Annotated in this window: 102 protein-coding genes and 1 pseudogene (2 of these 103 cut by a window edge); 47 read left to right on the forward strand and 56 right to left on the reverse strand. The window is 68.4% G+C overall.

Annotated features, from left to right (window positions below):
• Positions 1-462, forward strand: the final stretch of a protein-coding gene (locus AC1RL8_RS18055; RefSeq protein ID WP_492685955.1) for an indolepyruvate ferredoxin oxidoreductase family protein. Its footprint begins 3084 nt before the window's first position; only the last 462 of its 3546 coding nucleotides appear in the window; the start codon falls outside the window, past its left edge; the stop codon is at positions 460-462.
• 25 nt (positions 463-487) lie between these two features.
• Here the strand turns inward: AC1RL8_RS18055 and AC1RL8_RS18060 are convergent, their stop codons facing one another.
• Positions 488-1957, reverse strand: a complete 1470-nt coding sequence (locus AC1RL8_RS18060; RefSeq protein ID WP_492685954.1) for an HD domain-containing phosphohydrolase — start codon at positions 1955-1957, stop codon at positions 488-490.
• A 150-nt stretch (positions 1958-2107) separates the two neighbouring features.
• Here AC1RL8_RS18060 and AC1RL8_RS18065 point away from each other — a divergent pair, with 150 nt between their 5' ends.
• On the forward strand, positions 2108-2722 hold the full coding sequence (locus tag AC1RL8_RS18065) for a DUF308 domain-containing protein (RefSeq protein ID WP_492685953.1): 615 nt from the start codon (positions 2108-2110) through the stop codon (positions 2720-2722).
• Here AC1RL8_RS18065 and AC1RL8_RS18070 read toward each other — a convergent pair.
• Positions 2691-3665 (reverse strand): metallophosphoesterase family protein, encoded by a 975-nt coding sequence (locus AC1RL8_RS18070; RefSeq protein WP_492685952.1) that lies wholly within the window; start codon positions 3663-3665, stop codon positions 2691-2693. The genes AC1RL8_RS18065 and AC1RL8_RS18070 overlap by 32 nt on opposite strands.
• A gap of 98 nt (positions 3666-3763) precedes the next feature.
• Complete coding sequence (locus AC1RL8_RS18075) at positions 3764-5554, reverse strand: SulP family inorganic anion transporter (protein ID WP_492685951.1); 1791 nt, start codon at positions 5552-5554, stop codon at positions 3764-3766.
• 206 nt (positions 5555-5760) lie between these two features.
• Between AC1RL8_RS18075 and AC1RL8_RS18080 the strand changes: the two genes are divergently transcribed.
• From AC1RL8_RS18080 to AC1RL8_RS18115, 8 genes are all read left to right on the forward strand, one after another.
• Positions 5761-7002, forward strand: coding sequence for a 3-methyl-2-oxobutanoate dehydrogenase (2-methylpropanoyl-transferring) subunit alpha (locus AC1RL8_RS18080; RefSeq protein WP_307694583.1), 1242 nt, complete (start codon positions 5761-5763; stop codon positions 7000-7002).
• 5 nt (positions 7003-7007) lie between these two features.
• Complete coding sequence (locus tag AC1RL8_RS18085) at positions 7008-8021, forward strand: alpha-ketoacid dehydrogenase subunit beta (protein ID WP_139702742.1); 1014 nt, start codon at positions 7008-7010, stop codon at positions 8019-8021.
• Positions 8022-9233: a dihydrolipoamide acetyltransferase family protein gene (locus AC1RL8_RS18090; protein WP_492685950.1), complete on the forward strand. Its 1212-nt coding sequence runs from the start codon at positions 8022-8024 to the stop codon at positions 9231-9233.
• Between the two features lie 172 nt (positions 9234-9405).
• Positions 9406-10737: a C4-dicarboxylate transporter DctA gene (locus tag AC1RL8_RS18095; protein ID WP_062472092.1), complete on the forward strand. Its 1332-nt coding sequence runs from the start codon at positions 9406-9408 to the stop codon at positions 10735-10737.
• 5 nt (positions 10738-10742) lie between these two features.
• Positions 10743-11450 (forward strand): GntR family transcriptional regulator, encoded by a 708-nt coding sequence (locus AC1RL8_RS18100; RefSeq protein ID WP_062472095.1) that lies wholly within the window; start codon positions 10743-10745, stop codon positions 11448-11450.
• Between the two features lie 161 nt (positions 11451-11611).
• Positions 11612-12721, forward strand: coding sequence for an AI-2E family transporter (locus AC1RL8_RS18105; RefSeq protein WP_062472098.1), 1110 nt, complete (start codon positions 11612-11614; stop codon positions 12719-12721).
• Between the two features lie 135 nt (positions 12722-12856).
• Entirely contained in the window at positions 12857-13294 is a 438-nt protein-coding gene (locus AC1RL8_RS18110; protein ID WP_492685949.1) for a DUF2141 domain-containing protein, read from the forward strand.
• Between the two features lie 12 nt (positions 13295-13306).
• Positions 13307-14806, forward strand: coding sequence for a carotenoid oxygenase family protein (locus tag AC1RL8_RS18115; RefSeq protein WP_492685948.1), 1500 nt, complete (start codon positions 13307-13309; stop codon positions 14804-14806).
• A gap of 11 nt (positions 14807-14817) precedes the next feature.
• Here the strand turns inward: AC1RL8_RS18115 and AC1RL8_RS18120 are convergent, their stop codons facing one another.
• A complete protein-coding gene (locus AC1RL8_RS18120; RefSeq protein WP_492685947.1) occupies positions 14818-15891 on the reverse strand; it encodes an aromatic ring-hydroxylating dioxygenase subunit alpha in 1074 nt (357 codons plus the stop codon).
• 351 nt (positions 15892-16242) lie between these two features.
• Between AC1RL8_RS18120 and AC1RL8_RS18125 the strand changes: the two genes are divergently transcribed.
• The 3 genes from AC1RL8_RS18125 to AC1RL8_RS18135 are packed head-to-tail and all read left to right on the forward strand — an operon-like array spanning position 16243 to position 18648.
• Positions 16243-17271 (forward strand): ABC transporter substrate-binding protein, encoded by a 1029-nt coding sequence (locus AC1RL8_RS18125; protein ID WP_492685946.1) that lies wholly within the window; start codon positions 16243-16245, stop codon positions 17269-17271.
• A complete protein-coding gene (locus AC1RL8_RS18130) occupies positions 17268-17795 on the forward strand; it encodes a nucleoside deaminase (protein WP_095744142.1) in 528 nt (175 codons plus the stop codon). Before AC1RL8_RS18125 ends, AC1RL8_RS18130 begins: the two co-directional genes overlap by 4 nt.
• Before the next feature lie 22 nt (positions 17796-17817).
• A complete protein-coding gene (locus AC1RL8_RS18135; RefSeq protein ID WP_492685945.1) occupies positions 17818-18648 on the forward strand; it encodes an urease accessory protein UreD in 831 nt (276 codons plus the stop codon).
• Between the two features lie 20 nt (positions 18649-18668).
• Here the strand turns inward: AC1RL8_RS18135 and AC1RL8_RS18140 are convergent, their stop codons facing one another.
• The 3 genes from AC1RL8_RS18140 to AC1RL8_RS18150 form a co-directional block, all read right to left on the reverse strand.
• Entirely contained in the window at positions 18669-19124 is a 456-nt protein-coding gene (locus AC1RL8_RS18140; protein ID WP_492685944.1) for a hypothetical protein, read from the reverse strand.
• Positions 19125-19215: 91 nt separating this feature from the next.
• Complete coding sequence (locus AC1RL8_RS18145; RefSeq protein ID WP_062472119.1) at positions 19216-19635, reverse strand: SEL1-like repeat protein; 420 nt, start codon at positions 19633-19635, stop codon at positions 19216-19218.
• Positions 19636-19740: 105 nt separating this feature from the next.
• On the reverse strand, positions 19741-20793 hold the full coding sequence (locus AC1RL8_RS18150; protein WP_492685943.1) for a YeiH family protein: 1053 nt from the start codon (positions 20791-20793) through the stop codon (positions 19741-19743).
• 70 nt (positions 20794-20863) lie between these two features.
• On the opposite strand from AC1RL8_RS18150, the gene AC1RL8_RS18155 reads away from it, so the two are divergent.
• Positions 20864-21748, forward strand: coding sequence for a LysR substrate-binding domain-containing protein (locus tag AC1RL8_RS18155; protein WP_492685942.1), 885 nt, complete (start codon positions 20864-20866; stop codon positions 21746-21748).
• A 53-nt stretch (positions 21749-21801) separates the two neighbouring features.
• Here the strand turns inward: AC1RL8_RS18155 and AC1RL8_RS18160 are convergent, their stop codons facing one another.
• Positions 21802-22008, reverse strand: coding sequence for a YbdD/YjiX family protein (locus tag AC1RL8_RS18160; RefSeq protein ID WP_062472123.1), 207 nt, complete (start codon positions 22006-22008; stop codon positions 21802-21804).
• A 17-nt stretch (positions 22009-22025) separates the two neighbouring features.
• Positions 22026-24098, reverse strand: a complete 2073-nt coding sequence (locus tag AC1RL8_RS18165; RefSeq protein ID WP_095744137.1) for a carbon starvation CstA family protein — start codon at positions 24096-24098, stop codon at positions 22026-22028.
• 230 nt (positions 24099-24328) lie between these two features.
• On the opposite strand from AC1RL8_RS18165, the gene AC1RL8_RS18170 reads away from it, so the two are divergent.
• From AC1RL8_RS18170 to AC1RL8_RS18210, 9 genes are all read left to right on the forward strand, one after another.
• On the forward strand, positions 24329-24760 hold the full coding sequence (locus AC1RL8_RS18170) for a type IV pilin protein (protein WP_492685941.1): 432 nt from the start codon (positions 24329-24331) through the stop codon (positions 24758-24760).
• On the forward strand, positions 24751-25230 hold the full coding sequence (locus tag AC1RL8_RS18175; RefSeq protein ID WP_492685940.1) for a GspH/FimT family pseudopilin: 480 nt from the start codon (positions 24751-24753) through the stop codon (positions 25228-25230). The genes AC1RL8_RS18170 and AC1RL8_RS18175 overlap by 10 nt, the downstream gene beginning before the upstream one ends.
• A complete protein-coding gene (gene pilV, locus AC1RL8_RS18180; RefSeq protein WP_492685939.1) occupies positions 25231-25848 on the forward strand; it encodes a type IV pilus modification protein PilV in 618 nt (205 codons plus the stop codon).
• An 11-nt stretch (positions 25849-25859) separates the two neighbouring features.
• Positions 25860-26915 carry a PilW family protein gene (locus AC1RL8_RS18185; RefSeq protein WP_492685938.1) on the forward strand — a complete coding sequence of 352 codons (1056 nt, stop codon included), beginning with the start codon at positions 25860-25862 and terminating at the stop codon, positions 26913-26915.
• On the forward strand, positions 26912-27463 hold the full coding sequence (locus AC1RL8_RS18190) for a pilus assembly PilX family protein (protein WP_492685937.1): 552 nt from the start codon (positions 26912-26914) through the stop codon (positions 27461-27463). Before AC1RL8_RS18185 ends, AC1RL8_RS18190 begins: the two co-directional genes overlap by 4 nt.
• Positions 27457-30786, forward strand: a complete 3330-nt coding sequence (locus AC1RL8_RS18195; RefSeq protein ID WP_492685936.1) for a pilus assembly protein — start codon at positions 27457-27459, stop codon at positions 30784-30786. Before AC1RL8_RS18190 ends, AC1RL8_RS18195 begins: the two co-directional genes overlap by 7 nt.
• A 239-nt stretch (positions 30787-31025) precedes the next feature.
• Positions 31026-31874 (forward strand): DUF6502 family protein, encoded by an 849-nt coding sequence (locus tag AC1RL8_RS18200; protein WP_159274433.1) that lies wholly within the window; start codon positions 31026-31028, stop codon positions 31872-31874.
• Entirely contained in the window at positions 31871-33250 is a 1380-nt protein-coding gene (locus tag AC1RL8_RS18205; RefSeq protein ID WP_492685935.1) for a DUF5666 domain-containing protein, read from the forward strand. The genes AC1RL8_RS18200 and AC1RL8_RS18205 overlap by 4 nt, the downstream gene beginning before the upstream one ends.
• A gap of 106 nt (positions 33251-33356) precedes the next feature.
• Positions 33357-34646 carry an FAD-dependent oxidoreductase gene (locus AC1RL8_RS18210; protein WP_492685934.1) on the forward strand — a complete coding sequence of 430 codons (1290 nt, stop codon included), beginning with the start codon at positions 33357-33359 and terminating at the stop codon, positions 34644-34646.
• A gap of 22 nt (positions 34647-34668) precedes the next feature.
• On the opposite strand, the gene AC1RL8_RS18215 is transcribed toward AC1RL8_RS18210, so the two are convergent.
• The 8 genes and pseudogenes from AC1RL8_RS18215 to AC1RL8_RS18250 all read right to left on the reverse strand — a co-directional run bounded on the left by AC1RL8_RS18215 (position 34669) and on the right by AC1RL8_RS18250 (position 43333).
• Positions 34669-35226, reverse strand: coding sequence for a C40 family peptidase (locus tag AC1RL8_RS18215; RefSeq protein WP_095744131.1), 558 nt, complete (start codon positions 35224-35226; stop codon positions 34669-34671).
• Positions 35227-35332: 106 nt separating this feature from the next.
• The gene (locus AC1RL8_RS18220; protein ID WP_492685933.1) at positions 35333-35980 is read right to left on the reverse strand and encodes a DUF938 domain-containing protein; all 648 of its coding nucleotides are present in this window, start codon (positions 35978-35980) and stop codon (positions 35333-35335) included.
• A gap of 687 nt (positions 35981-36667) precedes the next feature.
• Complete coding sequence (locus AC1RL8_RS18225; RefSeq protein ID WP_492686128.1) at positions 36668-37519, reverse strand: hypothetical protein; 852 nt, start codon at positions 37517-37519, stop codon at positions 36668-36670.
• Positions 37520-37522: 3 nt separating this feature from the next.
• Positions 37523-37669 (reverse strand): annotated as a pseudogene (locus AC1RL8_RS18230) (HNH endonuclease); the annotation flags it as partial.
• Positions 37670-37998: 329 nt separating this feature from the next.
• On the reverse strand, positions 37999-39012 hold the full coding sequence (locus AC1RL8_RS18235; protein ID WP_492685932.1) for a hypothetical protein: 1014 nt from the start codon (positions 39010-39012) through the stop codon (positions 37999-38001).
• On the reverse strand, positions 39012-40262 hold the full coding sequence (locus tag AC1RL8_RS18240; protein ID WP_492685931.1) for a hypothetical protein: 1251 nt from the start codon (positions 40260-40262) through the stop codon (positions 39012-39014). The genes AC1RL8_RS18235 and AC1RL8_RS18240 overlap by 1 nt, the downstream gene beginning before the upstream one ends.
• 1020 nt (positions 40263-41282) lie before the next feature.
• Complete coding sequence (locus AC1RL8_RS18245) at positions 41283-41963, reverse strand: response regulator transcription factor (protein WP_492685930.1); 681 nt, start codon at positions 41961-41963, stop codon at positions 41283-41285.
• A 5-nt stretch (positions 41964-41968) separates the two neighbouring features.
• Positions 41969-43333 (reverse strand): cache domain-containing protein, encoded by a 1365-nt coding sequence (locus AC1RL8_RS18250; RefSeq protein ID WP_492685929.1) that lies wholly within the window; start codon positions 43331-43333, stop codon positions 41969-41971.
• 143 nt (positions 43334-43476) lie between these two features.
• On the opposite strand from AC1RL8_RS18250, the gene AC1RL8_RS18255 reads away from it, so the two are divergent.
• Positions 43477-43974 carry a hypothetical protein gene (locus tag AC1RL8_RS18255; RefSeq protein WP_492685928.1) on the forward strand — a complete coding sequence of 166 codons (498 nt, stop codon included), beginning with the start codon at positions 43477-43479 and terminating at the stop codon, positions 43972-43974.
• Between the two features lie 85 nt (positions 43975-44059).
• Here the strand turns inward: AC1RL8_RS18255 and AC1RL8_RS18260 are convergent, their stop codons facing one another.
• Entirely contained in the window at positions 44060-44998 is a 939-nt protein-coding gene (locus AC1RL8_RS18260; protein WP_492685927.1) for a hypothetical protein, read from the reverse strand.
• Here AC1RL8_RS18260 and AC1RL8_RS18265 point away from each other — a divergent pair.
• Positions 44970-45284 (forward strand): hypothetical protein, encoded by a 315-nt coding sequence (locus tag AC1RL8_RS18265; protein ID WP_492685926.1) that lies wholly within the window; start codon positions 44970-44972, stop codon positions 45282-45284. The two genes, AC1RL8_RS18260 and AC1RL8_RS18265, sit on opposite strands and share 29 nt — an antisense overlap.
• A 141-nt stretch (positions 45285-45425) precedes the next feature.
• Here AC1RL8_RS18265 and AC1RL8_RS18270 read toward each other — a convergent pair whose 3' ends face one another.
• The 10 genes from AC1RL8_RS18270 to AC1RL8_RS18315 form a co-directional block, all read right to left on the reverse strand.
• Positions 45426-46364 carry a VTT domain-containing protein gene (locus tag AC1RL8_RS18270; RefSeq protein ID WP_062472168.1) on the reverse strand — a complete coding sequence of 313 codons (939 nt, stop codon included), beginning with the start codon at positions 46362-46364 and terminating at the stop codon, positions 45426-45428.
• A 147-nt stretch (positions 46365-46511) separates the two neighbouring features.
• Positions 46512-47522, reverse strand: a complete 1011-nt coding sequence (locus tag AC1RL8_RS18275) for an aldo/keto reductase (protein WP_492685925.1) — start codon at positions 47520-47522, stop codon at positions 46512-46514.
• Between the two features lie 89 nt (positions 47523-47611).
• Positions 47612-49162, reverse strand: coding sequence for an alkaline phosphatase D family protein (locus AC1RL8_RS18280; protein ID WP_492685924.1), 1551 nt, complete (start codon positions 49160-49162; stop codon positions 47612-47614).
• A gap of 36 nt (positions 49163-49198) precedes the next feature.
• Positions 49199-50455, reverse strand: coding sequence for an MFS transporter (locus AC1RL8_RS18285; RefSeq protein ID WP_492685923.1), 1257 nt, complete (start codon positions 50453-50455; stop codon positions 49199-49201).
• Between the two features lie 109 nt (positions 50456-50564).
• Positions 50565-51257, reverse strand: coding sequence for an urea ABC transporter ATP-binding subunit UrtE (gene urtE, locus AC1RL8_RS18290; RefSeq protein ID WP_062472198.1), 693 nt, complete (start codon positions 51255-51257; stop codon positions 50565-50567).
• Positions 51258-51520: 263 nt separating this feature from the next.
• Positions 51521-52399, reverse strand: a complete 879-nt coding sequence (gene urtD, locus AC1RL8_RS18295) for an urea ABC transporter ATP-binding protein UrtD (protein ID WP_095744117.1) — start codon at positions 52397-52399, stop codon at positions 51521-51523.
• A complete protein-coding gene (gene urtC, locus AC1RL8_RS18300) occupies positions 52396-53619 on the reverse strand; it encodes an urea ABC transporter permease subunit UrtC (RefSeq protein WP_492685922.1) in 1224 nt (407 codons plus the stop codon). Before urtC ends, urtD begins: the two co-directional genes overlap by 4 nt.
• Positions 53616-55163 carry an urea ABC transporter permease subunit UrtB gene (gene urtB, locus AC1RL8_RS18305; protein WP_492685921.1) on the reverse strand — a complete coding sequence of 516 codons (1548 nt, stop codon included), beginning with the start codon at positions 55161-55163 and terminating at the stop codon, positions 53616-53618. Before urtB ends, urtC begins: the two co-directional genes overlap by 4 nt.
• Positions 55164-55347: 184 nt before the next feature.
• Entirely contained in the window at positions 55348-56616 is a 1269-nt protein-coding gene (gene urtA / locus AC1RL8_RS18310; RefSeq protein ID WP_013543023.1) for an urea ABC transporter substrate-binding protein, read from the reverse strand.
• Positions 56617-56733: 117 nt separating this feature from the next.
• Positions 56734-57057 (reverse strand): nucleotide pyrophosphohydrolase, encoded by a 324-nt coding sequence (locus AC1RL8_RS18315; RefSeq protein ID WP_492685920.1) that lies wholly within the window; start codon positions 57055-57057, stop codon positions 56734-56736.
• On the opposite strand from AC1RL8_RS18315, the gene AC1RL8_RS18320 reads away from it, so the two are divergent.
• The gene (locus tag AC1RL8_RS18320) at positions 57040-57735 is read left to right on the forward strand and encodes a nucleotidyltransferase domain-containing protein (protein WP_492685919.1); all 696 of its coding nucleotides are present in this window, start codon (positions 57040-57042) and stop codon (positions 57733-57735) included. The genes AC1RL8_RS18315 and AC1RL8_RS18320 overlap by 18 nt on opposite strands.
• Positions 57719-58147 (forward strand): hypothetical protein, encoded by a 429-nt coding sequence (locus AC1RL8_RS18325; RefSeq protein WP_492685918.1) that lies wholly within the window; start codon positions 57719-57721, stop codon positions 58145-58147. Before AC1RL8_RS18320 ends, AC1RL8_RS18325 begins: the two co-directional genes overlap by 17 nt.
• Here the strand turns inward: AC1RL8_RS18325 and AC1RL8_RS18330 are convergent.
• The 3 genes from AC1RL8_RS18330 to ppk2 all read right to left on the reverse strand — a co-directional run bounded on the left by AC1RL8_RS18330 (position 58096) and on the right by ppk2 (position 61672).
• A complete protein-coding gene (locus AC1RL8_RS18330; RefSeq protein ID WP_492685917.1) occupies positions 58096-59589 on the reverse strand; it encodes an MFS transporter in 1494 nt (497 codons plus the stop codon). The two genes, AC1RL8_RS18325 and AC1RL8_RS18330, sit on opposite strands and share 52 nt — an antisense overlap.
• Positions 59590-59661: 72 nt before the next feature.
• Entirely contained in the window at positions 59662-60696 is a 1035-nt protein-coding gene (locus AC1RL8_RS18335) for an extracellular catalytic domain type 1 short-chain-length polyhydroxyalkanoate depolymerase (protein ID WP_070061595.1), read from the reverse strand.
• A 49-nt stretch (positions 60697-60745) separates the two neighbouring features.
• On the reverse strand, positions 60746-61672 hold the full coding sequence (ppk2, locus tag AC1RL8_RS18340) for a polyphosphate kinase 2 (RefSeq protein WP_492685916.1): 927 nt from the start codon (positions 61670-61672) through the stop codon (positions 60746-60748).
• Positions 61673-61866: 194 nt separating this feature from the next.
• Between ppk2 and AC1RL8_RS18345 the strand changes: the two genes are divergently transcribed.
• Positions 61867-62901, forward strand: a complete 1035-nt coding sequence (locus tag AC1RL8_RS18345; RefSeq protein WP_492685915.1) for a transporter — start codon at positions 61867-61869, stop codon at positions 62899-62901.
• Between the two features lie 37 nt (positions 62902-62938).
• Here AC1RL8_RS18345 and AC1RL8_RS18350 read toward each other — a convergent pair whose 3' ends face one another.
• A complete protein-coding gene (locus tag AC1RL8_RS18350) occupies positions 62939-63883 on the reverse strand; it encodes a LysR family transcriptional regulator (RefSeq protein ID WP_492685914.1) in 945 nt (314 codons plus the stop codon).
• Positions 63884-63990: 107 nt separating this feature from the next.
• On the opposite strand from AC1RL8_RS18350, the gene AC1RL8_RS18355 reads away from it, so the two are divergent.
• The 8 genes from AC1RL8_RS18355 (at position 63991) to AC1RL8_RS18390 (ending at position 71908) form a co-directional block, all read left to right on the forward strand.
• The gene (locus AC1RL8_RS18355) at positions 63991-64977 is read left to right on the forward strand and encodes a Bug family tripartite tricarboxylate transporter substrate binding protein (RefSeq protein ID WP_492685913.1); all 987 of its coding nucleotides are present in this window, start codon (positions 63991-63993) and stop codon (positions 64975-64977) included.
• Positions 64978-64986: 9 nt separating this feature from the next.
• A complete protein-coding gene (locus AC1RL8_RS18360; RefSeq protein ID WP_492685912.1) occupies positions 64987-66561 on the forward strand; it encodes a GMC family oxidoreductase in 1575 nt (524 codons plus the stop codon).
• Between the two features lie 120 nt (positions 66562-66681).
• The gene (locus tag AC1RL8_RS18365) at positions 66682-67539 is read left to right on the forward strand and encodes a 3',5'-nucleoside bisphosphate phosphatase (protein WP_062482136.1); all 858 of its coding nucleotides are present in this window, start codon (positions 66682-66684) and stop codon (positions 67537-67539) included.
• A complete protein-coding gene (locus AC1RL8_RS18370; protein ID WP_492685911.1) occupies positions 67536-68513 on the forward strand; it encodes a DMT family transporter in 978 nt (325 codons plus the stop codon). Before AC1RL8_RS18365 ends, AC1RL8_RS18370 begins: the two co-directional genes overlap by 4 nt.
• 16 nt (positions 68514-68529) lie before the next feature.
• A complete protein-coding gene (locus AC1RL8_RS18375) occupies positions 68530-69165 on the forward strand; it encodes an L-threonylcarbamoyladenylate synthase (RefSeq protein WP_095744107.1) in 636 nt (211 codons plus the stop codon).
• A 43-nt stretch (positions 69166-69208) separates the two neighbouring features.
• Positions 69209-69880, forward strand: a complete 672-nt coding sequence (locus AC1RL8_RS18380; protein ID WP_062482125.1) for a site-2 protease family protein — start codon at positions 69209-69211, stop codon at positions 69878-69880.
• Positions 69881-69897: 17 nt separating this feature from the next.
• Positions 69898-71229, forward strand: a complete 1332-nt coding sequence (locus AC1RL8_RS18385) for a tryptophan--tRNA ligase (protein WP_095744105.1) — start codon at positions 69898-69900, stop codon at positions 71227-71229.
• A 76-nt stretch (positions 71230-71305) separates the two neighbouring features.
• Complete coding sequence (locus AC1RL8_RS18390; protein WP_056578680.1) at positions 71306-71908, forward strand: LuxR C-terminal-related transcriptional regulator; 603 nt, start codon at positions 71306-71308, stop codon at positions 71906-71908.
• A 90-nt stretch (positions 71909-71998) separates the two neighbouring features.
• Here AC1RL8_RS18390 and AC1RL8_RS18395 read toward each other — a convergent pair whose 3' ends face one another.
• Both AC1RL8_RS18395 and shkS read right to left on the reverse strand, forming a co-directional pair.
• A complete protein-coding gene (locus AC1RL8_RS18395; protein WP_492685910.1) occupies positions 71999-73192 on the reverse strand; it encodes a hypothetical protein in 1194 nt (397 codons plus the stop codon).
• A 104-nt stretch (positions 73193-73296) separates the two neighbouring features.
• Positions 73297-74712: a surface-behavior sensor histidine kinase ShkS gene (gene shkS, locus AC1RL8_RS18400; protein WP_070061585.1), complete on the reverse strand. Its 1416-nt coding sequence runs from the start codon at positions 74710-74712 to the stop codon at positions 73297-73299.
• A 198-nt stretch (positions 74713-74910) separates the two neighbouring features.
• On the opposite strand from shkS, the gene AC1RL8_RS18405 reads away from it, so the two are divergent.
• Positions 74911-75312, forward strand: coding sequence for a phage holin family protein (locus AC1RL8_RS18405; protein WP_307586370.1), 402 nt, complete (start codon positions 74911-74913; stop codon positions 75310-75312).
• A 101-nt stretch (positions 75313-75413) separates the two neighbouring features.
• Here the strand turns inward: AC1RL8_RS18405 and AC1RL8_RS18410 are convergent, their stop codons facing one another.
• The gene (locus AC1RL8_RS18410) at positions 75414-76616 is read right to left on the reverse strand and encodes an MFS transporter (RefSeq protein ID WP_492685909.1); all 1203 of its coding nucleotides are present in this window, start codon (positions 76614-76616) and stop codon (positions 75414-75416) included.
• 144 nt (positions 76617-76760) lie between these two features.
• Here AC1RL8_RS18410 and AC1RL8_RS18415 point away from each other — a divergent pair, with 144 nt between their 5' ends.
• Entirely contained in the window at positions 76761-77702 is a 942-nt protein-coding gene (locus AC1RL8_RS18415; protein ID WP_159278056.1) for a LysR family transcriptional regulator, read from the forward strand.
• Here AC1RL8_RS18415 and AC1RL8_RS18420 read toward each other — a convergent pair.
• Positions 77678-79048: an amidohydrolase gene (locus AC1RL8_RS18420; RefSeq protein ID WP_492685908.1), complete on the reverse strand. Its 1371-nt coding sequence runs from the start codon at positions 79046-79048 to the stop codon at positions 77678-77680. The genes AC1RL8_RS18415 and AC1RL8_RS18420 overlap by 25 nt on opposite strands.
• 182 nt (positions 79049-79230) lie before the next feature.
• Here AC1RL8_RS18420 and AC1RL8_RS18425 point away from each other — a divergent pair, with 182 nt between their 5' ends.
• The 4 genes from AC1RL8_RS18425 to AC1RL8_RS18440 all read left to right on the forward strand — a co-directional run bounded on the left by AC1RL8_RS18425 (position 79231) and on the right by AC1RL8_RS18440 (position 86245).
• A complete protein-coding gene (locus AC1RL8_RS18425; protein ID WP_492685907.1) occupies positions 79231-80181 on the forward strand; it encodes a LysR substrate-binding domain-containing protein in 951 nt (316 codons plus the stop codon).
• A gap of 206 nt (positions 80182-80387) precedes the next feature.
• Positions 80388-81614: an efflux RND transporter periplasmic adaptor subunit gene (locus AC1RL8_RS18430; protein ID WP_492685906.1), complete on the forward strand. Its 1227-nt coding sequence runs from the start codon at positions 80388-80390 to the stop codon at positions 81612-81614.
• Between the two features lie 9 nt (positions 81615-81623).
• Positions 81624-84788 carry an efflux RND transporter permease subunit gene (locus tag AC1RL8_RS18435; RefSeq protein WP_492685905.1) on the forward strand — a complete coding sequence of 1055 codons (3165 nt, stop codon included), beginning with the start codon at positions 81624-81626 and terminating at the stop codon, positions 84786-84788.
• Positions 84788-86245: an efflux transporter outer membrane subunit gene (locus AC1RL8_RS18440; RefSeq protein ID WP_492685904.1), complete on the forward strand. Its 1458-nt coding sequence runs from the start codon at positions 84788-84790 to the stop codon at positions 86243-86245. Before AC1RL8_RS18435 ends, AC1RL8_RS18440 begins: the two co-directional genes overlap by 1 nt.
• A gap of 12 nt (positions 86246-86257) precedes the next feature.
• Here the strand turns inward: AC1RL8_RS18440 and AC1RL8_RS18445 are convergent, their stop codons facing one another.
• On the reverse strand, positions 86258-87685 hold the full coding sequence (locus AC1RL8_RS18445; protein WP_492685903.1) for a short-chain fatty acyl-CoA regulator family protein: 1428 nt from the start codon (positions 87683-87685) through the stop codon (positions 86258-86260).
• Between the two features lie 120 nt (positions 87686-87805).
• Here AC1RL8_RS18445 and AC1RL8_RS18450 point away from each other — a divergent pair, with 120 nt between their 5' ends.
• The 5 genes from AC1RL8_RS18450 to AC1RL8_RS18470 are packed head-to-tail and all read left to right on the forward strand — an operon-like array spanning position 87806 to position 94102.
• Positions 87806-88207 (forward strand): acyl-CoA thioesterase, encoded by a 402-nt coding sequence (locus AC1RL8_RS18450; protein ID WP_492685902.1) that lies wholly within the window; start codon positions 87806-87808, stop codon positions 88205-88207.
• The gene (prpC, locus tag AC1RL8_RS18455; RefSeq protein WP_492685901.1) at positions 88204-89361 is read left to right on the forward strand and encodes a bifunctional 2-methylcitrate synthase/citrate synthase; all 1158 of its coding nucleotides are present in this window, start codon (positions 88204-88206) and stop codon (positions 89359-89361) included. The genes AC1RL8_RS18450 and prpC overlap by 4 nt, the downstream gene beginning before the upstream one ends.
• Positions 89362-89421: 60 nt before the next feature.
• A complete protein-coding gene (acnD, locus tag AC1RL8_RS18460) occupies positions 89422-92016 on the forward strand; it encodes a Fe/S-dependent 2-methylisocitrate dehydratase AcnD (RefSeq protein WP_492685900.1) in 2595 nt (864 codons plus the stop codon).
• A gap of 2 nt (positions 92017-92018) precedes the next feature.
• The gene (gene prpF, locus AC1RL8_RS18465; protein WP_492685899.1) at positions 92019-93209 is read left to right on the forward strand and encodes a 2-methylaconitate cis-trans isomerase PrpF; all 1191 of its coding nucleotides are present in this window, start codon (positions 92019-92021) and stop codon (positions 93207-93209) included.
• A gap of 29 nt (positions 93210-93238) precedes the next feature.
• Positions 93239-94102, forward strand: a complete 864-nt coding sequence (locus AC1RL8_RS18470; protein WP_492685898.1) for an isocitrate lyase/PEP mutase family protein — start codon at positions 93239-93241, stop codon at positions 94100-94102.
• Positions 94103-94108: 6 nt separating this feature from the next.
• Here the strand turns inward: AC1RL8_RS18470 and AC1RL8_RS18475 are convergent, their stop codons facing one another.
• The 19 genes from AC1RL8_RS18475 to AC1RL8_RS18565 form a co-directional block, all read right to left on the reverse strand.
• Positions 94109-94843: an RNA polymerase sigma factor FliA gene (locus AC1RL8_RS18475; RefSeq protein WP_307586344.1), complete on the reverse strand. Its 735-nt coding sequence runs from the start codon at positions 94841-94843 to the stop codon at positions 94109-94111.
• Between the two features lie 25 nt (positions 94844-94868).
• On the reverse strand, positions 94869-95672 hold the full coding sequence (locus AC1RL8_RS18480; RefSeq protein WP_492685897.1) for a MinD/ParA family ATP-binding protein: 804 nt from the start codon (positions 95670-95672) through the stop codon (positions 94869-94871).
• A 5-nt stretch (positions 95673-95677) separates the two neighbouring features.
• Positions 95678-98002: a flagellar biosynthesis GTPase FlhF gene (gene flhF / locus AC1RL8_RS18485; protein ID WP_492685896.1), complete on the reverse strand. Its 2325-nt coding sequence runs from the start codon at positions 98000-98002 to the stop codon at positions 95678-95680.
• On the reverse strand, positions 97999-100107 hold the full coding sequence (gene flhA / locus AC1RL8_RS18490) for a flagellar biosynthesis protein FlhA (protein ID WP_492685895.1): 2109 nt from the start codon (positions 100105-100107) through the stop codon (positions 97999-98001). Before flhA ends, flhF begins: the two co-directional genes overlap by 4 nt.
• Positions 100104-101246, reverse strand: a complete 1143-nt coding sequence (gene flhB, locus AC1RL8_RS18495) for a flagellar biosynthesis protein FlhB (protein WP_095946641.1) — start codon at positions 101244-101246, stop codon at positions 100104-100106. The genes flhA and flhB overlap by 4 nt, the downstream gene beginning before the upstream one ends.
• 134 nt (positions 101247-101380) lie before the next feature.
• Positions 101381-102025: a protein phosphatase CheZ gene (gene cheZ, locus AC1RL8_RS18500; protein WP_307586336.1), complete on the reverse strand. Its 645-nt coding sequence runs from the start codon at positions 102023-102025 to the stop codon at positions 101381-101383.
• The gene (gene cheY / locus AC1RL8_RS18505; RefSeq protein WP_056582361.1) at positions 102022-102414 is read right to left on the reverse strand and encodes a chemotaxis response regulator CheY; all 393 of its coding nucleotides are present in this window, start codon (positions 102412-102414) and stop codon (positions 102022-102024) included. The genes cheZ and cheY overlap by 4 nt, the downstream gene beginning before the upstream one ends.
• Positions 102415-102451: 37 nt before the next feature.
• Complete coding sequence (locus tag AC1RL8_RS18510) at positions 102452-103543, reverse strand: protein-glutamate methylesterase/protein-glutamine glutaminase (protein WP_083259225.1); 1092 nt, start codon at positions 103541-103543, stop codon at positions 102452-102454.
• A 2-nt stretch (positions 103544-103545) separates the two neighbouring features.
• Entirely contained in the window at positions 103546-104139 is a 594-nt protein-coding gene (cheD, locus tag AC1RL8_RS18515; protein ID WP_095946640.1) for a chemoreceptor glutamine deamidase CheD, read from the reverse strand.
• Entirely contained in the window at positions 104136-104996 is an 861-nt protein-coding gene (locus AC1RL8_RS18520) for a CheR family methyltransferase (protein WP_260685006.1), read from the reverse strand. Before AC1RL8_RS18520 ends, cheD begins: the two co-directional genes overlap by 4 nt.
• Positions 104997-105054: 58 nt before the next feature.
• The gene (locus tag AC1RL8_RS18525; protein WP_492685894.1) at positions 105055-106341 is read right to left on the reverse strand and encodes an EAL and HDOD domain-containing protein; all 1287 of its coding nucleotides are present in this window, start codon (positions 106339-106341) and stop codon (positions 105055-105057) included.
• Positions 106342-106363: 22 nt separating this feature from the next.
• Positions 106364-108376, reverse strand: coding sequence for a chemotaxis protein CheA (cheA, locus tag AC1RL8_RS18530; protein ID WP_492685893.1), 2013 nt, complete (start codon positions 108374-108376; stop codon positions 106364-106366).
• A gap of 52 nt (positions 108377-108428) precedes the next feature.
• Positions 108429-109337, reverse strand: a complete 909-nt coding sequence (motB, locus tag AC1RL8_RS18535; RefSeq protein ID WP_062469377.1) for a flagellar motor protein MotB — start codon at positions 109335-109337, stop codon at positions 108429-108431.
• Between the two features lie 13 nt (positions 109338-109350).
• Complete coding sequence (gene motA / locus AC1RL8_RS18540; RefSeq protein ID WP_070061563.1) at positions 109351-110211, reverse strand: flagellar motor stator protein MotA; 861 nt, start codon at positions 110209-110211, stop codon at positions 109351-109353.
• Between the two features lie 62 nt (positions 110212-110273).
• On the reverse strand, positions 110274-110864 hold the full coding sequence (gene flhC, locus AC1RL8_RS18545) for a flagellar transcriptional regulator FlhC (protein WP_062469371.1): 591 nt from the start codon (positions 110862-110864) through the stop codon (positions 110274-110276).
• Positions 110861-111229, reverse strand: coding sequence for a flagellar transcriptional regulator FlhD (flhD, locus tag AC1RL8_RS18550; protein WP_370680118.1), 369 nt, complete (start codon positions 111227-111229; stop codon positions 110861-110863). The genes flhC and flhD overlap by 4 nt, the downstream gene beginning before the upstream one ends.
• 350 nt (positions 111230-111579) lie before the next feature.
• Positions 111580-111864, reverse strand: coding sequence for an EscU/YscU/HrcU family type III secretion system export apparatus switch protein (locus tag AC1RL8_RS18555; protein ID WP_492685892.1), 285 nt, complete (start codon positions 111862-111864; stop codon positions 111580-111582).
• On the reverse strand, positions 111861-113087 hold the full coding sequence (gene fliK / locus AC1RL8_RS18560; protein ID WP_492686127.1) for a flagellar hook-length control protein FliK: 1227 nt from the start codon (positions 113085-113087) through the stop codon (positions 111861-111863). The genes AC1RL8_RS18555 and fliK overlap by 4 nt, the downstream gene beginning before the upstream one ends.
• 31 nt (positions 113088-113118) lie before the next feature.
• Positions 113119-113262: the final stretch of a flagellar protein FliT gene (locus AC1RL8_RS18565; protein ID WP_223301366.1), read on the reverse strand. The gene runs 222 nt beyond the window's last position; 144 of the gene's 366 nt are visible here — the last part of the coding sequence; its start codon lies beyond the right edge, outside the window; it ends in the stop codon at positions 113119-113121.

A 113262-nucleotide genomic window follows, 5' to 3' on the forward strand; every position in this document is an offset into this window, starting at 1 on the left:
GCCGATCCGCGCTTCATGGAGAAGCTCGGCGAGCAGTTCGAAGGCAAGCCGGTGCTGCGCTTTCACCTGGCACCGCCGGTGCTGGGCCGGCGCGATGCCGAAGGCCGCGCGGTCAAGACCAGCTTCGGCCCGTGGATGCTCGGCGCCTTCCGCGTGCTCGCCAAGCTGCGCGGCCTGCGCGGCACCGCGCTCGATCCGTTCGGCCGCACCGCCGAGCGCCGCATGGAGCGCCAGCTGGTCGCCGACTACCGCGCGATGGTCGAAGACCTGCTCGCGCGCTTCGAGCGCATCGACTTCGACACCGCGCTGTCGCTGGCGCGCCTGCCGGAGCAGATCCGCGGCTTCGGGCATGTGAAGGAAGAGAGCATCGTGTCGGCGCGCGTGCGGTGGGAGATGCTGCGCGGGCAGCTCGACAACGCGGCGCCTGCGCGGGCGGTTCGGCCGGAGCCTGTGGCCGCCTAGTCGATGGAGCGGCCGGCGCGGCCCGCTACAGCAGGCCTCTGGCAGAGGCCTTCAGCGTGGCGGCCGCGCGGGTCGAGCAACCGAGCTTGCGGAACACGCGTTCGACGTGCGTGCGCACCGTGCTCGCGCTGATGCCCAGCGCACGCGCGACCTGCTTCGTGTTGTCTCCCTGACTGATGCAGCGCAGGACGTCCAGTTCGCGCTGGGACAGCGACGCGTCGTCCTGCGCGGGCACCACGGGCTTCGTAGGCACGCCCGACAGCGCGCAGGCGAGCAGTGCGCCGACAACCTCCGCATCGAAGCGGCCGGCCTCGGCGTCCGCCTGCATGCGATCGCGTGCCTGCGCATCGGTCAGTTCGGGTCGCCACGGACGGCGGGTGCGGTGCGAGACCCACTGCTCGGCCGCCGCGACGACCTGCCCTTCGAGCGGCATCGACGCGCCGGAGCGGCCACGGAAGTAGCCGGAGCCATCGCGCCGCTCGAAGGCGAACGAGGCGATCTCGGCTTCTGCCGCAAGACCGTCGATCTGCCCCGCGGCGCGGGACGTCCAGTACGGCACGAGCCGCAGGCGCTCCATCGACGCGGCCGGCTGCGGCTCGGGCGCATTCCAGATGGCGTTGGGCACCGCGGCCCGCCCGATGCCGTGGATCAGGCCGGCCCGGTGGATGCGATGGCACATCGCTTCGCTCATGCCCAGCTGGGCGCCGCAGTCGCGCGCCAGGCGGGCCACGCGCCGCGAGTAGCCCGTCATCCACGGCAGCTTGAGATCGCTCACGTCGCCGACGAGTTCCAGCCCGACACGTCGGCGCATCGACACCGGTGGGTCGGCGGCATCGGCCCACGGCGCGGGCGACGCATCCAGCCGCGTCATCCATGCCGCAGCGTGCGGTGCGCAGGCGTCGACCAGGAAACCGGGGTAGAGGCTGTCGGCGCGCCCCCTCGCGAGCGTGAGGGCTTCGTCGAGCCCGTAGAGGCGGCTGAAGATTTCCAGATCGCTCGCCAGGGCCACGACGTAGGTCGCCAGCGGCACGCCCTCGCCCTGCAGCAGGCCAGGGACGCCGCTGCCGTCGTAGGCCTCGAAGACGGCGCGCAGTGCGGCTTCGGCCTCGGGCCCCAGGCCGAGCATGTTCGCGATGTCGCCGGCAATCTCGCAATGGATCTGTGCCATCGCCACGACGGCCCCGGGAATGGACGCCTGGTGGGGCTGGCGCAGGCGCGGTTGCGCGGAGGCCAGAAGGGCTCGCCGGCCCAGCACGTCGTCTTCCAGGAAGTCCGCGAACTCCTGCGCGTTCGCCGTGCAGCCCGACCAGCGCAGCAACGCCACGTTCTGCGCGACCTCGACCTGCGCGGCGTGGCAGCCGGCCTGTGTCGCGATCATGCCGGCCAGCCAGGCGGTGCGCAGCGAATGGTCGATGGGCTGGCCCATGCTCAGGTCGCCGATGAAGGCGAGCGCGCGGGCCGCGTCGAAAGCGGTGAGGGTGGTGTCTTCGGGCATGGGATCGCGGAGGCGAGCGCACAGCATCGCACAGCCGCCGGTTCGGCGCGTGTCGGTCATTCGACCGATACCGTGGTCCGGGGGAACGCAGAAGAATCGTTGCACCCGCCTCGTGCGAAGCGCGCCCCCTCCTCCTACCCACACCCCTTCATGTCCGACATCATCCAACCCCCTCTCCAATCAGCCGCCTGGCTGCGCAAGCTCTACTTCACCCGCGCGGCCTTTTCCTTCGTGTGGGTTGCGCTGGCCTTCACCGTCGCCAGGCAGTCGCCCGTGCTGACGGCGATCCTGCTGGTCGTCTATCCGGCGTGGGACGCGCTGGCGAACCTGGTGGACGCCCGGATGACGGGCGGCCCCCGGGCCAACCCCAGCCAGATGCTGAACACGTGGATCAGCGCGCTGGTCACCGCGGCCGTCGTGGCCTCCCTGGTGCTCGGGCTCCAGATCGGCCTGGCCATCTTCGGCGTCTGGGCCATCGTGTCGGGCCTTCTGCAACTGGCGACGGCCGTTCGCCGCCGAAAGAGCCATCGGGGGCAGTGGGTGATGATGCTGAGCGGCGCGCAGTCCGCGCTGGCCGGCGGCCTCTTCGTCGCACGGCAAGGCACCGACGCCCCGGTCCTGCAGACGCTCGCAGGCTATGCAGCGGTGGGCGCCGTGTACTTCCTGATCTCCGGCCTCGTGATCCTGCTTCGCAAGCCGCAGGAGCGGCCCGTGAACTCGCTCACCGCCACGCCTACAGCATCTTCCACTTCTTGCGGTCGATGACGCGGCGGCGCGTGTCCATGTTCAGCTGCGACAGCTCGATGTTCACCTGGTCCTTCGTGATGTCGACCAGCCCCCAGTTGCACTGCAGCGCGCCGACGGTGACCGCCGTGCGCAGCGCGGCGCCGGAGGACGTGGCCTCGAACAGGCTCCAGGGGCCGGCCGGCCACGGCACGGCGAAGCGGTTTTCGTGCACGTCGCCGCTGAGGATGAGGATGCGGCGCTTCTCCGCGAGCTTGAGGATCGCGGCGTGCTCGGCCGCGCAATCCATCCAGGTCTCGCCGTGGCGGGCTTCGAAGGTGAGGCCGCTGGCGATCAGGTGCACGGTCTTCTCGTCCGAGTCTTCGATGGCCTTCTTCAGTTTCTTCATCTGCGCGCTGCCGAGCACCGCCGTCGCGCCGCCCTTGGTCTTGTAGCTGCGGCCGTCGGTGAGGTGCAGCATCACCGGGCCATCCGCATCGCCGACATTGCTCAGCATGAGGGGCCGGTAGCCGGGCTCGGGAACGCCCGAGGCCCAGGGATCGCCGGCCTTGGGAAAGGTCTTCGGATCGTTTGAATCCAGCGCCTTGCGGTATTCCTGGAACGCCGCGCGCGTCGGGTCCAGCAGATGCCGGTAGGACGGCTGTCCCTCGATCTGCGCACCGCAGGCGCCGTTCCACAGGAAGTCGTGGTCGTCCCAGATCGGATGGATCTGCAGGTCGGTCTTGCGCACGAGCTTGGCGAACTCCTTCTGGTTCAGCTGGTCGCGCAGCCGGCCGAAGGCGTGGACCGCGAAGTCGTTCGCGCCCATGGCCTTGATGGCTCCCATGCTGGAGCCGTCTGCGTCGTAGTAGGCCGAGTCGCCCAGCAGCACCAGGTGCGTGGCGCCGGACGCGCCCACCTGTGTCCAGACAGGTTGTTCCTTGAAGGTCTGGGCACTGAAGCAGGAAGTAAAGGCGATCTTCATCGGGAGGCTCCTCGTTGTGGGTGCGCGGATGCTAGGAGCCGCCTCGAAACGTCGCCTCCCCCATCCATGGGAGGCGCATGCCGCGGGCCGCAAAGGGCTCAGCGCCCCTCGTCTTCCCAGTCGACCCACTCCACCGGATGGGTCTTGAGGTACCCGCTGACGGCGGCACCGACGGTCGGAAAGAACGCGGCTTCGCCCAGCCGCGCGAAGAGCCCGAAGCGCTTCAGCTTGTCCTTGACGGGGTCCTTCATCTCGGCAAAGCACAACTGGATGCCGGCGTCGCGCAAGCTGTCGACCAGTTCGGCCAGCATGTCGGCGGAGGTCACGTCCACACTGGTGACGGGCTCCGCCGCGACGACCAGCCAGCGCACCGGCGCGGGCGACGACGCGATGGCCTCGCCCACCCGGTCGCGGAACAGCTCGGCATTGGCGAAGAACAGCGGCGCATCCCAGCGAAACAAAACCAGGCCCGGGATGAGGCGCGCGTCGGGATAGCGCGTGATGTCGTGGTAGCCCTTGACGCCATCAGCGCGCCCCAGCACCGCGGAATAGGGGCGCCAGGCATCCCACAGGAATTCGATGACCGCGATCACGATGGCCAGGCCGATGCCCTCGACGGCGCCCAGCACGACCACGCCGACCGTGCAGGCGATCGACAGCCAGAACTCCCAGCGCTGGATGCGGTAGATCCGCCGCAGGTCGGCAATCTCGATGAGCCCGATGGCCGATGCGATCACGACCGCGGCCAGTGCGCTGGTGGGCAGGTTTTTCAGCAGGTCGGGCGCCGCCACCAGCAGCAGGGCAACGGCCAGTGCGCCGACGACGCCGGTCAGCTGCGTCCTGGCGCCCGCGGCCTCGGCCACGGGGGTGCGCGACGAACTGCTGCTGACGGCAAAGCCCTGGAAAAATCCGGCCGCCAGGTTGGCGGCGCCCAGCGCCACCATCTCCTGGTTCGGGTCGACGTGGGTACGGGTGCGGGCCGCATAGACCCGGGAGAGCACGCTGGTGTCGGCGAACGAGACGAGCGCGACGGCGCAGCCGCCGATCAGCACGGGGCCGATGTCGGCGGCCGTGATCCACGGGATGCCGAATGCCGGCAGGCCTTGCGGGAGGGCACCGAGCACCGGCACCCCCTCGCGTGTCGCCAGGCCCAGCACGCCAACGGCCACGGTCGCGCCCACCACGGCGATCAGGATGCCCGGCACGCGCCGGCGGCCCTTGAGCAGCAGGATGACCGCCAGGGTGCCCGCGCCGACCATGAGTGTGGTCGCGTGGGTCTTGCCCTCCATCACCGACACGGCGATGGCCTTCAGGGTCGCCAGCGGTGCGTCGCCCTCGACCGAAAAACCCAGCAGCCTGGGCAGCTGGCTGATCAGCACGGTCAACGCGATGCCGTTCATGTAGCCGTAGCGGATCGGCTTGGAAAGCAGCTCGGTGACGAAGCCCAGGCGCGCGACGCCCGAGAGGATGCACACCGTGCCCGACACGATCGCCATCAGGCCCGCCAGGGCGATGGCGCGGTGCGGGTCGCCGCCCGACAGTGGAAGGACGACGGCCAGGATGAGGGCCGCCAGCGAGGAATCCGGGCCCAGCACCAGGATCCGGCTGGGGCCGAACACGGCGTACGCGAGCAACGCCACGATGGTCGCGTAGAGGCCGTGGATGCCGGGGACGCCCGACGCCTGCGCGTAGGCGATGCCGACCGGCACCAGCATCGTGGTCAGCACCAGCCCGGCCACGATGTCGTGCCGCAGCCAGGCCAGCTCGTACCCGCGCAGCGTGCGCAGTCCTGGCAGCCAGCGGCGCCACCCGGCCGCATCGGCGGCCTTCGCCCGCGGCGCACTGCGACCGGGTTCGGAAAGAGGAGGTGGAGGTTCCAGGTCGTTCATGCGCCGCGGGCCACAGGGTGGACGGACAGTGCAGAGGCGCGCCGGGAAAGGCAAGGGGGAAGACACGGGTGCCGGCGCGGGCCGCGCCCCCTCCCCGCCCCTGCGCCCCGGGTGCCTGCGAAACACGCGCTTGACCGGCTGCGCCCGCGCCCGAAATTCGCTAGGCTGTGGTGGCGCGCGATGCCATCGAGCGCGGAGACAACGCGATGAGCCAAGGCACATCTCTTCGTCTGCATGTACCGGAGCCCACCGGGCGGCCGGGGCACGAGACCGATTTCTCCTACCTGCACCTGTCGCGTGCCGGCGAGGTGCGAAAACCCCCGGTCGACGCATCGCCGGCCGACACCAGCGACCTGGCCTACACGCTGGTGCGCGTGCTCGACGACGAAGGCCGCGCCGTCGGCCCGTGGGCGCCGCCGGCCGACCCCGAACTGCTGCGCCGCGGCCTGCGCGCGATGATGAAGACACGCGCCTTCGATGCCCGCATGCTGATCGCGCAGCGGCAGAAGAAGATCTCCTTCTACATGCAGTGCCTGGGCGAAGAGGCCATCGCCACCGGCCACGCGCTGGTGCTGCAGCAGGGCGACATGTGCTTTCCGACCTACCGCCAGCAGGGCCTGCTGCTGGCGCGCGACGACGTGACGCTGCTGGAGCTGACCTGCGAGCTGATGTCCAACGAGCGCGACCCGCTCAAGGGGCGGCAGCTGCCGGTGTGCTATTCGATGAAGCGGGCCGGCTTCTTCTCGATCTCGGGCAACCTGGCCACGCAGTTCATCCAGGCAGTGGGCTGGGGCATGGCCTCGGCGATCAAGGGCGACACGCGCATCGCCTCGGGCTGGATCGGCGACGGCGCCACCGCCGAGTCCGACTTCCACACGGCGCTGACCTTCGCGCACGTCTACCGCGCGCCGGTGATCCTCAACGTGGTCAACAACCAGTGGGCGATCTCCACCTTCCAGGCCATCGCCGGCGGCGAGGCCACCACCTTCGCGGCGCGCGGCGTGGGCTGCGGCATCGCGTCGCTGCGCGTCGACGGCAACGACTTCCTGGCGGTGCTGGCGGCCTCGCGCTGGGCGGCCGAGCGCGCCCGCAGCAACCTGGGGCCGACGCTGATCGAGTGGGTCACCTACCGCGCCGGCGCGCATTCGACCTCGGACGACCCGTCGCGCTACCGCCCGGCCGACGACTGGGCGCATTTCCCGCTGGGCGACCCGATCGCGCGCCTGGCGCAGCACCTGACGGCGATCGGCGCCTGGTCGCAGCAGGAGCACGCGCAGACGCAGGCCGACATGCAGGCGCAGGTGAACACCGCGGTGAAGGAGGCCGAGCGCTTCGGCTCCATGGCCGACGGGCATGTCGCGGGCGACGCCGCCCTGTTCGAGGACGTCTACAAGGACATGCCCGAGCACCTGAAGCGCCAGCGCGAACAGCTGGCGTCCGAGGGGTGACGGCCATGGCCTCGATGACGATGATCCAGGCCCTGCGCTCCGCCATGGACGTGATGCTCGAGCGCGACGACAACGTGATCGTCTACGGCCAGGACGTGGGCTACTTCGGCGGCGTGTTCCGTTGCACCGAAGGCCTGCAGGCCAAGTACGGCCGCTCGCGCGTGTTCGATGCGCCGATCAACGAGGGCGGCATCGTCGGCTCGGCCATCGGCATGGGCGCCTACGGCCTGCGCCCGGTGGTGGAGGTGCAGTTCGCCGACTACGTCTATCCGGCCTACGACCAGATCGTGTCGGAGGCGGCGCGCCTGCGCTACCGCTCGGCGGGCGACTTCACCGCGCCGATCACCATCCGCATGCCTTGCGGCGGCGGCATCTACGGCGGCCAGACCCACAGCCAGAGCCCGGAGGCGCTGTTCACGCACGTGTGCGGGCTGCGCACGGTGATGCCCTCCAATCCGCGCGATGCCAAGGGCCTGCTGATCGCCTCGATCGAGAACGACGACCCGGTCATCTTCCTGGAACCCAAGCGGCTGTACAACGGCCCCTTCGACGGCCACCACGACCGGCCGCTGGTGCCCTGGTCGGCGCATCCGCTGGGCGAGGTGCCCGAGGGCTACTACACGGTGCCGCTGGAGTCGGCCACGGTGTTCCGCCCCGGCACCGACCTGACGGTGATCAGCTACGGCACCATGGTCTTCGTCTGCGAAGCGGCCGCGCGCGAGACCGGCATCGACGCCGAGATCATCGACCTGCGCAGCCTGTGGCCGCTGGACCTGCAGACGCTGGTCGCCTCGGTGAAGAAGACCGGCCGCTGCGTGATCGTGCACGAGGCCACGCGCACCAGCGGCTTCGGCGCCGAGCTGACGGCGCTGGTGCAGGAGCATTGCTTCCACCACCTGGAAGCGCCGATCGGGCGCGTGGCCGGCTGGGACACGCCCTACCCGCATGCGCAGGAGTGGGCCTACTTCCCGGGCCCCGCGCGCGTCGGCGCGGCCTTGCGCCGCGCCATGGAGAACTGAATGGGCACGCTCACGATCAAGGTGCCGGACCTGGGCGAAGGCATTGCCGAGGTGGAGCTGGTGGCGTGGCGCGTGCAGCCCGGCGACACGGTGGCCGAAGACCAGGTGCTGGCCGACGTGATGACCGACAAGGCCACCGTGGAGATTCCCTCGCCGGTCGCGGGCCGGGTGGTCGCGCTCGGCGGCGAGGTGGGGCAGCAGATCGCGGTGGGCGCGGAGCTGATCCGGATCGACGTGGCCGGCGGCGGTGAGGCACGGGAGGAGGCGCCGGTTGTATCGACGCCGGCGCCTGCACCGGCACCGGCACCGGCACCAGCCGAACGCGCGCGCCCCTCGGCCGGCAAGCCGCTCGCCTCACCCGCGGTGCGCCACCGGGCGACGGTCCTCGGCATCGATCTGCGGCAGGTGCCGGGCAGCAGCGCGGACGGCCGCATCCTGCACGAGGACCTCGACGCCTGGCTGCTGCGCCGGCCCGGTCCGCCGGCACCGGATGCCGCGCGCTACGCCGAGCGCCACGACGAGGAGGCTGTGCCCGTGACCGGCGTGCGCCGCCGCATCGCGCAGCGCATGCAGGACGCGATGCGCCGCATCCCGCACTTCACCTACGTCGAGGAGGTCGACGTGACCGAGCTGGAGCTGCTGCGCGCCCGCATCAACGAACGCTGGGGCGGCGAGCGGGCGCACCTGACGCTGCTGCCGCTGCTGGTGCGCGCGGTGGTGCTGGCGGTGCCGCGCTTCCCGCAGATCAACGCCCGCTTCGACGACGACGCGGGCGTGCTCACGCGCCACGGCGCGGTGCATGTCGGCATCGCGACCCAGACCGCGGCCGGCCTCATGGTGCCGGTGCTGCGGCATGCGGAGGCACGCGACCTCTGGTCGAGCGCGACCGAGATCGCCCGGCTGGCCGACGCCGCGCGCGCGGGCCGGGCCACGCGCGACGAGCTGAGCGGCTCGACCCTCACCGTCACCAGCCTGGGGGCGCTGGGCGGCATCGCCTCCACGCCGATCATCAATGCGCCCGAGGTGGCGATCGTCGGCGTCAACCGCATCGTGCAGCGCCCGGTGATGCTGGGCGGCGCGGTGGTCGCGCGCCGCATGATGAACCTGTCCTCCTCCTTCGACCACCGCGTGGTCGACGGCCAGCTGGCGGCCGAATTCGTGCAGGCCGTGCGGGCGTCGCTCGAGTGCCCGGCGCTGCTTTTCATCGAGTAGCCGCCCCGCACAGGCCTCACCGCCCCGGCGCGCGGCGGGGGTACCCCGTCGACCGGAACGCCCCGGGAATACCCTCTGAACCCCCTGCAATCTTCTTGCCTACAGTTCTTGTATGCAAGAAAAAGCGATCCTTGCATGCAAAACCTCGACACGACAACGACAGGAGATTTCCATGCCTCGCTTTGCCAAATCGCTCTTCGGACAGGTGGTCATCGCACTGGTGATCGGCGTGCTCGTCGGCCTCTTTGCGCCCGAGTTCGCCGCCAAGCTCAAGCCGCTGGGTGACGGCTTCATCAAGCTGATCAAGATGATCATTCCCGTGCTGGTGTTCTGCGTGGTGGTGCATGGCATCGCCGGCGCGGGCGACCTCAAGCGCGTGGGCCGGGTCGGCGTGAAGGCGCTGATCTACTTCGAGGTGCTGACCACCATCGCGCTGGCGATGGGTCTGGTGCTGGCCTTCGTGTTCGAGCCGGGCGTAGGCATGAACGTCGACCCCAAGGCGCTGGACGCCAGCGCCATGAGCGCCTACGCCTCCAACGCCGACAAGCTCACCAGCGGCGGCACGGTCGAGTTCCTGATGAAGCTCATTCCCACCACGGTGGTGGCCGCCTTCGCCACCGGCGACGTGCTGCAGGTGCTGCTGTTCGCGGTGCTGTTCGGCTGCGCGCTCTCGCTGCTGGGTGATCGCGGTGCGCCGGTGGCGGCGGTGGTGGATGCGCTCTCGCTGGTGCTGTTCAAGATCATGGGGATCATCATCAAGCTGGCGCCGCTGGGCGTGCTAGGTGCCATTGCCTTCACGGTCGGCAAGTACGGCATCGGTTCGCTCAAGCAACTGGGCATGCTGGTCGCCCTCTTCTATGGCGCGGTGCTGGTCTTCGTGTTCGTGGTGCTGGGGCTGGTGATGCGCATGTCGGGCTTCAGCCTCTGGAAGCTGCTGCGCTACCTGCGCGAAGAGCTGGCCATCGTGTTCGCCACCACCTCGTCGGACAGCGTGCTGCCGCAGATCATGGCCAAGCTGCGCCGCATGGGCATCCGCGATTCGACGGTGGGCCTGGTGATTCCCACGGGCTACTCGTTCAACCTGGACGCGTTCTCGATCTACATCACGCTGGCGGCCGTGTTCATTGCACAGGCCACCAACACGCCGATCTCGATGGCCGACCTGCTGACCATCCTGGCGATCGCGCTGGTCACCTCCAAGGGCGCGCACGGCGTGCCGGGCTCGGCCATCGTGGTGCTGGCCGCCACGCTGCATGCGATTCCGGCGATTCCCGCCATCGGCCTGGTGCTGGTGCTGTCGGTCGACTGGTTCATGGGCATCGCCCGCGCGCTGGGCAACCTGATCGGCAACTGCGTGGCCACCGTCGCGATCGCCGCGTGGGAAGGCGACATCGACCGGGAGCGTGCCCATGCCGTGCTCGACGGCACCTATTCGCCCGACGACGAGCCGCTGGCCGAGGCGCCCGTGGTAAACACCGGCACCGCCGCTTCCACCGCCCACTGAAAAAAATGCCCGCCGACGTCAGCCCCACCGCCATCGCCGAACGCGTCGTCGAGGCCATCCTCGCGCAGAAGCTCGCGCCCGGCGACCGGCTCGGCGAGCAGGCGCTGGCCGAGAACTTCTCGGTCAGCCGCACCATGGTGCGCGAGGCGCTGATGCAGCTGCAGGCACGCGGTTTCGTCGAGGTGCAGTCGCGCCGCGGCTGGTACGTGGTGGAGCCCTCGGCCGAGGAAGCGCGCGACGCCTTCTCGGCGCGCCGCATCGTCGAGGCCGGCATCCTGGCCGCGAGCGAAGGCCGGCCGCTGGGCCAGGTGATCCGCAAGCTGCGCGACCACATCGCCGACGAGCAGCGCGCCATCGAAGGCGCCGACGCCGCTACGCGCGCCTTCCTGCTGGCCGACTTCCATGTCTGCCTGGCCGAGCAGATGGGCCACCAGCTGCTGGTCGACGTGCTGCGCGACCTCACGGCGCGCACCACGCTGGCGGCCACGCTCTACCAGTCGAAGCACGAGGCCGGACAGTCGTGCGCGGAGCACGGCGCCATCGTCGCGGCGCTCGAGGCCGGCAACATCGAGCAGGCGCGCCAGCTCATGCTCGACCACATCGGCAATGTCGAACGGGCGCTGGAGGTCGACGCCACCGCCGAGCCCGACGCGCCGAGCCGGCTGCGCGCCACGCTCGCGCCGGTGGCGCTGCCGCGTGCCGCCAGGCGTTGAAGCTGTGCATTTGTGCCGCCATCAGCTATCGATTGCATAGCTGACACCCGCCGCCGGCCCTGCGCCTGCGGCGTTTTTCCTTGGCAACCCTGCTGCGCCGCACAAGGGCGCGCCGGCTGACACGGCGGCGGGTTCCGGCTCGGCTACAGTCCGAGACACTTATGAACTCTCCCCAACTCCAGCGCGGCGTCTTCCTCGCCCTGCTTGCCGCCGTCACCGTCGCCTTTCTGTGGGTGCTGATGCCGTTCTTCGGCGCGGTGCTCTGGGGGGTGGCGCTGGCGATTCTGTTCACGCCGCTGTTCAAGTGGCTGCTCAAGAAGATGCCCGGCCGGCGCAACGTGGCCGCGATGTCCACGCTGGCGATCTGCCTCTTTATCGTGATCCTGCCGCTGGCGATGGTGGGCGTGTCGCTGGTGCAGGAGATCGCGCTGATCACGCAGAGCATCCGCTCGGGCCAGATCAACTTCGCGGCCTACTTCCAGCAGATCCTGAATGCCACGCCGCAGTGGCTGCTGAACATCGTGGAGCGCTTCAACCTGGGCGACATGGCGGCCTGGCAGGCGCGCGTCTCGGCCATCGCGGGCCAGGCCAGCCAGCTCATCGCCAGCCAGGCGCTGGCCATCGGGCAGAACACCTTCGACTTCGTGGTGAGCTTCTTCGTGATGCTGTACCTGCTGTACTTCCTGGTGCGCGACGGCACTTCGCTGTCCAAGACCATGCGCGACGCGCTGCCGCTGGCCAAGCCGCACACGCACTACCTGCTGAACAAGTTCACCACCGTGATCCGCGCCACCGTGAAGGGCAACGTGGCCGTGGCCATTGCGCAGGGCACCATCGGCGGGCTGGCCTTCTGGTTCCTGGGCGTGCAGGGCGCGCTGCTGTGGGCGGTGCTGATGGCCTTCCTGTCGCTGCTGCCGGCCGTGGGCGCGGCGCTGATCTGGGGCCCCGTGGCCATCTACTACCTGGCCACCGGGCACTTCTGGCAGGGCGGCGTGCTGATCTTCATCGGCGTGTTCGTGATCGGCCTGGTCGACAACATCCTGCGCCCCGTGCTGGTGGGCAAGGACACGCAGATGCCCGACTACATCGTGCTGATGTCGACCATCGGCGGCATGGCGATCTTCGGCATCAACGGCTTCGTGATCGGGCCGGTGATCGCGGCGCTGTTCATGGCGGCCTGGAGCCTCTTTGCGGACTCGGGCCATGTGGGCACGGGGCACGCGGTCGAAGAGGCCGCACAGGCCCCGAAGGACGGGCAGGACAAGGCCTGACACGGCGCCGGGCCTCCGGCGTTCGCTCCTTCTGCGCGCATTTCGCGCGCGCAATCACGCATTCCGTCGCATGACGCTGGGCACCGCCCGGCGACTGCGGGATCGTCGGGCCCTCCACCCACCACGAGGCCTGCCATGCACCTTCCCGCTTTCCTCTCCCGCCCCGCCGCGCGCGGCCTGATCGCCGCTGCCGCGCTCGCCCCGCTCGGCACCCTGGCCGCCGACCTGAACCTGCGCATCGCCGACGGCCCGGCCGCCGGCGCCACGCTCTACGTCGCGCTGTACAACGACGCCGCCAGCTACGCCGAGAGCAAGGCCCTCGCCTCGCAGACCGCGCCCCTGCGCGAAGGCAAGGCCCGCTTCGTCTTCACCGACCTGGCGCCGGGCCGCTACGCGCTGCGCGTGTTCGCCGACGAGAACGGCAACGGCAAGCTCGACACCAACCTGGTGGGCATGCCGATCGAACGCTACGGCTTCTCGAACGACGCCAAGGGCAACCGCGGTGCGCCCGACTTCGAGGCCGCGGCGCTGCGCATCGACGCCGACGCGCAGGCCGTCATCCACCTGCGCTGAGGAGACACGGCCATGGAACGACGTGAACTCCTGCGCCTGCTGGCCACGGCCGGCGCCCTGCCCCTGCTCGCCCCGCTCGCACGCGCGGCCGGCACCACCGACGACTGGCAAGCCCAGTTCGAAGCCGCCGACGCGCCCTGGAAGATCGGCTTCGCCACGCCCCCGGGCGACCTGCCGCTGACCCGCGCCACCGTGCGCGGGCGCTTTCCCGACGCCGTCGCCGGCACGCTGTTTCGCATCGGCCCGGCCGGCCACGACCTGGGCGGCGAGCGCTACCACCACTGGTTCGACGGCGACGGCATGGTGCATCGCTTCGTCATCGAAGGTGCCGACGTGCGCCACCAGGGTCGCTACGTCGCCACGCCCAAGCGCGTGGCCGAGGTGAAGGCCGGCCGCCACCTCACCGAAGCCTTCGGCACCATGCCGCCGGGCGTGGAACCGCCCACCTCGGCCGACGCCATCAACGTCGCCAACACCAGCGTGCTGCCGATGCAGGGCGAGGTGCTCGCGCTGTGGGAGGGCGGCTCGGCCACGCGCATCGATGCGCGCACGCTCGACACGCTGGGCGTGAAGACCTGGCGCGCCGACCTCGCGGGCATGCCCTTCTCGGCGCACCCCAAGGTCGACCCGGACGGCACCGTGTGGAACTTCGGCGTGAGCTCGGGCCAGAGCCTGCTGGCGCTGTACGAGATCGCGCCCGGCGGCGCGCTGCGCCGCGCGGCCGTGGTGCCGGTGCCCGAGTTGCCGATGGTCCACGACTTCGCGGTGACTGCACGGCACCTGGTGTTCCTGATGCCGCCGCTGGTGTACGACAGCAAGCGCAAGGAGGCCGGTGCGAGCTTTCTCGACGCCCACGTCTGGCGGCCCGAGCTCGGCATGCGCGCGCTGGTGGTCGACAAGCAGGACTGGGACAAGCGCCAACTGCTCGAGCTGCCGGCCGGCTTCCTGTTCCACGTCGGCAATGCATGGGAAGAAGACACGCCGCGCGGTGCGCGCATTCACATCGATTACGTGCGCACGCAGAACGCCGAGTCGGTGTTCACCAGCAACCGCGAGGTGATGCGCGCGCGCCGTGTGCGCCGCAACGAACCGCGCCTGACCGTCGCCACGCTCGACCTGGGAACGGGCAAGGCCACGCAGCGCGAACTGCCGCTGGAGGCCGAGTTCCCGCGCATCGACCCGCGCCGCGTCGGCCTGCGCCACCGCCAGGTCGTGCACGCCACGCAGACGCGCGCCGACGTGCCCGGCTTCGGCGCCGTCGCGCGCACCGACATCGAGAGCGGACGCAGCCAGCGCTTCAGCTACGGGGCGCAGGCCATCGTGGAAGAGCACGTCTTCGTGCCCGACGGCGCCAAGGCCGGTTGGGTGCTGGGCACGGCGCTGGACTTCGGCCGGCAGCGCACGGTGCTGTCGTGCTTCGCCGCCGACCACCTGGCCGCCGGGCCGGTGGCGCAGGCGACGCTGCCGTACGCGCTGCCGCTGGGGTTGCACGGCGCCTTCGTGAAGGCCTGAACGCCGCCCGTTCAGGCGGCCTTCGCGATCGGGATCGTCATGCCCCGGTGCACCTCCGCCTCGCCATGCCTGGCCAGCAGCTGCATCAGGTGCTTGCGGATCAGCATGCCCGGCCGGTCGGACTCCATCGAGTACTCCACGCCGCGCCGGCGCGTGTCGACCAGCGCGTCGGGGTCGGTCGATTCGAGGATGTCCTTGTCCTCGCGCGTGATCTCCTCGTCGAAGTCGATCAGCATCTGCGCCGCGCAGTCGGCCTCGGTGTCGTTGCGGAACAGCCACTGGCACAGCTGCATGCGCCCGTCGTCGATGGGCGTGAAGCAGTTGATGATGATGTGGCGGATGCCGCTCGGGTACTCGATGTCGAGGCGGCGCGCGAACGGCAGGAAGTAGGCGTTGCGCATGTGGCGCGTGGTGATCGCGTCGGTCACGCCACTGATCGCATGGAACTTCACCGGGTTGGTCGCTTCGATCACCGTCTCGGCGTAGAAGCCCGACTCGTTTTCCACCAGCTCGTACCTGCTCGGCTTCGGGCTCGCGGCCACGCCGAAGGTGGCGCGGTGCACGAAGCTGAAGTGCGAGTTGTCGAAGGAGTTTTCGAGCGCGCGCATCGGGCTGGTCTGCCACTCTTCGTAGAACTGGAAGATGGTGCGGTAGCCCGGGTCGTCGAACTCGGGAATGGCCGGCATGTCGGCAATGGGTTCTTCCAGCGCCACCCAGGCGTAGCCGTAGCGCGCGGTGCAGTGGTAGGCCGTGGTCTTGTACTCGGGCGAGATCGTGCGGTCGGGCTCGTACTGTGGGATGCGCACTACCTGGCCGCTGCGGTCGTAGGTCCAGCCGTGGTAGCCGCACTGGATCGCGCCCTGGCCGCAGGCCTTGCCTTCGCCGTCGACGCACCAGCCCTTCGAGAGTTTGGCGGTGCGGTGGCAGCAGCGGTCGCGCAGGGCAGCCGGTTGGCCGTCGGCGTCGAGGAACAGAACGATGTCTTCGCCCAGCAGCCGGAAGGGCTTGGGGCCATGGGCCAGTTCGGTGAGCGGCATGACGGCATGCCAGAACTTGCGGAAGACGGGTTGTCGGGTGACGAGCATGGGCGAACTCCTTCGTTGTTGCGTGGGGGAACGAACGTGAAAGAGCAATTTCCTGCTTCGTCGGCATGCCGGTTGAAAAGGCATGCGCGAGGCTGAACGCTTCTACTCTGCGCCGATCGACTTGCAATTAGCGCGCCCGGATTGTGGCGCGCCCTTGTCGCGCGTCCAAGCCCCGCGCCGCGATGCCCGAGCGCCGCACCCTGGCATGCCTCATGCAAGACAGCGAGCAAGAGTAGAAGCGTTCAGCAGCGCACGCACCATCCCCGTGCGCCCGCCCGGAAATTGCTCTTGAGGCGCCTCCCGCCCGCGGTGGGAGGCATCCGTCAAGACCACCGACTCCGAGGCCCCACCATGCAACGCCGATCCTTTCTTGCCGCCGCTGCCGCCACCCTCGCCGCCCCTGCCGTGTTCGCGCAGGGCGGCAAGCTCACACCGCTCAAGTTCACGCTCGACTTCCGCATCAACGGCCAGACCGCGCCCTTCTTCCTGGCGCAGGCCAAGGGCTACTACCGCGACGAAGGGCTGGACGTGACGATCGACACCGGCGCCGGCTCGGTCGCGTCGATCACCCGCATCGCCAGCGGCGTCTACCAGCTGGGCCTGGGCGACATCAGCTCGCTGGTCGAGTTCAATGCACAGAACCCGGGCACGCCGGTGGTGCAGGCCGTGTACCAGTACTACAACCGTGCACCGTTCGTGATCATCGGGCGCAAGGACCGCGGCGTGACCAGCGACTTCAAGAGCCTCACGGGCAAGAAGGTGGCGGCCGCCGCCGTCGAGTCCACGCGGCGCGCCTGGCCGATGGTGGCGCGCAGGCAGGGCATGCGCGGCGACGCCTTCCAGTGGCAGACCACCGACTTCAGCGCGCGCGACAACGTGATGGTGCGCGGCGACGTCGATGCCGCCACCTACTTCCACGACTCGGCCGTCTCGCTCTTCGCGCGCATGAAGGCCGACGAGCTCTCGGTGCTCAAGTACGCGGACGCGGGCGTCAACCTGTACGGCAACGCGATCCTCGCGAGCAGCAACCTCATCGCGCAGAACCCGAAGGTGGTGGCGGCCTTCTTGCGCGCGACCAACCGCGCCATCGTCGAGACCTTTGCCAACCCCGTGCCGAGCATCGCGGCCATGCGCCAGCGCGAACCGATCCTGGACGAGAAGGTCGAACTCGAACGCTGGGGCCTCACGGCTCAGTACGTGGGCGCGGCGGACACGCGCGGCCACGGGCTGGGCGACATCCGCAAGCTCACGCTCGAACAGCAGGTCGACGAGGTGGCCGACACCTTCGGCCTGAAGACGCGGCCCTCGGCCGATGCCCTCTTCAACAGCTCGATGCTGCCTGCGCGCAGCGAGCGCCTTCTTCCCGCACCCAAGGCATGACCCCTCCTGAAAACCCCACTCCTTCCCTCCCCGAAGAAACCACGCTCGACGAGCGCGACGGCCGCTACCTGCGCAAGGCCATCGTGTGGTCGCACGCCGCGCGCCGACGCGGCAACCGGCCCTTCGGCTCGGTCATCGTCTCGGCCGCCGGCGAAGTGCTGGCCGAGGCCGCGAACAGCAACGCCGAAACCGGCGACTGCACCGCGCACGCCGAAGTGAACGCGCTGCGCGCACTGGCCGGCCGCGGCCTCACGCGCGAAGAGCTGGCCGGCGCCACGCTCTATGCCTCGGGCGAACCGTGCGTGATGTGCGCGGGCGCGATCTTCTGGTCGAACATCGGCCGCGTGGTGTTCGGCATCGACGCACAGCGGCTGCGCGTGTTCCGTGGCGAACGGCAGGACCAGCGCGACGCAGAGCTGTCGTGCCGCGACGTGTTCCGTGCCTCCCCGCATGCCATCGAATGCATCGGGCCGGCGCTCATCGATGAAGCCGCCGCCGCGCACGACGGCGCCTGGAAGACCTGAGCCGGCGCACTAGACTCCCCGCATGCCCTGGCACGCCCGTCTCCACCTCGCCTACCAAAAAGAAGCCGACCGCAGCGTCGCCCGTTTCCGCCACGACGGCCCGCTGCGCATCCTGCAGAGCCTCTACCCCGAGGGCGATGCCGTGTGCCACAACGTGCTGGTGCACCCGCCCGGCGGCCTCGTGGGCGGCGACACGCTCGACATCGACATCGAGGCCGCCGACGGCAGCCACGGCCTGATCACCACGCCCGGCGCCTCGCGCTTCTACCGCTCCGAAGGCGAGACCGCGCTGCAACGCACGCGCATCCGCCTCGCACCGGGCGCGCGGCTCGAATGGCTGCCGCTCGAAGCCATCTGCTACAGCGGCTGCCAGGCCGAGAACCGGCTCACGCTCGAGGTCGCACCGGGCGCCGAGATGATCGGCTGGGACGTGTGCGCACTCGGCCTGCCCAACGCCCACCAGCCCTTCGAACGCGGCACCTACCTGCAGCACATCGAGGCGCCCGGCGCGTGGCTGGAGCGCGGGCGCATCGACGCGAGCGACCACCGCCTGCTGCAAAGCCCGCTGGGCCTGGGCGGCCACCGCTGCCTTGCCTCGCTGTTCGTCGTGGCGGGTTCGCCGATGGCCAAGGCACGGCGTGAAGCCCTGCTGGCGCAGGCGCGCGAGCTGCTCGACGTGCACGAACTGCACGAGAGCGCGGGCGCGACCAGCCCGCATGCGGAGGTGGTGGTGCTGCGCGTGCTCGCACCGGTGGTCGAGCCCGCGATGCAGCTGCTGCGGCAGGTCTGGCAGGCGTGGCGCAGCGAGCTATGGCAACTGCCGGCGGCCACGCCGCGCATCTGGGCGACCTGAGACGCGGACGGCCGTCGCCGCTACTGTCGTGTCTTCAGGCGGTAGCTGCCGTTGAACGGATACGGGGACGAACCGTTCTGCCCCACCGCCTGCACGTCGACCGTCAGCGTGTGGCCCGAGAAAACGAGCGCGCCCGTGAGACGCGGCCTGCGCTCCTTCTCGTAGTGCTCCTGCAGCCGGAGGTCGCGAGGGTGCGTGGAAGGCGCCTTCTTCTCGGCCGCCTTGTCGAACTCGCTCACCTCGTACACCGAGGCGTCGGCTGCGTCGACGCGCCCTTCGATCGACGGCACCCGGATGCGGGATTCGAGTTCGTAGCTGCGGTGGAAGATCAGCGCCACGGGGTCATGCACCATCAAGCCCCGGGTGGCGTAGAGCGTGACCTCGTAGCCGTCGGCGATTCGGGTGACGGTCGCGTCGGGCTTGTTGCCTGTTGCCGTGCACCCCGCGAGCGCGAGCACGAACAGGAGCGAAGACACGGTGCGCCTGAGTTGGTCCGCGGGAGAAGGAGTGGGCATGCAACGGCGCGCTCGTGAAGGAGCGCCGAGTATGGCCGCACCGCACCCGCCATCAACCGCAGGCGATCTTTCCGGACGGCGCGCTGCGCAGCCTGTTGAGAAACGCCAGCTGCACCCTGGCCGTTTCGCTGCCCTGCCCGGCGGCGCGCAGCATCCACGTGCGCGCCTCGCAGCGGTCGGCCTTCACGGCCGATCCGTACAGCGTGGGCCCCGTCAGCAGCACCATGCCCAGCATCTCCTGCGCCTCGGGATGGCCTTCAGTGGCGGCCTGGCGCAGCTGCTCGAGCATCGTGCGGTAGTCGCGTGCGGCCTGCGCTTCGAGGGCGAGCTGGTAGCGCTGCTCGGTCTGCAGGTCGACGTTCGCGTCGAAGGGCTTCGCTGCAGCGATGGCGGCGACGAGGCACAGCACGCCTGACAGGACAATGCGCCAGCGCAGCGACCAACTGGCGATCTGGTTGAGTTCGGATGACATCGGTTTTTTCTCCACGGGTTGCGTGGCACCGATGGTCCCGCGAAGGCGCGCGCAGGAGAAACTGGAATTCACGCAGGATGCCTCAGGCGCCGCCTGAGCCCCCGCTCAAAACATCGCCAGCACGGCCGCATTCACCGCATAGCCGCCGGCCGTCAGGAACACGAACAGCAGCGCCCCCAGCTTGAGCGGCTGCGCCCCGGCCTTGCGCAGGCTGGCGGCGCTGGTGCGCAGGCCCATCGCGGCCATGGCGGTAGCCAGCAGCAGTGTGTCGAACTGCACCAGCGCGGCGACGAGTGCATGCGGCAGCACGTCGAGCGAATGCACTGCGCTCACGGCGATGAACAGCACGGCGAACCATGGCACGCGCACCTGACGCCAGCACGCGCCCAGGCTCGCCGCGCCCGGTGTCGACGCCGCCACGCGGAACGACAGGCCCATGAGGAACGGCGCCAGCATCATCACGCGCAGCATCTTTTCGACCACGGCCGCGTTGGCCGCGTCCGGGCTGACGGCCTCGCCCACCGCGACCACCTGAGCCACCTCATGGATGGTGGAACCCGCGAAGAGACCGAAGGCATGTTCCGTGAGCCCGAGGTACGGATAGACCAGCGGGTACGCCACCATCGACAGCGTGCCGAACACCACCACCGTGGCGACGGCGATCGACACCTTGTGCTCCTCGCCGCGCACCACGGGTTGCGTGGCCATCACGGCGGCGGCGCCGCAGATGGCGCTGCCCGCGCCGATCAGCGCGGCCGTCTCGCGGTCGAGCCCCAGCCAGCGCGTGCCGATGCGCACGGCGAGGCCGAAGGTCAGCGCCACCATCGCCATCGCGATCAGCACGCCAGGCCAGCCGACGGCGCCGATGTCGCTCAGCGAGATGCGAAAGCCGTAGAGCACGATGCCCGCGCGCAGCAAGGCGCTGCGCGCGAAGTCCACGCCGGCGCCGGTGCGCGCCGACACCGCAGGGAACACCGTGTTGCCCGCCACCATGCCCAGCGCGATGGCCAACGTGAGCGCGCTCAGGCCCAGATGCACCATCGGCGGCCATTCGGCCAGCAGCGCGGCGGCGGCCGCCAGCAGTGCGGACAGCAACACGCCGGGGCCGCAGCGGCGAACGAAGGAGAAACCGGGCAAGGAGGCGGCAAGGGAGGACATGGACCCGACTTTAGGAATCGACACCCCATGAGTCAAAGACATAAACTTCACCGATGCATGAAGTTAAGTTATGACCCTGAACCTGCACCTGGTGCGCCTGTTCGTCGCCGTGGCCGAGGCGGGCAGCTTCTCGCGCGCGGCCGAGGGCCTGTGGATCAGCCAGCCGGCGGTGTCCAAGGGCATCCGTGAGCTGGAGCACCAGCTCGACCTGACGCTCATCGAGCGCGGCGCGGGCAAGGGCTTTCGGCTCACCGAGGCCGGAGCGTCGCTGCTCACGCATGCGCGCGGCATCTTCGCGATGGAGCGCGCGGCGCTGGACGACGTGCGTGCGCGCGTCGGCGTGCAGCGCGGCAGCCTCACGCTGGGCGCCAGCACCACGGTGGCGAGCTACTGGCTGCCGCCGCAGATCGCGGCCTTCTGCGCGGCTTATCCGGCGGTGGTGCCGCGCGTCACGGTCGGCAACACGCAGTGGGTGTGCGAGCAGCTGCTCGAATGCCGCATCGACCTCGCGCTGGTCGAGGGCCGCGTGGACGAAGAACGCGTGGAGGTGCGCGAATGGACCACCGACCCGCTCGCCATCGTCGCGCCGCCCGACGCCGCCCTGCCCCGGCGCGGCGTGACGGCCGCGCTGCTGGGCCGGCAGAACTGGATCCTGCGCGAGCTGGGCTCGGGCACGCGCCAGGCCACCGAGGCGCTGTGCGCGGCGCACGGCATCGACGCGCCGCCGTGGATGGAAATGGCGAGCAACGAAGCCATTGCGCGCACCGTGGCCAGCGGGGTCGGCATCTCGATGCTGCCGCGCGTGGTGGTGGCCGACATGCTCGCGCTGGGCACGCTGCGCGAGCTGAAGCTGCCCGGCGCGGTGCTGTCGCGGCCGCTGTACCGGCTGGCCTTGAAGAACCGGCCACTCTCGCCGGCGGCGCTGCGGATGGCGCAGATCCTCGACGCCTCGTGACAATAAAAAAGGGCGCACCGTGTGCGCCCTTTTTTCCTTTCAGCCGCTACCCGCTAGCAGCAGCGGCCCTTGCCCGCGCCGTAGCGCGCCTCGAGCCGCTCGCGGAAAAATTCCTCGTAGCTCATCGGCGCCCGGTCCGGGTGGGTGGCCGCCATGTGCGTCAGGTAGACGTCGTAGTCGGGCAGCCCGACCATGAGCCGCAGCGACTGCTTGATCGAGCGGGCGATGTAGCGCCCGGCTTCCGGCATGGCAAGGCCCATGGCGTGCTTGCGTCCGGTCAGTGGGCGGCGGACGAGGCCGCGCCCATCGCCTCGAACGGCGTCTCCTGCGTGGTCGGCCGGTTGGCCGCGCGGGCCGCCAGGCAGGCCTTGATGCTGTAGACCAGCACGCTCAGCACCACGAAGATGAAGAGCGCGCACAGCGCCGCGTCGAGCCGGTCGTTGAAGACGATGCGCGACATGGCTTCGGGCGTCTTGGCCGGCGCGATCAGCACGCCGTTGGCCAGGCCGTCGGCGTACTTGGCCGCATGCGACAGGAAGCCGATCTTCGGATCGCTCGAGAAGATCTTCTGCCAGCCCGCCGTCAGCGTGCAGGCCAGCAGCCACACGGCCGGCGCCGCCGCCACCCAGGCGTAGCGCTCGCGCTTCATGCGGAACAGCACGACCACGCCCAGCATCAGCGCCACCGCGGCCAGCATCTGGTTGGAGATGCCGAACAGCGGCCACAGCGTGTTGATGCCGCCCAGCGGATCGACGACGCCCTGGTACAGGAAGTAGCCCCAGGCCGCCACGCACAGCGCGGTGGCGATCAGGTTGGCCGGCAGCGAGTCGGTGCGCTTGAGCGCGGGCACGAAGCTGCCCAGCAGGTCCTGCAGCATGAAGCGGCCGGCGCGTGTGCCGGCGTCCACCGCCGTGAGGATGAAGAGCGCCTCGAACAGGATCGCGAAGTGGTACCAGAAGGCCATCATGGCCTGCCCGCCGATCACCTGGTGAAGGATGTGGGCCATGCCCACGGCCAGCGTCGGCGCGCCGCCGGTGCGCCCGAGGATGGTGGTCTCGCCCACGTCCTTGGCCGTCTGCAGCAGCATCTCGGGCGTGACCACGAAGCCCCAGCCGGAGATCGTTGCCGCGGCCTGTTGCACCGTGGTACCGACCAGCGCGCCCGGGCTGTTCATCGCGAAGTAGATGCCCGGCTCGATGCACGAGGCCGCCACCAGCGCCATCACGGCGACGAACGACTCGGCCAGCATGCCGCCGTAGCCGATGAAGCGCGCGTGGCGTTCGTTGTCCAGCATCTTGGGCGTGGTGCCCGAAGAGATCAGCGCGTGGAAGCCCGAGACGGCACCGCAGGCGATGGTGATGAACAGGAACGGGAACAGGCTGCCCGACCACACCGGGCCGTTGCCCTGCGCGAACTGCGTGATGGCGGGCATCTGCAGCGTGGGCATCACGACCACGATGCCGATGGCCAGCGCGATGATCGTGCCGATCTTCAGGAAGGTCGACAGGTAATCGCGCGGCGCCAGCAGCAGCCACACCGGCAGGCTGGCGGCCACGAAGCCGTAGCCCACGAGCATCCAGGTGAGCGCCTTGCCGTCGAAGGTGAAGGCCGGGCCCCACACCGGGTGCTGGCTGACCCACTGGCCGCCGAAGATGGCCGCCATGAGCAGCACGAAGCCGATCACCGACACCTCGCCGATGCGGCCCGGGCGGATGTAGCGCAGGTACACGCCCATGAACAGCGCCACCGGAATCGTCGCGGCCACCGTGAAGCTGCCCCACGGCGATTCGGCCAGCGCCTTCACCACGATCAGGGCCAGCACCGCCAGGATGATGATCATGATCATGAAGGTGCCGAACAGCGCGATCATGCCGGGCACCACGCCCATCTCCTGCTTGACCAGGTCGCCCAGCGAGCGGCCGTCACGGCGCGTGGAGATGAACAGGATGATGAAGTCCTGCACCGCCCCCGCGAACACCACGCCCGCCAGCACCCACAGCAAGCCGGGCAGGTAGCCCATCTGCGCGGCGAGCACCGGGCCCACCAGCGGGCCGGCGCCCGCAATGGCCGCGAAGTGGTGGCCGAACAGCACGTTCTTGTCGGTCGGCACGTAGTCCAGGCCGTCGTTGTGGCGGTGCGCGGGCGTCTTGCGGTTGGCGTCCAGCCCCAGCACCTTGTCGGCGATGAACAGGCTGTAGTAGCGGTAAGCGATCAGGTAGGTGCAGAGCGCGGCGGTCACGACCCACAGGGCGTTGATGCTCTCTCCCCGGCTCAGGGCGACGGTGCCCAGCGCAAAAGCGCCGAGCACGGCCACGGCCAGCCACACCAGATGGCGGCGAATGTTGGGCATGCGGATGTCTCCTCGATATGAACCGGGCGAGTGTTCCCCGCCCGCCGCCGGGCCGCATCCGTCGGACTGCGCGGGCTGGCCGGGTGGAATTGCCTAATGGATAACCCCTATCCGCGCCCAAATCGCCTCCGCCCGACAGCCATCAGAAGCGCCGCAAAACCGTTGCGCTCACATTAGATGTGATAAATTCACATTCACTAACAATGTGAAACATCTCTGACGAGTCCACGATGACCCAGCATTCGCAGGCACGCGCCCCCCGCGGCTTCACATTGATCGAGGTCATGATCACGGTGGCCATCGTGGCCATCCTGGCGTCGATCGCCTACCCGTCCTACCTGCGCTACATCATTCGGTCCAACCGGTCGGCGGCCCAGGGTTACATGCTGGAGGTCACCAACCTGCAGCAGCGCTATCTGCTGGATGCGCGGGCCTACGCCGCTGACCTTGCAACGCTGAATTCGAGCGCGCCTTCCCATGTGTCGTCCAACTACACGGTCACGACGACCCCAAAGACCGGAACGACGCTGCCGGGCTTCACGGTCACGGCCACGCCGATCGGCAGTCAACTCGCCAGGGATACCGGCTGCGCAACGCTGACGATCGACGAAACGGGGACAAAGACCGCGTCGGGCACCAACGGAGTCGCAGGATGCTGGTAGGGTGCCGCTCGCGGCTCCGCTCGCGCGGCTTCACGCTGATCGAATTGGTCACGGTCATCACGATCATGGCAATCCTGGCTGCCATCGCGACGCCTTCTTTCAGCGCATTCATTGCCAACCAGCGCATTCGCAACGTCTCCTTCGACCTGATGGCAGCCATCACGCTGGCCCGGAGCCAGGCCGTGACCCGCAACGGCAATGTTTCCCTGCGCAAGGTCGGCACCGACTGGGACGGCGGGTGGAGGGTGAGCGACGGCACCCTCACGTTCCAGAACCAGGAGGCCTACAAGAACCTCTCCATCACCGACTCGGCGGGCCTGAGCGCCATCACCTACGGCAAGGACGGCCGCACCGTGACAGCGAGCACGAAATTCACCATCGCGCCATCAGCCGCGGTGAGCGGCGTGAGTTCGCGCTGCATCTCCATCGGCCTGAGCGGCGTGCCGAGCAGCAACGCAGGAGCCTGCTAGATGTCGTCCTGTCCTTCTTCCAACCGTCGCCTCCAGGTGGCCGCGCCCCAGCATGGGATCGCGCTGATCGAAGTGCTGGTCTCGCTCGTCATCCTGTTGTTCGGCCTGCTCGGCCTGGTGGGGGTGAGCAGCCGCTCGAGCCTGGCCGAGATGGAGTCCTACCAGCGGATCCAGGCCTTGCAACTCGTGCAGGACATGTCGGACCGTCTCAACGCCAACCGGAAGGTCGCGAGCTGCTACTCCAACGGGGCGACCGGTGTGCAACTGGGCACGGGGACTGGCAACACGGGGGCCGCGAACTGCACCGTCGGCAATGCACAGCAACAGGCGCGAGCCACGGCCGATCTTGCGGCCTGGGACAACATGCTCAAAGGACAGGCCGAGATCCAGTCGGGTGCCAAGCTCGGCGCCATGATCGGCGCCATCGGCTGCGTGACCCTCGACGATGCCGCCAACAACATCTACATGATCGCCGTGTCCTGGCAAGGCCTCGCCAAGACGGCCGCGCCGACCCTGGCCGATGGCAGCACAGCGTTTCCCTGCGGCAACGGCAGCTATGGCGATGAAAAACTGCACCGGGTCGTCACCACAAAGGTTCGGATGGGGACACTGTCGTGAGGGCACAAACCATGGTTCACCGTCAGCGGATCAGCCGCGGGTTCACGCTGGTCGAGTTGATGGTGGCCATCACCCTGGGCCTGTTCCTTCTGATCGGCCTGAGCAGCCTGCTCGTGTCGACCGTGAGTTCGCGCTCGGAGCTCGACAAGTCATCGCGCCAGATCGACAACGGGCGCTACGCATTGCAGGTGCTCAGCGAAGACATACAGCTCGCCGGTTTTGTCGGCGCATCCTCGAGCACGGCTTTCGCCAACATGACGCCCGTGGCTTGCCCCACGGGCATTACGGACCTGGGCTACGCGGCGACGACGAGTCCAGGCACCTCCAGCGTCCCCCTGCCGGTCTACGCGCTGGGCAGCGTACCGAGTTGCCTCGACCACGTCATGCCTGGCACTGCCATGCTGGTCGTCACGCGCGTCAGCACCAACGCAGTGAACGTGGCGTCGGTGGCCAGCGGCGAGCGCTACCTGCAGATATCCACCTGCACGAATGACTCGCTGCCCTTCGTGGCGGCAACCGGGTCCTCGGCGGCGAGCTTCACGCTGAGGCAGAAGGACTGCCTTGCGGCCAACCTCGCGCCGCTGCGCAAGATCGTGCAGCACGTGTACTTCGTGAGCACCTGCAACGCGTGCGGCTCCGACACCACGCCCACGCTCAAGATGGCCGAGTACCTCAACGGCGCAATGACCATCACGCCGCTGGTGGAAGGCATCGAGAACATTCAGTTCGACTACGGCATCGACATGGATGCCAACGGTTCGCCGGATTGCTATACCAGCAATCCGGACAGCCCTCCCACGACGGAAGTCGCGGCTGCCGTGTGCCCACAAACAACGCCCGCCTATGACTGGACGGCCGCCGCGACCAATTGGGCCAACGTGATGGCAATCCGCATTCACGTGCTGGCGCGCAACACGGAAGCCAGCAGCGGCTGGATCGACGGGAGAACCTACGACCTTGGCCTGGCGACGCCAACGGCGGGCCCGTTCAACGACCACGTCAAGCGGCACGTCTACAGCACGGTTGCCCGCCTCTACAACAACTCAGGCCAGAGAGAAGTGCCATGAACCGTTTGAAAAATGGCTGTGCCCGCCGAGGCCAATCGGGTGCGACCTTGCTGGTCTCGATGATCTTCCTGGTGGTACTGACGCTCATGGTCGTTTCGGCCGTCAAAGTCACCACCGTCAACACAAAGCTGGTCGGCAACATGCAGACAGAGAACGAAGCCAATGCGGCCGCGATGCAGGCGATCGAAGCGACGATCAGCACCGACTTCACCTCGATGCCGGTGGCCAGCACCACCACAGTGGACATCAACAACAGCGGCCAGGCCGGCTCCGCGTACACCGTCGCCGTGCCGGCGCCCGTTTGTACCGGCATCAAGCCCATCAAGCTCAGCGAACTGGACGCCAGCCAGGCCAGCGACCAGCCCTGCTATGTGAGCGGCGCCTCGCAGAACACGGGCATCGCCGGCGGGGGCACGGGCGGCGATTCGCTGTGCTCGAACTCGAACTGGGAAGTCAACGCAACTGCCACGCCGCCCGCAGGTGGCGCAGCCGCGGCAACCACGCACCAGGGCATCGCGGTGCGCGTCGTGGTAGGTGCGGCATGTTGATCGAATGGGAGCAGGACATGAAGAGGCCTTCGAATTTCTGGCGACTTGGTGCCTTGGCACTGCTTGCCCTGGCAAGCGCCGGGGCGCGAGCCGACGACATCGACATCTATCAGGGCACGACCAGCGGCAGCGCGCCGAACCTGTTGATGATCCTCGACAACGCGGCAGCGGCGAGTGCGAGTTCGACCTTCACCTGTTCCGACCCCGACCTGGTGGTGAACGACCCGACGAAGAACCTGGGCTTTGAGCAGTGCGGGCTGTACAGCGCCATCAAGGCCGTCGGCACCGATGCGGCCCTCAAAGGCAACATCAACCTGGGCCTGATGTACTTTCCCTCCGGACAGACCGATGGCGGCACTTTTGTCTTGCCCAAACCGTTGCCGGTGCCAAGCTCGCTGCAGCTGATGGATGACACGGGCCTCGACAAGATGCTCAAGCGGGTCGCGGCGCTGAGCCTTGCCGATGACAAGAGCAACAACAACCAGATTTCTCAGGCCATGCAGGAAGCCTGGGCCTTCTACCAGGGTAAGACTGGCCTGTCGGGCACCACCTACCCGGGGCTGGCGAACCAGCAAGCCTGTGGCAGGAATTTCGTCCTCTACATCACGCTGGCCACCAACAACCAGAAGATGCAGGACAGCGGGAACCTGGGCGGCAATGCACTGCGGGCGGCGCAAGGCCTGACGAGCCTGCCGGCGCAGCTGCCGATGCTGGCATGGAAGTCTCCGATTGCGCCGAACAGGATCCCCAAGAGCGGACCTCCCTACGCAACCGACTACTCCGACGAGTGGGCGTACTTCATGTCCACGGGGGCCTCCCCCAACCTGACGACGCCCTACCCGGGCATCACCACCTACACCATCATCCTGAGCGACGGGACCAATCCCGAGTACGAGCAGCTCATGGCCAGCATGGCCACCCATGGAGGGGGGCAGTATTTCGTGGTGCAGATCGGCGACGTCAAGGGACTGGCCGCCGCCATCAGTCGGGTGTTCAGTGACGTGCAGGCCGTCAACAGCGTGTTTGCGGCGCCGGTGTTGCCGGTGAGCGCCAACATGCAGGGGACCTACGTCAATCAGATCTACATGGGCATGTTCCGCCCCGACGGCAGCGAGAACCCGCGCTGGATGGGCAATCTCAAGCAGTACCAGTTCGGCGTGGATACCACCGACCCGACGGCGCCGCAGCTGTTTCTCGCCGACGCCTCGTGGGGAAACTACTCCGCCGGCACCAACGCCAACCGGGCGCTGAGCGCGGCGGGCACAGGTTTCATTTCACCCACGGCGGTCAGCTTCTGGAGCGCCAAGGACATCAGTTCCCTGCCCGACTCCAAGGGCGGTTTCTGGCTCAACGCGTTCAAGGCGCAAGGCGCCAGCGATGGCCATGACTGGGCAGACGGGCAGATCGTCGAGAAGGGCGGGGTCGGGCAGCAGATCCGCCTCAAATACCTGACTGACTCCTACCCCCCGACCTCGACGGCAAGCGCGACAACGTCGCGCAATGTGTACACCTGCGTTGGCAGCGGCTGCATTGCCAACGCGGCACTGAGTGCGATGCCATTCAAGGTCAGCAACGCGAACCTCACGGCAACGGCGCTGGGCATCACGTCCAGTTCGGTGACCGCCGTCAACCTGATCAACTGGGCGCGCGGCGACGACACCTACGCGAGCGGCGACTCCGCCGCCGGCCCGGAGGCCAGCCGCCCCCCCGATACCGGCATCACGGTTCGCGGCTCGGTACATGGCGACGTGCTGCACTCGCGGCCCGCCGTGATCGACTACGGCGGCACGACTGGCGTGGTGGTGTTCTACGGCGCCAACGACGGCATGTTCCGCGCCGTCAACGGCAACCAGCCCAACAACCCCACCGACCGCAGCAAGCCGAAGGGCAACTGCACGTTGTCGCCGACCTGCGCGATCTCCGTGAAAGACGCTACCGGCGCCACGGCCAGCGTTCCCCCGGGCGGCGAACTGTGGAGCTTCGTGCCTGCGGAGTTCTACCCCGGTCTGCAGCGGCTCTACCAGAACAGCCCGGCGCTGAAGCTGGGCAGTTCCACCACCGGTGTCGCAAAGACCTATTTCTTTGATGGTGCGCCAGGCGTCTACCAGAACAGCGCCGCGGGCACGGCCTATCTCTTCCTGTCGGCGCGTCGCGGTGGGCGGTTGCTCTACGCGCTGGATGTGAGCGACCCGGTCAATCCGAAGTTCATGTGGAAGCGCAGCAACGCCGACACCGGCTTCGGGGAGCTCGGGCAGACCTGGTCGCAGCCGAAGGTGGCGATGATCAAGGGCAACGCGAACCCGGTACTGATCTTCGGTGCCGGCTACGACACCAACGAAGATGCCGAGCCGCCCGCAGCCGATACCATGGGCCGGGGGATCTTCATCCTCGACGCGGTCACCGGCAACCTGCTGTGGCAGGCCGGGCCGGGCGGAAGCGGCACGACCTGCACCGGCAACCCCTGCAAACTGGCGGGCATGAACTACGCGATTCCGGCCGACATCACGCTGGTTGACCGCGACTTCGACGGCTACATCGATCGGCTCTACGCAGCCGACACCGGCGGCAACATCTGGCGCGTGGATCTCCAGCCGACCGGCAGCGGCAACGCGAGCACCTGGCAGGCCACCCAGCTCGCCGCGCTGGGCGGAACCGGCGCAACCAAGCGCAAGTTCTTCTTCTCGCCCGATGTGGTGCTGACGAAGACCTACGACGTGGTGCTGGACATCACAGGCGACCGGGAGCATCCGCTGCTGACCCAGAAAGCCAGCGGCATCGTGAACCGCTTCTACATGATCAAGGACACCAACGTGGGAGGGGACGGAGCCGGCTGGACGCCCGTGCGCGACGACACCAGCAGCACAGCGGACGTCGCACCGGCCGCACTGTTCCACGCCACCGCCTCCGCCCCTTACAACGGCACCCTGGGCGGTTTCTACGTGACCCTGGGCGGCGCGGGGGAAAAGGGCGTGAACGCGCCCACCACCGTCGGCGGCATCGTCTACTTCGGCACCAATCAGCCCATCGTCCCAAGCAGCACCAGCTGCCAGGCCAACCTGGGCACGGCGCGCAGCTACGGCGTCAATTTCCTGACAGGCGCCACGACCTCCAAAGTGCTTCACGGCGGTGGGCTGGCGCCGTCGCCGGTGTTCGGCGTCGTCACGGTCACCGTCGACGGCAAGGATCGGCGGCTGCCGTTTCTGATCGGCGGCGGCGGTGGCTCCGGCGCGGACGGAAGTTCAGGGCTCGGCGCGCAAAAGCCGATCATTCCTCTCAACGCAACGAGAAAGAGAACCTATTGGTATCGGGAAACCGACCGCTGAGAGGCATCACCCTCTGCCGCGCGACGCCCAGCGCCGACCAGTCGCGCGCCGTGAGCATCAGCGCCACGGGACGCACCACCGTCACCCGGTCCAGCGGCGGCACCTGCGCCGCGACCTGACCCCGAGCCGGCCGAGGGGGTCCGCCGGACGAACGACAATAGGGCCCTGTGGCAAGCCCGGGCGCCGGTCCCGCCTCTCTTGCCTTGACGACCTTCACCAGGAACAACGCTCCCGCATTCATGGAACACCGGCTGGACTGGGCCCTTGCCGCCTGCGCTCGCATCCTCAGGCCCGTGGTCCGGCTGGCGCTGGGCATGGGCGTCAAGCACCCGCACCTCGAAGCCCTGCTGCGCGACCTGCTCATCGAGGAAGCCCAGCGCACCTGGCGCGCCCAGGGCGTGACCAAACCCAACCTCAGCCAGATTTCGGTCACCACCGGGCTGAACCGCAAGGTCGTCACCGCCAAGGTCCGCGCCACCGTCGACCCGCTGCCCCACACCGAGCTGTCAGCGGCTGCCAAGACTTTTACGTTGTGGTTACAGATGACCACCGACGACGACTCCCTGCGCCGCCTGCCCGTCGTCACCGAGGGTGACGGGCCGTCGTTCGAGCGCGTGGCCCGCCTGGCCAGCCGGGGCAACGTGCACCACCGCACCATCCTCGACGAGCTGGTGCGCCTGCAGATGGTGGCCGAGAGCGACGGCAGCGCCGAACTCACGGCCGACGGCTTCGTGCCGGTGGAAGACCTGCAATCGATGCTCGCCTTCCTGGGCGACAACGGCCGCGACCACCTGCTGGCCGCCGTCTCCAACACCCTGGGCGAGACGCCCCGCATGCTCGAGCGCGCCGTGTACGCGCGCGGGCTCACGCTGGCCGACTGCACGGCCATCGAACGCCTCGTGCGCGAACGCTGGGCCGGTCTGCACCACGAGCTGGCCCGCGAGATGACCGAAGCCGTCGACCGCGTGCCCCCCGAGGCCAAGGCCTCCGCGAAGGCGCGCATCCGCGTCGGCATCTACACGTATTACGAAGACGAAGAAGGCGCGCCCGCCCCCGGAGCGCCCCAGCACAACGAGTCCCCCCGATGAACACGCCTCCCCTCTCCTTGCGACTCGTGCGCGGCCTGCTGATGGCCGGCGCCATGGCCCTGCTTCTGTCCTGCGGGGGAGGCGGCGGTGGCAGTGGCGGCGGCGGCACATTGGGCTTCGGCACCTCCGGCACCACGGCCACCGGTAACGGCAACGGGGGTGGGGGCGGCGACGGCGGCTCGGGTGACGCCGGCTCCGGCAGCGGCACGGGCAACGGCAGCACGGGAAGCACGGGCGCCGGCGGCGACAGCACCGCCAGCAATACCAACGGCGACGGCTCGGGCGTGGGCTCCGGCGGCACCGGCGTGACCGCCGACGCGGCCGGCATCGGCGCGGCCGACGGCCTGGGCAGCGTGATCCTCAACGGCCTGCGCTACAACACCGACAGCGCCACCTTCAGCCTCGAGGACACCACCGAGCTGCAGATCGGCATGAGCGCGCGCATCGCCGGCAAGGTCGACGCCGACTTCAACAACGGCATCGCCGCCACGGTCGTCTCGGCCGCCGAGTTGCGCGGCGCCGTGTCGGCCATCGACCTGAAGGACGGCAGCTTCACCGTGATGGGCGCCCGCGTGACCACCGACAACGCCACCGTCTGGGGCGACGCCAAGGGCGCCGCCGACCTGGTCGACACCGCCGTGGTGCAGGTCTGGGGCCTGCCCGCCGCGCCGGGCATCCTGCGCGCCACGCGCGTGCAGGTGGCGCCCACCACCACCGCCCCGCTGGTGACCGGCACCGTGCAGAACCTCGACCGCGGCGGCCAGCAGTTCACGCTCGGCCTGCTGACCATCGACTTCGGCGGCGCGGCCTTCGGCCCCGGCATCGACGCCGCGAGCCTGGCCAACGGCGCCCTCGTGCGCGTGCGCGGCACGGCGGCGCCGGCCGCCGGCCGCTTCACCGCCACCCAGGTGCAGGGCTGGTACGCCATTCCCTCGGCCGACGGCATCGCGCTGCAGCTGGCCGGCGTGATCACCGACTTCGCCGCGCTCGGCGACTTCCGCGTGCTGGGCAACAAGATCGACGCGCGCAACGCCCAGATCACCGGCGGGCCCAGCGGCTCCATCGGCAACGGCGTGAAGGTCGAGGTCGACGGTTTCCTCTCGGGCCAGGTGCTCGTGGTCAAGAAACTGCGCATCCGCCACGTGCCCGGCACCGGCGGTCCGGTGTCGTTCACCGTGATCGGCGCCATCGGCGGTTACGTGTCGGCCGCCGACTTCACCGTGCGCGGCCAGCGCGTGGATGCCAGCGGCTCCGGTACCATCTTCGAAAACGGCACCGCCGCAGACCTGGGCAACGGCAAGCGCGTGACCGTCGTCGGCGACCGCGTGGTCGACGGCGTGCTCATCGCCCAGCGCGTGAGCTTCACGCAGCCCTGAGGTCCGGGCCCCGGCGGTCCGGCCGCGCAGTGCATGCACCCAGGGTGCACGCACCGCGCACCCCACAGGCCACGCCACCCATGGCGCGACCGGATCGATCGGAGCCATGGACACCCACACCACCTCTGCGCCCGCTCCCACGTCGCCCCGCTGCTGCATCGCCGGCGGCGGCCCGGCCGGCATGGTGCTGGGCCTGCTGCTTGCGCGGGCGGGCGTGCCCGTCGTCGTGCTCGAGAAACACCTCGACTTCCTGCGCGACTTCCGCGGCGACACCGTGCACCCCTCGACCCTCGAAGTGCTGCACGAACTCGGCCTGCTCGACGCCTTCCTGCAGCGCCCGCACAACCGCATCGAAGAGCTGCGCGGCACTTACGAAGGCCGCGGCGTGACCATTGCCGACTTCAGGCGGCTGCCCACGCACGCCCGCTTCCTGGTGCTCATGCCGCAGTGGGAGTTCCTGGACTTCATGTGCGACGAGGCGCGGCGCTACCCCGGCTTCGAGCTGTGGACCGACGCCGAGGCCGTCGGCCTGCTGCAGGACAAGGGCCGCGTCAACGGCGTGAAAGTGCGCGTCGGCGCCCGCAGCCCCGACAGCGGCGGCCCGAAGGACATCGAGCTGCACGCCTCCCTCATCGTGGCCGCCGACGGGCGCCACTCCACCCTGCGCGACGCGGCGGCGCTGCCGCACATCAGCTACGGCGCGCCCATCGACGTGCTGTGGATGCGCATTCCCAAGCTCCCCGGCGACCCCGAGGCCACCGGCGGCCACATCGCCGCGGGCCACCTCCTGGTGACGCTCAACCGGGGCGACTACTGGCAATGCGCCTTCGTCATCCGCAAGGGCGGCAGCGCCGAACTGCAGTCACGCGGCATTGCCGCCTTCCATGCCGAGATCGCGCGCATCGCGCCCTTCTTTGCCACCCGCCTGCCCGAGGCCCTGCCCGACTGGGAGGCCGTGAAGCTGCTCGAAGTGAGCGTCGACCGGCTCGAATCGTGGTCGTGCCCCGGCCTGCTGTGCATCGGCGACGCCGCGCACGCCATGTCGCCGGTGGGCGGCGTCGGCATCAACCTCGCCGTGCAGGACGCCGTGGCCGCCGCCAACCTGCTGGCCGCGTCGCTGGCCGGCAGCGCCACCGACAAGGAAATCGACAACCTGCTGCCCCAGCTGCAGCGTCGCCGCGAATGGCCCGTGCGCGTCACCCAGGCCGCGCAGCGGCTCGTGCAGGACCGCGTGCTGATGCCCGTGCTCAGCCGCAAGGCGGCTGCATCGACCGCGCCCCGCCCCATGCCCTGGGCCTTGCGCCTGCTGGGGCGCTGGCCGTGGCTGCGCACCCTGCCCGCGCGCGCCGTGGGCATCGGCGTGCGGGCCGAGCACGTGCAATCGCCGCGCGCGTAACGCGCGAATCGGACTCGCCGGATCAGCCGGGCCGGCGCGCCTGCGTCGGCTGGCGCGACCAGTACACGCCGTCGAGCCGGTCGAGCCGCACCTCGCCGCCCGTGGACGGTGCGTGCACGAAACGCCCGTCGCCCACATAGATGCCCGCATGCGTGGGCGACGCCGAGCCGAACAACACGAGGTCGCCCGAGCGAAGCTCCGACATCGGCACCGGCCGACCGAAGCCCGCCATGCGCGACACCGTGCGCGGCGGCACCTGCCCCACGCTGTGGCGGTACACGTAGCCGATGAGCCCGCTGCAATCGAAGCCGCCCTCGGGCGAGTTGCCGCCATAGCGGTACGGCGTGCCGACCAGCCCCAGCGCGTGGATCGTGATGCTGTTCGACTGCTCCGACGTCAACGGCGGGATGTTGCTGCTGGGCACCGACCCGCCGGGCGCGCGCGCGGGCGGCGGGCTCGCGCAACCGACGGCCAGGAGGCAGGCGGTGACGGCGGGGATCAGTCGGAACAGGAGCCGCTGCTGCAGCAGCGACAGCGATGCGGGGGAATGAGGAGGCGTCGGCAATGGTGTGTCGAGCATGGGCGCAGGCCGGTCTTGTGGACGTGGCCCGACTCTAGCGCGAGTGGGCCGGATCGCAATGCAGAGCCCCTTGGTGGGCGACAACGCCCTCGCCCTTCCTCGCCAATCAGCTGAAGCCGAAGACCAGCAGCAGGTTGTTCGCCGGCATCGCGTGCCGCTCGCGCAACGCGAGGCCGACGCGGCGCGCCTCTGCCACCACGTCGTCGAGCCGGCGAATGCCCCACGCGGGATTGCGCGCGCGCAGGTCTTCGTCGAACGCCAGATTGCTCGGTGCCGTGGGGCCGTGCTGGGCTTCGTCTTCGAAGTAAGGCCCGTAGGTGATCAGCAGGCCAGTGCCGGCACGCAGATGCCGCGCGGCGCCGTCCATGAGCGCGGCGCAGGTGGGCCAGGGTGCGATGTGCAGCATGTTGGCGCAGTAGATGGCGTCGAACTTTTCTTCTTCTTTGTCTTCTTGAGCGAACGCGGGGCCTTGCGATGGCCACTGCGGCGCCATCACGTCGAGCAGCAGCGGTGGGCGCAGATTGGGCAGCGCGGCTTGCTCGACACGACTGGCAATCGCGGGGATCGAGCGGGCGTCTGCGTCGGTGGGCTGCCAGGTCCATGAAGGCATGGCAGTGGCGAACCAAGCGGCGTGTTGGCCGGTGCCGGAGGCGATTTCCAAGGCGGTGCCGCGGTCATCGAGGATGCGGGTCAGGGCATCGAGGATGGGTTGTTTGTTGCGGTCTGCGGCGGGGCTGAAGGGAAGGTCGGGCATCAAGAGAGGCTTCGAACGGATAAAGGTGCAAAGGTGCAAAGGTGCAAAGGTGCAAAGGTGCAAAGGTGCAAAGGTGCAAAGGTGCAAAGTGTTAAAGCAAGATCGGTGGTCCCTCTCGCATTGCATTCATTCACTGGACCTGAGACGTTTTCCTGCCAAAGTTGGATACTGCAAGCAACTCTACGGTTCTACCCTCGATGATCTTTCGACCAATTTCTCCACACCGAAAAAATGTCCAAGGTGTTCTGATGCCACTAACTGCTGCCATCTATGCAGTTTTCGGAAGTCGAGCCCAAGACAACGGAAGGCCCATCGGGGCGTTCTATCCCAAGAACGTGAGCTCGAAGACGTGGGAGCATTTAGGCGGAATCTGGTATCGCGCTCGAAACGAACAGCAGGTTCAGAACCGCAAGGTCAATCCGGCGACTGTGCAAGCCTTTGCAAAAAGTATTCGGACCGGAGAAGACGTCAAGCTACCGAGTGGCAACGTCATAACCTGGGAAGCAATTCCCGGTCCCGATGCATTCAAGTTACCGCCTCCACTCAGCAATACTTAGCCCATCATGATCTTCACTAAGCAGCCCCGCTTGGTGAGTGCAGGAACTAGTGCGTTGACCAGACGAGGGCCAACGTCCGCTTGCAAGTCGGCCAAATTTCAATTCGATTCTGCGTATCAAAGATGCGCGCCTATCCTTGCATTGAGCCTCCATGCATCAGATCAGAGAGCATGAACACGCCGCGCCTCTTCGTCGCGACACTATCGAAGTAGATTCGGCAATCCCCGTCGAGGCTACCCGGAGCCTCAAACTGCAGAACAGCGGGAACGCCAAGGCACGAAACCACGAGTCCCGACGCGGTCACCATCGCAAGGTGAAAGGACGCAGGCGCTTCCGCCATCAGAGAAGAAATCGGGGCCAATACAGAATCTGGAACTCCCAAGACCATTTGCAGATTTTTAGATACCTCGGCCAACGCGAAATCTGATGTCGCGGCGCCATAAGCCTGATCGAACAAGAAGCGTCGAACTTGGTCTCCCCGGCTCGTTCGATAGTATTGATAGCCGGTTTCGATGCACGCGATCTCGTAGGCGATCTTCAACAAGCCAACGAAAACACTACGCAGATCAATCTCCCACCTGCCTCTGATGTCGCCAGCAATGCGACTCTCAACAGGCGCCATCTCTCCTGCTGAACGCACCGCTCTAGCGATTGCGCCGTTGATATCTTCCTCCGCCCAGCCAAGAGACTTCCCTTCAGTCGTCGAAAAGAAGCGGCGAAGCGAAACCTCGACAACCTTGGGAAGCGTACTCGCGAACTCCACATCGCGGCTCACTTGAATTTGAACCTCCCCATCCTTTGTGATCGAAATTCTCGGTGGCCCTGGCGTGATTCGAGCGGAGAAATCGGACCTCAGCGTAAAGGTCACCGGCATGCCATCCACTAGTCCGGCGTGTGGTCCCGAGAAAGGCTGCGGGATACCGCCAGTTTTTCCAGCAATTTTGTACGTCGCCCTGGCCGCCTGAAACATCTTCTGGGCCACGAATGGCGCGTCGACCCTAGCGCCTAGCGCATCATTGCAAGGCTTGCAAAGAATGTTGTATTGGAAGCGTCCACCTAGAGCCTCAGGAAAGATGTGCTCGCTTGTCGAGACGACAAGTGGCTGCGCGCACAACACACAATCGGGTGGCATCTTCGGGTCTATGACGTGCTCTCGTTGAAATCTAAGCAGTGGTGGGTAGGCAGTTCGGTCACCGATGCGGACGCTCGACGAGCCTGCCCCAGCGAAGATCCATAAGGGCGGCGTCGACCTCTGCGAGCAAATCAACCTGATCTGGATACGACGTTCGGACTGTCTGAAAGAGAGTAAAAACGGCTCGGTGCGCTGCGACGACTGCAGGACGAATCGTACGAATGTCCCCCGTCCTCACGGCGCTGTTGTAAGTCTCAACAACCCGACTGAAATTCGCTCTTAGTTGATTCAGCGCATCCGCTTGAAAGCCGCCCGTCATAAGGAGTTTTCTACTGAATCGCGAGCTTCCGATCAACGCCACAGAAGTCAGCCAGAACGCCAATGACGCCCTGGCAAGCTGCCGGGAGGGCGCTTGGCAGGGGCAAGGCCGGTGCAAATGCGGCGGCCTCGAGCTTCAATGCGATGTCAAAAAAACCGGAAGTATTTTTAGCAAAGAATTCAGCCAATATTTCTGCCTTTACTTGCGACGCTTGATCCTCGATCTCTTGCTGCACCGTCTTTGCGAGGCCAGGCTGCGCTGCGATGCTTTCAACCAGCGATGCAGCAATGCGGCTGACCTTCTCCGTGAAAGCTCGACCGGATTCTCCAAAACGAATGCCCGCGTCAATGATGGCCTTGCGCTGATCGTGGTCCGAGGTAACCTGCTCTCTGAGGATGAAGTCGACGGCGATGAGCAAGTGTGCGCAAGTGACGTAGAGGAGTCTCCAGCGCGGGATGCCGGACCCGATATCTGATAGCAGCAGGCCAATGTCCTCCAGCCACGCATTGCCGCCGTCGAAGTTCAGGGAATGGAGAAGCCGCGACTTGCTGAGCTCATACCGGCCGCGCCAGTCGCCACCAAGCCGTCCGAGCGACCCGTCGTCCAGCGCGAGCAGGAACTCTTCTTCACTGATCCGATCTTGCTGGCTTTTTGCACTCTTGGTCAGGCGTGCCAGGAATTTTCCATCCAAGACCATCACGTCATGCTGCAGCCCGAACTCTCGGACATCGGGTCTGCTGTCCGTCGTGGCGACAACGCATGCGTCTAGTCCAAGGACCATTTGCAATCCTTTGGCCCAGAAGATGCGTTCAAGTGCCTGTGGCGTCTTCTTGTTCTTGATGTCAACGCTGACCCGCTCGCGGCTTAGTGGTGAATTCCTAGCGTACAGCCAAAGATCCACATCCGTCACGTCAAAACGGTTGTATGTGAACTTACAGCCGCGAGCCACGAAGTAGCCGATATTCAGGAAGTAGTTGCGCAGAGCCTCTTCGGCGGCTGCCCCCTTGGGAATCTGTTCAGTCATTAACGCAGCCCACCCGTTCTGATTTCTTGCAGCAGGTTCCTCGCCTTCAGTTTCACGGCGTCGGTGGAATTCTTGCGTTTAACCTCGCGCGTCACTTCGGGCCCGAGGTACTCCGTCACCTTGGCACCGGGTAGATTGGCGACAGCCTCCGCGGTGATATCGCCTTGCTGGATCACGGCAAGGGCCAGTCGGCCGACCTCTGGCTTAAGCAAGCTCATGTTGAACATCCCCCCGTACGCCGGCGTCACTTTGACCACCCCTTTGAACTCAAGTGCTTGGTAGTCGTTGCCAATGGCGGTTGCTGGCCCTACCGTGCCGCCTGCAATCAGCCTATTCATCAGGGCCGATACCATGTGGATGCGCCCGCGGTAGTAGCTGCTGATAGTCATGCCATAGGTCAACGATGCGACGAGGGCTTTCGCGAGATCGAGAGCATCGTCGGCGATAGAGTCCGTGAACTTCGAGAAGGCAGCGGGTCTCGTCACGAAATAGTTCTTACCTTGATCGTTTCCGACCACATTCACGTCGAACATCCCAATGGAATGCAGGCGGTCAAACAGGTCCTTACCAAGCACGTCGGTGGCGGATTGAAGTGGCAGACAACCCGACGTCTGTAGCTTCGCATTCAGCTCGTTCAGATTGGCAACATCGGCGACTCCTAGAGTGCTCAGCACGCCATTGATCTTGCGCGCATCTTCACGGCGAAACAGGTTGCCATTGAAGAGTAGCTTTTCGGTCGAGGAGATCGCCTCCGAGTCGAAGAAACCGATATTGCAGCCCAGTTGCAGAGTATCCAAAACCTCTCTGCTCTGCAGTTTGAACTCGTCAGAAAGTGCCTCAACAGCCGACTTGTCCGTCAACGGGTTTTCCGACGCCGCGTCCGAAACCTTGATGACGACCTCCTCGTGCTTTTCGTGGCTGCTCTCGTTGAAGATACGCGCTGTCGACTCGAGCACACCTTGGCCGGTCAGGCCAATGACTTCGATGGCGCCGGTGCCGGGGAGGATGAGGCGCTGACGCGCTAACTCGGCCAGGATGGTCGGTAGCTCGGTCTTAGGACTGATGTGGTTGGCTTTCGCCAAAGCGTCGAGCCGCCCCTGGGGTATCTGGACCTGCTTCTCCGCCGAGATGGCGGAAAGCAGAGTGCCGCTCTTTCCAGCAAAACCAATGGCATCGAAATCTTGGCTCAGGGTCGCCTGAAGTTTGCGCGCATGGTGAATGACCCATGCACCCTTAGTCTTGTTATCCATCTGCGGTTCTCCTCGTGCGACGGATCATAAGGCGAGTCGATGAATTCGCACGATCAAAGACATTCATTCGCTGGCTAGTAACAATAGCGGCCCGTTGGCGGCTTTCCATAGGCAGGAGATTTCCCAGCACCAACCATTAATCAGCCGGCTTTTAGTTGCGAGGTCCTGTTCGCACAAATTGAGAGAGCGTAGCCACTAGGTGGATTGATCGCCACCCGACGAGCGCTTGCCGGTCTGATCGCAGACGGATATCCAATTCTCAGGTGCAGCTGGCTATTTCCAGACGATGACGCTCGACGTCAGACCTCACCAGCGGCCAGCTGTTCCGTTGAAGCGCAACTAGTAACACTGAGTCTGAAGCCACTGCGCAAACATCCCATACCGGGCTAAGCACATCACCCCTTCCCACTCTCCTGAAACAACGCCGCCGCATCCCGCGCCAAATCCGAAGCGATCCAAAGCAGGTTGTCCCGATGCCCCGCCCCCGCCTCTTCGAACCACCCATCGCCGGCGCCGTGGCAGCACCACAGCAGTGAGTTCAGTTGTTCCAGTTTGCATTCCAGCAAGTCTGCTGCGCTGGGGGTGGTCGTGTGAGTAGAGGTCGACCCGGTAGCCCGGGCCATAATTCGATCAGCCATTGGTGTGCTCTCTTTCCAAAGTTACTGCACGTCATTTGGTTAGACGGTCATGGTGTTCGCGCACCGTGGCCGTCGCCTTTTGTGCCTCACGTTCGCATCGATCGATCTGCATCGATGGCCCGCCGTGAGGCGAAGCGGTTCGTTCATTCACTCAATCAGTCAGTGGTCCGTGGTGCGGTGTGTGCTGCCCTCCTCGCCCACATGGCGGGTCGTTTCATCACAGGGGCATTCACTGTAGAGAAGTCCTGCCCGGCACAGAGAGAAATTTCGCCGAGGAATGCGCGGTTCGCGCAAGTAATCGCGCTGCGGCAGCGGCGATTCACAAAGCCCTGACAGTCACGTCCTGAAAGCAGGGCCCGAGCCCCGCATCGACAGCAGCGCCTCAGCCCTGCCCGCCGAACTCCCGCGCGTGCTCCACCGCGTACTTGATGAGCTCCGCCTGCCCTTCGATGCCCAGGCGCCGCTTGATGCTCTGGCGGTGCGCCTCCACGGTGCGCACGCTCAGGCCGAGGTCGCGCGCGATCTGCTTGCTCGATTCGCCGCGGCCGAGCGCGCTCAAGATTTCGCTCTCGCGCGGCGTGAGCAGCGGGCGCGGGGTCTGGTTGCGAAAGAGCTTCTTCGACACGGCCGGGCTCAGGAAGGTGCCGCCCGCCGACACGGCCTCGATGGCCGCCACGATCTCTGCAGCCGGCGCGTCTTTCAGCACGTAGCCGCGCGCGCCGACCTGCAAGGCCTTCTGCACGTACTCGGGGTTGTCGTACATGCTGAGCATCACGATGTGCGGCGCGGGCTGCTGGTGCTGCGGCTGTTGTTGCAGCAGCAGCGCCGCCAGCTCGATGCCGTTCATGTCCTTCATGCCCACGTCCATGAGCACGAGGTGCGGCTGCGCGGGGCCGATGAGTGCCAGCGCCTCGGCCGCGCTGCCGGCCTCGCCCACGATCTCCAGGCCGGGCATGGCGCCCAGGCGCGCGCGCAGGCCGTCGCGCACCAGCGGGTGGTCGTCGACCAGGAACAGGCGCACAACCACGGGGGCAGCGGCAGCAGCGGTGGGGTCTTCTGTCATGGCCGCTATTCTGGCTTTGCGCGCCGCACGGGCACTTCGGCCACGATGGAGGTGTGGCCCCGGCCCGAGCGCATGCGCAGCCGGCCTTCGATGGACTCCATGCGCTCGCGCATGTTGCGCAGGCCGATGCCGCGCTGCGGGTCGAGCTGCATGGCCTCGACGTTGAAGCCGACACCGTCGTCGCTGATCTCCAGGCGCACGGCCTCTTCGTCGAAGCCCAGTGCGATGTGCACCTGTTGCGCACGCGCGTGTTTATGCACATTGGTCAACGCTTCCTGCGTGACGCGAAAGAGCGCGGTCTTGGCTTCTTGCGACAGCTCGAAGGGTTCGCCCTCGACCATGATGGATGCGTCGACGCCGCCTTCTTCACCGAACTCGGCGCCCAGGCGCTCCAGCGCGGCGGGCAGGCCCAGGGTGTCGAGCAGCGCGGGGCGCAGTCGGTGCGAGATGCGGCGCACCTCGGTGAGCGAATCGTTCAGCCGCTGCAGGGCCTTGCCGAGCGCGGGCGGCGGCGACTGGTGCGCGCGGTCGAGTTGCTCCACGGCCGATTCGATGAGCAGCTTGGCCGACACCAGCGTCTGGCTGGTGCCGTCATGCAGCTCGCGCGCGAGGTGGCCGCGCTCTTCTTCCTGCGACTGCACCACGCGGCGCGCGAGCAGGCGCAGCTTGGCTTCGGCGGTGCGGTGCTCGCTGAGGTTGAGCAGCAGCCCGGCCGCGCTGACCACGCCCAGGCACAGCGCGGCGATGCCGGCGATCCACAGCAGCGTGGCGGTGACGTTCGCGTTCATCTGCCGGTCGAGGGTGTCCATGGTCGACTGGATGTCGTCCAGGTACAGGCCGGTGCCGACCATCCAGTTCCAGCGCGGCAGCGCGGTGACATAGCCGAGCTTGGGCGCCATCTGCGCGCTCGAGGGCTTGCGCCATTCGTACTCGACGAAGGCGCCGCCCTTGTCGCGCGCGCCCTTGATCAGCTCCTGGATGGTGAAGCGGCCATGCGAATCGCGCAGGTTCCACAGGTTCTGGCCCACCAGCTCGGGCTGGCGCGAGTGCATGAGCGAGTTGCCGTCCATGTCGTAGACGAAGAAGTAGCCGTCGTCGCCGTAGTTGAGCGTGGCCAGGCGGCGCAGCGCCTCGGTGCGCGTGGCCTCGTCGTCCAGCCCCGACTCGTACAGCGGCAGCAGGTTGCTCACGGCCAGGTCGACGTAGCTGCGCAGCTCGCTGCGGCGCTGGGCCATGTAGCTGCGCTCGATGAGCGCCCGCTCGCGCTGGGCCAGGTCGTGCTCCTGGTGACGCACGGCCAGGGCCACGAGCACCAGCGCGACCAGCAGGGGCGCAACGGCCAGCGCGACGATCTTGGTGCGGAGGTTCATCGGGGAGGGAGACTACCACCGGGGCGGCGCGGGCTTCCGGCTGGCCGACCGTGGAGGAATCCCATTCGGGTAACGATCGATACGAGTGTGTCTTGGCGGGGCGGATTACAAAGCCGGACCTGCAATACACAAGGGAGAAGCAGATGGACGCACCAGACGACGCACAGAAGATGGACGATGGGCTGCCCGCAGTGCGCAAAGGCACAGGAGGCGGTATGCAGATGAGTCGAACATTCGCGTTGATCGCTCTTGCCTTGGCCGGTCCATGCACCGCCCTTGCGGACGCACCGTTCACAGGCAAGTTCAGCGGAACAGGCCGCGCATGCTCAGGCGGCCTGTATGTGCGCACCAAGACCATCGAGTGGAACTCGAGCTTCAGCATCTGCAAGCCCACGCGCTACGAGGTTCTTGACAACGAGTTGGACAAGAAAGAAGGTGAGCGGATCGTCTTTCGCCTCCAGTCTCCCAGCCGCAAATGCCTGTACCCGGTAATCGAGGCGCAACGGCTCAGCACCTACAGCTGGGGCGTGCAGGGCTATCAGTCCCTGGAGTCGTACCGCAACCGCGCCCTGCCCGACTGGGCCAACTCTCCGCTGGAGGAGCGGCTGATCCTGTCGTGTCCCATGACGCGCCTGGAGTGAGTGCGCAGGTTCGTCGGGGAGGAGGGGCTGACGCTGGTGGGTTCAGCGCCGAGCCGCAAACATGCGTCGACGCAAGATTGCAGAATCAGGGGGTGGACTGCTGCAGCAAGCCACGCTGACGCAAGACACTCAGAAGCTCTCGTTGATCGGAGCTTCCATCCAGCAACAGATCCAGGTTCTGCCCTACCTTCGATCGGATGGAAAGAAAATCGAACTCGTAGCCGATGCCGCTGACTTGGCGGTGGCTGACCCGGGCCCTCTGCAAATCGATGTGCCATGCCCCGTCGATGCTGCGCAGCCGCGTATTGTCGAATTCAAAGGCTCGCACCCGTGAATGCGAAAAGAGGCTGATCCTTGAGAAAGGGATACCCCACACCAGCCACGCGACCAATGGAACGAGCACGCAGAGTGCAACCATCGTCTTGAAGAGACTGGCATTGGATGCGGTCAGGAGAATCGCCAAACCCATGGCGCCGGCAAGCGCGTATCCAGCCCATATCCAGGCGAGAAAACACGGCCAACAGAACACGATGGCGCGGGTTTGCAGGGCTCCCGCGAGCGCTGTTCTGGAACTGCTCCTCAGTTCGAGATAGTGATTGATGACCGGCGCCAATGCATCGACTTCCGTCGTCAACAGCAGCTTGCGAAATGGACGCGTGTGAACGATCAAATAGTTGTCGCTGTCGGGCACCCCCTCGATGGAAAGCACGTCGATCCAATCCACGTGACCGAGCCCCTGCACCGACAGGCCGTTTTCTCCGATATCGACCTGCGTTGTTGCATTGAATGGGTCCGGTCGACCCTTGGTCGATGGAAGCCAATTTTCTTCGATCCAGATCCAAACGTTCACAACGCAGACCAGGCCAGCGAGCCACAGTACAAAGAGCGCAACCGCTGCGATCATGGTCAGCAAGATGTACCAACCGGTGGCATCCATGTCGATAAGCCAAACAGCCGCACCCATGAGCAGCATGGAATACGCCAGGCAGAGAAAGATGATCACCCCGATGCCGGTTGCATCCATTTGGGTCACCTGGATGCGACGTGAAAAGACCGGCGAGCTCATTGCGCACCGCCGGAATTTCGACGCCGATGCGCTATTCGTGTTGGCGATTCACGCACGCCAACTGCAAGCCCGAAATGAAGACAACTTCGCTCGCTCATATTTCCCCCTGCTGATTTTTTGTTTTCTTGCGATCCGCGAAGGAGTGACCTGCGCGAAAAGACGAGCAAATATAGCAAGCCGCTTTTCGCCGCGGAGGGTGCCCGGCACGCGCCGCGATGCGCAACGTATTGAACTCGTGCGCTGACCGACGTCGTGCAGCGGCTCATGGCGCCGTGCACGGTGTGGTGCTACCGCCGCTGACGACTCTTCTTATCCGCTGGCTGGCATGACCGCGGGCCAGCAACAGATCTCTGCGGCGCAGCAGAGGATGGGGAGTCGTCCGCCTTCAGTGCAGGCTCGTCGGCCGCCCCGAAGCCACCCACGCATCCAGCCCACCCGTCAGCGGCAGCGCCCGCCGCGCCCCGCGCGCCAGCAGCACGCGCGCGGCCTGTGCGGCCGAGACTTCGTTGGGGCAGTTGCAGTACAGCACCACGTCGCGGTCGGGGTCGATGGTGAGGTCCAGGTTGCGCTGCTGCAGCGCCTTGAGGGTGTACGACAGCGCCCCCGGAATGCGGCGCGGGTCGACCTGCACGCCGGCTTCGCCGCGCACGTCGATCACCAGCGGCGGCACGTCGCCGCTCATCAGGTCGAACAGTTCGTCGACGCTGATGCGCGGCATGCCGGTGAGCCGCGCGAAGGCGCGGCGGCGCCAGTAGCGCACGGCGAGCATCACGAGCAGCACCACGCCCAGCGCGGCGGTGGCGATGCCGCCGGCCTGCGCCAGCACGGCGAGCACCTGCTGGATCTGGTCGCGAAAGAGCCAGCCCAGGCCGAGGAACAGGCCCGTCCAGACCAGCGCGGCCACGATGTCGAAGCCGACAAAACGCCGCACCGACATGCCCAGCGCGCCGGCCATGGGCGGCGCCACCACGGAGACGCCGGGCACGAACTTCGCGGCCACGAGCGACATGCCGCCCCAGTCGGAGATGAGCGATTCGCCGCGACGCACGCAGGAGTCCTGCGACAGCGAGATTCGGCACAGCAGCCGCATGAAGCGGTAGCCGAAGCGGCGCCCGGCATAGAACCACGCGCCGTCGCCCAGCAGGTTGGCGACCACGGCGGCCAGCACCACGCCCACCACCGACACGTCGCCCGCCGCCAGCAACGCACCGGTGACGACCAGCACGGCCGCGGCCGGCACGGGCAGGCCCAGGCGCGCGGCGAAGCTGGCGGCAAACACCACCAGGATCGCGTTCTGCACCAGCAGCGACATCAGCTGCGCCATGCGGGCCGCCGCTCGGTCGTTGCCGGGGGCCGCAGGGCGGCGCGCCGGGAAGGGGTGTGGGATGTGGTCATGCCGGGCGCGATTCTCCCGCATGGCCCAAGCACGTACTGCGCGCAGGCCATCCGGGGCGCCCGCACGCCCGTTCGCTCAGCGGGGCGCGTCGCCCTTGCGGTACTCGGCGGTGAGCGCGTCGAGCTTCTGCTTGAGCGCCGGGTCGAGCACGTAGCTGGCGGCGGCCACGGTGGCGTCGAGCTGTTCGGGGCGGCTGGCGCCCAGCAGCGGCGCGGTGATGAGCGGGTTGGCCATGACCCACGCCACGGCCAGCGTGGCCAGCGGCACGCCGGCTTCCTCGGCCAGCGCGTGCAGCTGGGTGACGGTGTCGAAGCTGCGGTCGTTCCAGTAGCGGTCCTGGTACATGCCGCCGGCGGTGCCGAGGGTGAAGCGGGTGTTTTCCTCGGGCTTGGCACCGGGCTTGTACTTGCCGGTGAGCAGGCCGCCGGCCAGCGGGTTGTAGGGAATCACGCCCAGGCCCTCTTCGGCCGCGAGCGGCAGCAGTTCGCGCTCGATCTCGCGGAACAGCAGGCTGTAGCGCGGCTGCACCGACACGAAGCGCGTGAACCGGTGCAGCTCGGCCTTGCCCAGCGCGCGGGCCAGGCGGTAGGCCAGGAAGTTCGACACGCCGATATAGCGCGCGCGGCCCGACTTGACGATGACGTCGAGCGCCTCGAGGCTTTCTTCGAGCGGCGTCTCGCGGTCGTCCATGTGCAGCTGGTACAGGTCGACGTGGTCGGTCTTCAGCCGCTTGAGCGAGAGGTCGATGGCGTCGAGCAGGTGCTTGCGCGAGGCGCCCTGGTCCCAGGGGTTGGGGCCGACCTTGTTGACGGCCTTGGTGGCGACCACGAAGCGGCGGCGGCCGGCGGGGCCCTGCTTGTCGAGCCAGTTGCCGATGATCTCTTCGGTGCGGCCGGTGGTCTCGATGGTGCCGCCCAGCGGGTACACGTCGGCGGTATCGAGGAAGTTGATGCCGGCGTCGGCGGCCTTGTCCAGGATCTGGTGCGACACAGCCTCGTCGGTCTGCAGGCCGAAGGTCATGGTGCCCAGGGCCAGGCGGGACACGGTGAGGCCGGTACGGCCCAGGCGGGTGGTGGGGATGCTCATGCAGGCTCGCTCCGAGAAGGTGAGAGAGGGAGGGAAAGAGGCGGCGGCCATCATAGGCACGGCCGCGCATTCCTGCAGGCGCTGGAGATTCAGGTGGATTCGAGGTGCACGCCGGGCGCGCCGCGTTCGACCGAGAAGCGGGCCATGGCCGCCACGGCGGAGTCGGCGTTCTTCTCGTCGTCCACCGCGCGGAACTCGACGGCGCAGCCGCGCGCATCGAGCGTCATGAGGCCGTAGCCGCGCTTGTCGGCACGCCCATAGCGCAGGTGTTCGTTCTTCGCACGCATGTGGGCCACGCTGGCGACGCTGGGCCCTTCGGAGGTGATGGCGCCGCCGACGAACTCGGTCGCGACGACGGGCCCTTGCGGCTCGCGGCGCAGGTCGGCGGCCCAGAAGGCGTGCACGTCGCCGCCGAGCACCAGCGCATCGCCGCCGCGCGACGGGTTGGCGGCCAGCGCGTCGAGCAGGCGCGTGCGCGCGGCGGCGTAGCCGTCCCAGCCGTCCATCCAGTAGCCGTGGCCGGAGCCGCGCTGGCGGTCGGCTTCGGCGAGCAAGGTGGGTTGGGCGATGACGGTCCAGCGCGCCGGCGGCGTTGCGAGTTCGTTCGCGAGCCAGGCCTCCTGCTGCATGCCGAGCAGGCTGCGCTCCGGGGCCAGCCGGTCGGCACAGTCGACCAGCGGCTTGGTGCTGCGGCCCGGGAGGCAGGCGTGGTGCGAGCGGTACTGGCGGCCGTCGAGCAGCATCACGTCGAGCATGCGGCCGAAGCGGTGACGGCCATAGATGGTCGCGCCCGCGCCGCGCGGGCGCATGGAGGCGGGCACGGGCATGTGCTCGTACCAGGCTTGGTAGGCAGCGGCGCGGATCGCGAGGAACTGCGCCGGGTCGGGCGTGCGCGGCGAGACGTCGTCGGTGTAGTCGTTGGCGACCTCGTGGTCGTCCCAGGTCACGAGCCAGGGAAAGGCGGCGTGCGCGGCCTGGAGGTGCGGATCGGTCTTGTAGAGCGCGTAGCGGTTGCGAAAGCCGGCCAGGTCGGTGGGAATGCCGGCCTCGTGCCGGCGCACGTTGTGCGAGCCGCGCGAGCTTTCGTAGATGTAGTCGCCCAAGTGCACGACGAAGTCGAGCGGCTGCGCGGCCATGTCGCGGTAGGCGGCGTAGTAGCCCTCCTCGTACTGCTGGCACGAGGCGAAGGCGAAGCGCAGCGGCTGCACGGCGGCGTCATCGTCGGCCGGCGCGGTGCGCGTGCGGCCGACGGGGCTGCGCACGCCGGCGGCGATGAAGCGGTACCAATACGGGCGGCCCGGTCGCAGCCCTTGCACTTCGACGTGCACCGCGTGCGCGAGTTCGGCTTCGGCGTTGGTCGTGCCGCGCGCGACGGTGCGGCGAAAGCGCTCGTCCTCGGCCACCTCCCACTGCACGGCGACCGGCGCATCGCCCATGCCGCCGCCTTGCAGCGGCTCAGGCGCGAGCCGCGTCCACAGCACCATGCCGTCGGGCCGCGGTGCACCCGAGGCAACACCCAGCGTGAACGGGTCGCGCGCCGCCGCGGGCTGGGCACGCAGGTGCAGAAAGGGATGGCCGAGCGCGGCGGCGGCGAGGCCGGTGTGCAGCAGGCGTCGGCGGGTGAAGGATGGGGGTGTCATCGGCATGCAGCGCGATGATGCCCCGATCGGCGAGCCTCAGCCCACCGACCCTTCGCAAACCACAGCCACCGGCCGCCGCGCATCCGCACGCGCGCTCGCGACCGCCCAGGCAAAGATGCCCACGCCCGCCAGCGCCAGCAGCGCGCCGACCCAGCCGGTCGAGGTCCAGCCCAGGCCGGCCGCAATGGCGACGCCGCCGAGCCAGGCGCCGAGGGCGTTGGCCATGTTGAAGGCCGAGTGGTTGAGCGCGGCGGCGAGCGTTTGCGCGTCGCCGGCCACGTCCATCAGGCGGATCTGCAGGGCCGGGCCGATGGCGACGGTGGTGCCGATCAGGAAGACGGTGAAGGCCGCCGTCACGACGTGGTGCGCGGCGAAGGTGAAGCTGGCGAGCACGAGCGCCGCGTAGACGAGCACGCCGCCGATGGTGCGCATGAGCGACTTGTCGGCCAGCCGCGAGCCCACGAGGTTGCCGGTGACCATGCCCAGGCCAAACAGCGCGAGCACGAAGGGCACGCCGCCCAGCGGCAGGCCGGCCACTTCGATCAGCGTGGGCTTGATGTAGCTGAACACGGCGAACATGCCGCCGAAGCCGATGGCGCCGATGCCCAGCGTGAACCACACCTGCTTGCGCTTGAGCGCGCCGAGTTCGCGCCACGGGCTGGCGCCGGCAGCGGGTGCGATATCGGGCACGTCGTGGCGCAGCAGCACCACGGCGACGAGCGCGATGACGCCCACGAACACGAAGGCCGCGCGCCAGCCGAACAGCTGGCCCAGCCACGCCGCGATGGGCACGCCGACCAGCGTGGCGCCGGTGAGCCCCAGCATCACGAGGCCGACGGCGCGCGCGCGGCGCCCCGGTGGCGCGAGCGTGGCGGCCACGAGCGCGGCCACGCCGAAGTAGGTGCCGTGCGGCAGGCCGGTGGCAAAGCGCAGCAGGTTGAGCGACAGGTAGCCGGGCGCCATCGCGCTGGCGAAGTTGCCAGCCGCGAACACGGCCATCAGCGCGATCAGCAGCGCGCGTCGGCCCCAGCCGGCGGCCAGCACCGCGAGCACGGGCGCGCCGATGACCACGCCCAGCGCGTAGGCGCTGATGACGTGGCCGGCCTGCGGGATGGTGACGGCGATGTCTTTCGCGACCTCGGGCAGCAGGCCCATGATGACGAACTCGCCGGTGCCGATGGCAAAGCCGCCGACGCCGAGCGCGAGCACCGCGCGCAGGAACTGGGCGGACGAGACGGACGGTGCAATGGCGGTGGTTTCCGCGCCTTCGCGGGCGGACGGTGAGGCGTTCAAGGCCGGGCTCCTGGGGGGTGCCCGGCGGACGCGGGCAAGGCCCGATTCTAGGGTAAACCCTTAAATTGTGAAGATCCTCTCGTGCGCCGCGTCGGTACCGTCTTGCAATTCAGATGGCAACCAACTGCCGCACGCCCTGCGCTTCCATGTCCTTGCCCAGGCCGCGCGCAATGACTTCGCCGCGCTCCATCACGAGGTAGTCGTCGGCCAGCTCCTGCGCGAAGTCGTAGTACTGCTCGCACAGCACGATGGCCATGTCGCCGCGGTCGGCGAGCATGCGGATGACGCGGCCGATGTCCTTGATGATGCTGGGCTGGATGCCCTCGGTGGGCTCGTCGAGGATCAGCAGCTTGGGCTTGGGCGCGAGGGCGCGCGCAATCGCCAGTTGCTGTTGCTGCCCGCCCGAGAGGTCGCCGCCTCTTCGGTTGATCATCTGCTTGAGCACCGGGAACAGCTCGAACAGCTCCGCAGGAATCGGCGTGCCGCCGCTCTTGTAGGCCAGGCCCATGCGCAGGTTCTCTTCCACCGTGAGCCGCGCGAAGATCTCGCGGCCCTGCGGGACGAAGCCGATGCCGGCCCTGGCCCTGTCGTAGGGCGTGGCCTTGTGGATCGGCTTGCCTTCGAGTTCGATGCTGCCGCTCTTGATGGGCACGAGGCCCATGAGCGACTTCAACAGCGTGGTCTTGCCTACGCCGTTGCGGCCGAGCAGGACCGTGACCTTGCCGAGTGTCGCCTCGAAGCTCACATCTCTGAGGATGTGGGAGCCGCCGTAGTACTGGTGGATGTTCTTGACTGTCAGCATGGTGGGATGCCTTCCTTGGTCTTTATCGGGGGCGCCCGGTGCGCGGCACGGCGCGGTCGGCCCCACTGTGCCGGCCCTTCGGGCTGCCCTGCGGTGCTCGCGTTTCGCGGGGTCTCGCAGAACTCGCTGCGCTCAAACAGCTGCGAGCCCTGATCCGCGAAACGCTGTGCTCCTCGGCGGCACAGAGGGGCCGCCCACGCCGCACCGCACACCGGGCGCTGGTCGTGGCGTTGATGCCGGCGGCTCTGGCCGCGGCGACAAGTTCACCGGCCAAGGTAGACCTCGATCACGCGTTCGTCGGCCTGCACTTCGTCGAGCGTTCCCTGCGCGAGCACCGAGCCATCGCACAGCACGGTGACGATCTCGGAGATGGTGCGGATGAAGCTCATGTCGTGCTCCACCACCATCAGCGAGTGCTTGCCCTTGAGTGTGAGGAACAGCTCGGCGGTGCGAGCGGTTTCCTCGTCGGTCATGCCGGCCACGGGCTCGTCGAGCAGCAGCAGCTTCGGGTCCTGCATCAGCAGCATGCCGATCTCGAGCCACTGCTTCTGGCCGTGGCTGAGGTTGCCGGCCAGACGCGACACGCTGTCGGCCAGGTGAATCGTCTCCAGCACTTCGGCCAGGCGGTCGCTCTGCGCCGAGTCGAGCCTGAACAGCATCGAGGCGCGCACGCCCTTGTCGGTCTTGAGCGCCAGCTCGAGGTTCTCGAACACGGTGAGGTGCTCGAACACCGTCGGCTTCTGGAACTTGCGGCCGATGCCCAGCTGCGCAATGTCGGCCTCGCGGTGGCGCAGGAGGTCGATGGTGCTGCCGAAGAACACAGTGCCCGAATCGGGCCGGGTCTTGCCGGTGATGATGTCCATCATCGTGGTCTTGCCCGCGCCGTTGGGGCCGATGATGCAGCGCAGCTCGCCCGGCGCGATGTCGAGCGAGAGCTTGTTGATGGCCTTGAAGCCGTCGAAGCTCACACTCACGTCTTCGAGGTACAGGATGCGGCCGTGGGTGATGTCGACCTCGCCCGGCGTGGCGATGCGGCTGAAGCCTGCGGTGCGGCCACCCGATTCGGTCTGGCCCGTGGCGGCGTGCAGGCCGGCTGCGCGTGCGGCGCGCTCGGCGCCGGCTTCCATCAGGTCGGGCGTCATGCGCGGGCTCCCTTCACATCGGCGGCCAGAGGTGCCTGCACGGTCGCTTCAGGCTCGGCATGCGAGGCGGCGGGCTCGCGCCGCGCTTTCTTCGCGGCCGGCGGCTCAGCCTTCTGCATCTTCTCGCGCGACAACCACTTGCGCACCAACCCCACGATGCCGTTCGGCAGGAACAGCGTGACAGCAATGAACAACGCACCCAGGAAGTACAGCCAGTACTCGGGGTAGGCCACCGTGAGCCAGCTCTTGGCGCCGTTGACGATGAAGGCGCCAATGATCGGCCCGATCAGCGTGGCGCGCCCGCCGACTGCGGCCCACACCGCGATCTCGATGGAGTTGGCCGCGCTCATCTCGCCCGGGTTGATGATGCCCACCTGCGGCACGTACAGCGCGCCGGCCACGCCGCACATCACGGCGGAGATGACCCAGATCGTGAGCTTGTACGGCAGCGGGTTGTAGCCCGAGAACATGACGCGCGTTTCGGCATCGCGAATGGCCTGCAGCACGCGGCCGAACTTGCTGCCGATGAGCCACTTGGCAAAGAGGAAGAAGCCCAGCAGCGTGAGGCCGGTGAGCGCGAAGAGCGTCATGCGCATCTCCTGCGTGGCGATCGGGATGTTCAGGATGCGCTTGAAGTCGGTGAAGCCGTTGTTGCCGCCGAAGCCCGTCTCGTTGCGGAAGAACAGCAGCATCGCCGCGAAGGTCATGGCCTGCGTGATGATCGAGAAATACACGCCCTTGATGCGCGAGCGGAAGGCGAAGAAGCCGAACACGAAGGCGATGAGGCCGGGCACCGCCACGATGAGCAGCAGCGTCATGCCGAAGCTGCCGCTGAAAGTCCAGTGCCAGGGCAGTTCCTTCCAGTCGAGGAACACCATGAAGTCGGGCAGGTCGCTCTTGTAGTTGCCGTCGCGGCCGATCTGGCGCATGAGGTACATGCCCATCATGTAGCCACCCAGCGCGAAGAACAGGCCGTGGCCGAGCGACAGGATGCCGGTGTAGCCCCAGATCAGGTCCATGGCCAGCGCGCAGATGGCGTAGCACATGATCTTGCCGACCAGCGCCACGGCGTAGTCGCTCATGTGCAGCGGGCTGTCGGCCGGCACCCACATGTTGAGCACGGGCGCCACAGCGCACACCACGATGAGCGCGACGAAGAAGGCCGTCCAGCCCTTGCCGCTCAGCAGCGGCCCCTTGGTTGGCAATGTGACCTTGCTCATGCCTCTGCGCTCCGGCCCTTCATCGCGAAGATGCCTTGCGGGCGCTTCTGGATGAAGATGATGATGAAGACAAGCACCGCGATCTTCGCGAGCACCGCGCCCGCCCAGCCTTCGATGAACTTGTTGAGAATGCCCAGCCCCAGCGCCGCATACACGGTGCCCGCGAGCTGGCCGACGCCGCCCATCACGACCACCATGAAGCTGTCGACGATGTAGCTCTGGCCCAGGTCAGGACCGACGTTGCCGATCTGGCTCAGCGCGCAGCCCGCCAGGCCCGCGATGCCGGAGCCGAGCGCGAAGGCGTAGGTGTCGATGCGCGCGGTGTTCACGCCCATGCACGAGGCGATCGGTCGGTTCTGCGTGACGCCGCGCACGAACAGGCCCAGGCGCGTCTTGCCGATGAGCCAGCCCATCGCAAGCAACACCAGAGCGGCAAAGACGATGATGCAGATGCGGTTCCACGGCAGCGTGACGTTGCTGAGCATGGTGAAACCGCCACTCATCCAGCCGGGGTTTTCGACGCCGACGTTCTGTGCGCCGAAGAGCGATCGCACGAGCTGCTGCAGCATCAGGCTGATGCCCCAGGTGGCGAGCAGCGTCTCAAGCGGACGGCCGTAGAGGAAGCGGATCACGCCGCGCTCGAGCACCGCGCCCACGAGCGCCGAGGCGAGGAAGGACACGGGAATCGCGGCCACCAGGTACCAGCCGAACGCCGCCTCGGGCATGTACTTCTGGAAGATGCCCTGCATCACGTAGGTGGCGTAGGCGCCGATCATCATCAGCTCGCCGTGCGCCATGTTGATGACGCCCATGAGGCCGTAGGTGATGGCCAGGCCGAGCGCGGCGAGCAGCAGCACCGAGCCCAGGCTGATGCCGCTGAACACGGCGTTGATGCGGTCGCCCCAGACCAGCGCGCCGTCGATGTTGGCGATCGATGCGGTGATGGCCGCCTTGACGTCGGCCTCGGTTTCGTCGGCCAGGCGTTGGTTGAGCAGCAGCTTGGTGTCGGGGTTGCGGTTGTTGCCCAGCTCCTTGGCCGCGGCCAGGCGCTTGGCCTTGTCGGCGCTCGTGAGCATGCTGGCGGCACGCACCAGCTCGAGCTGCGCCTTGATCTTGGGGTTGGTCTCGGCGGCCAGCGCCTTCTCGACCATGGGAATGCGCGACTCGTCGGGCTCCTTGAAGAGCGCCTGCGCAGCTTCGGCGCGCACCGCGTCGTCGGTGCTCGTGAGCTTGAGTGCGGCCTGTGCGGCATCGAGTGCGCCGCGCATGAGGTTGTTGTTGACGACGTCCTCGGCGGTGTCGGGCACCTTCAGCTCGGAGCCGGTGACGGGGTCGAAGCCCTTGTCGTCCTTCATCACGAAGACCTTGTCTTCGGTGTACTTCACGGCGTCGTCGGACATCGCCTGGATGAACGCGGCGGTCTTGTCGTCGGCAGTGAGGACGGCCTTGTTGAGTGCGGCGATGCGGGCTTCGGACTCGCCGGAGGCGATGGCCCGGGCTTCGTCGGCGGTCAGCGCGTGGGCGGCCGACGCTGCGAGGAGCATGGCGGCGAATGCGCAGTGAAGGGTTCGTCGAAGCATCATGAAACTGGAAGTTGGGGTTGGCCCCTTCCCCTTCCGGGGGAAGGTTGGGATGGGGGCACGCGGCGCTCATTCAGGCGCTGCGACCTGATCGACCGCCGTCAGCCCCCACCCCTGCCCTCCCCCAGCGGGGGAGGGAGAAACACACTTACATCGACTTGCCGGCCGGGTAATCGGGCTTCTTGTCGTTGCCTTCGATGTACGGGCTCCACGGCTTGGCCTTGACCGGGCCCGGCGTCTTCCACACCACGCTGAACTGGCCGTCGGCCTTGATCTCGCCGATGAACACGCTCTTGTGCAGGTGATGGTTCTTCTCGTCCATCTTCGAGACGATGCCCGACGGCGCCGTGAAGGTCTGGCCGGCCATGGCGGCGATCACCTTGTCGGTGTCGGTCGACTTGGCCTTCTCCACCGCCTGCTTCCACATGTGGATGCCGATCCAGGTGGCTTCCATCGGGTCGTTGGTGAGCGGCTTGTCCTTGTGGCCGGCGATGTTCTTGGCCTTGGCGTAGTCGCTCCACTGCTTGATGAACGCTGTGTTGGTCGGGTTCTTGATCGACATGAAGTAGTTCCATGCCGCGAGGTGGCCCACGAGCGGCTTGGTGTCCACGCCGCGCAGTTCTTCCTCGCCCACCGAGAAGGCGACCACCGGCACGTCCTTGGCCTTCAGGCCGGCGTTGCCCAGTTCCTTGTAGAAGGGCACGTTGGAGTCGCCGTTGATGGTCGACACCACCGCCGTCTTGCCGCCGGCCGAGAACTTCTTGATGTCGGCGACGATGGTCTGGTAGTCGCTGTGCCCGAAGGGGGTGTACTTCTCGTCGATATCCTTGTCGGCCACGCCCTTGCTCTTGAGGTAGGCGCGCAGGATCTTGTTGGTGGTGCGGGGGTACACGTAGTCGGTGCCCAGCAGCACCCAGCGCTTGGCGCCGCCGCCTTCCTTGCTCATGAGGTAGTCGACGGCCGGAATGGCTTGCTGGTTGGGCGCGGCGCCCGTGTAGAACACGTTCTTCGAGAGCTCTTCGCCTTCGTACTGCACGGGGTAGAACAAGAGGCCGTTCATTTCCTCGACCACCGGCAGCACCGACTTGCGCGACACCGAGGTCCAGCAGCCGAAGATCACCGAGACCTTGTCCTGGCCGAGCAGCTGCTTGGTTTTTTCAGCGAACAGCGGCCAGTTGGAGGCCGGGTCGACCACCACGGGCTCCAGCTGCTTGCCCAGCACGCCGCCCTTCTTGTTGATGTCGTCGATGGCCATCAGCACCGTGTCTTTCAACACGGTTTCCGAGATGGCCATCGTGCCCGACAGCGAGTGCAGCACGCCGACCTTGATGGTGTCGGCAGCGAATGCGGGGGCAGCAGAAATGCTGGCCAGCGCGACGGCGGCGGTGAGCGCCTTGAGGGTGAAACGACGTTGCATGTGGACTCCTGCTCCGGGTGGGTTGAACCTTGTCGACAGCGCGGGGCTGGCGATGGAGAGGAGTCTGCGGAACGCACCACAAAGGGGAAATACGCCGGGTGGCGTACACGGAGGTACTCAGGCGGGCGGCGGGGCCGGGTACTTCACGGCGTTGGCGAGCATCTTGTGCTTCGCCGCCTCGACCGGGTCGATGCCGAGCTTGTCGGCCAGCTGCAGCAGGTAGAGCAGGACGTCCGCGATCTCGGTGCCGATCTGCGCGCGCTGGTCTGCGGGCAGCGCCCGGCTTTGCGCTTCGGTGAGCCACTGGAAATGCTCGAGCAGCTCCGCCGCTTCGACCGACAGCGCGGCGGCGAGGTTCTTGGGGGAGTGAAATTGCTCCCAGTCGCGGGCTTGTGCGAAGTCGCGCAAGGCCTGGGTCAGCGATTGCAGGTCATCGGCCATGGCATTCCTGTAGGGTTGGAGAAACCCATTTTGGGCATTAACATACCCAAAATGGGTAAATTGAAATCACCGGCACCGGTTGTCGAGAAGTCCGCCAGCCTGGCGGACGCCTTGTTCACGACCACGCAGCAACGCGTGCTGGGCTGTCTCTTCGGGCAGCCGGACCGGAGCTTCTTTTCCAGTGAATTGATCAAGCTTACCGGTGCGGGCTCGGGCGCAGTGCAGCGAGAACTCCAGCAGCTGACCGACAGCGGGCTGCTCACGACGTCGCGTGTCGGCAACCAGAAACACTACCGCGCGAACGCGGACGCACCGATCTTCGAGGAGCTGTGCAGCATCGTGCGCAAGACCTTCGGGCTCGCGGGCCCGCTGCGCGATGCACTGGCGCCCGTGGCCGACAAGATCGACGCGGCCTTCGTCTTCGGCTCGGTGGCCAAGAAGAGCGACACCGCCGCCAGCGACATCGACCTGCTGCTGATCAGTGAAGAACTTGCCTATTCGGACCTCTTTCTCGCCCTCGACGCCGTCTCTGCGCGCCTCGGCCGTACAGTGAACCCGACCCTGTTCACGAGGAAAGAACTGATGCGAAAGCTCAAGGACGGCGAATCTTTCGTCACGCGCGTCATGGCACAGCCCAAGCTCTGGGTGATCGGCGACGCGCATGCCCTCCCCGCTTGACAACCTGTGCGGCCCGACGAAACCGCTGACGGCCGAAGCACCCGATGCGCGCGAATTCGCGGGCTTGCTTCGCTCCGGGCTGGCGCGCCTGGCCGATGCGCAGGTCGCCCAGCTCTCGCTGGAAAGCCGCTTCGACCTGGCTTACAACGCGGCACATGCCTTGTGCCTCGCGGCGCTGCGATGGCATGGCTATCGATCGGGCAACCGCTTCATCGTCTTCCAAGTGCTGCCGCACACCCTGGCATTGGGGCCGGAAGTCTGGCGCGTGCTGGCCAAGGGGCACGAGATTCGCAATCTCGGTGAATACGAAGGCGACATGAACATCGACGAACGCATCGTTCGCGACCTCATCGTCGCCTGTCAGCGCGTGGCCTCGGCGCTGTCCGGTTTGCCCCCGCCTGCCGCCACCTGACGCTGTCGCACGCCTGTGCGATGCAGCACGGCCACCAGCAAGGCCGTGCCCATCAGGTAGAGCAGCGCGACGCCGAGCGCGCTCGCATGGCCTGCGGCGTCGGCGCCGTGCCCCAGTTGCCCATAGAACAGGATCCCCACCAACGCCACCCCCAGCGCATTGCCCGCCTGCTGCACCATCGACAGCACGCCCGACGCCACGCCCGCGTGCTGCGGCGGCAGGCCGGCCAGCACGGTGGACACCAGCGGCGCCATCACCATGCCGAGCCCCGCGCCCTGCACGAACAGCAGCGGCACCATCCACGCCACGACATGCGTGTGCCCCGGCCAGCCGGCCACGTTGGCGCACTGCAACGCATGCCCCGCCGCGAGCACGAGGGCGCCGAGCGCGATCGGTGGCGTGCCGCCGAAGCGGCGGGCGATGCGGGCGCCGGCCATCGAGGTCGCGAAGAAGCCCACGGCCAGCGCCGTGAAAACGATGCCCGAGTGGAGCGCACCCAGCCCCATCCCCTGCTGTAGGTACAGCGCGAGCACGAAGTAGAACGAGGCGTTGCCCGCATAGAAGGCCAGCGTGGTGAGCAGCCCGGTCACGAAGCGGCGGTTGGCGAGCAGCACCGGCGCCACCAGCGGCGCACCGCCGCGTGCCGCGAGGCCGCGCTGCTGCCCGGCGAAGAGGCCCCACAGCGGCACCGCGGCGGCCAGGCACAGCCAGCTCCACAACGGCCAGCCCTGCTGGCGCCCTTCGACCAGCGGCAGCACCACGGCCACCGAACCGGCCGCGACCAGCGCCATGCCGGCGAGGTCGAGCCGGCTGTCGCCGCGGCCCTGCGCCAGCGGCGGCACCACGCGCGGCGCGAGCACGAGCGCCAGCAGGCCGATGGGCACGTTGATGAGAAAGCAGCTGCGCCAGCCGAGCCCCGCAAGGTCGGCATGGATCAGCGCGCCGCCCACCAGCTGCCCCAGCGTGGCCGCCAGGCCCAGCGTGAGGCCGTAGGCCGCGAAGGCGCGTGTCCGGTCTTCGCCCGCGTAGGCCAGGCCGATCATCGCGAGCACCTGCGGCTGCAGCAGCGCACCGGCCAGGCCCTGCAGCAGGCGCGCGGCCACGAGCAGCCCGGCGTTCGGTGCCACGCCGCAGGCGGCCGAGGCGAGCGTGAACAGCAGCAGGCCGAGCATGAACATGCGGCGCCGGCCGAACAGGTCGCCCAGCCGCCCGCCCGTGACCAGCCCCGCGGCGGTGGCCAGGCCGTAGCCCGCCACCACCAGCTGCAGCGTGCCCGCGCTGGCCTGCAGGTCGTGCTGCATCGATGGCAGCGCGACATTGACGATGAAGAAATCGAGCACCACCAGGAAGGTGCCACTGAGCATGACCCACAGGCCCAGCCGGCCCGGTGTGGCGGACGTGATCGATGGGGCAGAAAAAGCGGCAGGGTTCGACGAGGTCATGGCCCCCACTGTCGGCACCGGCCGGTATCGCGGCAATGACCTGCGAGGTCATGCGCGCAGGGCGCCGCGCGCTCAGCGCTTGTCGAACTGCGCGGACGCAAAGGCCCACGTCATGCGCGTGGCGTCGGGCCCGAGCGGGTCGCTGAACAGCTGCCCCCGCGACCCGCCGCTCCACGAGTGGCCGAGCCCCGCGATCTCGCACAGCGTGACCAGCGTGCGGCCCTGGCGCTTGAAGTCGGTCACGCGCATGGCGCGGCGCTGGCCGCGTTGCAGGTCGCGCGCCATGCCGGCGTGCGCGCCCACGGCGGTGGCCCAGACGGCCGCGCTGCTCATGGCGTTGCTGGGCGCCACCACGGCGTCGGCGTCGCCGTGCAGCACCAGCATCGGCGGCAGCGTCGTGAAGACGGCCGCCGCGCCCATGGCCTTGCCGACCGCGGTGACGGGCATCGGCGGCACGTGCTGTCCGCGCATGGCGCCGAGCGCGGTGGCCGATGACTTCGCGGCGCCGGGCGCCACGCCCGAGTGCATGACCACTGCGCGAAAACGGTTCGGGTAGCGCGTGGCCAGCAGCGCCGCCATGCTTGCGCCCGCCGACAGGCCGGCCACGGCCACACGGTCGCGGTCGACGGGGTACAGCATGCAGGCCTGGTCGACGGCGGCCATCAGCGTGGCGGCCTCGGCGTCGGCCTTGCCGGAGCGGCGCTCGTACCAGTTCCAGCAACCCTGCGGATGGGCGATGCGGTCCTGCTCGGGGTAGAGCACGAGAAAGCGCTGGCGCACGGCGAGCGCGTTCATGCGCGTGCTGGCCGCGAAGTCGCGACCGGTCTGGCCGCAGCCGTGCAGCATGACCATGAGCGGGAGCTTCTCGCCGGGCTGCAGCACCAGGTCGGCCGGACGGAACAGGTGATAGCCGCGCGCCCCGCCCGCGCCCATCGCCATGCCGCTGATCCAGTCGCCCTTGCCGGGCGGCGGCTTGAGCCGCTTGGCGGTCGCGCGTTGCACCTGGCCGGCCACGCGCTTGCCGTTGCTCAGCGTGAGCTTGGTGAGCGCCTTCAGGTTGCGCTCATAGGCGCGGGCGAAAAAAGAAGCGGTGGAGCGACGGGCCATGGCGCAGTGTGCAGGCAAAGCGCCGGGCGGCCAAACGGCCGCGAAGCCTTCAGTAGATTTCCGGGACGATCATGCTGGCAGGGACGGGTTGGCGCAGGTAGTCGTCATGCCGCTCGCGCGCCGGCAGCTCGACCGGCGCGTGCGCCACTTCCTGGTACGGCAACTGGCCCAGCAGGTGGCTGATGCAGTTCAGGCGCGCCTTCTTCTTGTCGACGGCCTGCACCACCCACCACGGCGCCTCGGGGATGTGGGTGCGCTCCAGCATGATCTCTTTCGCCTTGGTGTATTCCTCCCAGCGGCGGCGGCTTTCGAGGTCCATGGGGCTGAGCTTCCACTGCTTGAGCGGGTCGTGGATGCGGCCCAGGAAGCGCATGTGCTGCTCGTCGTCGGTGATGGAGAACCAGTACTTGATGACCTTGATGCCCGAGCGCACGAGCATCTTCTCGAACTCGGGCACGGTGCGGAAGAACTCCTCGTACTCGTCGTCGCTGCAAAAGCCCATCACGCGCTCGACGCCGGCGCGGTTGTACCAGCTGCGGTCGAACAGCACCATCTCGCCGGCGGCCGGCAGGTGCGCCACGTAGCGCTGGAAGTACCACTGCGTGCGTTCGCGGTCGTTGGGCGCGGGCAGCGCGGCCACGCGGGCCACGCGCGGGTTCAGGCGCTGGGTGATGCGCTTGATGACACCGCCCTTGCCCGCCGCGTCGCGGCCCTCGAAAAGAATGACCACCTTCTGCTTGCTGTGCTGCACCCAATCCTGCAGCTTGACCAGCTCGCCCTGCAGGCGAAAGAGTTCCTTGAAATAGGCCTGGCGCGCCGCCTTGTCGGATACGGAAGAGGCGGCCGCGGCGGGGTCGAGCCCGTCGAGGTTGCGGTCTTCGATCTCCAGTTCGAGTTCTTCGTCGTAGCTGTCGATCAGGTCGCGGGCGATGCGTTGCATCAGGTCTTCGTGGTCGGGAAGTGCGCTCGTCAGCATGATGAAAAGGGGCAAGAGTGGCGGGTAGACAAAAAGCATGCTGCACCCGCCACATGACGACGGCGTGACGGTTTTGCGGCTGTTTTCTGTAAGCCGACACGCCGTTGTCACATGACACGAACACCATCCGGGGCACGCTGGCAGCCCGCCAAACGGGCGTCTGCCTGTTCACATGTCTTTTCTGACCACGCACCTTGTCGGTATTTCATGACCTCGCCGCGCAGTCCTATGGCGGCGACGAAGCCGGGCTGATCTGCGGCTACCTGTTCGACGCTGCGGCGCCGGAACCCGCGCGGGCGATCGATTCGGCGCAGGCCGCCGCGTGGCTGGCGGATGCCGGCCATCTCGGCGACAGCAACGCCTACGTGTGGCTGCACTTCAACCTGAGCCATGCGCACGCCGAACGCTGGCTGGTGCGGCACGCCGCCCTGTCGGACACCTTCTACGAGACGCTGCACGAAGGCCTGCCTTCCACACGCATCGAGCGCGCCGACGACTCGCTGATCGCGGTCATCAACGACGTGCACTTCGAGTTCAGCTTCGAGCCCTCGGACATCTCGACGCTGTGGATCAGTGTCGGCCCGCGCCTGGTGGTCACGGCGCGCACCAAGCCGCTGCGTTCGGTCGACGCGCTGCGCACGGCCGTGAAGGCGGGCGAGGCGCCGCGCTCGAGCACCGAGCTGCTCGAGCACCTGCTGCGCGCGCAGGCCGACGTGCTGGTGAAGATCGTGCGCGGCGTCACCTCGCGCATCGACCGCATCGAGGACGAGCTGCTGGCCGGGCGCCTGGACCACAAGCGCGCGCGCCTGGGCGTGCTGCGCCGGCTGCTGGTGCGGCTGCAGCGGCTGCTGGCGCCCGAGCCGGCCGCGCTGTTCCGCCTGCTGCAGGGCCCGCCGGCCTGGATGGCCGAGCCCGACGTGCAGGAGCTGCGCGGCTCGACCGAGGAGTTCTCGGTGGTGCTGCGCGACATGCAGGCGCTGCAGGAGCGCATCAAGCTGCTGCAGGAAGAAATCGCCGCCAACGTCAACGAGGACAACAACCGCAGCCTGTTCGTGCTGACGGTGGTCACGGTGCTGGCGCTGCCGATCAACATCCTGGCCGGCCTGTTCGGCATGAACGTGGGCGGCATTCCGCTGGCGGAGCACAAGCACGGGTTCTGGATCGTGGTGGCGATCGTCGCCACCTTCACCGCCGTGGCCGCCTGGACGGCGTTTCGCAAGAAGCGCTGAGGCGCCACAGCACCCGCCCGCCCGCCCGCCCGCCCGATCAGTCCGACGACGGCAGCGGCGCAACGGCCGCGTCCTGCATGCATTGCAGGAAGACGCGCGTGGGCGTGTTCATCGCCTCGCTGCGCAGGCGGAAGGCGCACATGGGACCGCGCAGCAGTTCGCCCGGCATGGCGATGCGGCGCACGAGCCCGCGCCGCTCGAAGTCTTCGGCGTAGTGGTTGGCGGTGGCCCACAGCAGGCCCGAGCTGCGCACGAGGTGCAGCGCGAGCGGGGCCGAGTCGGCCTGGATGTCGGCCGGATGCGGCCCGCCCGGGCGGCGGTGCACCGACAGCATGCGGTCCAGCTTGGGCCGCAGCGGCGTGCGGTGCGGCGGCAGCACCCAGCGTTCGTTGGCGGCCTCGACCCAGGTCGGCGCGCGCTTGAGCGCCAGCCGGTGCCGCGGCGCCGCCACGATGCTGCTGAACTCCTCGTACAGCGGCGTGACCTCGACGCGGTTGAGGTCGACCGACCACTCCGCGTGCGCGAGCATGAGGTCGATGCGCCCGTCCTGCAGCGCGCCGTGCAGGTCCTCGATCTCCAGCGTCTGCACCATCGGGCGCACGTGGGGCAGCATCTGCGAGGCCTGCAGCAGCGCGGCCGCGAGCCGCTGCGCCGAGAACACCGGCAGCACGCCCAGGCGCAGCTCGCCGCTCACGCCCACGCGCAGGTCGCGCAGCGACTCCTCGGCCAGCATCAGCTCGCCCAGCACGCGGTCGGCGTGCCGGACCATGCTCAGCCCCGCCGCCGTGGGCGAGATGCGCTTGGTGGTGCGCTCGAACAGGCGCACCTGCAACGTGGCCTCGAGCTGGGCCAGCGTGCGCGACAGCGCCGGCTGGGTGGTGTTGAGCAGCTCGGCCGACTTGCTCAGGCTGAGCGTGCGGCCCAGCTGGCTGAGCAGCCGCAGCTGGCGCAGCGTGAGGTTTCGTTCCAGGAAGGAGGCCATGGCCATTTATATCGACAACGGTATGAGTACGCTCGGATTTCTCATTTGTCGCCCTCCCCCGGCCTGCCCAGAATCCGCCCACCGCCCTGGCACCCCGGAGACCCGCGATGACCGAACCGACGAAGCGATCCTTTTGCGCCGCCCTCATGGCCACCGCCCTGCTGGCCGGCCTGCTGCCCGCCGGCGCGGCGGCCCAGGCGTACCCGACCCGGCCCGTGCGCCTGATCGTGCCGTGGGCGCCCGGCACGCCGGCGGACGTGGCGGGCCGCGTGGTGGCCGAGCGCATGGCCGGCGGACTGGGCCAGACCGTGTTCGTCGAGAACCGGCCGGGCGCGGCCGGCACCGTGGGCCTGGGCGAGGTGCTGCGCCAGCCGGCCGACGGCTACACGGTCTACATGCTGTCGTCGGCCTCGCTGGTGGCGCCGCTGCTGTTCCCGGGCCAGTCGCTGGACCTTCTCAAGAGCCTGGAGCCGGTCGGCATGACGGCCTGGAGCTACAACGTGCTGGTGGCGCCCGCCGCCTCGGCGCTGGGCTCGCCGGGCGAACTGGAGGCCGCGGCCAAGGCCCGGCCGGGCACGCTGAGCTTCGGCTCCGGCGGCAACGGCACGCCGGCGCATCTGGCCGGCGCGCTGTTCGCCCAGCAGACCGGCAGCCAACTCACGCACGTGCCGTACAACCAGTTCCCGATGGCGGTGGGCGACCTGCTGGCCGGGCGCCTGGACACCATGTTCCTGACCGCGTCGGCGGCGCTGCCCCACATCCAGGCCGGCAAGCTGCGCGCGCTCGCGGTGACCGGCGCGCAACGCCTGCCGGCCCTGCCCGCCGTGCCCACGATGATCGAGCAGGGCTACGCGGGCTTCGAGCTGCGCTCCTTCGACGGCATGACGGTGCGCAGCGGCACGCCGCGCGAGATCGTCGAGCGGCTCGGCGACGCGCTCGCCAAGGCGCTGGCCGCCCCCGAGGTGCGCGAGCGCCTGGCCACGCTGGCGCTCGAGCCGGAGCCGATGACGCCGGCGCGCTTTCGCACCGTGCTGGCGGCCGAGTCGGACAAGTGGCTGCGCCTGGGCCGCAACGCCGGCATCAAGGCCGACTGAGCGCGCGCGATGCAGGCGGACATCGTGATCGTCGGGGGCGGCTCGGCAGGCTGCGTGCTGGCCGCCCGCCTGAGCGAAGACCCCGCGCTGCAGGTGGTGCTGGTCGAGGCGGGGCTGCCTTCGCGCAACCCGTGGCTGCGCATTCCCATCGGCTACTTCAAGACCGTGGGCCACCCCCGGCACGACTGGCGCTTCGAGACCGACCCCGAGCCGGACATGGCGCAGCGCCGCCTGCCCTGGCCGCGCGGGCGGGGGCCGGGCGGCTCCAGCCTCATCAACGGCATGCTGTACCTGCGCGGCCACCGCGCCGACTACGACCAGTGGGCCGCCCTGGGCAACCCGGGCTGGGACTGGGACAGCGTGCGCCCCTACTTCGACCGGTCGCAGCCCGCGGCCGATGGGCCGCTGTGGGTGTCCGAGCTGCCGCGCGATGCGTTGTCCGACGCCTTCATCGCCGCGGCGGCGCATGCCGGCATCGCGCCCACGGCCGACTTCAACGGCGGCGACAACAGCGGCGCCGGCTACTTCCGGATGACGACGCGCCATGGCCGGCGCATGGACACCGGGCGGGCCTTCCTGGCGCCGGCGCGGAGCCGGCCCAACCTGCGCGTGCTGTCGGGCGCGCAGGCGACCCGCGTGTGTTTCGAGGGGCGGCGCGCTGTCGGCGTGGACTGTGTGCGCGACGGCAAGGTCGAACGCGTCTCGGCGCGGCACGAGGTGATCCTCAGCGCCGGCGCCATCCAGTCGCCGCAGCTGCTGCAGCTCTCGGGCGTGGGGCCGGCCGGGCTGCTGGGCCGCCTGGGCCTGCCGGTGGTGGCGCCGCTCGAGGGCGTGGGCCGCAACCTGCAGGACCACCTGCAGGTGCGGCCCAGCTACCGCTGCCACGGCATCGAGACGCTCAACGACATCGCCCACAGCCGCTGGCGCAGCGCGCGCGAGTTCATGCGCTACCTGCTGACGCGCGGCGGCGCGCTGAACGGCGGCGTCTACCGCGCCGGCGCCTTCTTTGCGGCGGACGACGAGGCCGCGGGATGGCCCGATGCCCAGATCCACTTCGGGCTGGTGAGCTTCGAGCGGCCGCACCAGCCGCCGCATCCGTTCCCGGGCGTGACGCTGTCGGCCTGCCTGCTGCGCCCGCACAGCCGCGGCGAGATCATGCTGCGCTCGGCCGATCCGCTGGCGGCGCCGTCGATCCAGCCGCGCTACCTGTCGCACGAAGCCGACCGGGCCCTGGCCGTGCGGCTGGTGCGCAAGATGCGCGAGATCGCCGCCGCGCCGCCGCTGGCGCGCTACCTGGCGCAGGAGCACGAGCCCGGGCCCGCGCTGGCCAGCGACGCGCAGCTGCTGGACTGGGTGCGCCGCCGCGGCGGCAGCATCTTCCACCCGGTGGGCACCTGCGCCATGGGCCCCGCCGACGACGGCGCCGCGGTGGTCGATGCCCGCCTGCGGGTCCACGGGCTGCAGGGGCTGCGCGTGGTGGACGGCTCGGTGATGCCGCGGCTGGTGTCGGGCAACACGAACGCGCCGATCATCATGATCGCCGAGCGCGCCGCCGACCTCGTCAGGCACGACCTGCGCGCCTGAGCGCCCACGGGACGGCACGCGCCAAGCCGCTTGGGCGATGAGGTTAATGCTATTTATCTAGTAGCACCGCAAAGCATCCACACGCCGGTGTCGGCGGACGAGAGCGCCTAGAATCGGCCGGTGTCTTCTACTCTCAATGCCGATCTTCACTGCCACTCCGTGGTCTCCGACGGCACATTGACGCCCGAAGCGCTGGCCGCCCGCGCCGCCGCCAACGGGGTCGAGCTCTGGGCCCTCACCGACCACGACGAGGTCGGCGGCCAGCACCGCGCCGCCGCGGCCGCGCGCGAAAACGGCATGCGCTACCTCACGGGCACCGAGATCTCGGTGACCTTCGCGAACGAAACCGTGCACATCGTCGGCCTGGGCTTCGACCCCGACGACGCCGCCATGTCTCAGGGCCTGTACGACACGCGCGGCGGGCGCGGCAAGCGCGCGCAGGAAATGTCCGAGGGGTTGGCCAAGGTCGGCATCCACGGCGCCTACGAAGGTGCGCTCAAGTTCGTCGGCAATCCCGAGCTGATCTCGCGCACGCACTTCGCGCGCTTCCTGGTCGAGCAAGGCCACTGCCGCGACACCCCCGAGGTGTTCCGCAAGTTCCTCACCGAAGGCAAGCCCGGCTACGTGCCGCACCGCTGGGCCTCGCTGAAGGACGCCGTGCACTGGATCACCGCCGCCAAGGGCATGGCCGTGATCGCGCACCCGGGCCGCTACAAGTTCACGGCCAACGAGGAGTACGCGCTGTTCCTCGAATTCAAGGCGCACGGCGGCCAGGCGATCGAGGTCGTCACGGGCAGCCACACGCCGGCCGAGTTCGTCGAGTACGCCGACAAGGCGCTCGAGTTCGATTTCGCCGCCTCGCGCGGCAGCGATTTCCACAGCCCCGACGAGAGCCACTGCGATCTCGGCAAGCTGCCACCGTTGCCCGGCAGCCTCACGCCGGTGTGGGAACTGCTCGGCCACCGCATCCAGCAGTGAGCCAGAGCCCCGGGCCCGGCATCGACAACGCGGCCAGCGCCGCGCTGGCCCAGGCACGCGCCGCAGCGCAAACCCGCCGCCGCACCGAATCCGAACGCATCCTCGCGGGCATCGGGCTGGTCATCCTGGCGGTGGCCTGCTTCGCCACGCTGGACACCGCCACCAAGTACTCGACGCTCGCCGTGCCGATCCTCATGGGCGTGTGGTTCCGCTATGCCTTCCAGGCCGTGGCCACCACGCTGGTGCTCTTGCCGCTGCGCGGCACGGCCCTGCTGCGCACGCAGCACCCGCGCTACCAGGCGCTGCGCGGGGCGCTGCTGCTGGGCTCGAGCCTCTTTGCCTTCCTGAGCCTGCGCTACATGCCGCTGGCCGAGTTCACGTCGATCGTGCTGATCGCGCCGCTGGTGATCACGCTGCTGGCCGCCACCACGCTCAAGGAACAGGTGTCGCCGCTGCGCTGGACGCTGGTGGCCGGCGGCTTCATCGGCACGCTGGTCATCCTGCGGCCGGGCGGCGGCAGCTTCAGCTGGGCCGTGCTGCTGCCGCTGGGGCTGGTGCTGACCAACGCCTGGTTCCAGGTGCTCACCAGCAAGCTCGCGCAGACCGAGAACCCGCTGACCATGCACTTCTACACCGGCTGGGTCGGCACGCTGCTGGCCTCGGTGGCCGTGCCCTTCGCCTGGACCGCCCTGCCCTCGTGGGAATGGTGGGCGCTGCTGTGCCTCATGGGCTTCATGGGCACGGTGGGCCACTTCATGCTGATCCTGGCCTACCAGCGCGCGCCGGCCTCCACCCTCACCCCGTACCTGTACTCGCAGATCGCCTTCGCGATGCTGGGCGGCTGGCTCATCTTTTCCCACGTGCCCGACCGCTTCTCGCTGATCGGCATGGCGATGATCGCCGTGTGCGGCGCCGCCGGCGCGTGGCTCACCGTGCGCGAGCGGCGCGTGCCGATCGAACCGGCGGAATCCTGATCAGGAGCAATTCACCATGGCCCAGTACTTCGAAGTCCATCCCGAGAACCCCCAGCAGCGCCTGCTGAAGCAGGCCGTGGCGCTGCTCGCGCGCGGCGAGGTCGTGGCGGTGCCCACCGACTCCAGCTACGCGCTGGCCTGCCACCTGGACGACAAGGACGCGGTCGACCAGCTGCGCCGCATCCGCCAGGTCGACGACAAGCACCACCTCACGCTGCTGTGCCGCGACCTGAGCGAGCTGGCCAACTACGCGCGCGTCGACAACAAGCAGTACCGCCTGCTCAAGGCCGCCACGCCCGGCCCCTACACCTTCCTGCTCGAAGCCACCAAGGAAGTGCCGCGCCGCGTGAGCCATCCGCAGCGAAAGACCATCGGCCTGCGCGTGCCCGACCACAAGGTGCTGCTGGAGCTGCTGGAACTGCACGGCGCGCCGCTCCTGGCCACCACCCTCATCGCCCCCGGCGAGACCGAGGCGCTGAACGACGCGCAGGAAATCCGCGAGCGCTTCGAGAAGCAGATCGGCGCCGTCATCGACGCCGGCGCCTGCCCGTCGCAGCCGACCACCGTGGTCGACCTCACGCCCATGGGCACAGGCGACGACCCGGTCGTGGTGCGCCAGGGCCGGGGTGCGCTCGCGGTGCTTGGCCTCTGACGAACGGCTCGGCCGCCCCATTCCTCTCTGACACAATCGCGCAGTGGATATTTCCAATCTGATACAGACGGTTCTGATTTACGCACTGCCGGTGATCTTCGCGATCACCGTGCACGAAGCGGCGCATGGCTACGTGGCGCGCCACTTCGGCGACAACACCGCCGCCATGATGGGCCGCGTGACGCTCAACCCCATGAAGCACATCGACCCCATCGGGACCATCCTGATGCCGTTGATGCTGTACTTCGCGACCTCGGGCGCCTTCCTGTTCGGCTATGCCAAGCCGGTGCCAGTCAACTTCAACCGCCTGCGCCATCCCAAGCGCGACATGGTGTGGGTCGCGCTCGCGGGCCCGGCCTCCAATTTCATCCAGGCCATCCTGTGGGCCGTGCTGCTCATCGTGATCGTGGCGGCCGGCGTCAGTGAAACCTTTTTCATCAAGATGTGCCAGGGTGGCGTGCTGGTCAACCTCGTGATGTGGGCCTTCAACCTGTTCCCGCTGCCCCCGCTCGACGGCGGCCGCGTGCTGGCCGGCCTACTGCCCAGCGGCCCGGCGCAGAATTTCCTGGCGCGCATCGAGCCCTACGGCTTCTTCATCGTGATGGCGCTGGTGCTCGCCGGCATCGTCAGCAACTACTGGCTGCGCCCGCTGATGGATGCCGGCTACTTCGTGGTCAACCTGCTCATCACGCCGCTCAAGGCAATGCTGCTCTAAGTTTCTCCTTCCGTCACATGGCTTCGTCTTCTCCAGCTCCCCTGCGCGTCCTGACCGGCATCACGCCGTCGGGCACGCCCCACCTCGGCAACTACGTCGGCTCCATCCGCCACTCGGTGCGCCAGAGCGTCGCGGCCGGCGTCGAGAGCTACTTCTTCCTGGCCGACTACCACGCGCTCATCAAGGTGCAGGAGCCGGCGCTCATCCAGCGCTCCACGCTCGAAATTGCCGCCAGCTGGCTGGCCTGCGGCCTCGATCCCGAACGCGTCACTTTCTATCGCCAGTCGGACATCGCCGAGATCACCGAGCTCACCTGGTTCCTGACCTGCGTCACCGGCAAGGGCGTGCTCAACCGCGCGCATGCCTACAAGGCCCAGCTCGACAAGAACATCGCCAAGGGCGAGGAGCCCGATGCCGACGTCACGGCCGGCCTGTTCATGTACCCCGTGCTGATGGGCGCCGACATCCTGATGTTCAACGCCCACAAGGTGCCCGTGGGCCGCGACCAGGTGCAGCACATCGAGATGGCGCGCGACATGGCGCAGCGCTTCAACCACCAGTACGGCGAGCACTTCACGCTGCCCGACGCCGAGATCGACGATGCGGTCGCCACCTTGCCCGGCCTCGACGGCCGCAAGATGAGCAAGAGCTACAACAACACGATCCCGCTGTTCGCGCCGCGCGCGCAGCTGCAAAAGCAGATCGCCAGCATCGTCACCGACTCGCGCGCGCCCGGCGAGCCCAAGGACACCGAGGGCTCGGCCCTGTTCCAGATCTACCAGGCCTTCGCCAGCGCCGAGGAAACCGAAGCCCTGCGCAAGGCGTACGCCGACGGCATCGCCTGGGGCGACGCCAAGCAGGTGCTGTTCGAGCGCATCGACCGCGAAGTGGCGCCGCTGCGCGCGCGCTACGAGGCGCTCATGAACGACCCGGCCGAGATCGAGCGCATCCTGCTGCTGGGCGCCGAGAAGGCGCGCAAGCTGTCGCGCCCCTTCATGACCTCGCTGCGCCACGCGGTCGGCCTGCGCAACCTCGCGGCGGGCCGCGACGGCGCCGGCGCCAAGGCCGCCAAGGTGGCAAAGCCCAGCTTCAAGCAATACCGCGAGAAGGCCGACGGCCTGTTCTATTTCAAGCTGCTCGATGCGCGCGGCGAAACCCTTTTGCAAAGCCGTGGATTCGCGTCGCCGCAAGAAGCCGGCCGTACCATCGCCGACTTGCAGGCGCAACGCGGCGCGGCGCTCACGGCACTGGCCGCGCAGCTCGAACCGGTCGACGCGCAACAGGCTCGCGCCGCCACCGAGGCGCTGGAGGCACTGGCGGAGGCAACGTCCACCACCCAGGGACATTGATCCGGCAACAACCCGCGGGCCATCCGCCGGCGGGTGTGACAAGAGAGAAGACGGTGCGATCACAAAGGAAGAAAACATGAGCATTTATGTCATCGACGACCACCCCCTGATGCGCGACGCGATCGTGATGGTCCTGCGTCGCCTGCGCCCCGCCGAGAACATCGTCGAGCTCGAGCGGCTCGACAAGCTCGCCAGTTCGGTCCAGCAGCGTGGCGCGCCCACTCTTTTCTGCCTGGACCTGAAGCTGCCGGACACCAATGGCGTCTCGGGCGTGATCGCGGTCAAGCAGGTCTATCCGAACGTGCCGATCGCCGTGTACTCGGCAGCCCCGGCCGCCGACATGGAAGACGCCTGCATCGAGGCTGGCGCTGACACCTACATCGAGAAGTCGGCCAGCTCCAACGAGCTAGCAGCCGCCCTGCGCGGCCTGCTGATGGCCGGGTCGGAAGACGACACCGAGGAGATGCCGGCCGCCAACAGCGGCAAGCTCTCCAAGCGCCAGACCCAGCTGATCGCCATGCTCGACAAGGGCATGAGCAACCGCGACATCGCCACCGACCTGGAGATCAGCGAACACACGGTGAAGGTGCACCTGTGGCGCCTGTTCCGCCGTCTGGGCGTGAAGAGCCGTACGCAGGCCCTGCACTATGCACGGACGAATGGGCTGCTCTCGGGCTGAGCCCGGAACAGCGTCAGCTTGATCAGGAACCGCGCCTCGTGCGCGGTTTTTTCATGGAGGCGCCCCCTGCAGGCGCCTCCATGCATCCGCTCAGGAGGGCTTTCGCCGGTACACGAGCTGATGCACGACCTCGACGGTGTAGATCCCCTGCGTGTTCGGAACCACTTGATAGACCGCCGCATTGAGGTCGAGCTCGACGTTCTCGGAAAACTCCGTGTCGAAGGTCTTTGAATAGACGGGGACCTTGACGTACGGACTGTCCCGATCGGTGATCAACGTGACCTCGATACGAACCGAGGTCTGCCCTGTCACCTCCCACCCGAGAGGCGCGTTGGCCGGCACTACCGTTCCGGCAATGCGGTATCGCGCCTTGGGCCGCTGGATGGCAACGCGCGGATCATCCGGCCAATAGATCATCCGGGCCCCTTCCAGGCTGTAGCGGAAGGAGAACCCGTTGCTCTTGCCGATCGGGGTCCGCGCCAATGCCCCGGGATTTGCCGTCACTTCATAGGCCGCACTGACCGGTGTGGCCGGCGTGTCAGCCGGCAGGGTTCCGGGGGTCGCGACGACGGTCTCGCCCATTCGGCGGACCAGGAAGTCCAGACTTCCTGCCGAACCGGAACCCATCGAACGCCCCTCGAGTTCGAGCGGGGAATTGATCGCAAAGCAATCCCGCGCATCGAGTGCTGTCGGCCAGAAATCCTTGAAGTGCGTGTCGGGCCGATAGCCGCCGCAGCTCGCATCGGGGATGTACCTGTTTCCGTTGTCCGGCGTGGCAAGCGTCTCGATCAACGCGAACTTGAGATGCGGCCCCGTCGCCGCCGGCGCGGTGGGTGTGACCGTCAGGTAGGCCGCCTCGCTGTCCTTCACCCCGTCGTTCACCACCAGGCGAACGACGAACTCGCCGGGAACGTCCGGGAGGAAAGAAGGGGTTGCACTGTCGGCGCTCGTGAGCACCGCCTTGCTGGTCAAGGGCTTGGACTGCAGCACCCACACGTAGCGCAGCGAGCGCCCTTGCACCGCCTGGCTCGTGCGGCCGTCGAGCTTGAGGACCAGCCCCAGGGTCGTATCGACGGGTTTTGCCACGCGGGCTTGCGGCGGTTCATCCCCGACGGGTGCCGGTGTCTCCGGCTCCGAGGGGCCGGAAGGCCCGCCCGTGCTGGTGCCCGAATTTGGCGAAGGCAGGCCGAAGACAGGCCCTCCGCCGCCACCCCCTCCGCCACCGCATGCGGTCAGCAATGCGAGCGCCGCAACGCCCAACGCATGTTTGAACTGAATAGCCATATCCGCTCGATCCTCCCTTGTGTATTGACAGGGAAGATAGCAGAGCCGGCGACGCATTCGCGCGCTCGCCGCGGCTTCGCGGCACCTGTGTGATCGCGCGCCGCTCAGCCGCCCGACGCACTCACCCGCGCCTGCGCCACCGCTTCGTCGGCGTCGTGCAGCGCCACGCGGAACACGCTGCCGCTGCCCAGGCGCGAGCGCACGCTGACCGGGTGGCCGAGCACGTGCGACAGCCGCGCGACGATGGCCAGGCCGAGGCCGAAGCCGTCGGAGGTGCCGGCGTGGTCGGCGACCTTGTAGAACTCGAGGAACACGTCGCGCAGGTGCTCGGGCGCGATGCCGATGCCGGTGTCCCACACCTCCACGCGCATGCCCTCGCGGGTCTGGCGCGCGGCCAGCAGCACGCCGCCTTCGGTCGTGTATTTGATGGCGTTGGCGAGCAGGTTGCCGATCATGCGGCGCACGCGGATCGGGTCGGTGAGGAACGAGCCCTCGGTCACGTGCACCCGGAAGTCCAGACCCCGGCTCTCGGCCACGGGGCGGTACTGCAGCTCCAGGTCGTGCAGCAACTCGGCCACGTCGACGCGCTCGATGTGCAGGCGCACCTGGCCCGCGTCGATGCGCGCCAGGTCGAACATGGAGTCGAACAGCGCGTTCACCGCATGGGTGGCGCGCACGATCTTCGGGGCCAGTTCGAGCACCAGCTCGGGCTCGTTGCGCAGCCAGTCGGCGTACAGCGACAGCGCCAGCACGGGCTGGCGCATGTCGTGCGCGGCGCTGGCCAGGAAGCGGTTCTTCATGGCCACGGCCGACACCGCCGCCTGCCGCTGCTGCGTGAGCGACTTGATCAGGATGTGGTTGTGGAACAGCAGCTCCAGGCTGTTGCGCGCGGTCTCATGGATGTTGCGGCCGGCGCGCAGCAGCAGGAACCAGTGCAGCGCCGGCAGCAGCGGCATGAGGTAGCCGTACTGGAAATGCGGGTGCTGCATGGTGACGGCCACGAGGCGCACCAGCACCGCGCCGAGCATGGTGATGAACAGCGTGTTGACGTAGCGCTTGAGCAGCGGCGGGTGCAGCGCCAGCCCGTTGAGCGGGAAGGTGCCCACGCCGGCCACGATGAGCCAGCTCATGAACTGGTTGACCTGCGGCGTGCGCTCGAAGAACAGCAGCACCGAGCAGCCCCACACCACCGCGCTGGTGCTCCACACGAAGCCGTAGCGGTCGGTGAACTGCTGCTGCGCGACCGCGCTGCGCCCGGCATAGCGCACGGCGTACACGCGCGCGCCCCAGGCCCGGCAGGCGGTGGCAATGATGCCGGCCGCCAGCCAGGTCAGCAGCTCCCAGCGGGGCACATGGCCCCAGCTCAGGCCGACCATGGCGGGCATGAGCGCCGCCGAGACGAGGTAGGAGCCGCGCGCCGAGCGCATCAGGCTACGGATGAGTTCTCCGCGCACCCACGACTCGGCCTCGTCGGCCGACGCCGGAGCGGGTGTCACGCTTGCGATCGACGCATTCGCCATGGATGCATGACCGTGGTGGATTCGGCCAAACCAGAGAAAGATGGAGACAGGCGCCTGCGCAGGCGCCGGAAGTTCGCGATCTTAACGGCCTGTCGGCCATGGTTTCGGGAAGTAACCGCAGAAAATCCGCCCGCCCCGCGCAGCGGTCCGCCGCGACGCCCCGTTTACCATGCGGGCTGCCGACACACACCGCACGCCATGCTGAACAACATCACCCCTTTCCTCGTCCACTGGGCCATCACCGGCATCTCGCTGTGGGTCGCCAGCCATCTCTTCAAGGGGCTCAAGTTCGACAGCACCGCGGCGCTGATCGTGTCGGCGCTGCTGCTCGGGCTGGCCAACGCCATCGTCAAGCCGCTGCTGATCTTCCTGACGCTGCCGCTGACGCTGCTGACCTTCGGCCTGTTCCTGCTGGTCATCAACGCGCTGATGATCCTGCTGGTGGCGGCGCTGGTGAAGGGCTTCAAGGTGTCGGGCTTCTGGACCGCGCTGTTCGCGAGCATCTTCGTCTCGCTGCTGAGCATCGTCATCGGCTCGTTCGTGACGGGCGGCGACCCGGCCGAGCAGATCCAGATGCCGCAGGGCGGCAACTGGCTCTGAGCGAGCCCCCGCCGGCGGAGACGGTGATGATCCCGTTCCACATCGAGCAGCGCGAAAGCGCCTGAGGCGGTTGCGCGCGAAATGCCGCGCGCGCTTCGGAATCAGTGGGACGACCGGTGTGGCTTCGCGGGAAACCCGTGCGCACGCGATGTCCAGGCAATCAGAAGGCCGGGAAGCAGCAGCACCAGCAGTGCCCATGGAAAAGCGCCGACGCCCGATGTCTCCAGCAACACGCCACCGACGATGCCGCCGCCCGCAATGGCGATGTTCCACACCGTGACGAGGATGGATTGCGCCACGTCCGCGCCGGGGCCGGCTGCTTCGGCCGACGCGGTCTGCAGCAAGGCCCCGGAGCCGCCGAAGGTCAGCCCCCACGCGGCCACCGCGACATAGACCACCACCGGCTGCGAGCCGGCGACGCCCAGGGCCAGCGACGCCAGCGCAAAGCCCGCGAGGGCGAGCAGCACCAGCGAGCGCAGCATGCGGTCGATGAGCAGCCCGCTGATCCAGATGCCGGCCAGCGATGCCACGCCGAAGACCAGCAGCACCGCATCGACCCGATCGGACAGGCCGGCCGGCGCCAGGAACGGCATCACGTAGGTGTAGAGAATGCTGTGCGCCAGCACCCACAGCGCAAGCACGGCCAGCACCGGTCGCACGCCGGGCGTGACGAAGATCCGGCGCACCGGCGCGCGCTTTTCGGCCGGCTGCCCCGGATAGTCGGGCACCTGCAGGAAGACCCAGGCCATCACCGCCAGCGTGAGCAGCGACATGCCACCGAACGCGGTGCGCCAGCCCAGCGTGGCGCCCATCAACGTCCCCAGCGGGACGCCCAGCGACAACGCCAGCGGTGCCCCCAGCCCGGCCACTGCCAGCGCGCGCCCCTTGAGGTGCTCGGGCACCATGCGCCGCGCATAGCCCGCCAGCATTCCCCAGATCAAGCCGCCTGCCATGCCGGCCATGAAGCGCGCAACCAGCGCGACGGCATAGCTCGACGTCAGCGCCGTGAGCGTGTTGAAGGCCAGCACGGCGACCAGCGCCGCGATCAGCAACGGCCGGCGCCGCCAGCCCAGCGTGGCCGCCGTCAGCGGAATGGCCGCAACCAGCGAGCCGATGGCATAGAGGGTCACGAACTGGCCCGCGAGCGCTTCCGACACGCCCAGGTCCTGGCTGATGCGCAAGAGCATGCCGGCCGGCATCGTTTCCGTCAGCAGTGCCAGGAAGCCGGTCATCGACAGGGCCAGCAAGGCGGCCACAGGCAGTCGTTCAGTGCGCTCGCCCACGGTGGCGGTTGTGGTGGTCATTCAGTTGTTTTCCATCGTCTGTGCCCGCGTTGGCCGGGTGGCCCGCGTTGGCGTTCACCGCAGTGTGGGCGGGAATGCATCAATGAAAAATGGGCTAAAGTTTCAAATACATATGACTCTCCAGTCATCAATCAAAGTCGCTCCATGGAAAACCTGGGCTCGCTGAACGTCTTCGTTCGCGCCGGCGAAACGCGCAGCTTCACGGCCGCGGGGCAGCAGTTGGGCATCTCGGCCTCGGCCGTCAGCAAGGCCATCGTGCGGCTCGAAGAACGGCTGGGCGTGCGGCTGTTCCATCGCTCCACGCGCACCGTCCACCTGACGCCGGAAGGCGCGCTGTTCCTGGAGCGCTGCCGGCGCATCCTTTGCGAGGTGGAATCGGCCGAAGCGGAGCTGCTGCAGACACAGAGCGCGCCGCGCGGCAAGCTGCGCATCAGCCTGCCATCGGTGGGCACGCTGTTCATGCCCAAGCTGGCGGCGTTCAAGCGGCTCTACCCCGACATCGAACTGGACATCGACTACGCCGACCGGCTGGTGGACGTCATCGAGGAAGGCTTCGACGCGGTCATCCGCACCGGCGAGCCCAGCGATTCACGGTTGATGGCGCGCCGCATCGGCTCGTGCCGCAAGGTGATCGTCGGTGCGCCGGCCTACTTTCGCCGGGCCGGCGTGCCGCGCGAACCGCAAGACCTGGCAAGCCACGCCTGCCTGCTCTACCGCTTTCCCAGCACCGGCAAGCTGGACGTGTGGCCGCTGGGCCTCGCGGCCGGCTCGCCCCCTGTCGACCTGCCGGCCAGCATGGTGACCAACACGCTCGATCCGCAGGTCTGCTTTGCCGAGCAGGGGCTGGGCATTGCCTGCGTGCCGGAGATCGCCGTGCGCCAGCAATTGGAACAGGGCCGCCTGGTCACGGTGCTGGACGACCACAACCGCGAACACATGATCTTCCACGTGCTGTGGCCGTCGAGCCGGCAGCTGTCGCCCAGGATCCGTGTGTTCGTGGACTTCATCGCGCAGCACCTGTTTCCGCTTTCGGATGCGCTGGAGCAGCCGATTCGCTCAGGTCAGCGCTGCGCGCCCGCCATGTAGTCCACCGTCAGCTGCGTCAGCGTGCGCACGCCCACCAGCAGACTGGCCTCGTCGACGAAGAAGCGCGGCGAGTGGTTGGGCTCGGCCTTGTTCGCGTCGCGGCCGGGCGGCGTGGCGCCGATCATCACGAACAGGCCGGGCGCCTTCTGCGCGAAGAACGAGAAGTCTTCGCCGCCCGTGCCCTTCGGGATCACGATCGGCGTCGCGCCGGGCACGCGCTGCAGGCTGGGCACCATCCTGGCGGTCAGGGCCGGGTCGTTCACGGTGGGAGCGTAGCCGTCGGCCTCGACGCGGACCTCGGCCGTGCCGCCGCCGCTTTGCGCGATGTGCGAGGCGGTCTCGCCCATGCGCTTGATGATGAACTGGCGCATCTCGTCGTCGTAGGTGCGCAGCGTGCCGCTCATCTCCACGCTGTCGGGAATGATGTTGTAGCGCGTGCCCGCGTTGAAGGTGCCCACGCTGAGCACCGAGGGCTCCTTGGTCACGTTGACCTGGCGGCTTGCGATGGTCTGGAAGCCCAGCACGATCTGCGAGCCCAGCACGATCGGATCGACCCCGCTCCAGGGCTGCGAGCCGTGCGTCTGGCGGCCCTTCACGCTGACCTTGAAGGTGTCCGAGCTCGCGGTGATGGGGCCGCTCTTGTAGCCGATCTGCCCGGTGTTCAGCGCCGAGACCAGGTGCAGGCCGAACACCGCGTCGGGCTTGGGCGCGTCGAAGGCGCCTTCGGCCAGCATGCGGCGCGCACCGCCGATCTCGGCATTGGGCAGTTTTTCTTCGGCCGGCTGGAAGATCAGCTTCACGGTGCCGGGCAGCTGCGCCTTCATCGAGGCCAGCACCTCGGCCACGCCCATGAGGATCGCCACGTGGCCGTCGTGCCCGCAGGCGTGCATCACGTCGACCGTCGCAAAGCCCCACTGGGCACGCGCCTTGGAAGCGAAGGGCACGTCGACCTGCTCCTTCACGGGCAGCGCGTCCATGTCGGCACGCAGCGCCACCACCGGGCCGGGCTTGCCGCCGCGCAGCGTGGCGACCACGCCGGTCACGGCCACGCCCTCGCGCACCTCGTAGCCCAGCGCCTTCAGGTGGGCCGCGACCAGCGCGGCGGTGCGCTTTTCCTGGTTGCCCAGCTCGGGGTGCTGGTGGATGTCGCGGCGCCAGTCGATCACCTTCTGCTCGATGGCCTTGGAGCGTTCAGCGATCAGCGGGTACAGCGGCACGGCTGCGGCCGGCGCGGGCGATGCGGCAGCAGCCGCAGCAGGCGCCTCTTGCGCCGAGGCGCACAGGGACGAGACGGCAAGGACGATGGGCAGGCACAGGCGCGCGGCCGGACGGAATCGGTGGGACATGGTGATGTGTTGTCAGAAAAGCAAGAAAGGGAAGAACCCGCCGGGCGGGAGCCCTTCGTCCGCACGGCCCCGTCGGGCCGGCAGCCGATGCGCCCTTGTCTGCCGCCCGACCCCGTGAGCGTAGGAAGGCCACCGATTGGCGTCCAATCGCTTTTGCATCGACTGATAATGATTGCCTATCGATGGCTGCCGACATACCTACGCCCTCCTCCGTGCTGCACGAGCGGCTGCTCGCGCGCCTGCGCCTGCGCCACCTGAAGCTCATCGACGCGCTGGCCGCGCACTCGCACCTGCGCCGCGCGGCCGAGGCGATCCACATCAGCCAGCCGGCGGCCACGCAGATGCTGCAGGAGGTCGAGGGCCTGCTCGACACCCCGCTGTTCGAGCGCCACGCGCGCGGCATGCGCATCACCGAGGCCGGGCGCCTGCTGGCGCTGCACGCGCGCATGGTGATCGACGCCATGCAGGTGGCCAGCGACGGCCTTGCGGCGCTGGCCGCGCAGGAGACGCGCGCGCTGCGCATCGGCGCCATCGAGGCGGCCATCGCCAGCGTGCTGCAGCCCGCGCTGAACCTGCTGCATGCGAAGCACCCCAAGCTGCGCCTGTTCATCGAGGAAGGCAACATCGAGCGGCTCACGATCGGCCTGCGCGCGGGCGCCTTCGACGCCGTGCTGCTGCGCCAGCCGGCGCGCGTGCCCGATGCCCACCGCTTCGTGCCGCTGCGCAGCGACGAGGTGGTGGTCATCGCCGGCATCGGCCACCCGGCCGTGCAGCGCAAGCGCCTGCGGCTGCGCGACCTCGCCGAGTCGCGCTGGGTGCTGCCACCCGCGCACTTCGCGGTGCGCCAGGTGATGGAAGCCGCCTGGGCCGCCGAGCGGATCGTGCCGCGCCCGCATGCCATCCAGGTGCTTACGCCGCAGCTGGTGCGTGCCCTGCTCTCGCAGCCCGACGTGGTGGTGCCGGTGCCGCGCACCGTGCTCGACCAGCTCGACCGCACGGCCGTGGCCGAGCTGCCGCTGCGCATGAACGCGCCCATCGCGCCGCTGGGCATCCTCTACCGCACCGACAACGAGGTCGGGCCGCTGCAGCTGCTGGTCGATTTCCTGGTCGCGCAGGCGAAGAAGAAGCCATAGAGGGCGCTTCAGGCGGTTTTTTCATGCGGGCAATGCCCCGCTTCACACCCGCTTAACTGTGGGGCCGCACACTCGACGCCACCCGCCAGTCCCCTCCGGACATGGCACGGTTTCCGCTCTGTAAAGTTCGCCGCCCTCGCGCCGCGGCATTGAACTCGACGGCGCGAGCCCGCTCCATCTTTGGCTTTCGTTACTTCTGCCTGTCCATGCCCGTCCACTTTGCCTCCCGCTCCGCCCCGCTCCTCACGGCCCTGTGCATCGCCGCCGCCCTCGCGGGGTGCTCGCGCACCAATGTGGAGGCCCCCGGCGCGGCCAAGGCGGCCAACGCTCCGGCAAAGGAAGTCGGCATCGTCACGCTCAAGTCCGAGGTGCTGGCCCTGAGCACCGAGCTGCCCGGGCGCACCGCGGCCCCGGTGATCGCCGAGATCCGCCCGCAGGTCGGCGGCATCCTCAAGGAGCGGCTCTTCACCGAAGGCTCGCAGGTCAAGGCCGGCCAGGTGCTCTACCAGCTCGACCCCGCCTCGCTGCAGGCCGCCCATGCCAGCGCGCAGGCCAGCGTGCGCAAGGCCGAGTCGGCCCTGGCCACGGCCCGCACGGTCGCCAAGCGCAATGCCGAGCTGGTGAAGATCGACGCCATCAGCCGCCAGGTGTTCGACGAGACCCAGGCCGCCGAGCAGCAGGCCGAGGCCGACCTCGGCGTGGCCCGCGCCGCCGAGCAGACCGCGCGCATCCAGCTGGGCTACACGCGCATCACCTCGCCCATCACCGGCTGGGCCGAGCTGTCCACCGTCACGCCGGGCGCGCTGGTCACAGCCAACCAGGCGGCGGCCATGACCACCGTGCAGCAGCTCGACCCGATCCACGTGCACGTCACGCAGTCCAGCAGCGAGCTGCTGCGCCTGAAGCGCGAGCTGGCCAGCGGCCGGCTGCAGCGCGCCAGCGAGGCCGAGGCGCGCATCCAGCTGCTGCTGGAAGACGGCAGCCCCTACCCGCACGCCGGGCGCCTCACCTTCAGCGGCGTGACGGTCGATGCCGGCACCGGCAGCGTCACGCTGCGCGCCGTGGTGCCCAACCCCGACAAGCTGCTGATGCCCGGCATGTACGTGCGCGCCGTGCTGCAGGAAGGCGTGAACGACGCCGCGCTGCTGGTGCCGCAGCAGGCCGTCACGCGCGCGCCCGACGGCAGCGCCTCCACGCTGGTGATCGATGCCGAGGACAAGGTCCAGAAGCGGCCCATCCGCATCGGCCGCGCCATCGGCACGCGCTGGCAGGTGATCGACGGCCTGGCCGCGGGCGACCGCGTGCTCATGGAAGGCTCGCAGCGCGTGAAGGTGGGCGACAAGGTGCGCACGGTTGACCTGGGCGCCAGGCCGGCGGGTGCCGCCGTAGCGAGCGCCACGCCCGACGCCACCTCCGCCACCATCGCGCGCTGAGGCCCCGCCATGGCCCAGTTCTTCATCGACCGCCCCATCTTCGCGTGGGTGCTTTCCATCGTCGTCATGCTCGCCGGCCTGATGGCCATCCGCACGCTGCCGCTGGAGCAGTACCCCGACATCGCGCCGCCGCGCGTGTCCATCAACGCCACCTACACCGGCGCCTCGGCCAAGACGGTCGAAGACTCCGTCACCCAGGTCATCGAGCAGCAGATGAAGGGGCTGGACAACCTGCTGTACATGCAGTCGACCAGCAACTCGTCGGGCGTGGCGCGCCTGTCGCTCACCTTCAACGCGGGCACCAACATCGACGTGGCCCAGATGCAGGTGCAGAACAAGCTGCAGCAGGCCATGTCGCGCCTGCCGCAGCAGGTGCAAAGCCGCGGCGTCACCGTGACCAAGGGAGGCAACGACTTCCTGCTGATCGTCTCGATGTTCTCCGGCGACGGCAGCGCCTCGGCGGTGGACGTGGGCGACTACATCAGCAGCAACCTGGTCGACGTCATCAGCCGCGTCGACGGCGTGGGCGAGGTGCAGACACTGGGCACCGGCTACGCCATGCGCCTGTGGCTGGACCCCGACAAGCTGCGCAAGTACGCGCTCATGCCCTCCGACGTGGGCAGCGCCATCACCGCGCAGAACGCGCAGGTGTCGGCCGGCCAGCTCGGCGCGCTGCCGGCCGGTGCGCAGCAGCAGCTCAATGCCACCATCACCGCGCGCAGCAAGCTGAAGACGGTCGAGGAGTTCGAGAACGTGGTGCTGCGCGCCACGCCCGACGGCGCCGTGGTGCGCCTGCGCGACGTGGCGCGTGTCGAGCTGGGCGCCGAGAACCTCACGGTGCGCTCGGTGCTCGGCGGTCGTCCGGGCGCCGGCATGGGCATCGTGCTGGCCGACGGTGCCAACGCGGTGCAGGTGGCCGAGGCCGTGAAGGCCAAGGTGGCCGAGCTGCAACCGCTCTTTCCCAACCAGATGCAGACCTTCGTGAGCTACGACACCACGCCCTTCGTGAGTGCGTCGATCGACGAGGTGGTGAAGGCGCTGGCCGAGGCCATGGTGCTGGTCGTGCTGGTGATGTACATCTTTTTGCAGAACTTCCGCGCCACGCTGATCCCGGCCATTGCCGTGCCGGTGGTGCTGCTGGGCACCTTCGGCGTGCTCTCGGTGGCGGGCTACTCGATCAACACGCTCACCATGTTCGGCATGGTGCTGGCCATCGGCCTGCTGGTGGACGACGCCATCGTGGTGGTGGAGAACGTCGAGCGCGTGATGCACGAGGAGGGCCTGTCGCCCAAGGAGGCCACGCGCAAGTCGATGGCCGAGATCACGCCCGCGCTGGTGGGCATCGCGCTGGTGCTGTCGGCCGTGTTCATCCCGATGGCCTTCTTCGGCGGCTCGACCGGCGTGATCTACCGCCAGTTCTCGATCACCATCGTCTCGGCCATGGCGCTGTCGGTGTTCGTGGCGCTCACGCTCACGCCGGCGCTGTGCGCCACGCTGCTCAAGCCTGTCGCCAAGGGCGGCCACGCGGCCCCGCGCAAGGGCGTGCTGGGCGCGGTCGACCGCTTCTTCGCGGGCTTCAACCGCCGCTTCGACCAGGGCGCCGACCGCTACCAGGGCATCGTCGGCGGCATCGTGCGGCGCGGCAAGCGCAGCCTCGTGGTGTACCTGCTCATCGCCGCCGTGATGGCGCTGCTGTTCATGCGCCTGCCCACCTCCTTCCTGCCCGATGAAGACCAGGCCTTCCTGCAGGTTCAGGTGACGCTGCCGCCGGGCGCGTCGGATGCGCGGCTGCAGCCGGTGGTCACGCAGATGCAGGACTACTTCACCAAGCAGCCCGAGGTGGTGAGCGTGAACGTGATCACCGGGCAGAACGGCGACCAGAGTTCGGCGCGCGCCTTCGTCAAGCTGAAAGACTGGGCCGAGCGCGAAGGCGCCGGCCAGTCGGCCGCCGAACTCGCGCGGCGCGCCAACAAGGAGCTCTCGACCATCCGCGACGCGCGCATCTTCGTGCTGCTGCCGCCGGCGGTGCGCGGGCTCGGCGCCAACGCGGGCTTCAACTTCCACCTGAAGGACATCAACGGGCTGGGCCACGACGCACTGGTGAAGGCGCGCGACCAGTTCATCGACCTGCTCTCCAAGCGCCCCGAGGTGGCGAACGTGCGCAGCAACAACCTGGACGACACGCCGCAGTTCGCGGTGGACATCGACGACGCGCGCGCCGGCGCGGCCAGCCTGGCCACGTCCGACATCGACAGCACCCTGTCGAGCGCGATGGGCGGCACCTACATCAACGACTTCCTGGACAACGGCCGCGTCAAGCGCGTGTACATGCAGGGCGACACGGCCTTCCGCATGCTGCCCACCGACATCGACCGCTGGAGCGTGCGCAACAGCCTGGGCCAGATGGTGCCGTTCCCGGCCTTCTCCAGCTCGCGCTGGACCTACGGCTCGCCGCAGCTGCAGCGCTACAACGGCAGCCCCAGCTACGAGTTCGTCGGCGATGCCGCACCGGGCGTGAGCTCGGGCGACGCCATGGCCGCGGTCGACGAAGTGATGAAGCAGATGCCCGCCGGCATCGGCTACGAATGGACCGGCGCCTCGTTCCAGGAACGCCTGTCGGGCGCGCAGGCGCCGGTGCTCTACGCCATCTCGATCCTGTTCGTGTTCCTGTGCCTTGCGGCCCTGTACGAGAGCTGGTCGGTGCCGTTCTCGGTGATCCTGGTGGTGCCGCTGGGCATCGTGGGTGCACTGCTGTTCACCAGCCTGCGCGGCCTGAGCAACGACGTGTACTTCCAGGTCGGCCTGCTCACCACAGTGGGCCTGTCGTCCAAGAACGCGATCCTGATCGTCGAGTTCGCCAAGCAGCTGCAGGAGCAGGGCAAGGGCGTGATCGAGGCCACGCTGGAGGCCGTGCGGCTGCGGCTGCGCCCCATCCTCATGACCTCGCTGGCCTTCGGCTTCGGCGTGCTGCCGCTGGCCATCGGCACCGGCGCGGGCGCGGGTGGACGCCAGTCGATCGGCACCGCGGTGCTGGGCGGCATGGTGGTCGGCACCGCGCTGGGCATCTTCTTCGTGCCGTTGTTCTTCGCGATGATCCGCGGCTGGCTGGAAGGCCGCCGCAAGCCGGCCGACACGCCGCCGGATGCCTTGCCCGCAGAGCAGGGAGCGCAATGATGAAGCGCACCACCCTGCCCCGCCTTCCCCTGCGCGCAGTGGCCTGCGCCGCCCTGGCCTCGGTCGTGCTCGCCGGCTGCGTCAACCTCGCGCCTGCCTACGAAACGCCCGCCTCGCCCGTGCCATCGACCCTGCCCTCGGCTGGCATCACGACGACCACACCCCTGGACATCGGCTGGCGCGACTTCTTCGTCGACAAGCAGCTGCAGGGCGTGATCGAGCTCGCGCTCGCCAACAACCGCGACCTGCGCGTGGCGGCGCTCAACATCGAGCGTGCGCGCGCCCAGTACGGCATCGCGCGGGCCGACCTGTTCCCCACCGTCAACGCCGGCGCCGCCGGCACGCGCTCGCGCACGCCGGGCAGCCTGTCGACCAGCGGCGAATCGCGCATCGCCTCGCAGTACAGCGCCAACCTCGGCATGACGGCCTACGAACTCGACCTGTTCGGGCGCGTGCGCAACCTCGGCGAATCGGCGCTGCAGGGCTACTTCCAGACCGAGGAGACGCAGCGCAGCACGCAGATCAGCCTCGTGGCCTCCGTCGCCACGGCGTGGCTGCAACTGGCCGCCGACGAGCAGCGCCTGCAGCTGGCGCGCGGCACGCTCGAGAGCCAGCGCAAGTCCTTCGAGCTGGTGCAGCGCAGCCACGCGCTTGGCGCGCAGTCGGGCCTGGCGCTGGCGCAGGCGCAGAGCACCGTCGATGCCGCGCGCGCCGACGCCGCGGCCTTCGACAGCCAGGTCGAGCAGGACCGCAACGCGCTGGCGCTGCTGGTCGGCGCCACGCCGCCGCCCGAGCTGCTGCCGAGCGCCGCCACGACCGCCGACGTGGCGCAACTGCTCGTGCCCCCGGCCGGCCTGTCGTCGAGCGTGCTGCAGCAGCGGCCCGACGTGCGCGCCGCCGAGCACGCGCTGCGCGCGAGCAACGCCGACATCGGCGCGGCGCGCGCGGCTTTTTTCCCGCGCATCGCGCTCACCGCCTCGGCCGGCACCGCGAGCAGCACGCTCTCGGGCCTGTTCGCGAGCGGCAGCAAGGCCTGGAGCTTCGCGCCGTCGATCAGCGTGCCGATCTTCGACGGCGGCGCCAACCGCGCCAACCTGCAGGTGGCGCAGGCGCAGCAGAAGATCCAGATCGCCACCTACGAGAAGGCCGTGCAGACCGCCTTCCGCGAAGTGGCCGACGCCCTGGCCGAACGCCGCACGCTGGCCGAGCGCCTCGACGCACAGCGCTCGCTGCGCGCCGCCACCGCGCGCAGCTTCGAGCTCTCGCAGTCGCTCTTCAAGAGCGGCGCCGCCAACTACCTCGACGTGCTGGACGCGCAGCGCAGCGACTATGCGGCGCAGCAGACGCTGATCGGCTTGCAGCTCACGGAGCAGACGAACCGGCTGGCGATCTACAAGGCGCTGGGGGGTGGGTGGAGCGAGGCGTCCGGCACGCAGCAGCCTGCGCAAGGCGACTGATACGCCGCCGCCCTACGCACCGGCCACGGCGTAGGGCGTGAACCTGCTTTCGTTCTCGTTCACATCCAGCGGCCGCCCGATGAACGGGAACGCCCGCTGCGGGCAGGCCACACGCTCGCAGACCTTGCAGCCCATGCCGATGGGTGTGGGCACGTCGGGGTCCTTCAGGTCCAGGCCCTTGGCGTAGACCAGGCGCGGGGCGTGGCGGATGTCGCAGCCCAGGCCGATCGAGAAGGTCTTGCTCGGTGAGCCGAAGCCGCGCTGGCCGTGCGACACGGTGCGCGCGATCCACAGGTAGGCGCGGCCGTCGGGCATGCGCGCCAGCTGCGGCAGCACGCGCCCGGGCTGCGCGAAGGCCTCGTACACGTTCCACAGCGGGCAGGTGCCGCCGGTCTTCGAGAAGTGGAAGTGCGTGGCCGACTGCCGCTTGGAGATGTTGCCGGCCCGGTCCACGCGGATGAAGAAGAAGGGCACGCCCGACGCGCCCGGGCGCTGCAGGCTGCTCAGGCGGTGGCACACGGTTTCGAAGCCGACGCCGAACTGGCGCGCGAGCAAATCGATGTCGTAGCGCAGCGCCTCGGCCGCCTGCAGGAACGGGCCGTAGGGCAGCAGCACGGCGGCCGCGAAGTAATTGGCCAGCCCGATGCGCGCGAGCGCATGGGCCGGGGCGTCGCCGAAATCGGCCTGCACGACCAGCGACTCGATGAGCGCAGCCTGCTCCAGCAGCGCCAGCTGCGTGGCCAGCTGGAAGGCCTGCTGGCCCGGCTCCAGGCCCGCCGACAGGCGCAGCACGCGGCGGGCCGGGTCGTAGCGGCGCTGGCTGTCGAGCGCGCCCTCCCCTTCGTCGCCCGGCACCACGCGCACGCCGTGGGCCGAAAGAAGCCGCTGCTGGAGCCATTCGGCGAGCGGTCCGCCGTTCGCACGGGCCTCGGCGGCGAGCGATTCGGCGGCGGTGTCGAGCGGGTCGAAATGGTTCTGGTGGGCAAAGAAGAAATCGCGCACCACCTCGAAGGGCATCGGCCGGCTGCGCGAGATGTCGCCGCGCCCATCGCCGAGTTCGGCGGCCATGAGCTCCAGCCGCTCCTGCGCCTCCTGGTGGCGGCGGTGCAAGGCGAGCAGCGCGCGCGCCACGGCCGGCATCTGCGACGCCACCTCGCGCAGCTCGGGCAACGCCACGGCCTCGCCGCCGGGGTTGTCCGCCAGCGCCTCGCGCATGCTCGCCACGAGCCGCGCCTCTTCGTCTTCGGAGAACTGCTGCACGTCGACACCGAGCGTCTTGCTGATGCGCAGCAGCACCGCCACCGTGAGCGGGCGCTGGTTCTGCTCGATCTGGTTCAGGTAGCTCGGCGACAGGCCCAGCATCTGGGCCAGCGCCACCTGCGTGAGGCCGCGTTCGGCGCGCAGCGTGCGCAGGCGCACGCCCATGAAGGTCTTGCTCATCGGGTCACCTCGTGGGTCTTTGCGGTATTCGCAATATTTGCAAAATCAGCCATCTTCATTCGCAATTATTCGCCAATTCAGGCCTTCATTATGGGCGTTCGATTGCGTAAATTGCGAAGCATGACCCAACGATCCGCCGCCATCGAGCTGACCGACATCGTGTTCCCCGAGCACGCCAACCACTACGGCACGCTGTTCGGCGGCAACGCCCTGCTGCTGATGTCCAAGGCCGCCTTCCTCGCTGCGCGCGCCTTCGCGAAGTCCGACGTGGTGATGGCCAGCCTGGGCGACGCGCAGTTTTTGGCGCCCGTGCCCGTCGGCCATGTGCTGCGCCTGCGGGCCTGGGTGACGCGCGCCGGGCGCAGCTCGCTCACGGTCTGCGTCACCGGCGCGGCCGAGCCGCCCGATGGCGAAGCCCGCCCTTCGCTGAAAGGCCTGTTCGAGATGGTGGCCGTCGATGGCCGCGGCCGTCCCGCGCGCCTGCGCAACACCTACCTGCACACCGACAAGGAACCCGCATGAACGACATCGCTACTCCCCCCGGCTTCAAGCCCAAGAAATCCGTCGCCCTGTCGGGCGTGACCGCCGGCAACACCGCCCTGTGCACCGTCGGCCGCACCGGCAACGACCTGCACTACCGCGGCTACGACATCCTGGACATCGCCGAGGTCTGCGAGTTCGAGGAAATCGCGCACCTGCTGGTGCACGGCAAGCTGCCCACGTCCGCCGAGCTGCGCGCCTACAAGGCCAAGCTCAAGGCCATGCGCGGCCTGCCCGCGAGCCTGAAGGAGGCGCTGGAACAACTGCCCGCCAGCGCGCACCCGATGGACGTGATGCGCACCGGCGTCTCGTCGCTGGGCTGCCTGCTGCCCGAGAAGGAAGACCACAACCTGCCCGGCGCGCGCGACATCGCCGACCGCCTGATGGCCTCGCTCGGCTCGATGCTGCTGTACTGGTACCACTGGTCCACGCAGGGCCGGCGCATCGAGGTCGAGACCGACGACGACTCCATCGGTGCGCACTTCCTGCACCTGCTGCACGGGCGCAAGCCCAGCGCGCAGTGGGAGCGCGCGATGCACACCTCGCTCAACCTCTATGCCGAGCACGAGTTCAACGCCTCCACCTTCACGGCGCGCGTGGTCGCAGGCACGGGCTCCGATGTGTACTCGGCCATCACCGGCGCCATCGGCGCGCTGCGCGGCCCCAAGCACGGCGGTGCGAACGAGGTGGCCTTCGAGATCCAGAAGCGCTACGACGCACCCGACGAGGCCGAGGCCGACATCCGCCGCCGCGTCGCAGCCAAGGAGGTCGTGATCGGCTTCGGCCACCCGGTCTACACCGTGAGCGACCCGCGCAACGTGGTCATCAAGGGCGTGGCGCGCACGCTGTCGCAGGAGGCCGGCTCGACCAAGATGTTCGACATTGCCGAGCGGCTCGAGGCCGTGATGTGGGAGGTGAAGCAGATGTTCCCCAACCTCGACTGGTTCAGCGCCGTGAGCTACCACATGATGGGCGTGCCCACCGCCATGTTCACGCCGCTGTTCGTCATTGCGCGCACATCAGGCTGGGCGGCGCACATCATCGAGCAACGCATCGACAACAAGATCATCCGGCCCAGCGCCAACTACACGGGCCCCGAAGACCTGAAGTTCGCGCCGATCCAGGATCGGAAGTAAAAACACGAGAAGAAGAAAAGCGCCCGTGCCTGCGCGCGGGTGCCGAGCGACAAGCGCCCCATGAACACCGACTACCGCAAGAACCTTCCCGGCACCGCGCTGGACTACTTCGACGCACGCGAAGCCGTCGAGGCGATCCGCCCCGGCGCCTGGGCCACGATGCCCTACACCGCGCGCGTGCATGCCGAGAACCTCGTGCGCCGCTGCGACCCGGCGATCCTCGTGCAGAGCCTCACGCAGCTCATCGAGCGCCGGCGCGACCATGACTTTCCGTGGTTCCCCGCGCGCGTGGTCTGCCACGACATCCTCGGCCAGACCGCGCTGGTCGATCTGGCCGGCCTGCGCGACGCCATCGCCGAACAGGGCGGCGACCCGTCGCAGGTGAACCCCGTGGTGCCGGTGCAGCTCATCGTCGACCATTCGCTGGCGGTGGAGTGCGGCGGTTTCGACCCCGATGCCTTCGCGAAGAACCGCGCCATCGAGGACCGGCGCAACGAAGACCGCTTTCACTTCATCGAATGGACGAAGCGGGCCTTCCGCAACATGGAGGTGATACCGCCGGGGAACGGGATCATGCACCAGATCAACCTGGAGCGGATGTCGCCCGTCGTGCATGCGCAGGACGGCGTGGCCTACCCCGACACGCTGGTCGGCACCGACAGCCACACGCCGCACGTCGATGCGCTGGGCGTGGTCGCCGTCGGCGTGGGCGGGCTCGAGGCCGAGAACGTGATGCTGGGCCGCGCCTCGTGGATGCGGCTGCCCGACATCGTCGGCGTGCGCCTCGCGGGCCGGCCGCAGCCGGGCATCACGGCCACCGACGTCGTGCTCGCGCTCACCGAGTTCCTGCGCGCAGCAAAGGTCGTGGGCGCGTACCTCGAGTTCCACGGCGAAGGCGCGGCCAGCCTCACGCTGGGCGACCGCGCGACCATCTCCAACATGGCCCCCGAGTACGGCGCCACCGCGGCGATGTTCGCCATCGACACGCAGACGCTCGACTACCTGCGCCTCACAGGCCGCGCCGACGAGCAGGTGCGCCTGGTCGAGGTCTATGCGAAGCAGGCGGGCCTGTGGGCCGACACGCTCGCCGAGGTCGTGTACGAGCGCGTGCTGCAGTTCGATCTGTCGACGGTCGTGCGCAACATGGCCGGCCCGTCGAACCCGCATGCGCGCGTGGCCACCGCCGACCTCGCGGCGCGCGGCATCGCCGCACCGTGGGACGAGGTGCCCGGCCAGATGCCCGACGGCGCGGTGATCATCGCGGCCATCACCAGCTGCACCAACACCAGCAACCCGCGCAACGTGATCGCCGCAGGCCTGCTCGCGCGCAACGCCAACCGCGTGGGCCTGGCGCGCAAGCCTTGGGTCAAGACCTCGCTCGCGCCCGGCTCGAAGGCGGTCACGCTGTACCTGGAAGATGCGGGCCTGATGCGCGAGCTCGAACAGCTGGGCTTCGGCGTGGTCGCCTATGCCTGCACCTCGTGCAACGGCATGTCGGGCGCGCTCGATCCGGCCATCCAGCAGGAGATCGTGGAGCGCGACCTGTACGCCACGGCCGTGCTCTCGGGCAACCGCAACTTCGACGGGCGCATCCACCCGTACGCGAAGCAGGCCTTCCTGGCCTCGCCGCCGCTGGTGGTGGCCTACGCGATTGCGGGCACGGTGCGCTTCGACATCGAGAAGGACGTGCTCACGGTGGTCGACGGCAAGGAGATTCGCCTGAAAGACCTCTGGCCGAGCGACGAAGAGATCGACGCCATCGTGAAAGCCAGCGTGAAGCCCGCGCACTTCCGCCAGGTGTACGAGCCGATGTTCGCGATCCAGCCCGACACGGGCGAGCAGGTGGCGCCGCTGTACGACTGGCGCCCCGCCTCCACCTACATCCGCCGCCCGCCGTACTGGGAAGGCGCGCTGGCCGGCGAACGCACGCTCACGGGCATGCGTCCGCTGGCGATCCTGCCGGACAACATCACGACCGATCACCTCTCGCCGTCGAACGCGATCCTGCTGGACAGCGCAGCCGGCCAGTACCTGCAGCGCATGGGCCTGCCCGAGGACGACTTCAACTCCTACGCCACCCACCGCGGCGACCACCTCACGGCGCAGCGCGCCACCTTCGCCAACCCCACGCTGAAGAACGAGATGGTGCGCAAGGCCGACGGCACGGTGCGCGCCGGATCGCGCGCGCGCGTGGAGCCCGAGGGCGAGGTGATGCGCATGTGGGAGGCCATCGAGACCTACATGCTGCGCAAGCAGCCGCTGATCATCGTGGCCGGCGCCGACTACGGCCAGGGCTCGTCGCGCGACTGGGCCGCCAAGGGCGTGCGGCTGGCCGGCGTGGAAGCGATCGCGGCCGAAGGCTTCGAGCGCATCCACCGCACCAACCTGATCGGCATGGGCGTGCTGCCGCTCGAATTCAAGCCGGGCACCAATCGCCTCACGCTGGGCCTGGATGGCACCGAAACGTACGATGTGACCGGCGAGCGCAACCCGCGCGCCGACCTCGTGCTGGTCGTGCACCGCCGCAATGGCGAACGGCTCGACGTGCCCATGACCTGCCGCCTCGACACCGCCGAAGAGGCCTCCATCTACGAAGCCGGCGGGGTGCTGCAGCGCTTTGCGCAGGACTTCCTCGCCGCCACGAAAGCCGACTGACGATGCCGCACCTTCCGCAGATCAAGATCCCCGCCACCTACATGCGCGGCGGCACCAGCAAGGGCGTGTTCTTCCGCCTGCAGGACCTGCCCGAGGCCGCGCAGGTGCCGGGCCCCGCGCGCGATGCGCTGCTGCTGCGCGTGATCGGCAGCCCCGACCCCTACGGCAAGCAGATCGACGGCATTGGCGCGGCCACGTCGAGCACCAGCAAGACCGTCATCCTCTCGAAGAGCGAGCGGCCCGGCCATGACGTGGACTACCTCTTCGGCCAGGTGTCGATCGACCGGCCTTTCGTCGACTGGAGCGGCAACTGCGGCAACCTCTCGTCGGCCGTGGGCCCGTTCGCGATCAGCAACGGCCTCATCGACGCGGCACGCGTGCCGCGCGACGGCGTGGCGGTCGTGCGCATCTGGCAGGCCAACATCGGCAAGACCATCGTCGCGCACGTGCCGATGACCGGCGGTGCGGTGCAGGAGACCGGCGACTTCGAACTCGACGGCGTGACCTTTCCCGCGGCCGAGGTGCAGCTCGAATTCATGGACCCCGCCGCCGAAGAAGACGGCGCAGGCGGCGCGATGTTCCCGACCGGCAACCTCGTCGACGCGCTGGAGGTGCCCGGCCTCGGCACGCTGCAGGCCACGATGATCAACGCCGGCATCCCCACCGTCTTCGTGAACGCGGAGGCGCTCGGCTACACCGGCACCGAGCTGCAGGACGCGATCAACGGCGACGCCGCCGCGCTCGCCCGCTTCGAGGCCATCCGCGCGCACGGTGCGCTGCGCATGGGCCTCATCCGCACGCTCGACGAAGCGGCCAGCCGCCAGCACACGCCCAAGGTCGCCTTCGTGGCCAAGCCCGCCGGCTACACCGCATCGAGCGGCAAGGTCGTGGCGGCCGGCGACATCGACCTGCTCGTGCGCGCGCTGTCGATGGGCAAGCTGCACCACGCCATGATGGGCACGGCGGCGGTGGCCATCGGCACGGCCGCCGCCATTCCCGGCACGCTGGTGAACCTCGCGGCCGGTGGCGGCGCGCGCGAGGCCGTGCGCTTCGGCCACCCCTCGGGCACCTTGCGCGTGGGCGCGCAGGCCAGCCAGGTCGAGGGCGAATGGCAGGTCACCAAGGCCGTCATGAGCCGCAGCGCCCGCGTGCTGATGGAAGGCTGGGTCCGTGTGCCCGGCGACACCCTTTGAGCTTTCAGATCCATTCACAGGAAATCCCGATGTCGACTCGCAAGATCCTCCGTTCCCTGGCCGAGGCCCGCCGCGGCGTGCTGGTGCCGGGCGCCTTCAACGCGCTGTCGGCGCGCGTCATCGAAGACCTGGGCTTCGAAGCCATTTACGTCACCGGCGCGGGCGTCACCAACATGTGGTTCGGCCTGCCCGACCAGGGCTTCATGGGCCTGCACGAGATCGCCGACCACACGGCGCGCATCCGCGACGCGGTGAACCTGCCGCTGATCGTCGATGCCGACACCGGCTTCGGCAACGCGCTGAACGTGCGCCACACGGTGCGCGTGCTGGAGCGCGCGGGCGCCGACTGCATCCAGTTCGAGGACCAGGTCGCGCCCAAGCGCTGCGGCCATTTTTCGGGCAAGGAGGTGATCTCCACCGAGGAAGCCGTCAACAAGATCAAGGCCGCCGTCGATGCGCGCACCGACCCCGACCTGCTCATCATGGCTCGCACCGATGCAGCCGCCACGCTGGGCTTCGAGGCCGCGATCGAGCGCGCGCAGAAGTTCAGCGAGGCCGGCGCCGACATCCTGTTCGTCGAGGCCGTCACCACGGCCGACGAGATTCGTGCACTTCCTAAGCGCCTGCACAAGCCGCAACTCATGAACATGGTGATCGGCGGCAAGACACCGATCTTCGGCGCCGAGGAACTCGGCGGCCTCGGCTACGGCATCGTGCTGTACGCCAACGCCGCGCTGCAGGGCGCGCTGGCCGGCATGCAGAAGGCGCTCACCGTGCTGCGCGAAACGAAGCGCGTGGACGAAGACCCCTCGCTGGTCGCGCCCTTCGCCGAAAGGCAGCGGCTGGTGCGCAAGCCCGAGCTCGATGCGCTCGACGCGCGCTACGCCGGCTAAAGCGACTTACAACGCATCCTTCAGCTTCGCACGCAGCCGGCTCACCGCCTGGCCGTGCAGCTGGCACACGCGCGACTGGCTCACTTCGAGCACCGCGCCGATCTCGCGCAGGTTCAGCTCTTCCTCGTAGTAGAGCTTGAGCAGCAACTGGTCGCGCTCGGGCAGCGCGCCAATGGCATCCACCAGCTGGTGGCGAAAGCCGCTTTCGAGCAGGCGCGCCAGCGGGTCGTCGAAGTCGCCGCGCCCCTTGCGCGCCTCCTGCGCATGCAGGTCGAGAAAGGGGTTGTCGGGGTCGCCCTTCGCGAAGTCTTCCACGTACAGCAGCTGGCAGCCCTGGATGTCCTGCAGCATCGACTGGTAGGTGTCCAGATCGACCTTCAGCTCCTTCGCGATCTCGCCTTCGGTGGGTGCGCGGCCCAGCCGGTGGCCCAGCGCCTGGATCGCTTTTTCAATGCCGCGCGCCGACTGGCGCAGTCCGCGCGACCCCCAGTCGCTGGCGCGCAGTTCGTCGAGCATGGCGCCGCGGATGCGCTGGCTGACGAAGGTCTCGAACTGCGCGCCGCGGTGGTCCTGGTAGCGGCTCGACGCATCGAGCAGGCCGAGCATGCCGGCCTGGATCAGGTCGTCCAGCTCCACGCTGGCCGGCAGCCGCGCCATCATCTGCAGCGCGATGCGGCGCACCAGCGGCTGGTGCTGTTCCAGCAGATGCGATTTCTCGATGGTGCCCTGTGCGGTGTACACGGCCGTCCGTCCTCGTGGTCGTGCCTCAGGCCGCGAGCGCCTGCGGGAACACGGCCGGCCGCGCGGGCGTGCGCCAGGTCCAGCGGCCCATGTCGTCGGCGATGGCCCGGAAATCGACCGCCGCCGCGCTGGCCGCAAAGGCCTCGACCACGGTCTGGCGCAGCCGCGCCGCATCGGCAAGCCACGGGTCGGTGCGCACCCAGCCCACGGGCAGCAGCGACAGCGCGAGGTAGCGGCTGGCGGCCTGTGCGAGGTTGTGCATGACCTGCTGCGCGGTGCCCGCATCGGCCACGCCGTTGAGCAGGAAGCGCAGCTGCTTCAGCGCATGCGCGCGGTGCAGGCGCTTGATGCCCGCGTAGGCCGAGGTGATGGCCGCCGGGTGCGGCTGAAGCACGAGCAGCAGTTCGTCGGCGCCCTGCGCCAGCGGCGACAGGCAGCCCTCGTCGTCGAAGGCCGCATCGACCAGCACGATGCCGCGCGGCCACAGCGTGCGCGGGTCGATGGTCGCGCCGGTCGGTGCGGGCAGCACCTGCACGCCGCACACCGCGCTCGCAGCGGCCTGGTCGATGCGCAACCGCCGCCCCGCCACATCGGCCAGCGTGCCGCGCGGGCCGAGCGCCCACACGTCGCAGACCGAGCGCGCCTTCGGATGGTGTTCATCGAGCAGCAGCACGTCCTTGCCCTGCTGCGCCAGTGCCGCACCCAGGCTCATCGCGGCCGTGGTCGCGCCCGCGCCGGGGCCCAGGCCCGCCACCGCGACGACGCGCACCGGCGCCTGCCCGAGCAGCCGGCGCAGCCCGTCGGCCTGGTCCGTGACGCGTGCGCTCATCGCCTTCAGCCCAGGCGTTCCAGCGCGCGCGGCGCTTGCGCAGGCGCTGCCGATTCGGTGCCCAGCGCATCGAGCAGCAGGAACAGCTTGCCCACGCCCGCGTACAGCGCGCCGCCCGTCAGCGCGCGGCCGGCGCGCGTGGCGCGGCCCGTGAGCTGGCCCAGCAGCAGGCGCGTGCGGTCGGCCCATTCGCCCTCGGCCTGCAGCAGGCGCCACACGGTGGTCGTGACCTGGCCGGCAACCAGCAGGCGCTTCATCATGTGCGGATCGCCGGGCTCGCCCATGCCGCCCACGAGCTGCACGCCGTCGCGCAGCAGGCGGAAGCACGGCTCGGCGTCGGCGGCCCAGCCCTGCCATTGCGCGAGCTGCGGCGCGCCCACTTCATCGCCAAGGTTGGTGAGCACGCAGGTCTGCGACAGCAGCTTGCGGCTGCGTGCATCGACCACGCGCACGGCCACGCAGCGCAGCGTGGGCAGGGTGTCGCGGTCGATGGTGGTGCGTGGCAGCACCTCGACCTGCGCTTCGCATTGCAGTGCAGCCTTGCCGCGATAGCGCACGGGCCGCTCGGTCGCATCGTCGAACGCGAAGGCCAGGCGCGCGAGCGTGGTCGCGGCGCCGGTGTGCGCATCCGTCACGGCCGTGCTGCCCGGCGCGCGCGCCAGCCACTGCGTGCCTTCGGTCTGCCACGCCAGCATCTGTTCGACCGCAGGCGGCTTGCCCAGCACATGCACCAATCGTTTGCCGAAATCCTGTTGCTGCAGCCACTGCGCCTGACGCGATCCCGGCTGCGCCGACTGGCGGGCCGCAGCAGTCGAAAGCCACTGGTTCGGTGCCGCCAGCGGCAGGCCGTTGCGGTCCGACAGCAGCAGGCTGCCATGGCACACGTAGGCGTCGCCGCTGTCGGTCGCGCGCAGGCCCACCTGCCCGGCCAGCGCGAGCAAGTGGGTGTCGCAGCCGGAAGCCACCTCGCCGCGCGCGAACGCCGACAGGTCGTGCAGCACGGCCTTGGCATCAATGGCCTCGTCGCCCGCCTGGCGCCACAACGTGCGCGCGCCATCGAAGCCGATGTGCGCCCCAGCCAGCGCGCCGGCCGTGGTCGCCAGTTCCTGTGCGTCGTGCGCCATCGCACGGATCAGGCTCTGGTAGCGCAAGCGCAGGCGATCGGTCTCGCCCTGCGCCTGCGGCGAAGGCGCAGCCTCGTCGGGCAGGTCGGCTTCGGCCGGCACGAAGAGCGGGCTGTGCTGTCGCGGCTGGAACACGCTGTCGATCAGCTGCACGCGGTCGGCGCGCAGCAGGTTCTCGGGCACCTTTTGGCCGCCCGAGATGTAGTGCACCGGCAGGCGGTGGCGGATCACGGTGTCGATCAGCGCGCCCGGGTGCGTGGCCTCGTCGACCTTGGTGAAGATGCAGCCCGCCAGCGCATGGCCCTGGCGGTAGGCGTGCACCACCTCATTGAGCGTGTCGCCGTGGCTGGTGGCGTTGAGCAGCAGCAGCCGCTTCACCGGCCGCTGGCTGCTGCCGAGCATCGCGATCTGCTCGGGCACGGCGCGGTCGCGCTGGCTCATGCCGACGGTGTCGATGAGCACCATGTGGCGGTCGCGCAGGTCGTGCAGCACCAGCTGCAGGTCGGCCGCGTCCTTCACGGCATGCACCGGCACATTGAGGATCTGGCCGTAGATGCGCAGCTGCTCGTAGGCGCCGATGCGGTAGCTGTCGGTGGTGACGAGCGCGAGCTTGTCGGCGCCGAAGCGCATCACGCAGCGCGCGGCCAGCTTGGCGGTGGTGGTGGTCTTTCCGACGCCGGTCGGTCCCATCAAGGCATAGACGCCGCCCTGCGCGAACAGCGCGTCTTCGTCTTCATGCACCGGCACCGCGCGCACGAGTTCGGAGCGCACGAAAGCCATGCCGTCGGCGTAGCTCTGGCCCGTGGGCAGTTTCTCGAGCATGGCCTTCGACAGGCGCGCGCTGAAGCCCGCGCCCAGCAGCGTGCGCAGCAGGCGACCGCGCACCGGGTCGCGGCGCTGGCTGTCGCTCCAGACCACGCTGGCGAGCTGTTCCTCGATCATGCCGCGCATCGAATGGAGTTCGCTGAGCACGGTGGGGTCGGCGGGTGCGGTCGCGACGGGCGGCACTGCAGGCACGGCCGCTTGCACCGTCTCCTGCACATCGCCCTCGGCCATGGCGACGATCTCGACGCCCTGCGCGGTGGCGCGGTGCGTGAGCACGATGGCCTCGGCGCCGAGCGATTCGCGCACCAGGCGCAGGGCCTCGCGGCCGGTGGCGGCGACGAATTTGCGTGCGGTGGTGCGCACGTCGGTCTGTGGATTCAAACGGCTCGTCCTCCAATGGCGGCGGTGATCTTGATGGTCCGGGCGTCAGGGATCTCGGCGTGCGAGAGCACCTTGAGCTGCGGCAGGCTGCGCCGCAGGAAGCGCGACAGCAGCACGCGCAGCGCGTGCTGCACGACCAGCACCGGCGCCAGCCCCATCTGCTCCTGGCGCACCATGGCGGCCTGCGCCTGCTTGAGCAGGTTGTCGGCAATGCCCGGCTCGATGCCGCTGCTGTTGTTCAGGGCCTGCTGCAGCACGCTGTCGAGCGAGCCGTCCAGGCCGATCACCTGCATCTCCTCGTCGCCCGGGAACAGCTGCTGCGTGATGGCGCGGCCCAGCGCCAGGCGCGTGAGCGTGGTGAGCTCGGTCGGGTCTTTCACCGTGGGCGCGTGCTCGGCCATCACGTCGAGGATGGTGCGCATGTCGCGGATCGGCACCTCTTCGTCGAGCAGGTTCTGCAGCACCTTGTGCAGCGTGCTCAGCGACAGCACCTTGGGCACCAGGTCTTCGGTGAGCTTGGGCGCGGTCTTGGCGATCTGGTCGAGCAGCTGCTGCACTTCCTGGCGGCCCAGCAGCTCGGCCGCGTGGGTGTGGATCAGGTGGTTCAGGTGCGTGGCCATCACGGTGCAGGCATCGACCACGGTGTAGCCGTACACCTGCGCCTGCTGGCGCAGGCTGGCGTCGATCCAGGTGGCCTCCAGGCCGAAGGCCGGGTCGCGCGTGGGCGTGCCGGTCAGCGCGCCCGTCACCTGGCCGGGGTTGATCGCCATCCACTGGTTGGGGAAGGCCTCGCCGCGGCCGATCTCCACGTCCTTCAGGCTGATGACGTAGGCGTTGGGCTTGATCTCCAGGTTGTCGCGGATGTGGACCACCGGCACCAAAAAGCCCAGCTCCTGCGCGATCTTCTTGCGGATGCTCTTGATGCGGCCCAGCAGCTCGCCCTGCTGCGACTGGTCCACCAGCGGGATGAGCCGGTAGCCGACCTGCATGCCCAGCGGGTCGACCATCGCCACGTCGTCCCAGGTGGCTTCGGCCTGCTCGGCCGAAGCGGGCACGCCTGCCCCCTGCGTGGCGGCGGCAGCGGCAGCCTGCTGCGCGGCCGCCTGCGGCTTGCGCTGCACCAGCCGCTTGCCGAGCCACACCAGGCCGCCCGCGATCAGCAGGAAGGCCAGGTTCGGCATGCCCGGGATCATGCCCAGCAGGCCGACGATGCCGGCCGTGAGGAACAGCACCTGCGGGTTGGAAAAGAGCTGGCCCGTGAGCTGGCTGCCCACGTCTTCGTCGGTGGTCACGCGCGAGACGATCACGCCGGCCGCGGTGGAGATCACCAGCGCCGGAATCTGCGCCACGAGGCCGTCGCCGATGGCCAGCAGCGTGTAGGTCTTGCCGGCCGTGGAGAAGTCGAGCCCGTGCTGCAGCATGCCGACCACGAGCCCGCCGATGATGTTGATCACCATGATGAGCAGGCCCGCAATGGCGTCGCCGCGCACGAACTTGCTGGCACCGTCCATCGAGCCGTAGAAGTCGGCCTCCTGCGCCACCTCGGCACGGCGCTTGCGGGCGATCTCTTCGCCGATCAGGCCGGCGTTGAGGTCGGCGTCGATCGCCATCTGCTTGCCCGGCATCGCGTCGAGCATGAAGCGCGCGCCCACCTCGGCGATGCGGCCCGCACCCTTGGTGATCACCATGAAGTTGATGAGCACCAGGATGATGAACACCATCACGCCCACCGCGAAGTTGCCGCCCACCAGGAAGTGGCCGAAGGCCTCGATCACCTTGCCGGCCGCGTCGGGCCCGGTGTGGCCGTGCATCAGCACCACGCGCGTGGAGGCCACGTTGAGCGACAGGCGCAGCAGCGTCGAGAACAGCAGAACCGCGGGGAAGGCCGCGAAATCGAGCGCCTTCATGGTGTACATGCTCACCAGCAGCACCATCACCGACAGCGCGATGTTGAAGGTGAACAGCAGGTCGAGCAGGAAGGGCGGCAGCGGCAGCACCATCATGCTCAGGATGAGGATGATGAGGATCGGGCCCGCCAGGCCCTTGAACTGCGAGCCGGAGAAGATCCGCGCCGGCAGGCGCATCAGGTCGTTCAGTCCGTTCATGCCACCGCCGGCGAATACTGCAGGTCGGCCGGCACCGGCAGGTCGGTCGGCGTGCGCGGCGCCTCGCCGCCCTCGCTGTTCCAGCGCTTGAGCTGGTACACCCAGGCCAGCACCTCGGCCACGGCGGTGTACAGCCCGGCCGGAATTTCTTCGCCCAGCTTCGTGTGGCGGTAGAGCGCGCGCGTGAGCGGCGGCGCCTCCAGAATCGCGACCTTGTGCTCCTTGGCCATCTCGCGGATGCGCGCGGCCACCAGCTCGGTGCCCTTGGCGACCACGCGCGGCGCGCGCATGTCGCTGTCCAGGTACTGCAGCGCGACGGCGAAGTGCGTCGGGTTGGTGAGCACGATGTCGGCCTTGGGCACCTCGGCCATCATGCGGCGGCGCGCCATCTGCTGCTGTTGCCGGCGGATCTGCGCCTTGATGTGCGGATCGCCTTCGCTTTCCTTGTGCTCCTGGCGCACGTCCTCGCGCGACATGCGCAGCTTGCGGTAGTAGTTCCAGAGTTGAAACGGCACGTCGACGAGCGCGACGAGAAAGAGCGTGGCGGCGATGAGCGCGCAGTGCTTGGCCACCAACACGAGCGCATGCGGCAGCGCCTCGTGCGCAGGCTGCGACATGAGCGCCATCACGGCCTCGATGTCGTCCACGATGACCCACCACGCCACACCGCCGATCAGCGCCGACTTGGCCAGCGCCTTCACGAGCTCGGCCAGCGCCTGCGCCGAGACCATGCGGCCGATGCCGGCCAGGGGATTGAGCTTGCCGAAGTTGGGGGCGACGGCCTTGCCGGAGAACATCCAGCCGCCGAGCATCAGCGGCGCGGCCACGGCGGCCACGACCATCATGGCGAACAGCGGCCCGATGGCCATGAGTGCATGCAGCACCATGAGCCCGCTCTGCGAGAGCATGTGCGCGGGGTCGAAGGCGCTGGCGCGTTCGAACTGCAGGCCGCGTCGCAGCGCGCCGCTCAGGCTCGCGCCGAGCGACTCGCCCGCCAGCCACAGGCCGGCGCTCGCGGTGGCGAGCATGACGAAGGTGGTGAGCTCGCGCGAACGGGCCACGTTGCCTTCCTCGCGCGCCTTCTCCAGGCGCCGCTCGGAGGCGGGTTCCGTTTTCTCGAGATCGCTTTCCTCAGCCATTCATGCTCCGAACCAGCACTGGCGAAGTACGCCTTGCCCAGAACCAAATTATTGGATCCGGTGGTGCGGAACAATCTGCCGATCAGGGCCGGTATCGCCCTGCAATTCGGCCAATCAAGCGGCCTGCAAGCGGCTCAGAAACCGAGGCTTTCGAGCAGGTCGTCGACCTGCGCCTGGTCGGTCACGGCGTCGGGGTTGCCGGCCTTCACCTGCGGCCCGTTCTGCAGGCTCTGCACGGCCTCGTGGCGCTTCTCGGGCGGCGAGTTGTCGATGAGCACCTGCAGCAGCTGCGTCTCGACGTCGTTGACGACTTCCATCATCTTCTTGATGACCTGGCCGGTGAGGTCCTGGAAGTCCTGCGCCATCAGGATCTCCATGAGCTGCGTGTTGATGGCGCTGGCGCGCTGGGGCACGTCGTTCAGGTAGCCGCGCGTGTCCAGCACGAGCTCGCGCGCCTGGTCGAGTTCGATCGGGTTCTCGAACCACTGGTCCCAGCGCTGCGTCAAGGCCTTGGCGTCGGTGGCCAGGGCTTCCTGCAGCGGCTGCGCGACGTCGATGGCGTTGAGCGCGCGGTGCGCCGCGCGTTCGGTGGTGGCCGCCACGTAGTTGAGGCGGTCGCGCGCATCGGGGATGGCCTGCGCGGCCTTGGCCACCTGCTTGTCCAGGCCCAGCTCGCGCAGGCCTTCGCGCAGCTGGCGCGTGAGGTGGCCGATGCGGCCCAGCAGTTCCTCGGTGGTGTTGTTGGTGGCGTCTGCCGCGCCGGCGGTGTCCTGGCTCATGCCTTGGCCAGCTTCTCGAAGATCTTGGTGATCTTCTCTTCCAGCGTCGCCGCGGTGAAAGGCTTCACCACGTAGCCGTTGGCGCCGGCCTGCGCGGCCGCGACGATGTTTTCCTTCTTGGCCTCGGCCGTGACCATCAGCACCGGCAGCGTCTTCAGCTCGGGGTCGGCGCGGATGGTCTGCAGCATGGTCAGGCCGTCCATGTTCGGCATGTTCCAGTCGGACACCACGAAGCCGAAGCTGCCGCCGCGCAGCTTCTCCAGGCCGGCCACGCCGTCCTCGGCCTCGTCGACGTTGAGGAACTCCAGCTCCTTCAACAGGTTGCGCACGATGCGCCGCATGGTCGGGAAGTCATCCACCACCAGGATCTTGATGCTCTTGTCGATCACGATTTTTTCCAGCTCCACAGGTCGTTGTTCAAACTCGTCATACCCGGTTCGCACGTTCACCGAACGTGCGAAGGTGCGCCATCACGCGGCGACTGATCTCGTTCAGCGGCGACACCTCGTCCACCGCGCCCAGCGCCACCGCCTCGCGCGGCATGCCGAAGACCACGCAGCTGGCCTCGTCCTGCGCCAGCGTGTGCGCGCCCGCGCGCCGCATGCGCAAGAGGCCCTCGGCGCCGTCCTTGCCCATGCCGGTGAGGATGATCCCGATGGCGTTCTTGCCCGCGTGCTTCGCGGCCGAATCGAACAGCACGTCGATCGACGGCCGGTGGCGGTTCACGGGCGGCTCCTGGTCCAGGTGCGCCACGTAGTTGGCGCCGCTGCGCGCCAGCGACAGGTGAAAGCCGCCCGGCGCGATGTAGGCATGGCCCGGCAGCACGCGCTCGCCCTGCTCCGCCTCCTTCACGCGGATGCGGCACAGGCCGTCCAGGCGCTGTGCGAAGGAGCGCGTGAAGCCGGCCGGCATGTGCTGCGCGATGAGCACCGCCGGCGCGTCGGGCGGCAGCGGCTGCAGCACCTCGCGGATGGCCTCGGTGCCGCCGGTGGAGGCGCCGATGATGAGCAGCTTCTCGGTGCTCAGCAGCGGGCTGCGCAGCAGCGCCTCGGGCGCGGCCTCGTGGGCGGGCCGCGCCGCCGTGGCCGCTGGGCGCGCGGGCAGCAGCCGTGCGCTGGCGGCCGTGCGGATCTTGCCGGCGATGAGCTCGGTGTAGTTGAGCAGGCCGTCGCGCACGCCCAGGCGCGGCTTGGTCACGAAGTCGATGGCGCCCAGCTCCAGCGCGCGCAGCGCGATCTCCGAGCCGCGCTCGGTGAGCGACGACACCATGACCACCGGCATCGGCCGCAGGCGCATGAGCTTCTCGAGAAACTCCAGCCCGTCCATGCGCGGCATTTCCACGTCGAGCGTGAGCACGTCGGGGTTGGTGACCTTGATGAGGTCGCGCGCCACCAGCGGGTCGGCCGCGGTGCCGACCACGGTCATGTCGCTCTGGCTGTTGATGATCTCGCTCATCACGCTGCGGATCAGCGCCGAATCGTCGACGCAGAGCACCTTGATCTTTTTCTTGCTTGGCAGGCTCACCGGCTTCCTTTGGTTCTGTCGATCTCGTGCGGCGCCGCGGGCACCGACAGCCGGCGCAGCAGCTCGCCTTCGTCGCGGCGCACCCGCAGCACCTCGGTCTGCGCGCGCAGGCGGCGCACCACGGCCTTGCCGCTCTCGGGCAGGAAGCACACGCGGCGCGCGTGCGGTCCGCGCAGGTCCTGCGCCGCCACTTCGATGCGTTCCGCCTCCAGGTAGCGCAGCACGAAGTCGGCATTGCGGTCGCCGATGTTGAGCGTGGTCATGCCGGCCAGCACAGCGCCGCCGCCGAACACCTTGGCCTGCAGCCGTTCGCGCCGCGCACCCGCGCGCACCAGTTCGCGCACCAGCACGTCCATGGCGTAGGCGCCGTAGCGCATCGAGCCGCCACCGGGCTCGCCGTCGTCGGGCAGCATGAAGTGGTTCATGCCGGCCACGCCGGCCTGCGCGTCGTGCAGGCAGGCGGCCACGCAGGAGCCGAGCACGGTGCTCAGCACGGTGTGGTCGGTGGTCACGTAGTACTCGGAAGGCAGCAGCTTGACGGCCATGCGCCCGACATCGCGGTCGAAGTAGTGGTGGCTCGCCAGGCTCATGCGAGGCCCGGCGTGCGCGACAGCTCGTACACCGTCTGCCCCAGCGGCCGGAAGGCCGGGTTGACGAGCGAGGCGTTCTCGGAGTGCCCGGCGAACAGCAGGCCGCCCGGCTTGAGCAGCGGCGCGAAGCGGTCGAGCACCTTCTTCTGCGTCGGCTTGTCGAAATAGATCATCACGTTGCGGCAGAAGATCGCGTCCACCGGCTCCTTCACCGACCAGGCGCTGTCCAGCAGGTTGACGCGCGAGAACTTCACCAGCGTGGCGACCTCGGGGCGCACGCGCACCTTGCCGGCGTTGGTGCCGGTGCCCTTGTTGAAGAAGCGCCGCAGCCGCTCGGGCGACAGGCGCCGCACCTGCTCGGTGGTGAAGACGCCGGTCGCGGCCTTGGCCAGCACGGCCGTGTCGATGTCGCTGGCGATGACGCGGGCCGAGCCGGCGCGCTCGCCCAGCGCTTCCATCAGCGTGATGGCGATCGAGTACGGCTCCTCGCCCGTCGAGGCGGCGGCGCACCACACGGTAACCGGGCCCGGGCGCTTGCGCACATGGTCGGCCAGCGTGGGAAAGTGGTGCGCCTCGCGAAAGAACGAGGTCAGGTTGGTGGTGAGCGCGTTGATGAACAGCTGCCACTCGTCGCCGTCGTGGCGCGCCTCGAGCTGGTCCAGGTACGGCGCGAACGCCGGCAGCTGCAGCTCGCGCAGGCGCCGCGACAGCCGGCTGTACACCATCTGCCGCTTCTGCTCGCCCAGGGCGATGCCGGCGCGGCGATGGATGAGGGTCCGGATTCTGGAGAAGTCGTGGTCGGTAAAGTGGAACTCGGTCGTCACAGCCAGCCTGGAAGCGTGACTTTCAATGGTCACGGAAACCGCCGTTTCCAATCGGCCGATCAGACGCGCAAAAGCCTTGCATTTCCGGGGGTCAGGCGGGTGGCGCGGTCACGGCGGGGCCGGCGTCGAGCGCCCACACCAGCGCCGACAGCTGCGCGGCATTGACCTGCGCAGCGCTCAAGAATAGCGCCTCCGACAGCCGCGCCGCGCGACCGTCGTCGGTCTCGCAGCTTTCGGCCAGCGCCACGAAGGGGCCGTAGACGCCGCTGCGCGACAGAATCGCCTGCTGCACCGCCTCGGTGAGCTGCACCTTGCGCAACACGCCTTCCATCGGCACGCCCAGCAGCTGGTCGAGCAGCGAGAACATGCCCGCGACGAACAGGTTGTCGGCCTCGCTGGGCGGCAGCATGCCCTGCCCCATCAGCTCGACAAAGCGGCCACGCAGGATGGCCTTCTTCATCATGAAGGGCGAGCTGACCTTGTTGCTGGTGGCCAGCAGCAGCGACAGCCAGCGGTACAGCGGCGAGTAGCCCAGCATGGCGACCGCATGGCGCAGCGAGTGGATCTCGACCGCCAACCCGACCGAGGGCGAGTTGATGTAGCGCAGCAGCCGGTAGGTGAGCGCGGCGTCGTGCTTGAGCGCGCCCTCGATGGCGCGCACGTCCTCGTTGCGCAGGATCATCTGCATCAGGTGCACGATGAGCTGCGACTCGGGCTGCAGCGCATCGGCGCTGTCGCGCGCCGGCGGCAGGCGCACGGCGCCGTCGACGAAGACCTGCACGCCGCGCGCGGCGCAGGCCTCGAACTCGGCCCAGTTCGCCACGCGCGCGGCGATGGGCGCCGGGCCGGCGGGCGACACATCCGCCAGCTGGGAGGGCAGTACCTCGCGGTGCGTGACGATGGCGCGCAGCTCGTCGTCGTCCGGCAGCGCGACGCCGCCGCACAGCATGAAGCCGAAGCCCTGCTCGCGCAGGAACAGCAGGATGGAGCGCATGTCGGCGTCCATCAGCTCGTCGGCCTTCATGCACAGCACGACGTTGCGCGGCGGCAGCGACTGCAGCTCGCTCTGGAACAGCGCATCGACCGTGACGTCGACGAACACCATCTGCCCGCCCAGCAGCCAGCCGTGGCCGCCGGGGTTCAGGTGCAGGCCCAGCGTGTCCATGAGCGCCTTGACGCCCGCGGCAGCACCCGCGTCGGTGCCCTGCCCGGCCGCGCGCCAGGCCATGCGGTAGCCGACCACGCGGCGCTTGCCGTCGAGCAGCATGGCGTAGGCCACGTGGCCGTCGGCACCGACTGCGGGCGTGATGGCAGGCGTTGTGTCGGCTTGCGCGCCGTTGCCGTCGACGCCGGGGCGCCGGAAGAAATCGAACCTCATGCGGCCGTCCCTCGCGTCGGGATCAGGACGCCAACGCGTCGGTGCGGCGCGCGGCGCCCGCCAGGGCCGCCGCGCTGGCGGCCTGCGCGCGCTGGATGCGCGGCATCGCGCCCACGTCGACGATGAAGGCCACGCTGCCGTCGCCCACGATGGTGGCGGCCGAGATGCCCGGCACCTTGCGGTAGTTGGTCTCCAGGTTCTTCACCACCACCTGGTGCTGGCCGAGCAGCTCGTCGACCAGCAGCGCGAAGCGGCTGTCGTCGGCCTGCACGATCACCAGGATGCCTTGCGTGGGCTGCGTCTGCGCGCCGGCCACGTCGAACACGCGGTGCAGCTCGATGAGCGGCAGGTACTCGCCGCGCACGCGGATCACATGGCCGTCGGCGGTGATGGAATGCAGGTGCTCGGGCAGCGGCTGCAGCGACTCGATCACGTAGCTCAGCGGCAGGATGTAGGCCTCGCTGCCCACGCGCACCGACATGCCGTTGAGGATGGCCAGCGTGAGCGGCAGCACGATGCGCGTCGACGTGCCCTGCCCGCCGCGCGAATGGATCTCCACATGGCCGCCCATCTCCTGGATGTTGCGCTTGACCACGTCCATGCCCACGCCGCGCCCCGAGATGTCGGTCACCTGCTCGGCGGTGGAGAAGCCGGGCGCGAAGATCAGCTGCCACACCTCTTCGTCGGGCATGGCGTCGTTCACCGGCAGGCCCTGCTGGCGCGCCTTGTCGAGGATGCGCTCGCGGTTCAGGCCCGCGCCGTCGTCGCTCACCTCGATCACGATGTTGCCGCCGTGGTGCTGCGCCGACAGCAGCAGCTGGCCGGTGGCGTCCTTGCCCTTGGCCAGGCGCACCTCGGGGGCCTCGATGCCGTGGTCCAGGCTGTTGCGCACGAGGTGCGTGAGCGGATCGACGATGCGTTCGATGAGCCCCTTGTCGAGCTCGGTCTCCTTGCCGTAGGTGTCCAGGCGCACCTGCTTGCCCAGCTTGGCGCTCACGTCGCGGATCACGCGCGGGAAGCGGCTGAACACGTAGTCCATCGGCATCATGCGGATCGACATCACCGATTCCTGCAGGTCGCGCGCGTTGCGCTCCAGGTGGCCCAGGCCGCTCAGGAAGCGCTCGTAGGCCACGGGGTCGAGCACCGTCGCGGCCTGCGTGAGCATCGACTGCGTGATGACGAGCTCGCCCACAAGGTTGATGAGCTGGTCGACCTTCTCGACGTCGACGCGGATGGAGCTGGATTCCTTGGCGCCGGCAGGCGCGGGCGCGGCGGCGACCGGTGCTGGTGTGGCGGGTGGCTGCACGACCGGTGCTTCAACTGCGGCCGCAGGTTCGGCAACGTCGGCCACCTCGCGCGTGATGTCGATCTGCGATTCGTCGATGACGAAGCAGCACACGGCCACGATGTCGTCGGGGTCGCAGGTGGTGGCCAGCCGCACGGTCAGCTGGTCGTTGCTGCGCGTGCGCGTCAGCACGGTGCCGAGGTTGGCCAGCTCGCCAGCGAGCAGCTCGCATTCGCTGTCGGACAGGCGCGCGAAGCGCACGACCAGCACGCCGTCGCTGCTGCCGCCTTCCTCGGTCGGCGCAGCGGCTTGCACGACAGGTGTCGGTGCGGGCGCGGGTGCCGGCACCGGTGCGGCGGCGGCATTGTTCTCCATCGCCAGCTGCTGCAGCACGCCGCAGATGTGGGCGACCCTCTCGGCGTCCGGCTCCTTGCCGGCCTGGTAGGCGGTGAGTTGTTCTTGCAAGGCGTCCTTCGTTTCCAGAAAGGCATCGATCATCGGAGCGCTCAGGTGCAGTTGCCCGTGGCGGGCCCTGTCCAGCAGCGTTTCGAGCACGTGCGTGGTGTGGGTCAAGGCGGTGAAACCGAACGTGGCCGCGCCGCCTTTGATGGAGTGCGCCGCGCGGAAGATGGCGTTGAGCTGCTCGCCGTCGGGCGCCTCGACGTCGAGGTCGAGCAAGAGCTGCTCCATCTCCGCCAGCAGCTCGATGGCTTCGACGAAGAAGGCCTGGGTGAATTGACTGAGGTCCATCTGTGGTGCTCCGGGGCCCGCACTCTTGCGCGAAGCCGCTTCCTTGTTCTTGTTATCCCGCCGTGTGTCCCGCCGCAGTGCGCGCCTGCGCGGCCGGTGGCGGCAGGCCGATGCGCGTGGCGCCGGCGTCGTTGCTGTTCTCGCGCTCGATGCGCTCCTGCGTGCGGTGGTTCAGCAAGATGATGCTGATGCGGCGGTTGATGGGGTTGCGCGGATCGGCGCGGTCCAGGTGCATGCTGTCGGCCAGGCCGATCACGCGCAGCACCTTGTCCTCGGTCATGCCGCCCGTGACCAGCTCGCGGCGCGAGGCGTTGGCGCGGTCGGCCGAGAGCTCCCAGTTGCCGTACGAACGGTCGTTGGTGTAGACGATGGCGTCGGTGTGGCCCGACAGCGTGAGCTTGTTGGGCAGGCCGTTGAGCACGGGCGCCAGCTCGCGAAGAATGGCGCGCATGTGCGGCACGACGCGGGCGCTGGCCAGCTCGAACATCGGACGGTTCTCGCTGTCCACGATCTGCAGGCGCAGGCCTTCGGTGGTGATGTCGATGAGGATCTGCGAGCGGAACTGCTGGAACACCGGGCTCTTCTCGATCAGCTCGTCGAGCTTCTTCTTCATCTCGGCCAGGCGGCTGGCGTCGGCCGCGTCCTCGCTGTCGGCCTCGGTGTGGCGCACCTCGCCCTCGGCGTGCATCACGTCGGCGCCGCCGCCGGGAATCATGCTGGTGCTCATGCTGCTCTTGTCGCCGCCCGCCAGCGCCACGCGCAGCGGCATGCGAAAGTGCTCGGCAATGCCTTCGCGCTGCTTGGGGCTGGAGATCGACAGCAGCCACATCACGAGGAAGAAGGCCATCATGGCCGTCATGAAGTCGGCGTAGGCGATCTTCCAGCCGCCGCCCGCATGGCCGCCGCCGTGCCCGCCGCCGTGGGCGCGCTTGATGATGATGCGGGGCTTCGCGTCGCTCATGGCCGTTAAGGGGTCAGCGTGCCTTGACTTCGCGCACGTGGTCGTCCAGCTCGGTGAACGAGGGGCGCTCGGTCGAGAACAGCACCTTGCGGCCGAACTCCACGGCCAGCTGCGGCGCGTAGCCGTTCAGGCTGGCCAGCAGCGTGACCTTGGCGCACTGGTAGATCTTCATGCCCTCCTCGACCTTCTGCTCGATCAGCGAGGCCAGCGGCGACACGAAGCCATAGGCCAGCAGCACGCCCAGGAAGGTGCCGACCATGGCGTGCGCGATGAGCGCGCCCATCTCGGACGGCGGCAGGTGGGCCGAGCCCAGCGCATGCACCACGCCCATCACGGCCGCGACGATGCCCAGCGCGGGCAGCGCGTCGCCCACGCGCGAGAGGCTGTGGCCGGGCACGGCGGCCTCGTGGCGGATGGTGTCGATCTCGTGGTCCATGAGGGCCTCGATCTCGTGGGCGTCGGTGTTGCCGCTGATGACCAGGCGCAGGTAGTCGCACAGGAACACGGTGATGCCCTCGTGCGCCAGGATGGTCGGGTAGCGGCCGAAGATCTCGCTTTGCTCCGGCGCTTCCACGTCGGACTCGAGTTTCATCATGCCTTCCTTGCGGGCCTTGGCGAGCAGCTCGTACAGCAGCGCCAGCAGGTCCATGTAGAGCTGGCGGTTGTGCTTCGAGGAACGCAGCAGGAGCGGCAACTCCCGGATGGTCGCCTTGATGGTCTTGCCGTTGTTGCCCGCGATGAACGCGCCGAGCGCGGAGCCGCCGATCATGAGCAGCTCCACGGGCTGGAACAGCACGCCGAAATGCCCGCCCATGAGGCCGTAGCCGCCGAAGACGGCGCCGATCACCACCAGATATCCCACCAGAACCAGCACGCGCTTCCCCTATGCCCTGAGGCGTCCAAAACAAAAAACCCGCGCCGGGCGCCGGGGCACTTTCACGAGACGGCGCCGCCGATGTCGAGCACCGGGCCGCCGGCAATGAGGCCGCCGCGGCGCACCGGTTCGAGCTTGGGCTTGCGCGCCTTGCCCGCGCGCGAAGGCGGGCGGCACAGCACGCACACGTAGCCGTGCTTGTGGTCATGGGCATGCGCCACGAAGTGGCCGCCGCAGCGGCTGCACGGGCTCAGCTGCAGCATGTCGCTGTCGAAGAAACGCACCATGGTCTCGGCGCGCGTGAAGTCGAGCACGACCTCGCTGCCCTGCGACTCGACCTGCTCGGTGTACAGGCGGTAGGCCTTGATGAGCGCGGGCAGCTCGCCCTCGCCGGCCTCGTCGCGCATGAAACGGTAGATGTTGTAGAACATCGACGAGTGGATGTTGGCCAGCCAGGTCATGTACCAGTCGGTGGAGAACGGCAGCAGGCCCTTGGGCGGCGAGACGCCCTTGAGTTCCTTGTACAGGCGGATCAGGCGCTCGCGACTGAGCGCGACCACGGCCTCCAGGAACTGCAGGCGCGCACCCAGGCCGATGAGCTCGACCGCGAGCTGCACCTGCCGGACCTCGCCCAGGATGCTCTTGGCAGTCATGCGCTGGCCGAACCTGCTTTGCGCATCTGCGGCTGGGCCTGGGCTTGTGCCTGGCGCGCGCTCATCAGGATCGACATGTGGGCCTGCTGCAGCGCGGGCTCCTTGCCCTCGCCGACCACGGCAAACATCGGCCGGTCGTCCAGGCGGAAGCTGCACAGCAGGAAGTTGGACGCGGCCAGCTTCACGATCTGGCTGAGCGACATGTTCATGAGCAGATCGGCCAGCTCGCGCCCCACGCCGAGGCGGAACATGGCTTCCGCCCGGTCCCGCTTCACGAGCTTCTGCGCGAGCAGCATGTAGGCCAGATTGATCTCGCCGATTTCCTTCGAAATCACGCCGCCTGCGTTGACATTGCAATTTTCCACGTCTACTTCCATTTCCGATTCCATGTCGACTCCGCACGTCCATCCAACATGTATACATTATATACACACTTATTTACACTTCGAAGACAAAGTAGACCAAAAAGTAATAGGGTCTTGACGTGACTGCCAACGGTGAACTTCGAAACTCCCTCTGGAGAAGCGGTTTCAGTCCCGACGCAGGCGCGCGTTCATGGAGCGCAAGCAATTGTTACGAGCATGCGTATTCCGGCAATTGGTAATCCGCTCACCAATTGAATTTATAAAGACTATCGAAGACCACCGGGCGTTAATCGGCGGCTTTATTCAGGGTCTTTCAATAGGTCAATGACTTTCCATAGAACAACCGCCGATCAAGGCGCCGCAGCCTCGGCGCCGCCTTCCAGCCGGTGAATCCAGGCCATCACTTCCGCGACCGCCTGGTACAGCTGCGGCGGGATCTGCCGGTCGAGGTCGATCTGCATCAGCAGCTTCACGAGATCGGCCGACGCATGCACGTAGAGCCCGTGCGCGCGCGCCTCGCGCAGGATCGATTCAGCCACCACGCCATAGCCCTTGGCGACGACGACGGGGGCCTTGCGCGTGTCCGCGTGCGAGAGCACGACGGCGCTGTGGCGGTTGCGAAGCTCGTCGGTCATGCCGCCGCCTTCTCTGTGACCTGCAGCTGCTGCAGCTGAAGCCCGACAGCCTCGAAGCGTTGCGCGAGCCGGCCGGCGTCGCCGCGCAGGCGGGCCACGGTGGCGTACTCGCGCGCCTGCAGCTGCGCCTGCACGGTCGGGCCGCTGAGGCTCAGGCGCAGGTCGACTTCGCCCAGGCGCGGCAGCACGAGCGACACGGTGGTCGACCAGCGGCGCGCGGCTTCTTCCTCGGCGGGTTCGCCTTCGCGTGCGCTTGGGTTGGCGGGCTCTTCCTCGATGGTCCATGCCATCGGCACCTCGGGCCAGGCCTGGCCGCTCCAGCGGAAGGCGGCACTGGCCAACAGGTCGAGCTGCTGGTGCACGACGGTGACGGCTTGCGGATGGATCACTTCGGCGCTGCGCGGGGCCGGCGTGCTGGTGACGTCGGCTGCAGCGCGTGCGTGTTCTGCGAGGCGGGGCGCGGGCATTTCCGGCGCGGCATCGGAGAGGCCGTAGGCCGCCTGCACGCGCGCCGCATCCGGTGCGGGCGCGGCGGCGGTTTCGCTGCGCGCAACCGCACGCGCTGCTTGCGCGATGTCGGCTTCCGGCGCATCGACCTGCAGGGCCTGCGCCGGTGCATTCGGCGCGGGCGGCGTCGCAACATCGACCGCAGCCAGCGCCGTCGCCGCAACCAGCACGCCCTGCCCTGCTGCCGTCATTGGTGTCGTCGCCACCATCACCGGACTCGCCCAGCGCGCCTGCGGCTCCCGCGCCATCTGCGCGAGCGTGCGCGTGCCGGCCGCGAACTCGGCCAGGTGCGATTCGTAGAAAAGCCCACTGTCCGTCACGGTCTGCGCCAGCGTGCCCGCGAGTGCCACGGTGTTCGTGCCCTGGCGCGCGACGGGCAGCAGCAACGGCGCCTCGCCCCGCACCGGCCCCGGCACAGCCTGCAGGTCGGCCAGCACCGCGCCGATCACGCGCGCGGCCAGCGACAGGCGGGTGTCGATCGAAGGCGGCGCACCGCTGGCAGGAGGCGCAGCCACCTCGCCACCGGGCGCGCCCGAGGGCACCAGCCGGTCCAGCGCCGCGCGCGACGGCAGGCGCACGTCGTTCGCCGTCTTCGGCACGGCCACCGCCGCACCGGGCGCGCCCACCGTGGTCTCCGGCCGCAGGCCGAGCAGGTCGAGCGGCGGCGTCAGGCGCGCGGCCCTCAGTGCATCGATCAGTCCGGTGAGTCCCAGCATGGCCACGGTGGTGTCGTCCTGTCGGTTCGCGTCAGTGCGCGAGGCCGTAGGCCTTGCCCAGGTTCTTCTGGTGGTTGAGCGAATCCATGCGGCGGATCAGGTCGTCGAGTTGCGGCTTGATGAGCCCCGACAGCTCGGCCTGCTCGGTGCAGATGCGCTCGAGCAGGCGCAGCAC

Source organism: Variovorax sp. GW822-FHT04E09 (assembly GCF_058800845.1).

Excerpts from the sequence above, each read along its gene's own strand:
- AC1RL8_RS18135 (WP_492685945.1), top strand. The coding sequence starts at position 17,818 with ATGCCCTGGCACGCCCGTCTCCACCTCGCCTACCAAAAAGAAGCCGAC.
- urtD (WP_095744117.1), bottom strand. The coding sequence starts at position 52,399 with ATGACGCCCGACCTGATGGAAGCCGGCGCCGAGCGCGCCGCACGCGCA.
- AC1RL8_RS18095 (WP_062472092.1), top strand. The coding sequence starts at position 9,406 with ATGCCTCGCTTTGCCAAATCGCTCTTCGGACAGGTGGTCATCGCACTG.
- prpF (WP_492685899.1), top strand. The coding sequence starts at position 92,019 with ATGCCGCACCTTCCGCAGATCAAGATCCCCGCCACCTACATGCGCGGC.
- AC1RL8_RS18240 (WP_492685931.1), bottom strand. The coding sequence starts at position 40,262 with ATGGATAACAAGACTAAGGGTGCATGGGTCATTCACCATGCGCGCAAA.
- AC1RL8_RS18385 (WP_095744105.1), top strand. The coding sequence starts at position 69,898 with ATGGCTTCGTCTTCTCCAGCTCCCCTGCGCGTCCTGACCGGCATCACG.
- cheA (WP_492685893.1), bottom strand. The coding sequence starts at position 108,376 with ATGGACCTCAGTCAATTCACCCAGGCCTTCTTCGTCGAAGCCATCGAG.
- AC1RL8_RS18355 (WP_492685913.1), top strand. The coding sequence starts at position 63,991 with ATGACCGAACCGACGAAGCGATCCTTTTGCGCCGCCCTCATGGCCACC.
- AC1RL8_RS18555 (WP_492685892.1), bottom strand. The coding sequence starts at position 111,864 with ATGACCGACGAGCTTCGCAACCGCCACAGCGCCGTCGTGCTCTCGCAC.
- flhC (WP_062469371.1), bottom strand. The coding sequence starts at position 110,864 with ATGACTGCCAAGAGCATCCTGGGCGAGGTCCGGCAGGTGCAGCTCGCG.
- AC1RL8_RS18405 (WP_307586370.1), top strand. The coding sequence starts at position 74,911 with ATGCTGAACAACATCACCCCTTTCCTCGTCCACTGGGCCATCACCGGC.
- AC1RL8_RS18250 (WP_492685929.1), bottom strand. The coding sequence starts at position 43,333 with ATGAACCTCCGCACCAAGATCGTCGCGCTGGCCGTTGCGCCCCTGCTG.
- AC1RL8_RS18085 (WP_139702742.1), top strand. The coding sequence starts at position 7,008 with ATGGCCTCGATGACGATGATCCAGGCCCTGCGCTCCGCCATGGACGTG.
- shkS (WP_070061585.1), bottom strand. The coding sequence starts at position 74,712 with ATGGCGAATGCGTCGATCGCAAGCGTGACACCCGCTCCGGCGTCGGCC.
- AC1RL8_RS18185 (WP_492685938.1), top strand. The coding sequence starts at position 25,860 with ATGGTTCACCGTCAGCGGATCAGCCGCGGGTTCACGCTGGTCGAGTTG.
- AC1RL8_RS18130 (WP_095744142.1), top strand. The coding sequence starts at position 17,268 with ATGACCCCTCCTGAAAACCCCACTCCTTCCCTCCCCGAAGAAACCACG.
- urtA (WP_013543023.1), bottom strand. The coding sequence starts at position 56,616 with ATGCAACGTCGTTTCACCCTCAAGGCGCTCACCGCCGCCGTCGCGCTG.
- AC1RL8_RS18120 (WP_492685947.1), bottom strand. The coding sequence starts at position 15,891 with ATGCTCGTCACCCGACAACCCGTCTTCCGCAAGTTCTGGCATGCCGTC.
- AC1RL8_RS18175 (WP_492685940.1), top strand. The coding sequence starts at position 24,751 with ATGCTGGTAGGGTGCCGCTCGCGGCTCCGCTCGCGCGGCTTCACGCTG.
- AC1RL8_RS18470 (WP_492685898.1), top strand. The coding sequence starts at position 93,239 with ATGTCGACTCGCAAGATCCTCCGTTCCCTGGCCGAGGCCCGCCGCGGC.
- AC1RL8_RS18160 (WP_062472123.1), bottom strand. The coding sequence starts at position 22,008 with ATGGGCCTTGCCATGCCGGAAGCCGGGCGCTACATCGCCCGCTCGATC.
- AC1RL8_RS18480 (WP_492685897.1), bottom strand. The coding sequence starts at position 95,672 with ATGAGCGCACGCGTCACGGACCAGGCCGACGGGCTGCGCCGGCTGCTC.
- AC1RL8_RS18430 (WP_492685906.1), top strand. The coding sequence starts at position 80,388 with ATGCCCGTCCACTTTGCCTCCCGCTCCGCCCCGCTCCTCACGGCCCTG.
- AC1RL8_RS18255 (WP_492685928.1), top strand. The coding sequence starts at position 43,477 with ATGGACGCACCAGACGACGCACAGAAGATGGACGATGGGCTGCCCGCA.
- AC1RL8_RS18065 (WP_492685953.1), top strand. The coding sequence starts at position 2,108 with ATGTCCGACATCATCCAACCCCCTCTCCAATCAGCCGCCTGGCTGCGC.
- urtC (WP_492685922.1), bottom strand. The coding sequence starts at position 53,619 with ATGAGCAAGGTCACATTGCCAACCAAGGGGCCGCTGCTGAGCGGCAAG.
- flhB (WP_095946641.1), bottom strand. The coding sequence starts at position 101,246 with ATGGCTGAGGAAAGCGATCTCGAGAAAACGGAACCCGCCTCCGAGCGG.
- AC1RL8_RS18280 (WP_492685924.1), bottom strand. The coding sequence starts at position 49,162 with ATGACACCCCCATCCTTCACCCGCCGACGCCTGCTGCACACCGGCCTC.
- fliK (WP_492686127.1), bottom strand. The coding sequence starts at position 113,087 with ATGCTGGGACTCACCGGACTGATCGATGCACTGAGGGCCGCGCGCCTG.
- AC1RL8_RS18525 (WP_492685894.1), bottom strand. The coding sequence starts at position 106,341 with ATGAGGTTCGATTTCTTCCGGCGCCCCGGCGTCGACGGCAACGGCGCG.
- AC1RL8_RS18420 (WP_492685908.1), bottom strand. The coding sequence starts at position 79,048 with ATGTCCCACCGATTCCGTCCGGCCGCGCGCCTGTGCCTGCCCATCGTC.
- AC1RL8_RS18275 (WP_492685925.1), bottom strand. The coding sequence starts at position 47,522 with ATGAGCATCCCCACCACCCGCCTGGGCCGTACCGGCCTCACCGTGTCC.
- AC1RL8_RS18445 (WP_492685903.1), bottom strand. The coding sequence starts at position 87,685 with ATGAGCAAGACCTTCATGGGCGTGCGCCTGCGCACGCTGCGCGCCGAA.
- AC1RL8_RS18415 (WP_159278056.1), top strand. The coding sequence starts at position 76,761 with ATGGAAAACCTGGGCTCGCTGAACGTCTTCGTTCGCGCCGGCGAAACG.
- AC1RL8_RS18115 (WP_492685948.1), top strand. The coding sequence starts at position 13,307 with ATGGAACGACGTGAACTCCTGCGCCTGCTGGCCACGGCCGGCGCCCTG.
- urtE (WP_062472198.1), bottom strand. The coding sequence starts at position 51,257 with ATGCTGACAGTCAAGAACATCCACCAGTACTACGGCGGCTCCCACATC.
- AC1RL8_RS18270 (WP_062472168.1), bottom strand. The coding sequence starts at position 46,364 with ATGGCGCAGCTGATGTCGCTGCTGGTGCAGAACGCGATCCTGGTGGTG.
- AC1RL8_RS18425 (WP_492685907.1), top strand. The coding sequence starts at position 79,231 with ATGGCTGCCGACATACCTACGCCCTCCTCCGTGCTGCACGAGCGGCTG.
- AC1RL8_RS18165 (WP_095744137.1), bottom strand. The coding sequence starts at position 24,098 with ATGCCCAACATTCGCCGCCATCTGGTGTGGCTGGCCGTGGCCGTGCTC.
- ppk2 (WP_492685916.1), bottom strand. The coding sequence starts at position 61,672 with ATGCTGACGAGCGCACTTCCCGACCACGAAGACCTGATGCAACGCATC.
- AC1RL8_RS18440 (WP_492685904.1), top strand. The coding sequence starts at position 84,788 with ATGAAGCGCACCACCCTGCCCCGCCTTCCCCTGCGCGCAGTGGCCTGC.
- AC1RL8_RS18325 (WP_492685918.1), top strand. The coding sequence starts at position 57,719 with ATGCCCTCCCCGCTTGACAACCTGTGCGGCCCGACGAAACCGCTGACG.
- motB (WP_062469377.1), bottom strand. The coding sequence starts at position 109,337 with ATGAGCGACGCGAAGCCCCGCATCATCATCAAGCGCGCCCACGGCGGC.
- AC1RL8_RS18155 (WP_492685942.1), top strand. The coding sequence starts at position 20,864 with ATGACCCTGAACCTGCACCTGGTGCGCCTGTTCGTCGCCGTGGCCGAG.
- AC1RL8_RS18375 (WP_095744107.1), top strand. The coding sequence starts at position 68,530 with ATGGCCCAGTACTTCGAAGTCCATCCCGAGAACCCCCAGCAGCGCCTG.
- AC1RL8_RS18395 (WP_492685910.1), bottom strand. The coding sequence starts at position 73,192 with ATGGCTATTCAGTTCAAACATGCGTTGGGCGTTGCGGCGCTCGCATTG.
- AC1RL8_RS18265 (WP_492685926.1), top strand. The coding sequence starts at position 44,970 with ATGATCACCCCGATGCCGGTTGCATCCATTTGGGTCACCTGGATGCGA.
- AC1RL8_RS18335 (WP_070061595.1), bottom strand. The coding sequence starts at position 60,696 with ATGGCCCGTCGCTCCACCGCTTCTTTTTTCGCCCGCGCCTATGAGCGC.
- AC1RL8_RS18235 (WP_492685932.1), bottom strand. The coding sequence starts at position 39,012 with ATGACTGAACAGATTCCCAAGGGGGCAGCCGCCGAAGAGGCTCTGCGC.
- AC1RL8_RS18390 (WP_056578680.1), top strand. The coding sequence starts at position 71,306 with ATGAGCATTTATGTCATCGACGACCACCCCCTGATGCGCGACGCGATC.
- AC1RL8_RS18220 (WP_492685933.1), bottom strand. The coding sequence starts at position 35,980 with ATGCCCGACCTTCCCTTCAGCCCCGCCGCAGACCGCAACAAACAACCC.
- AC1RL8_RS18150 (WP_492685943.1), bottom strand. The coding sequence starts at position 20,793 with ATGTCCTCCCTTGCCGCCTCCTTGCCCGGTTTCTCCTTCGTTCGCCGC.
- AC1RL8_RS18145 (WP_062472119.1), bottom strand. The coding sequence starts at position 19,635 with ATGTCATCCGAACTCAACCAGATCGCCAGTTGGTCGCTGCGCTGGCGC.
- AC1RL8_RS18070 (WP_492685952.1), bottom strand. The coding sequence starts at position 3,665 with ATGAAGATCGCCTTTACTTCCTGCTTCAGTGCCCAGACCTTCAAGGAA.
- AC1RL8_RS18205 (WP_492685935.1), top strand. The coding sequence starts at position 31,871 with ATGAACACGCCTCCCCTCTCCTTGCGACTCGTGCGCGGCCTGCTGATG.
- AC1RL8_RS18260 (WP_492685927.1), bottom strand. The coding sequence starts at position 44,998 with ATGGATGCAACCGGCATCGGGGTGATCATCTTTCTCTGCCTGGCGTAT.
- AC1RL8_RS18410 (WP_492685909.1), bottom strand. The coding sequence starts at position 76,616 with ATGACCACCACAACCGCCACCGTGGGCGAGCGCACTGAACGACTGCCT.
- AC1RL8_RS18105 (WP_062472098.1), top strand. The coding sequence starts at position 11,612 with ATGAACTCTCCCCAACTCCAGCGCGGCGTCTTCCTCGCCCTGCTTGCC.
- AC1RL8_RS18330 (WP_492685917.1), bottom strand. The coding sequence starts at position 59,589 with ATGACCTCGTCGAACCCTGCCGCTTTTTCTGCCCCATCGATCACGTCC.
- AC1RL8_RS18315 (WP_492685920.1), bottom strand. The coding sequence starts at position 57,057 with ATGGCCGATGACCTGCAATCGCTGACCCAGGCCTTGCGCGACTTCGCA.
- AC1RL8_RS18075 (WP_492685951.1), bottom strand. The coding sequence starts at position 5,554 with ATGAACGACCTGGAACCTCCACCTCCTCTTTCCGAACCCGGTCGCAGT.
- AC1RL8_RS18435 (WP_492685905.1), top strand. The coding sequence starts at position 81,624 with ATGGCCCAGTTCTTCATCGACCGCCCCATCTTCGCGTGGGTGCTTTCC.
- AC1RL8_RS18195 (WP_492685936.1), top strand. The coding sequence starts at position 27,457 with ATGTTGATCGAATGGGAGCAGGACATGAAGAGGCCTTCGAATTTCTGG.
- AC1RL8_RS18090 (WP_492685950.1), top strand. The coding sequence starts at position 8,022 with ATGGGCACGCTCACGATCAAGGTGCCGGACCTGGGCGAAGGCATTGCC.
- AC1RL8_RS18080 (WP_307694583.1), top strand. The coding sequence starts at position 5,761 with ATGAGCCAAGGCACATCTCTTCGTCTGCATGTACCGGAGCCCACCGGG.
- AC1RL8_RS18190 (WP_492685937.1), top strand. The coding sequence starts at position 26,912 with ATGAACCGTTTGAAAAATGGCTGTGCCCGCCGAGGCCAATCGGGTGCG.
- AC1RL8_RS18110 (WP_492685949.1), top strand. The coding sequence starts at position 12,857 with ATGCACCTTCCCGCTTTCCTCTCCCGCCCCGCCGCGCGCGGCCTGATC.
- prpC (WP_492685901.1), top strand. The coding sequence starts at position 88,204 with ATGAACGACATCGCTACTCCCCCCGGCTTCAAGCCCAAGAAATCCGTC.
- AC1RL8_RS18170 (WP_492685941.1), top strand. The coding sequence starts at position 24,329 with ATGACCCAGCATTCGCAGGCACGCGCCCCCCGCGGCTTCACATTGATC.
- urtB (WP_492685921.1), bottom strand. The coding sequence starts at position 55,163 with ATGCTCCTCGCAGCGTCGGCCGCCCACGCGCTGACCGCCGACGAAGCC.
- AC1RL8_RS18100 (WP_062472095.1), top strand. The coding sequence starts at position 10,743 with ATGCCCGCCGACGTCAGCCCCACCGCCATCGCCGAACGCGTCGTCGAG.
- AC1RL8_RS18125 (WP_492685946.1), top strand. The coding sequence starts at position 16,243 with ATGCAACGCCGATCCTTTCTTGCCGCCGCTGCCGCCACCCTCGCCGCC.
- AC1RL8_RS18200 (WP_159274433.1), top strand. The coding sequence starts at position 31,026 with ATGGAACACCGGCTGGACTGGGCCCTTGCCGCCTGCGCTCGCATCCTC.
- AC1RL8_RS18215 (WP_095744131.1), bottom strand. The coding sequence starts at position 35,226 with ATGCTCGACACACCATTGCCGACGCCTCCTCATTCCCCCGCATCGCTG.
- AC1RL8_RS18350 (WP_492685914.1), bottom strand. The coding sequence starts at position 63,883 with ATGGCCTCCTTCCTGGAACGAAACCTCACGCTGCGCCAGCTGCGGCTG.
- AC1RL8_RS18210 (WP_492685934.1), top strand. The coding sequence starts at position 33,357 with ATGGACACCCACACCACCTCTGCGCCCGCTCCCACGTCGCCCCGCTGC.
- acnD (WP_492685900.1), top strand. The coding sequence starts at position 89,422 with ATGAACACCGACTACCGCAAGAACCTTCCCGGCACCGCGCTGGACTAC.
- AC1RL8_RS18060 (WP_492685954.1), bottom strand. The coding sequence starts at position 1,957 with ATGCCCGAAGACACCACCCTCACCGCTTTCGACGCGGCCCGCGCGCTC.
- flhA (WP_492685895.1), bottom strand. The coding sequence starts at position 100,107 with ATGAACGGACTGAACGACCTGATGCGCCTGCCGGCGCGGATCTTCTCC.
- AC1RL8_RS18450 (WP_492685902.1), top strand. The coding sequence starts at position 87,806 with ATGACCCAACGATCCGCCGCCATCGAGCTGACCGACATCGTGTTCCCC.
- cheZ (WP_307586336.1), bottom strand. The coding sequence starts at position 102,025 with ATGAGCCAGGACACCGCCGGCGCGGCAGACGCCACCAACAACACCACC.
- pilV (WP_492685939.1), top strand. The coding sequence starts at position 25,231 with ATGTCGTCCTGTCCTTCTTCCAACCGTCGCCTCCAGGTGGCCGCGCCC.
- AC1RL8_RS18245 (WP_492685930.1), bottom strand. The coding sequence starts at position 41,963 with ATGACAGAAGACCCCACCGCTGCTGCCGCTGCCCCCGTGGTTGTGCGC.
- AC1RL8_RS18360 (WP_492685912.1), top strand. The coding sequence starts at position 64,987 with ATGCAGGCGGACATCGTGATCGTCGGGGGCGGCTCGGCAGGCTGCGTG.
- cheD (WP_095946640.1), bottom strand. The coding sequence starts at position 104,139 with ATGAGCCTGGCGAGCCACCACTACTTCGACCGCGATGTCGGGCGCATG.